113 protein-coding genes (2 of these 113 cut by a window edge) are annotated in these 111,887 nt (G+C 58.3%); 55 read left to right on the top strand and 58 right to left on the bottom strand.

Annotated features, from left to right (window positions below; translation table 11 throughout):
• The 3 genes from AC2FFA_RS16785 to AC2FFA_RS16775 form a co-directional block, all read right to left on the bottom strand.
• Positions 1–56: the start of an ABC1 kinase family protein gene (locus AC2FFA_RS16785; protein WP_496852468.1), read on the bottom strand. Its footprint begins 1,186 nt before the window's first position; 56 of the gene's 1,242 nt are visible here — the first part of the coding sequence; it begins with the start codon at positions 54–56; its stop codon lies beyond the left edge, outside the window.
• 84 nt (positions 57–140) lie between these two features.
• On the bottom strand, positions 141–614 hold the full coding sequence (locus AC2FFA_RS16780) for a DUF427 domain-containing protein (RefSeq protein WP_117871557.1): 474 nt from the start codon (positions 612–614) through the stop codon (positions 141–143).
• 189 nt (positions 615–803) lie between these two features.
• Positions 804–1,811 (bottom strand): pyridoxal phosphate-dependent aminotransferase, encoded by a 1,008-nt coding sequence (locus AC2FFA_RS16775; RefSeq protein ID WP_496852467.1) that lies wholly within the window; start codon positions 1,809–1,811, stop codon positions 804–806.
• 152 nt (positions 1,812–1,963) lie between these two features.
• Here AC2FFA_RS16775 and AC2FFA_RS16770 point away from each other — a divergent pair, with 152 nt between their 5' ends.
• Positions 1,964–2,719: an N-acyl homoserine lactonase family protein gene (locus AC2FFA_RS16770; RefSeq protein ID WP_496852466.1), complete on the top strand. Its 756-nt coding sequence runs from the start codon at positions 1,964–1,966 to the stop codon at positions 2,717–2,719.
• Positions 2,720–2,767: 48 nt separating this feature from the next.
• Here the strand turns inward: AC2FFA_RS16770 and AC2FFA_RS16765 are convergent, their stop codons facing one another.
• From AC2FFA_RS16765 to AC2FFA_RS16720, 10 genes are all read right to left on the bottom strand, one after another.
• Positions 2,768–3,496: an SDR family NAD(P)-dependent oxidoreductase gene (locus AC2FFA_RS16765; protein ID WP_496852465.1), complete on the bottom strand. Its 729-nt coding sequence runs from the start codon at positions 3,494–3,496 to the stop codon at positions 2,768–2,770.
• A 549-nt stretch (positions 3,497–4,045) separates the two neighbouring features.
• Positions 4,046–4,501, bottom strand: a complete 456-nt coding sequence (locus tag AC2FFA_RS16760; protein WP_496677482.1) for an SRPBCC family protein — start codon at positions 4,499–4,501, stop codon at positions 4,046–4,048.
• A gap of 109 nt (positions 4,502–4,610) precedes the next feature.
• Positions 4,611–5,219: a nucleotidyltransferase family protein gene (locus tag AC2FFA_RS16755; protein ID WP_496852464.1), complete on the bottom strand. Its 609-nt coding sequence runs from the start codon at positions 5,217–5,219 to the stop codon at positions 4,611–4,613.
• A complete protein-coding gene (locus AC2FFA_RS16750; protein ID WP_496677487.1) occupies positions 5,212–5,991 on the bottom strand; it encodes an XdhC family protein in 780 nt (259 codons plus the stop codon). The genes AC2FFA_RS16755 and AC2FFA_RS16750 overlap by 8 nt, the downstream gene beginning before the upstream one ends.
• Complete coding sequence (locus tag AC2FFA_RS16745; RefSeq protein ID WP_496852463.1) at positions 5,988–7,169, bottom strand: vWA domain-containing protein; 1,182 nt, start codon at positions 7,167–7,169, stop codon at positions 5,988–5,990. The genes AC2FFA_RS16750 and AC2FFA_RS16745 overlap by 4 nt, the downstream gene beginning before the upstream one ends.
• Positions 7,166–8,041: an AAA family ATPase gene (locus tag AC2FFA_RS16740; protein WP_117871575.1), complete on the bottom strand. Its 876-nt coding sequence runs from the start codon at positions 8,039–8,041 to the stop codon at positions 7,166–7,168. The genes AC2FFA_RS16745 and AC2FFA_RS16740 overlap by 4 nt, the downstream gene beginning before the upstream one ends.
• Before the next feature lie 44 nt (positions 8,042–8,085).
• On the bottom strand, positions 8,086–10,512 hold the full coding sequence (locus tag AC2FFA_RS16735; RefSeq protein ID WP_496852462.1) for an aerobic carbon-monoxide dehydrogenase large subunit: 2,427 nt from the start codon (positions 10,510–10,512) through the stop codon (positions 8,086–8,088).
• Positions 10,509–11,003, bottom strand: coding sequence for a (2Fe-2S)-binding protein (locus tag AC2FFA_RS16730; protein WP_117871579.1), 495 nt, complete (start codon positions 11,001–11,003; stop codon positions 10,509–10,511). Before AC2FFA_RS16730 ends, AC2FFA_RS16735 begins: the two co-directional genes overlap by 4 nt.
• 12 nt (positions 11,004–11,015) lie before the next feature.
• The gene (locus AC2FFA_RS16725) at positions 11,016–11,870 is read right to left on the bottom strand and encodes an FAD binding domain-containing protein (protein WP_496852461.1); all 855 of its coding nucleotides are present in this window, start codon (positions 11,868–11,870) and stop codon (positions 11,016–11,018) included.
• 113 nt (positions 11,871–11,983) lie between these two features.
• Positions 11,984–13,099, bottom strand: a complete 1,116-nt coding sequence (locus tag AC2FFA_RS16720; RefSeq protein ID WP_117871583.1) for an MHYT domain-containing protein — start codon at positions 13,097–13,099, stop codon at positions 11,984–11,986.
• 206 nt (positions 13,100–13,305) lie between these two features.
• Here AC2FFA_RS16720 and AC2FFA_RS16715 point away from each other — a divergent pair, with 206 nt between their 5' ends.
• Positions 13,306–13,644 carry a transposase gene (locus tag AC2FFA_RS16715; protein ID WP_496852475.1) on the top strand — a complete coding sequence of 113 codons (339 nt, stop codon included), beginning with the start codon at positions 13,306–13,308 and terminating at the stop codon, positions 13,642–13,644.
• A 150-nt stretch (positions 13,645–13,794) separates the two neighbouring features.
• The gene (locus AC2FFA_RS16710) at positions 13,795–14,019 is read left to right on the top strand and encodes a hypothetical protein (RefSeq protein WP_496852460.1); all 225 of its coding nucleotides are present in this window, start codon (positions 13,795–13,797) and stop codon (positions 14,017–14,019) included.
• Positions 14,020–14,048: 29 nt separating this feature from the next.
• On the opposite strand, the gene AC2FFA_RS16705 is transcribed toward AC2FFA_RS16710, so the two are convergent.
• From AC2FFA_RS16705 to AC2FFA_RS16685, 5 genes are read right to left on the bottom strand one after another with little or no spacing between them, the layout of a single operon-like run.
• Positions 14,049–14,591: a DUF3833 family protein gene (locus AC2FFA_RS16705; protein WP_496852459.1), complete on the bottom strand. Its 543-nt coding sequence runs from the start codon at positions 14,589–14,591 to the stop codon at positions 14,049–14,051.
• Entirely contained in the window at positions 14,588–15,205 is a 618-nt protein-coding gene (locus AC2FFA_RS16700) for a DUF3833 family protein (RefSeq protein WP_496852458.1), read from the bottom strand. Before AC2FFA_RS16700 ends, AC2FFA_RS16705 begins: the two co-directional genes overlap by 4 nt.
• A complete protein-coding gene (locus tag AC2FFA_RS16695; RefSeq protein ID WP_117871591.1) occupies positions 15,202–16,425 on the bottom strand; it encodes an MFS transporter in 1,224 nt (407 codons plus the stop codon). The genes AC2FFA_RS16700 and AC2FFA_RS16695 overlap by 4 nt, the downstream gene beginning before the upstream one ends.
• Positions 16,425–16,910, bottom strand: a complete 486-nt coding sequence (locus AC2FFA_RS16690) for a hypothetical protein (RefSeq protein ID WP_496852457.1) — start codon at positions 16,908–16,910, stop codon at positions 16,425–16,427. The genes AC2FFA_RS16695 and AC2FFA_RS16690 overlap by 1 nt, the downstream gene beginning before the upstream one ends.
• A 13-nt stretch (positions 16,911–16,923) precedes the next feature.
• A complete protein-coding gene (locus AC2FFA_RS16685; RefSeq protein WP_496852456.1) occupies positions 16,924–18,255 on the bottom strand; it encodes an NAD(P)/FAD-dependent oxidoreductase in 1,332 nt (443 codons plus the stop codon).
• 193 nt (positions 18,256–18,448) lie between these two features.
• Here AC2FFA_RS16685 and AC2FFA_RS16680 point away from each other — a divergent pair, with 193 nt between their 5' ends.
• A complete protein-coding gene (locus tag AC2FFA_RS16680; RefSeq protein WP_496852455.1) occupies positions 18,449–19,174 on the top strand; it encodes an SDR family NAD(P)-dependent oxidoreductase in 726 nt (241 codons plus the stop codon).
• A gap of 3 nt (positions 19,175–19,177) precedes the next feature.
• On the opposite strand, the gene AC2FFA_RS16675 is transcribed toward AC2FFA_RS16680, so the two are convergent.
• Together AC2FFA_RS16675 and AC2FFA_RS16670 are read right to left on the bottom strand one after the other, a co-directional pair.
• Positions 19,178–20,830 (bottom strand): Y-family DNA polymerase, encoded by a 1,653-nt coding sequence (locus AC2FFA_RS16675; protein WP_496852454.1) that lies wholly within the window; start codon positions 20,828–20,830, stop codon positions 19,178–19,180.
• 62 nt (positions 20,831–20,892) lie between these two features.
• Entirely contained in the window at positions 20,893–21,180 is a 288-nt protein-coding gene (locus AC2FFA_RS16670) for an I78 family peptidase inhibitor (protein ID WP_117871601.1), read from the bottom strand.
• 130 nt (positions 21,181–21,310) lie between these two features.
• Here AC2FFA_RS16670 and AC2FFA_RS16665 point away from each other — a divergent pair, with 130 nt between their 5' ends.
• Positions 21,311–22,423 (top strand): S-(hydroxymethyl)glutathione dehydrogenase/class III alcohol dehydrogenase, encoded by a 1,113-nt coding sequence (locus AC2FFA_RS16665; RefSeq protein ID WP_117871603.1) that lies wholly within the window; start codon positions 21,311–21,313, stop codon positions 22,421–22,423.
• A 58-nt stretch (positions 22,424–22,481) separates the two neighbouring features.
• On the opposite strand, the gene AC2FFA_RS16660 is transcribed toward AC2FFA_RS16665, so the two are convergent.
• The 3 genes from AC2FFA_RS16660 to AC2FFA_RS16650 all read right to left on the bottom strand — a co-directional run bounded on the left by AC2FFA_RS16660 (position 22,482) and on the right by AC2FFA_RS16650 (position 26,953).
• Positions 22,482–23,420, bottom strand: coding sequence for a DMT family transporter (locus AC2FFA_RS16660; protein ID WP_496852453.1), 939 nt, complete (start codon positions 23,418–23,420; stop codon positions 22,482–22,484).
• 153 nt (positions 23,421–23,573) lie between these two features.
• Positions 23,574–23,987: a group III truncated hemoglobin gene (locus tag AC2FFA_RS16655; protein WP_299899658.1), complete on the bottom strand. Its 414-nt coding sequence runs from the start codon at positions 23,985–23,987 to the stop codon at positions 23,574–23,576.
• A 47-nt stretch (positions 23,988–24,034) separates the two neighbouring features.
• Positions 24,035–26,953 carry an error-prone DNA polymerase gene (locus AC2FFA_RS16650; protein ID WP_496852452.1) on the bottom strand — a complete coding sequence of 973 codons (2,919 nt, stop codon included), beginning with the start codon at positions 26,951–26,953 and terminating at the stop codon, positions 24,035–24,037.
• A 109-nt stretch (positions 26,954–27,062) separates the two neighbouring features.
• Here AC2FFA_RS16650 and AC2FFA_RS16645 point away from each other — a divergent pair, with 109 nt between their 5' ends.
• Entirely contained in the window at positions 27,063–27,527 is a 465-nt protein-coding gene (locus AC2FFA_RS16645) for a DUF1203 domain-containing protein (RefSeq protein ID WP_496852451.1), read from the top strand.
• Here AC2FFA_RS16645 and AC2FFA_RS16640 read toward each other — a convergent pair.
• A complete protein-coding gene (locus AC2FFA_RS16640; RefSeq protein ID WP_496852474.1) occupies positions 27,524–28,516 on the bottom strand; it encodes an ABC transporter ATP-binding protein in 993 nt (330 codons plus the stop codon). The genes AC2FFA_RS16645 and AC2FFA_RS16640 overlap by 4 nt on opposite strands.
• An 87-nt stretch (positions 28,517–28,603) precedes the next feature.
• Here AC2FFA_RS16640 and AC2FFA_RS16635 point away from each other — a divergent pair, with 87 nt between their 5' ends.
• From AC2FFA_RS16635 to polA, 3 genes are all read left to right on the top strand, one after another.
• A complete protein-coding gene (locus AC2FFA_RS16635) occupies positions 28,604–28,780 on the top strand; it encodes a zinc-finger domain-containing protein (protein ID WP_299899654.1) in 177 nt (58 codons plus the stop codon).
• An 82-nt stretch (positions 28,781–28,862) separates the two neighbouring features.
• Positions 28,863–29,333 carry a hypothetical protein gene (locus tag AC2FFA_RS16630; protein WP_496852450.1) on the top strand — a complete coding sequence of 157 codons (471 nt, stop codon included), beginning with the start codon at positions 28,863–28,865 and terminating at the stop codon, positions 29,331–29,333.
• A gap of 70 nt (positions 29,334–29,403) precedes the next feature.
• Positions 29,404–32,202, top strand: a complete 2,799-nt coding sequence (polA, locus tag AC2FFA_RS16625) for a DNA polymerase I (protein ID WP_496852449.1) — start codon at positions 29,404–29,406, stop codon at positions 32,200–32,202.
• Positions 32,203–32,212: 10 nt separating this feature from the next.
• On the opposite strand, the gene AC2FFA_RS16620 is transcribed toward polA, so the two are convergent.
• Positions 32,213–32,533 (bottom strand): DUF2798 domain-containing protein, encoded by a 321-nt coding sequence (locus AC2FFA_RS16620; RefSeq protein WP_496674497.1) that lies wholly within the window; start codon positions 32,531–32,533, stop codon positions 32,213–32,215.
• Complete coding sequence (locus AC2FFA_RS16615) at positions 32,518–33,273, bottom strand: hydroxypyruvate isomerase family protein (RefSeq protein WP_496852448.1); 756 nt, start codon at positions 33,271–33,273, stop codon at positions 32,518–32,520. The genes AC2FFA_RS16620 and AC2FFA_RS16615 overlap by 16 nt, the downstream gene beginning before the upstream one ends.
• 174 nt (positions 33,274–33,447) lie before the next feature.
• Here AC2FFA_RS16615 and AC2FFA_RS16610 point away from each other — a divergent pair, with 174 nt between their 5' ends.
• Positions 33,448–34,398: a DMT family transporter gene (locus AC2FFA_RS16610; RefSeq protein ID WP_496818514.1), complete on the top strand. Its 951-nt coding sequence runs from the start codon at positions 33,448–33,450 to the stop codon at positions 34,396–34,398.
• On the opposite strand, the gene AC2FFA_RS16605 is transcribed toward AC2FFA_RS16610, so the two are convergent.
• Positions 34,381–34,956, bottom strand: a complete 576-nt coding sequence (locus AC2FFA_RS16605; protein ID WP_162896864.1) for a DUF1285 domain-containing protein — start codon at positions 34,954–34,956, stop codon at positions 34,381–34,383. The two genes, AC2FFA_RS16610 and AC2FFA_RS16605, sit on opposite strands and share 18 nt — an antisense overlap.
• A gap of 64 nt (positions 34,957–35,020) precedes the next feature.
• Here AC2FFA_RS16605 and AC2FFA_RS16600 point away from each other — a divergent pair, with 64 nt between their 5' ends.
• Genes AC2FFA_RS16600 through AC2FFA_RS16585 form a run of 4 tightly spaced genes read left to right on the top strand, consistent with a single transcriptional unit; the run spans position 35,021 to position 41,698 of the window.
• The gene (locus AC2FFA_RS16600; RefSeq protein ID WP_496852447.1) at positions 35,021–36,028 is read left to right on the top strand and encodes an AAA family ATPase; all 1,008 of its coding nucleotides are present in this window, start codon (positions 35,021–35,023) and stop codon (positions 36,026–36,028) included.
• Complete coding sequence (locus AC2FFA_RS16595; protein ID WP_496852446.1) at positions 36,025–36,900, top strand: DUF58 domain-containing protein; 876 nt, start codon at positions 36,025–36,027, stop codon at positions 36,898–36,900. The genes AC2FFA_RS16600 and AC2FFA_RS16595 overlap by 4 nt, the downstream gene beginning before the upstream one ends.
• Entirely contained in the window at positions 36,897–39,659 is a 2,763-nt protein-coding gene (locus AC2FFA_RS16590) for a DUF4159 domain-containing protein (protein WP_496852445.1), read from the top strand. The genes AC2FFA_RS16595 and AC2FFA_RS16590 overlap by 4 nt, the downstream gene beginning before the upstream one ends.
• The gene (locus tag AC2FFA_RS16585; RefSeq protein ID WP_496852444.1) at positions 39,656–41,698 is read left to right on the top strand and encodes a hypothetical protein; all 2,043 of its coding nucleotides are present in this window, start codon (positions 39,656–39,658) and stop codon (positions 41,696–41,698) included. The genes AC2FFA_RS16590 and AC2FFA_RS16585 overlap by 4 nt, the downstream gene beginning before the upstream one ends.
• Here AC2FFA_RS16585 and pbpC read toward each other — a convergent pair.
• On the bottom strand, positions 41,695–43,731 hold the full coding sequence (gene pbpC, locus AC2FFA_RS16580) for a penicillin-binding protein 1C (RefSeq protein WP_496852443.1): 2,037 nt from the start codon (positions 43,729–43,731) through the stop codon (positions 41,695–41,697). The genes AC2FFA_RS16585 and pbpC overlap by 4 nt on opposite strands.
• A gap of 36 nt (positions 43,732–43,767) precedes the next feature.
• Positions 43,768–49,194 (bottom strand): alpha-2-macroglobulin family protein, encoded by a 5,427-nt coding sequence (locus AC2FFA_RS16575; protein ID WP_496852442.1) that lies wholly within the window; start codon positions 49,192–49,194, stop codon positions 43,768–43,770.
• Positions 49,195–49,310: 116 nt separating this feature from the next.
• Between AC2FFA_RS16575 and AC2FFA_RS16570 the strand changes: the two genes are divergently transcribed.
• The gene (locus tag AC2FFA_RS16570) at positions 49,311–51,569 is read left to right on the top strand and encodes a response regulator (RefSeq protein ID WP_496852441.1); all 2,259 of its coding nucleotides are present in this window, start codon (positions 49,311–49,313) and stop codon (positions 51,567–51,569) included.
• Positions 51,570–51,662: 93 nt separating this feature from the next.
• Here AC2FFA_RS16570 and yaaA read toward each other — a convergent pair whose 3' ends face one another.
• The 3 genes from yaaA to AC2FFA_RS16555 form a co-directional block, all read right to left on the bottom strand.
• Positions 51,663–52,433, bottom strand: a complete 771-nt coding sequence (gene yaaA / locus AC2FFA_RS16565) for a peroxide stress protein YaaA (protein ID WP_496852440.1) — start codon at positions 52,431–52,433, stop codon at positions 51,663–51,665.
• A 33-nt stretch (positions 52,434–52,466) separates the two neighbouring features.
• Entirely contained in the window at positions 52,467–54,506 is a 2,040-nt protein-coding gene (recQ, locus tag AC2FFA_RS16560) for a DNA helicase RecQ (protein WP_496852439.1), read from the bottom strand.
• 78 nt (positions 54,507–54,584) lie between these two features.
• A complete protein-coding gene (locus AC2FFA_RS16555; protein WP_117871642.1) occupies positions 54,585–54,872 on the bottom strand; it encodes a YggT family protein in 288 nt (95 codons plus the stop codon).
• Positions 54,873–55,000: 128 nt separating this feature from the next.
• Here AC2FFA_RS16555 and AC2FFA_RS16550 point away from each other — a divergent pair, with 128 nt between their 5' ends.
• The 10 genes from AC2FFA_RS16550 to smpB all read left to right on the top strand — a co-directional run bounded on the left by AC2FFA_RS16550 (position 55,001) and on the right by smpB (position 63,219).
• Positions 55,001–56,368 (top strand): MFS transporter, encoded by a 1,368-nt coding sequence (locus AC2FFA_RS16550; RefSeq protein WP_117871644.1) that lies wholly within the window; start codon positions 55,001–55,003, stop codon positions 56,366–56,368.
• Entirely contained in the window at positions 56,365–57,228 is an 864-nt protein-coding gene (gene mepA / locus AC2FFA_RS16545; RefSeq protein WP_496684342.1) for a penicillin-insensitive murein endopeptidase, read from the top strand. Before AC2FFA_RS16550 ends, mepA begins: the two co-directional genes overlap by 4 nt.
• Positions 57,201–58,085, top strand: a complete 885-nt coding sequence (locus AC2FFA_RS16540; RefSeq protein ID WP_496852438.1) for an esterase-like activity of phytase family protein — start codon at positions 57,201–57,203, stop codon at positions 58,083–58,085. The genes mepA and AC2FFA_RS16540 overlap by 28 nt, the downstream gene beginning before the upstream one ends.
• Before the next feature lie 91 nt (positions 58,086–58,176).
• The gene (locus AC2FFA_RS16535) at positions 58,177–58,824 is read left to right on the top strand and encodes a queuosine precursor transporter (RefSeq protein WP_496852437.1); all 648 of its coding nucleotides are present in this window, start codon (positions 58,177–58,179) and stop codon (positions 58,822–58,824) included.
• Between the two features lie 263 nt (positions 58,825–59,087).
• Positions 59,088–59,507 carry an alternative ribosome rescue aminoacyl-tRNA hydrolase ArfB gene (arfB, locus tag AC2FFA_RS16530; protein ID WP_117872938.1) on the top strand — a complete coding sequence of 140 codons (420 nt, stop codon included), beginning with the start codon at positions 59,088–59,090 and terminating at the stop codon, positions 59,505–59,507.
• A gap of 60 nt (positions 59,508–59,567) precedes the next feature.
• A complete protein-coding gene (locus tag AC2FFA_RS16525; RefSeq protein ID WP_117871652.1) occupies positions 59,568–60,314 on the top strand; it encodes an SDR family oxidoreductase in 747 nt (248 codons plus the stop codon).
• 82 nt (positions 60,315–60,396) lie between these two features.
• Entirely contained in the window at positions 60,397–61,413 is a 1,017-nt protein-coding gene (locus AC2FFA_RS16520) for a P1 family peptidase (protein WP_496852436.1), read from the top strand.
• Between the two features lie 113 nt (positions 61,414–61,526).
• Positions 61,527–61,940, top strand: coding sequence for a c-type cytochrome (locus AC2FFA_RS16515; protein ID WP_496852435.1), 414 nt, complete (start codon positions 61,527–61,529; stop codon positions 61,938–61,940).
• Positions 61,941–62,141: 201 nt separating this feature from the next.
• Positions 62,142–62,684, top strand: a complete 543-nt coding sequence (idi, locus tag AC2FFA_RS16510; RefSeq protein WP_117871659.1) for an isopentenyl-diphosphate Delta-isomerase — start codon at positions 62,142–62,144, stop codon at positions 62,682–62,684.
• A gap of 58 nt (positions 62,685–62,742) precedes the next feature.
• The gene (gene smpB / locus AC2FFA_RS16505; protein WP_117871661.1) at positions 62,743–63,219 is read left to right on the top strand and encodes an SsrA-binding protein SmpB; all 477 of its coding nucleotides are present in this window, start codon (positions 62,743–62,745) and stop codon (positions 63,217–63,219) included.
• Here smpB and glpK read toward each other — a convergent pair.
• The 3 genes from glpK to panB form a co-directional block, all read right to left on the bottom strand.
• Positions 63,216–64,694, bottom strand: coding sequence for a glycerol kinase GlpK (gene glpK / locus AC2FFA_RS16500; RefSeq protein WP_496852434.1), 1,479 nt, complete (start codon positions 64,692–64,694; stop codon positions 63,216–63,218). The genes smpB and glpK overlap by 4 nt on opposite strands.
• 69 nt (positions 64,695–64,763) lie before the next feature.
• Positions 64,764–65,615 carry a pantoate--beta-alanine ligase gene (gene panC, locus AC2FFA_RS16495; protein WP_496852433.1) on the bottom strand — a complete coding sequence of 284 codons (852 nt, stop codon included), beginning with the start codon at positions 65,613–65,615 and terminating at the stop codon, positions 64,764–64,766.
• The gene (gene panB / locus AC2FFA_RS16490) at positions 65,612–66,451 is read right to left on the bottom strand and encodes a 3-methyl-2-oxobutanoate hydroxymethyltransferase (RefSeq protein ID WP_299899610.1); all 840 of its coding nucleotides are present in this window, start codon (positions 66,449–66,451) and stop codon (positions 65,612–65,614) included. Before panB ends, panC begins: the two co-directional genes overlap by 4 nt.
• 169 nt (positions 66,452–66,620) lie before the next feature.
• On the opposite strand from panB, the gene AC2FFA_RS16485 reads away from it, so the two are divergent.
• The 6 genes from AC2FFA_RS16485 (at position 66,621) to AC2FFA_RS16460 (ending at position 74,121) form a co-directional block, all read left to right on the top strand.
• The gene (locus AC2FFA_RS16485) at positions 66,621–68,108 is read left to right on the top strand and encodes an ABC transporter substrate-binding protein (RefSeq protein WP_496852432.1); all 1,488 of its coding nucleotides are present in this window, start codon (positions 66,621–66,623) and stop codon (positions 68,106–68,108) included.
• A gap of 62 nt (positions 68,109–68,170) precedes the next feature.
• On the top strand, positions 68,171–69,241 hold the full coding sequence (locus AC2FFA_RS16480; protein WP_496852431.1) for a ligand-gated ion channel: 1,071 nt from the start codon (positions 68,171–68,173) through the stop codon (positions 69,239–69,241).
• Between the two features lie 40 nt (positions 69,242–69,281).
• Entirely contained in the window at positions 69,282–70,229 is a 948-nt protein-coding gene (locus AC2FFA_RS16475) for an ABC transporter permease (RefSeq protein ID WP_496852430.1), read from the top strand.
• A complete protein-coding gene (locus AC2FFA_RS16470; protein WP_496674569.1) occupies positions 70,226–71,041 on the top strand; it encodes an ABC transporter permease in 816 nt (271 codons plus the stop codon). The genes AC2FFA_RS16475 and AC2FFA_RS16470 overlap by 4 nt, the downstream gene beginning before the upstream one ends.
• Positions 71,038–72,636 carry an ABC transporter ATP-binding protein gene (locus AC2FFA_RS16465; protein WP_496852429.1) on the top strand — a complete coding sequence of 533 codons (1,599 nt, stop codon included), beginning with the start codon at positions 71,038–71,040 and terminating at the stop codon, positions 72,634–72,636. The genes AC2FFA_RS16470 and AC2FFA_RS16465 overlap by 4 nt, the downstream gene beginning before the upstream one ends.
• A 33-nt stretch (positions 72,637–72,669) precedes the next feature.
• Positions 72,670–74,121, top strand: coding sequence for an aldehyde dehydrogenase family protein (locus tag AC2FFA_RS16460; protein ID WP_496852428.1), 1,452 nt, complete (start codon positions 72,670–72,672; stop codon positions 74,119–74,121).
• Positions 74,122–74,137: 16 nt separating this feature from the next.
• Here AC2FFA_RS16460 and AC2FFA_RS16455 read toward each other — a convergent pair whose 3' ends face one another.
• The gene (locus tag AC2FFA_RS16455) at positions 74,138–75,298 is read right to left on the bottom strand and encodes a hypothetical protein (RefSeq protein WP_496852427.1); all 1,161 of its coding nucleotides are present in this window, start codon (positions 75,296–75,298) and stop codon (positions 74,138–74,140) included.
• A gap of 87 nt (positions 75,299–75,385) precedes the next feature.
• Positions 75,386–76,678, bottom strand: a complete 1,293-nt coding sequence (gene pncB / locus AC2FFA_RS16450) for a nicotinate phosphoribosyltransferase (RefSeq protein ID WP_299899592.1) — start codon at positions 76,676–76,678, stop codon at positions 75,386–75,388.
• 164 nt (positions 76,679–76,842) lie between these two features.
• Between pncB and AC2FFA_RS16445 the strand changes: the two genes are divergently transcribed.
• Complete coding sequence (locus AC2FFA_RS16445; RefSeq protein ID WP_117871685.1) at positions 76,843–77,373, top strand: hypothetical protein; 531 nt, start codon at positions 76,843–76,845, stop codon at positions 77,371–77,373.
• Here AC2FFA_RS16445 and pncA read toward each other — a convergent pair.
• Positions 77,370–77,963, bottom strand: coding sequence for a bifunctional nicotinamidase/pyrazinamidase (pncA, locus tag AC2FFA_RS16440; protein ID WP_299899590.1), 594 nt, complete (start codon positions 77,961–77,963; stop codon positions 77,370–77,372). The two genes, AC2FFA_RS16445 and pncA, sit on opposite strands and share 4 nt — an antisense overlap.
• A gap of 96 nt (positions 77,964–78,059) precedes the next feature.
• Between pncA and trhO the strand changes: the two genes are divergently transcribed.
• Entirely contained in the window at positions 78,060–78,965 is a 906-nt protein-coding gene (gene trhO, locus AC2FFA_RS16435) for an oxygen-dependent tRNA uridine(34) hydroxylase TrhO (RefSeq protein WP_496852426.1), read from the top strand.
• Between the two features lie 66 nt (positions 78,966–79,031).
• Positions 79,032–79,541 carry a potassium channel family protein gene (locus AC2FFA_RS16430; protein WP_496852425.1) on the top strand — a complete coding sequence of 170 codons (510 nt, stop codon included), beginning with the start codon at positions 79,032–79,034 and terminating at the stop codon, positions 79,539–79,541.
• 6 nt (positions 79,542–79,547) lie between these two features.
• Here AC2FFA_RS16430 and AC2FFA_RS16425 read toward each other — a convergent pair whose 3' ends face one another.
• Positions 79,548–79,877, bottom strand: coding sequence for a hypothetical protein (locus AC2FFA_RS16425; protein WP_299636900.1), 330 nt, complete (start codon positions 79,875–79,877; stop codon positions 79,548–79,550).
• A gap of 187 nt (positions 79,878–80,064) precedes the next feature.
• On the opposite strand from AC2FFA_RS16425, the gene betB reads away from it, so the two are divergent.
• On the top strand, positions 80,065–81,519 hold the full coding sequence (gene betB / locus AC2FFA_RS16420; RefSeq protein ID WP_496852424.1) for a betaine-aldehyde dehydrogenase: 1,455 nt from the start codon (positions 80,065–80,067) through the stop codon (positions 81,517–81,519).
• Positions 81,520–82,121: 602 nt separating this feature from the next.
• Here betB and AC2FFA_RS16415 read toward each other — a convergent pair.
• From AC2FFA_RS16415 to AC2FFA_RS16395, 5 genes are read right to left on the bottom strand one after another with little or no spacing between them, the layout of a single operon-like run.
• Positions 82,122–84,257 carry a tetratricopeptide repeat protein gene (locus AC2FFA_RS16415; RefSeq protein WP_496852423.1) on the bottom strand — a complete coding sequence of 712 codons (2,136 nt, stop codon included), beginning with the start codon at positions 84,255–84,257 and terminating at the stop codon, positions 82,122–82,124.
• Positions 84,254–85,123 (bottom strand): flagellar motor stator protein MotA, encoded by an 870-nt coding sequence (gene motA, locus AC2FFA_RS16410; protein WP_496852422.1) that lies wholly within the window; start codon positions 85,121–85,123, stop codon positions 84,254–84,256. The genes AC2FFA_RS16415 and motA overlap by 4 nt, the downstream gene beginning before the upstream one ends.
• Before the next feature lie 47 nt (positions 85,124–85,170).
• On the bottom strand, positions 85,171–85,614 hold the full coding sequence (locus tag AC2FFA_RS16405) for a MotE family protein (RefSeq protein WP_496852421.1): 444 nt from the start codon (positions 85,612–85,614) through the stop codon (positions 85,171–85,173).
• Positions 85,611–86,087 (bottom strand): hypothetical protein, encoded by a 477-nt coding sequence (locus tag AC2FFA_RS16400; protein ID WP_117871706.1) that lies wholly within the window; start codon positions 86,085–86,087, stop codon positions 85,611–85,613. Before AC2FFA_RS16400 ends, AC2FFA_RS16405 begins: the two co-directional genes overlap by 4 nt.
• Positions 86,088–86,096: 9 nt before the next feature.
• Positions 86,097–86,594, bottom strand: coding sequence for a flagellar basal body-associated FliL family protein (locus tag AC2FFA_RS16395; protein WP_254683752.1), 498 nt, complete (start codon positions 86,592–86,594; stop codon positions 86,097–86,099).
• 119 nt (positions 86,595–86,713) lie between these two features.
• Between AC2FFA_RS16395 and fliF the strand changes: the two genes are divergently transcribed.
• Genes fliF through fliP form a run of 4 tightly spaced genes read left to right on the top strand, consistent with a single transcriptional unit; the run spans position 86,714 to position 89,901 of the window.
• On the top strand, positions 86,714–88,297 hold the full coding sequence (gene fliF / locus AC2FFA_RS16390; RefSeq protein WP_496852420.1) for a flagellar basal-body MS-ring/collar protein FliF: 1,584 nt from the start codon (positions 86,714–86,716) through the stop codon (positions 88,295–88,297).
• A complete protein-coding gene (locus AC2FFA_RS16385; protein WP_496852419.1) occupies positions 88,297–88,893 on the top strand; it encodes a FliH/SctL family protein in 597 nt (198 codons plus the stop codon). Before fliF ends, AC2FFA_RS16385 begins: the two co-directional genes overlap by 1 nt.
• On the top strand, positions 88,886–89,173 hold the full coding sequence (locus AC2FFA_RS16380) for a FliM/FliN family flagellar motor switch protein (protein ID WP_496852418.1): 288 nt from the start codon (positions 88,886–88,888) through the stop codon (positions 89,171–89,173). The genes AC2FFA_RS16385 and AC2FFA_RS16380 overlap by 8 nt, the downstream gene beginning before the upstream one ends.
• The gene (fliP, locus tag AC2FFA_RS16375) at positions 89,173–89,901 is read left to right on the top strand and encodes a flagellar type III secretion system pore protein FliP (protein WP_496852417.1); all 729 of its coding nucleotides are present in this window, start codon (positions 89,173–89,175) and stop codon (positions 89,899–89,901) included. The genes AC2FFA_RS16380 and fliP overlap by 1 nt, the downstream gene beginning before the upstream one ends.
• Before the next feature lie 103 nt (positions 89,902–90,004).
• Here the strand turns inward: fliP and AC2FFA_RS16370 are convergent, their stop codons facing one another.
• The gene (locus AC2FFA_RS16370; protein ID WP_117871718.1) at positions 90,005–90,604 is read right to left on the bottom strand and encodes an MlaC/ttg2D family ABC transporter substrate-binding protein; all 600 of its coding nucleotides are present in this window, start codon (positions 90,602–90,604) and stop codon (positions 90,005–90,007) included.
• Complete coding sequence (locus AC2FFA_RS16365) at positions 90,594–91,364, bottom strand: MlaA family lipoprotein (RefSeq protein ID WP_496674704.1); 771 nt, start codon at positions 91,362–91,364, stop codon at positions 90,594–90,596. The genes AC2FFA_RS16370 and AC2FFA_RS16365 overlap by 11 nt, the downstream gene beginning before the upstream one ends.
• A 345-nt stretch (positions 91,365–91,709) precedes the next feature.
• Between AC2FFA_RS16365 and AC2FFA_RS16360 the strand changes: the two genes are divergently transcribed.
• Genes AC2FFA_RS16360 through AC2FFA_RS16345 form a run of 4 tightly spaced genes read left to right on the top strand, consistent with a single transcriptional unit; the run spans position 91,710 to position 94,452 of the window.
• Complete coding sequence (locus tag AC2FFA_RS16360) at positions 91,710–92,165, top strand: RidA family protein (RefSeq protein WP_117871720.1); 456 nt, start codon at positions 91,710–91,712, stop codon at positions 92,163–92,165.
• Positions 92,162–92,929 carry a glycerophosphodiester phosphodiesterase family protein gene (locus AC2FFA_RS16355; RefSeq protein ID WP_496852416.1) on the top strand — a complete coding sequence of 256 codons (768 nt, stop codon included), beginning with the start codon at positions 92,162–92,164 and terminating at the stop codon, positions 92,927–92,929. The genes AC2FFA_RS16360 and AC2FFA_RS16355 overlap by 4 nt, the downstream gene beginning before the upstream one ends.
• Before the next feature lie 45 nt (positions 92,930–92,974).
• Positions 92,975–94,162 (top strand): GNAT family N-acetyltransferase, encoded by a 1,188-nt coding sequence (locus AC2FFA_RS16350; protein WP_496852415.1) that lies wholly within the window; start codon positions 92,975–92,977, stop codon positions 94,160–94,162.
• On the top strand, positions 94,159–94,452 hold the full coding sequence (locus tag AC2FFA_RS16345) for a 4a-hydroxytetrahydrobiopterin dehydratase (protein ID WP_152459417.1): 294 nt from the start codon (positions 94,159–94,161) through the stop codon (positions 94,450–94,452). Before AC2FFA_RS16350 ends, AC2FFA_RS16345 begins: the two co-directional genes overlap by 4 nt.
• On the opposite strand, the gene AC2FFA_RS16340 is transcribed toward AC2FFA_RS16345, so the two are convergent.
• The 4 genes from AC2FFA_RS16340 to AC2FFA_RS16325 all read right to left on the bottom strand — a co-directional run bounded on the left by AC2FFA_RS16340 (position 94,449) and on the right by AC2FFA_RS16325 (position 95,972).
• Entirely contained in the window at positions 94,449–94,757 is a 309-nt protein-coding gene (locus AC2FFA_RS16340; RefSeq protein ID WP_117872941.1) for a hypothetical protein, read from the bottom strand. The genes AC2FFA_RS16345 and AC2FFA_RS16340 overlap by 4 nt on opposite strands.
• A 22-nt stretch (positions 94,758–94,779) precedes the next feature.
• Positions 94,780–95,127, bottom strand: a complete 348-nt coding sequence (locus AC2FFA_RS16335) for an EF-hand domain-containing protein (RefSeq protein ID WP_117871728.1) — start codon at positions 95,125–95,127, stop codon at positions 94,780–94,782.
• An 11-nt stretch (positions 95,128–95,138) separates the two neighbouring features.
• Positions 95,139–95,384, bottom strand: coding sequence for a glycine zipper 2TM domain-containing protein (locus AC2FFA_RS16330; protein ID WP_496852414.1), 246 nt, complete (start codon positions 95,382–95,384; stop codon positions 95,139–95,141).
• A gap of 102 nt (positions 95,385–95,486) precedes the next feature.
• The gene (locus tag AC2FFA_RS16325; RefSeq protein WP_299899552.1) at positions 95,487–95,972 is read right to left on the bottom strand and encodes a peroxiredoxin; all 486 of its coding nucleotides are present in this window, start codon (positions 95,970–95,972) and stop codon (positions 95,487–95,489) included.
• A 99-nt stretch (positions 95,973–96,071) separates the two neighbouring features.
• Here AC2FFA_RS16325 and AC2FFA_RS16320 point away from each other — a divergent pair, with 99 nt between their 5' ends.
• The 4 genes from AC2FFA_RS16320 to AC2FFA_RS16305 all read left to right on the top strand — a co-directional run bounded on the left by AC2FFA_RS16320 (position 96,072) and on the right by AC2FFA_RS16305 (position 98,767).
• Positions 96,072–97,283, top strand: coding sequence for an NAD(P)/FAD-dependent oxidoreductase (locus AC2FFA_RS16320; protein ID WP_496852413.1), 1,212 nt, complete (start codon positions 96,072–96,074; stop codon positions 97,281–97,283).
• A complete protein-coding gene (rsmD, locus tag AC2FFA_RS16315; RefSeq protein ID WP_496852412.1) occupies positions 97,280–97,837 on the top strand; it encodes a 16S rRNA (guanine(966)-N(2))-methyltransferase RsmD in 558 nt (185 codons plus the stop codon). The genes AC2FFA_RS16320 and rsmD overlap by 4 nt, the downstream gene beginning before the upstream one ends.
• Positions 97,838–97,926: 89 nt before the next feature.
• The gene (locus AC2FFA_RS16310) at positions 97,927–98,562 is read left to right on the top strand and encodes an HAD family hydrolase (RefSeq protein WP_496852411.1); all 636 of its coding nucleotides are present in this window, start codon (positions 97,927–97,929) and stop codon (positions 98,560–98,562) included.
• Positions 98,563–98,587: 25 nt separating this feature from the next.
• Complete coding sequence (locus AC2FFA_RS16305; RefSeq protein ID WP_117871742.1) at positions 98,588–98,767, top strand: hypothetical protein; 180 nt, start codon at positions 98,588–98,590, stop codon at positions 98,765–98,767.
• On the opposite strand, the gene map is transcribed toward AC2FFA_RS16305, so the two are convergent.
• The 3 genes from map to sfsA form a co-directional block, all read right to left on the bottom strand.
• A complete protein-coding gene (gene map / locus AC2FFA_RS16300; protein ID WP_496852410.1) occupies positions 98,755–99,567 on the bottom strand; it encodes a type I methionyl aminopeptidase in 813 nt (270 codons plus the stop codon). The genes AC2FFA_RS16305 and map overlap by 13 nt on opposite strands.
• Positions 99,568–99,701: 134 nt before the next feature.
• Positions 99,702–100,271 carry a hypothetical protein gene (locus AC2FFA_RS16295; RefSeq protein ID WP_496852409.1) on the bottom strand — a complete coding sequence of 190 codons (570 nt, stop codon included), beginning with the start codon at positions 100,269–100,271 and terminating at the stop codon, positions 99,702–99,704.
• A gap of 65 nt (positions 100,272–100,336) precedes the next feature.
• Positions 100,337–101,035, bottom strand: coding sequence for a DNA/RNA nuclease SfsA (sfsA, locus tag AC2FFA_RS16290; RefSeq protein WP_496852408.1), 699 nt, complete (start codon positions 101,033–101,035; stop codon positions 100,337–100,339).
• Between the two features lie 50 nt (positions 101,036–101,085).
• Between sfsA and AC2FFA_RS16285 the strand changes: the two genes are divergently transcribed.
• From AC2FFA_RS16285 to AC2FFA_RS16270, 4 genes are read left to right on the top strand one after another with little or no spacing between them, the layout of a single operon-like run.
• Positions 101,086–101,808, top strand: coding sequence for a competence/damage-inducible protein A (locus AC2FFA_RS16285; RefSeq protein ID WP_496852407.1), 723 nt, complete (start codon positions 101,086–101,088; stop codon positions 101,806–101,808).
• Entirely contained in the window at positions 101,805–102,515 is a 711-nt protein-coding gene (locus AC2FFA_RS16280; protein ID WP_496852406.1) for a GNAT family N-acetyltransferase, read from the top strand. Before AC2FFA_RS16285 ends, AC2FFA_RS16280 begins: the two co-directional genes overlap by 4 nt.
• 30 nt (positions 102,516–102,545) lie before the next feature.
• Positions 102,546–103,103 (top strand): peroxidase-related enzyme, encoded by a 558-nt coding sequence (locus tag AC2FFA_RS16275; RefSeq protein WP_496852473.1) that lies wholly within the window; start codon positions 102,546–102,548, stop codon positions 103,101–103,103.
• On the top strand, positions 103,100–104,002 hold the full coding sequence (locus tag AC2FFA_RS16270) for an OmpA family protein (RefSeq protein WP_496852405.1): 903 nt from the start codon (positions 103,100–103,102) through the stop codon (positions 104,000–104,002). Before AC2FFA_RS16275 ends, AC2FFA_RS16270 begins: the two co-directional genes overlap by 4 nt.
• Here the strand turns inward: AC2FFA_RS16270 and AC2FFA_RS16265 are convergent.
• A complete protein-coding gene (locus tag AC2FFA_RS16265) occupies positions 103,995–104,957 on the bottom strand; it encodes a sodium-dependent bicarbonate transport family permease (protein ID WP_496852404.1) in 963 nt (320 codons plus the stop codon). The two genes, AC2FFA_RS16270 and AC2FFA_RS16265, sit on opposite strands and share 8 nt — an antisense overlap.
• Positions 104,958–105,055: 98 nt before the next feature.
• Between AC2FFA_RS16265 and AC2FFA_RS16260 the strand changes: the two genes are divergently transcribed.
• Positions 105,056–105,973 carry a hydrogen peroxide-inducible genes activator gene (locus tag AC2FFA_RS16260; RefSeq protein ID WP_496852403.1) on the top strand — a complete coding sequence of 306 codons (918 nt, stop codon included), beginning with the start codon at positions 105,056–105,058 and terminating at the stop codon, positions 105,971–105,973.
• Positions 105,974–106,025: 52 nt separating this feature from the next.
• Here AC2FFA_RS16260 and AC2FFA_RS16255 read toward each other — a convergent pair whose 3' ends face one another.
• Entirely contained in the window at positions 106,026–106,931 is a 906-nt protein-coding gene (locus AC2FFA_RS16255; protein ID WP_117871765.1) for a LysR family transcriptional regulator, read from the bottom strand.
• Positions 106,932–107,158: 227 nt separating this feature from the next.
• Here AC2FFA_RS16255 and AC2FFA_RS16250 point away from each other — a divergent pair, with 227 nt between their 5' ends.
• Positions 107,159–107,599 (top strand): DUF4399 domain-containing protein, encoded by a 441-nt coding sequence (locus tag AC2FFA_RS16250; RefSeq protein WP_117871767.1) that lies wholly within the window; start codon positions 107,159–107,161, stop codon positions 107,597–107,599.
• 213 nt (positions 107,600–107,812) lie between these two features.
• On the opposite strand, the gene AC2FFA_RS16245 is transcribed toward AC2FFA_RS16250, so the two are convergent.
• Positions 107,813–107,962, bottom strand: coding sequence for a hypothetical protein (locus AC2FFA_RS16245; protein WP_299899528.1), 150 nt, complete (start codon positions 107,960–107,962; stop codon positions 107,813–107,815).
• 184 nt (positions 107,963–108,146) lie between these two features.
• Positions 108,147–110,174 (bottom strand): FAD-dependent oxidoreductase, encoded by a 2,028-nt coding sequence (locus AC2FFA_RS16240; protein ID WP_496852402.1) that lies wholly within the window; start codon positions 110,172–110,174, stop codon positions 108,147–108,149.
• A gap of 137 nt (positions 110,175–110,311) precedes the next feature.
• On the opposite strand from AC2FFA_RS16240, the gene AC2FFA_RS16235 reads away from it, so the two are divergent.
• Positions 110,312–110,806, top strand: coding sequence for an RNA pyrophosphohydrolase (locus AC2FFA_RS16235; protein ID WP_496852401.1), 495 nt, complete (start codon positions 110,312–110,314; stop codon positions 110,804–110,806).
• A 66-nt stretch (positions 110,807–110,872) separates the two neighbouring features.
• Positions 110,873–111,514, top strand: coding sequence for a PAQR family membrane homeostasis protein TrhA (gene trhA, locus AC2FFA_RS16230; protein WP_496852400.1), 642 nt, complete (start codon positions 110,873–110,875; stop codon positions 111,512–111,514).
• Between the two features lie 71 nt (positions 111,515–111,585).
• Here trhA and AC2FFA_RS16225 read toward each other — a convergent pair whose 3' ends face one another.
• On the bottom strand, positions 111,586–111,887 hold the 3' portion of the coding sequence (locus AC2FFA_RS16225; protein WP_299899522.1) for an adenosine kinase. Its footprint extends 688 nt past the window's final position; the window shows 302 of its 990 coding nt (coding positions 689–990); its start codon lies off the right edge, out of view; it ends in the stop codon at positions 111,586–111,588.

Genomic DNA, 111,887 nt, shown 5'->3' with positions numbered 1-111,887 from the left:
CGACCGATCTCTCGCAGGGCGCGTACTGCCACGTTCCCCGCAATGCCTGCCGTCATGCTGCTCAAACCGGCAACTCGGACCAAACGGCTTGTAGGAACAGCCAAAGGGGTAGGCGAGGATTTAGGGTCGGGCATCAATTCTCACCAAAACTCGGTTCCAGGAGAGCCTTTGATGCGACCCTTTAAGTTCTCGGTGGCCCAGCCTCCATAGAAGTTCCCGGGTTGCGGGATCACACGGTGCTCACCAACAAAACAAGCGTCCATAAGTCCGGGGTAAAAGGCGAGATAGCCCTTAATCTGTTCAAATCTGGTGGTTGGTGCACCATAACTCCACGCAGCTTTCTTAGCCGCGGCCGCCCCGCTCTGAACGTCCCAGTAACTCGCAACACCCTTCCACTCGCAGTACGATTTACCCAAGGCCTTTGTCAGAACGGCATCAATTGTATGCGGTGGGATGTAGTAAGTTGGGGCGTGGTGAGTTTCGAGAACCAGAAACGCCTGATCGGTTTCCACGATTGTTTCACCGCCGAACTCTACTCTTACGGTACGCGGCACCGCCCGCAGCGCAGGTGGCCGCGGATAGTCTTGAACGTCTTCAGTTGTCAAAGCTGTCATTGCGGACTCGAAATGTGTATTCGGCTGTTCTTTCTGTGAGGTAGCGCGCCGACAGCGTTATTCTAGCGAGATAGCTTTCAACGCATGGCAGGTGAACTTGCACCAAAATTGGGCTTAGTGTCAGCGTGGAACGGGCAGCGTTATTTGACCGACTGTGCAGCCTGAACCGCCGAAATGAGTGTCCTAAATCTACCAGTTCGCCAACAGTTCGCCCATGCGCATAAGGCCAAGGTCGAGATTGGCAATAGCACCTCCTCCGACACCTAGTCGGATGTGGTTCTGCATGCCGTAAGACGAGCCCGGCAAAAGAAATGTCCGATAGGGATCGGCGAGCAAGCGTTTGGCAAAAACATCACCATCAATCCCGTCGAGCCGTGCCAATCCAATCAATCCAGCCTGAGGTTTGACCCAATCCAGGCAGGGCTGATCGGCAACATACCGATCAAGGCGTTCCAGCGTCTTAATCCCTGCTGCCCGCGCAGTTTTCAAAGCTTGATTATATCGGTCAGGCCTCAAGGCGATTTCGGCGATGACTTCGCCGAGAATATTCATAATTTCGCTAGAGTTTTCCCGCAGGATGATGGCATCCCACATCAAATCAGAATCACGGCAAACCATCCACCCAGTGCGTAGTCCTTGGAGCCCCAGTGCCTTGGAAACGCTGCCCGTCGTGATACCCCTAGGATACAAACCGGCTATCGAAGGGGCGCGAGACCCGTCCCACTCCAATCCAGCGTAAACCTCGTCAACAACCAGCCATGCACCTACGCGATCTGCAATTTGGACAAGCCTTTCCAGCTCTGTTTGGGCCATCAGGCGCCCGGTGGGATTATTGGGGTTGGTTACAAAGATCAGTCGAGTGCGTTCTGTTACTGCGGTCTCAACTTTGTCGAGCGGCAATAACCAACCAGCACTCTCTTCTCGGTCGACAACTTTGAGCGTCGCGCCGACTGCCTCTGCCAATACTCCCACTTGTGGCCAGCCCGGGCGTTCCGTTACGACTTCGTCGCCCGGTTGGACCAATTGCATGAATGCAAGATAATTGGCTTCTGCTGCGCCGGCGGTGATCAGGACGTCGTCTGGCTTGCAAACATCAGACAAGCCGGCGCGGTCCAAAACATGTCGTCGTAAAGCAGGCAGGCCCCGAAAACTCTTTTGGTTCCAATCCAACGGCAGCGCTGGATCCAGCGCATCCATGAAGTCACCCAAACGCGGCGACTCGGACAAGGAAAACCCAACGAAAGCTTCTGGATCCGTTTCCGTGGTATCCAGTAGGTACTGAAAGAGTGTGTGTATCTTGACTTTCATGCTCTACTCAAAACCTATGTAGTCAATCAGGGAGATAGTCTGTGCAAGCAGAGGGATTTGTCAAAGGGCGACCGATTGACCTTGCGGTTTTGGACTACGGGCTGTTCAAGGTCCATTCCACTGGCCGCATCATAGGTATCTGCGGGTTTCTGATCCGGACAGATTTGGGAGAATCAATACTCATCGATACTGGGTTTCCTGAAAAATATGCCACCGATACCGACGCCGCGGTCAAAGAAGATCGATTGTATGAGTTCGGCGACGTCTTGAAGTGTGAACCAGACAATCTTCCAAGCGCACAACTGGCAAAACTCGGGCTTATTTCGTCAGACATTACACTACAGATTTGTACGCACACCCATATCGACCATATCGGGGCACTGGGCGACTTTCCAAGCAGTCCAATTCTTATCTCTGCTGCGGAGCGAGCCTTACCCCGCCCGTTGTACTGGGGCGATATGCGGCCTTTGGAGTGGCCCAACCAGGATTATCTCTTAGTTGACGGCGACGTAGAGATTGGGCCGGGTATCTTAGTTTTGGCGGCGCCAGGCCATGCGCCAGGCCAGATCGCCGTGATGGTCCATCTTCCGTCGGGGGCGATTTTATTAACCAGTGATGCGATTTCCCGACCAGCAGAAATCGACGAGAAGTTTGCCGGGTCTTGGGACGAAGATGCAGCGATTGCCAGCGCAGAAAGGTTGATGCGCCTTGCATCCGAGCGAGACGCCTTTGTAATCTATGGGCATTGTCCAAGCCAGTGGCCTGTTCTGAAGAAAGCACCAGAAGTCTACAGCTGATCCCACCCCGTGGACCATTTTCCCGAAAAGTGATGTCGCACCCGAGAGTTATCTGACGTCGCGCCCTTGGTTCAGAATAATCACATTCCCACTGGAAACATCACCGGCCGGCGAAATGAGAAAACCGACCCAAGAGGCGATTTGCTCAGGCAGCATCGCGCGACCATGTGGCATGGCACTGACGGCTTTCTCCAAGACTTCCTCAGTTAAGACATTGAACAAAGGTGTTTCAGTCATGGCAGGTGCCAGCGAATTCACACAGATTTTTTCCTGTGCGTATCGACGGGCGAGGTCTTTCGTAAGGGTATCCATCGCCGCTTTTGACGCCCTGTAATGCGGAGGGTCAAACGCATCGAAATTATAAGCACCGTTCGATGAGATATTTACAATCTTTTTGATGCCTTCGCGTTCCAACATCAATTGGACCGCCTGCTGGCAACAATGGAACGCAGAGTTAAAGTTGATTGCCATCTGCTTTTCGAGTTCCTCGGGCGGAATACTCGGGAAGTCAGACATAAAGCAGGTGCCAGCGTTGTTTACCAAAGCATCCAGACCACCATTCTCTTCCTTAATGCCATCAAACGCATGAGCGATTGCAATAGGATCCGTTAGGTCAAGGCAGATAGGCGTGAAATCCGAACCTAACTCAGTTGTCATTTCACCTAGGCCCTCCTCGTTAAGGTCCAGTCCAACAACTTGGAACCCATCTGCCCACAGTTGGCGACAGATGGCCCGCCCCATCCCTCCCGCGGCGCCAGTCACAACCGCTGTTTTCATAGCAACTCCTCCCACCTTGACATGATTTTCGGATACTTCGATTTAAAGAAGGAAACTCACAACCCTTTCATCCGAAAGCCGCGAAAGTCAATTCTGCTTGAATTAAGTACGCGTCCGTTTTGGGCTCAAGCTAGACTTTGCAAAGTCCGCTTTCTGCGTATTGCTGTAGTTGGGGCATAGCGCAGCATCGGTCAAAGTGGACTCCGAAGTAGACATTCGCGGCACTCGGTGTGAATGACTGCTATGCGGACTATGCAGCCGTTTGCTCAGATTGGCCTAATGTCTGCTCTCTTCAAAAATCGCACGGTATGAGATTGCGTGTCTGTGTCTTGAACAACCGTTACGATTTCAGCCATTGCTGATACTGGAATGGGCGATGTGTCCTGAAACGACCGTACCAAGCCAATTGGTCCTCGAAATTAAGCCAGGCTCTCCTCGGGGATGCCCGGTTGGCGAAAAGAGACTTGTCACAGGCCGAAGAAGTGGTGGCTTTGCAAGCGCCGCCCCTTTGCAATGATGTCTGGCGCGTGCTGTGCCTGGATGAGATCGCTAGGCGATTGCGTCTTCATTGACCACATCAGCGAAGGATTTGAAGAATTTGGCCGCAAGTTTCTTGGCAGTGCTTTGGATCAGCCGGCTGCCCAGTTGAGCCAGCTTTCCGCCGATATCGGCCTTTGCCTGATACCGCAGGATCGTCGTGTCGGACCCGTCGGCTGTGAGCGTGACATCTGCGCCGCCCTTGGCATGCCCAGCGGCACCGCCATTGCCCTGGCCGGTCAGCGAAAAGGCATCCGGCGCGCCTGCGGTGTCGAGTTGGACGTCACCGCTGAACCTGGCCTTCACCGGCCCGACCTTGAGGACGACCTTTGCCTCCAGTTCAGTATCCGAGTGCTTGATCAACTCTTCGCAGCCCGGAATGCATTGCTTTAGAACCTCGGGGTCGTTGAGCGCGGCATAGACCTGCTCTTTGGGTGCGTTGATGATGATTTCGTCTGCCAGTTCCATGGGATGTCCTTTTAGCAACAGGGAAATTTGATGGTGGCCAGATGGCTGGCTTGCTCAGGTGTAAGTGCTGTCTTTCGGCGCAGTCGGGCTGCGATTTCTCGAACGAATTTCATGTGATCTGCTCCAGCGTGCCCGCCTGAAAGGCGGCATAGGCCTCGGGGGTGTCCACATCCATGTAAAAGCCGGGAGAGGCCAATGGGTGAAACTGGACATGTTCGGGATGGGTTCGGGTGAACTTCTTGCAGCCCAGTGATCTGGGGTTCGCCAGAAGCCGGGCACGCAAGTTTGCAGGCACCACGATCGGGTTGCCGCGCTTCTGATCGACCGCCGGAATGGAGATACGTGCGCTGTCAGTCGCCACGTGTGCGGCCAGCAATGACCGGATGTCAGCGACGTTCAGAAGCGGCTGGTCGCCCAATCCGATTAATACCGTATCGTCATCACGCGCCGCACGAAGCCCGCAGGCGACCGATGTGGGCTGACCGTCACCGTAAGCCGGGTTGAAAACCGTCTTGGCGCCACTGCCTGCAAGGGCTGTTTTGATCTCATTCGCCTGATGTCCCGTGACCACCAGCACAGGCCCCGCCGTGGCGGCGCCATAGACATCGACCATATGGCGGATCATTGGAACATCGCCATGGGGTAGAAGCAGCTTGTTCCGCGCGCCCATACGGCGCGAAAGCCCTGCGGCCAGTATGATCGCAGTGACATCACGCATCGGCCTGCTTCACCGCCGCGCGCCGATCCTGAACAAGTTGCGCCAGTATGGACAGGGCTATTTCCTCAGGCGTGACCGCGCCAAGGTTAAGACCCGCCGGGGCCTTTACCCCGTCGATGGCAGCTTGTTCAAAACCGTCAGCGCCTAGTTTTTCTGCAAGCGAAGTGTATTTTCTGCGGCTGCCCACGAAGGCCACATAGGTCGGTTGCGCGTTGAGCGCGGCCTTCAGGGCGTCAAGATCACCCTGCCCTTGCGTGGCAACAACCACAAAGCACTGCTGATGTGGTTTGCCTTGCACCGGGGTCGAAGACACAGACCAGTGAAACTGCGGGGCAAGCGCACTCAGCGCCTGTGCTACCGGTGATGCTCCCATGACAACGAGTTGCGGTGACGGCAGGCAAGGTTCGATGAAGATGTCGACCGTGCCACGAGAGGGGCACCCATTGCGGGCAAATCGTGTGCCGTCTACTTCATCGCCGGCTGCAACGCCTTTTTCTGCCAGCAAATCCTCGGGTGCGACAGACACAAGCTGTGGCGTGCCGTCCTGCAACGCCTGCAGCGCCGCGCGTTTGACGGCACCTCGGGTGCAACCGCCGCCGAGCCAGCCTTGCAGGATCGTCCCATCGGCGCTGAGCAGCGCCTTGGCCCCCGGTTTGGCGGCGGTGGAACCAGCGGTGCGCACGATGGTGGCAAAGGCAAAGGGTTCGTCCTTGTCGCGCAACTCCTGAGCGGCCTCGGCCAGGTCTGATGAAAGAATTTCGGCCGGGGTCATAGGCGTGCCAGCTCCTGTTCCAGCGCGGCCAGATCACCCAGCGTGTTGGCCGCTTTGAAGACATCCAGATAGGGAAGTGCCGCCGCCATGCCCTCGGCCACGGGTGCGTAGTCTGCCCAGCCTTTCAGCGGGTTGAGCCAGATCACCTTGCAGCCGCGTTTGCGCAGTTTTTCCAACGCGGTTGCGATCATGTCAGGTGCCTCTGTGTCGTAGCCATCCGACAGGATCAGCACGACGCTACGACCATCAACAAAGCGTTTGGCATAGGTGTCGGCAAAACGCATGAGCGATGGGCCGATCCTTGATCCGCCGCCGAACCCGTCGGCCATCAGTGACATCCGGCCAATCGCGCGCATCGCGTCCTTGTCACGCAGCGCCTCGGTGATGCGCACAAGGCGGGTGTGGAACAAATAGGCGTCGGCGGCTGTATCAGCCCGCATCAGGCCAGCGAGGAACGCCAGAAAAACTTTGGCATAGACGGACATGGACCCGGAGACATCGCACAGCGCCACGATCTTGCGGGTGCGGTCCGGGCGTTTCTTGCGCCACAGGCGCAGAGGCTCTCCGCCAGTGGCCAGGCTGTGGCGAATGATCTTGCGAAAATGCAACCGATCGCCTTTGCGCGCGGCAATGCGGCGGCGGGATCGCGTGTCACGCAAGGCAGCCCCAAGGCGGCGTGCGACGTCTTCGGCCTCGGCAATCTCTTCCGGGCGGACAAGGTCGCGCAGGTCACGCCGGTTGAGGTTGCGTTGTGCGGTGGCGATCAGCTTGCCGGTCCCGTCGCTGTCGGACGCCCCGCCTGTGTCGTCCGGGGCCGTGGAGGTTCCTGATGCGCCCGCGTCTTCGCCCTTGGCATCGCGTGAGGAATGCACGTCATCGCTGACCGGGGACGACGGGGTGGGAACGACCTTCTGCCGCACGCGGCCCATGTCCATCCAGTAGCTGTCGAAAAGGTCGTCGAACCTTTCATACTCTTCCTTGCAGCCCGTGCAGACAGCGCGCAAGGCACGGCGGCTGTCGTCGGGGCGGATGGCGTCCACCTCGTCCAGCGCCTTCAGGGCAAGGTCCGCTTCGGCCACGCCAAGCCACAAACCGTTGTCGCGCAAATGAGCGATGAAGCCCGCGATCCGCGCGGCAGGGCCGGGATCGCGGCCAGCAAATTTCGTCACCCGGCTCATGCGGCCTTGCCAGCGATACGCCCGGCCACCTCTGGTGTGATCTGGGCCTGATCGCTTTGGGTTTTCAGCAACGTCGTCAGCGTCGATTGAAGGACCGCGGGGTTTTCGGTCAGATCAGCGATGCCAAGACCCATCAACGCCGCGGCGAAATCCAGCATTTCGGCCACGCCAGGGGTTTTCTCCAGTTCTTCTTGGCGCAGCTTTTGCACAAATCCGACGATCTGCTCGCCCAGCCGAATCTCGACGTCGGGGCAGCGGGCCTTGAGAATGGCCAGTTCGGTCGCACGGTCCGGGTATTCCACGAAGGTATAAAGGCAGCGGCGACGCAGGGCGTCAGACAGGTCGCGGGTGCCGTTCGACGTCAGGATCACGACCGGGCGGCTTGTCGCCGTGATCGTGCCCAGCTCGGGGATCGACACTTGATAGTCCGAGAGGATTTCCAGCAGGTAGGCTTCGAACTCCTCGTCCGCCCGGTCAATCTCGTCGATCAAAAGGACCGGGGGCGTTTCCTGGGTAATGGCCGCCAGCAAGGGGCGTTCCAGCAGGAAATCACTGGAAAAGATGCGGTCTTCTAATGCCTTGCCTGTTTCGCCAGCCTCGGAGGCCGCCCGGATGGTCAGCAGTTGCCGCTGGTAGTTCCATTCGTAAATCGCCTGCGCCGCGTCCAGTCCTTCATAGCACTGCAGCCGGATCAGGCGCGTATCCATTACCGTAGACAACGTGCGCGCGATTTCGGTCTTGCCGACACCTGCCGCCCCTTCCAGCAATAGCGGACGGCCCAGCGACAAAGCCAGTTGCAGCGCAACGGTCAGATCGTCCGAGGCCACATAGCCTTCGCCAGCCAGCGCGGTTTTCAAGTCAGTCCAGGTCATTCGGGTCTCCGTAGGGCGAAGATCACCCCGCCCTACCAAAGGGATCAATCGTGCAGGCCAAGCTCGTTGGCCGTGCGCCAAATCCGCCAGTGATCATGCGGCATATTGGTATGCCGGTTGCCGAAGGGGCGGAACGCGTCCTGCACCGCGTTCGAGAAACAGGGCACGCCGCCCACGTGCGGGCTCTCGCCCACGCCCTTTGCGCCGATCGGGTGATGCGGGCTGGGTGTGACGGTGTAGTCGGTTTCGTAGTTCGGCACTTCCCATGCCGTTGGCAGGAAGAAGTCCATCAGCGTGCCGGTCTTGACGTTGCCCATGTCGTCATAGGCAATCTCTTGCCCCAGAGCGACGGCGAGGGCTTCGGTCAAACCACCATGCACCTGGCCTTCGATGATCATCGGATTGATCCGCGTGCCGCAATCGTCCAGCGCATAGAAGCGGCGAATTTCCGTCACACCCGTGTCGACGTCGATGTCCATCACACAGACATAGGCTCCGAACGGATAGGTCATGTTGGGCGGGTCGTAATAGCTGACGGCCTCAAGCCCCGGCTCGATCCCCGGAATAGCCTGGTTGTAGGCTGCAAAGGCGATTTCCTTCATCGTCTTGAACTTTTCAGGCGCGCCTTTCACGACAAACCGATCAACGTCGAATTCCACGTCATTGTCGTGAACCTCAAGCAAGTACGCCGCGATCATCTGCGCCTTGGCGCGGATCTTGCGGCCGGCCATGGCCGTGGCTGCGCCTGCCACAGGGGTAGAGCGCGACCCGTATGTGCCGAGGCCATAGGGTGCTGTATCGGTGTCGCCTTCCTCGATGGTGATGCTGTCGGCAGGCAAGCCAATTTCCGAGGCAAGGATTTGCGCGAAGGTTGTCGCGTGGCCTTGCCCCTGGCTGATCGTTCCCAGGCGAGCAATCGCCGACCCAGTCGGATGGATGCGGATTTCGCAGCTGTCGAACATACCAAGCCCAAGGATATCACAGTTCTTTACCGGGCCGGCGCCGACAATCTCAGTAAAGAAGCTCAGGCCAATGCCCATCAGCTTGCGCGTCTTGCCAGCTTTGAAGTCCTCGACCCGCTGGGCCTGTTCGGACCGCAGCCCTTCGTAATCGACTGTCTTGAGCGCCTTATCCCATGCGGTGTGATAATCGCCGCTGTCGTACTCCCAACCAAGGGCGGCGGTGTAGGGGAACTGCTCCTTCTTGATGAAGTTGATCCGGCGCAGCTCCGCTGCGTCCATGTTCAACTCTATGGCCAGAACCTCGATCATGCGTTCGATGAAGTAGACCGCCTCGGTCACCCGGAACGAGCAGCGATAGCTGACGCCGCCCGGGGCTTTATTAGTGTAGACGCCATCGACCTCTAGATAGGCGGTCGGGATGTCGTAGGAGCCAGTGCAGATGTTCATGAAGCCCGCCGGGAACTTTGTGGGATCGGCGCAGGCATCAAAGCCGCCGTGGTCGGCTGTCACATGGCAATGCAGCCCGGTGATTTTGCCGTCCTTGGTGGCAGAGATCTTGCCGGTCATATGATAGTCGCGGGCAAAGGCGGTGGTCATCAGATTGTCCATCCGGTCTTCGATCCACTTTACGGGCTTGCCCGTGACGATCGACGCTACGACCGAGCAGACATAGCCCGGGTACGCGCCGACCTTGTTGCCAAAGCCGCCGCCAATATCGGGGCTGATCACGCGAATGTTGTGCTCTTCAATGCCCGAGATCAGCGACACGACCGTCCGGATCGCGTGCGGCGCCTGGAACGTGCCCCACAGCGTCAGCTTGCCGTTAACCTTGTCCATCGACGCCACGCAGCCGCAGGTTTCCAGCGGGCACGGGTGGGTGCGATGGTAATACATGCTTTCAGTCGCAACGACCTCGGCGTTGGCGATGACCTCGTCCGTTGTGCCCTTGTTGCCCGCGTCCCATGTAAAAATGTGGTTGGGATGTTTGCGGGGTCCGTGTGCGCCATCGGGAATTGACCCGTCTTCGCCAACAAGATCTTCGCGCAGCACCACATCCGATTGCAAAGACTCGAACGGGTTCACGATGACAGGCAGTTCTTCGTAGTCAACCTCGACCGCCTCGATCCCGTCAGCGGCGGCATAGCGGTCTTCGGCGACGACATAGGCGACTTCCTGGCCCTGAAATAGCACCTTGCCATCGGCCAGTACCATCTGCTTGTCGCCCGCCAGCGTCGGCATCCAGTGCAGCCCCAGCGGCTCCAGATCCGCCGCTGTCAGCACGGCCAGAACGCCGGGCACCTCAAGTGCGGCAGCGGTATCGATGCTCTTGATCCGTGCATGGGCGTAGGGAGAGCGGACAAAGTCGCCAAACAGCATGCCATCCAGCTTGATGTCATCGACATAGTTGCCCTTGCCTTGGGTAAAGCGCGCATCCTCGACCCGCTTGCGCGAGCAGCCCATGCCTTTGAGATTGTCGACACGTTCTTCGCGGGAAATATCGTCCTTCATTCTGCGGCCTCCTTGGCTGCATTCATTTCGGCTGCGGCGGCCTGAATGGATTTCACAATGTTCTGATAACCCGTGCAGCGGCAGATATTGCCGGCCATACCAAAGCGGATTTCTTCCTCGGTCGGGTTGGGAATTTCTTCCAGCAGCTTGGTCGCCCGGGTGATCATCCCCGGCGTGCAATAGCCGCACTGCAATCCGTGGTGTTCTTTGAACGCCTCTTGCAGAGGGTGAAGGTTTTCAGGTCCGCCGAGACCTTCGATAGTTGTCACCTCGGCGCCATCGGCTTGCGCCACGAACATGGTGCAGGATTTCACCGACTTACCGTTGATTGTGACCGTGCACGCCCCGCAGTGGGATGTTTCGCAGCCAATGTGCGGCCCGGTGATGTTCAGCCGTTCGCGCAGCGTATAGATCAGCAGTTCGCGCGGTTCGGCCAGGAATTCCTCGTCCTTGCCGTTCACGTTCATTTTGATGTGCATTTTCTTGGACATGGTGTGTTCCTCTTACGCCCGCGACCAGGCGCGCTCGATGGCGCGGCGCAGGATGACGCCCGCCACATGATTCTTGAATGCGACGGGGCCGCGGTTGTCTTCGGTTGGGTCGATATCGCCCAGCATCGCAGCCACTGCCGCGTCCAGTGCGGCGGCATCGACAGATGTTCCCACCAGCGCGGCGCCCGCATCCTCGGAATAAACCGGCGTGTCGCATAGGTTCGTCATAGCGATGGAGGCGCTGACGCACGTTCCGCCGTCCTTGACGATCTGCACAGCGGCGGCGGCCGTCGCGTAGTCGCCGATCTTGCGCTTTTGCTTTTCGTAGGCGTAGCCGCCAGCTGGCGTGGGGATGGTCACGGCGGTCAGCACCTCTTCATCCTCGCGCGCGGTCATGTAGGCGGCCTCGTAAAACTCCCGCGCGAGGATATCACGCTCGCCATCCGGGCCGACCAAGGTGAACACCGCATCAAGGCATTGCATCAGACCCGGCATGTCATTGCCCGGATCGCCATTGGCGACGTTGCCACCGACGGTGCCCATGTAGCGGACTTGAGGATCAGCGATCTGCAAGGCAGCCTCGCGCAGGATGGGGGCGGCATCCGCGAGGCCAGCATGGTCTATGATTTCGGCCTGCGTGACCATCGCGCCGATCCGAACGCCGTCGGCACCTAGTTCGATATCCGACATACCTCCGACATCTTGAAGGTCGATCAGGTGTGGGACTTCCGCCATGCGAAGTTTCATCATCGGAATCAGACTGTGCCCGCCTGCCATGACGCGCGCGTCATCTCCGTATTCTTCAAGTACAGCCAGAACGCCAGCCATATCCTGAGGACGGTGATATTCAAATGCCGCTGGAATCATCGGCTCTCCTCCCTAAAGCGAATGCTCAGTGTCGGAGGAAGTTTGCATGCGACAGCAAGCCACATCACCAGAAAATCAGTGAAACACAGGTCTTTTGCACGAAATGCGCGTGCTCACGCACCAATTGCGCCGCCCTGCGACGCAAGCACGTCCTGAACAACCTTCAGTTTGGAACGGCTAACGGGTGCGGGCGGCAGATCACCCCTGTCGAAAAGGCAGCGCCCTTTGTCCTTGGTTCTTTCAAACCGCGAGACGCGGGCAGGGTTGACCAAGTAGCTGCGATGCGTCTGCAGGAACCCCAGCGGCAAGAGGCGTTTGGAAGCCACGGTGATCGGCCAGACACAGAACAGCCGTTCGTCCTCGGTATAGATCTGCGTGTAGTGCCCATCGGCACGTACGAAAACAACGTCTCTTGCCCTGACAAAGACTTTGTTGCCGTCTGCCTCGCAAGGGATCTGCAGATCCGCCTTCAGTTCCGGCTCGAGCTTCGCTCGCTGGTGTTGCTCTTGTGATCCGGGCGTGACGAGATACGTCACGCTGACCCAGAGGCACGCACCAAAGATCACAAAGCTGAAGAAGATCACACCAAGTGCCAAAGTTTCATTGCTCATGGTGGGGCCAAATTCAGTAGCGGTGGACGCTTGCACAAAATTGGTTTCCGCAATCGCCAGAAAATGAGCCGAGCAAACTGCAATCGCAAAACAAATCGTCCCAAGCACGATGTTGCGGTTCGTGCGCTTTCCGTAGGCGATCCAGAAGGCAAGAATGCATAGCCCGATGGCCACGATGGAAGAAAAGACGACACCCGACGTCGTATAGACCGCGCGGCACAACTCCAGACCGGCCATGCCGATATAGTGCATGACCAGAATGCCGGTCCCGACAACGCAGCCGGAAAGCGAAATGATGAGCGGTGTGCGGTCAGCGAAATGCAACAGGATCAAGGCCGCGCCAACAAGAAGGATCGCTGACAGAGCCGACACCAGCGTGATCGCCGCATCGTAGTAGAACAATATCGGCAGCTTCAAACCCAGCATGGCCACGAAGTGCATCGCCCAGATGCCGCCCCCCAAGGCGACGGCCGCAAGCGCGATCGACGCCTTTTTTTGAAACATCGGTTTTTCTGACAGATCGCGGGTCAGCGAAAGACCTGTGAACCCCGCGACAAGTGCCACGACGCAGGACATTGCGATCAGGAAGCTGCTATGGTCGACGGTCAGAAACTCCATGCTGAAGAGGATGGCCAAGACTCAAGCGATTTGCAATCAGTGCCGTTCGCACGGCCTCCATCGCTTGCCTTGGAGTGCGGTCAGCGACAGCCGTAACTCTAAATGACTGCAGGCTCTGCGGCTGATACGCTAGAGCTGCAGAAACCCAAATGCAATTGTCCGATAGAAGACATTCAAGTACTTTGCTGCATTCGGCACTTTGGGCTCTGAGCGACCTTTGTTGGCTGACCGACGTGCAGATGGCGAAGCGCGCGCCCTTCTTCCCGAAGTCGCACGGCAAGCCCCGAGGTGATGACAATCGGGTGTTGAGTAGAATTATCTTCATCAATCGCAATGGTTTGCGCTGGCGAGATGCCTCTGGCGAATACGGGCCTCGCAAGACACCGGTCAAGTACGACAAGCGCAGATTCAAGCGGCGAAATCGCATCGAGATTATGTTTGGCAGGCTCAGGGGTTGGGGGTGCGTGGCGACACGCCATAATCGTTGTCCCAAGGTCTTCATCTCAGCAATCGCACTCGCGGCAACCGTCATCCTCTGGTTATGAATACTGACCCTAGGTATACGAGAGTGGTTAAGCTTTCCTCTCAACGGATGGTAGAAAGCCTCATTTTGTCCATAAAAAATTGTCTTTTTCTGGGAAAACCATTAGGTTTTATGAAAATGGTGGAAAACACCGGAGGCAGTAAGAGAGCAGATGCCAAAACCGAAAACACGTGTTTTGCGGACAAGGGTCCCTGCGCGCCTCATGGGAAAAAGGGATGGTCTGTTTTTCCTGTGGGGACAGATAGAGCGCGCGCGTTTGAAAATCGAAGACGGCGAACGCCCTGATGGTGCAGCTTCGAATGGGGCACGAGTAGACATGGCTGGCGAGGCCCAAGGATCAACGGCGGCATTGGTGGACGAATTCATCTTCTACTGACTTTTGTGATGAAGCTGAGCCTGACGGGTCTACTTTTTCTCGAAAAACAGGATAACTTCACCCAGGCGTACGCCATAGCGTGAGACGTACGCACGGTTCAGCAGGCGGTCGTCATCCAGCAGCCACATCCAGTCGTCAAACGTGACGCTCATGGTTCCGTCCTTGATCGGCAGGTCGATCTTGTATTTCCAGTTGAACGTATCCCCGCGTTCAATCCCGCTGGCGGCGCCCAGCACGCCAGGGGCCATACCGATCCAAGTATCTTCTCCGGTCTTGGTCAATGCCCAGATGCGTTGCTCAGTCGCGCCATCATCGTAGACGAAGTCTTCGATCAGGGTCAGGGTTTCGCCGTTCCAAGTGCCGTCAATGTCGACCTTGAATCTGCGAGGGATGTTCCCCAGAACATCCTGAAACTGACCGTAGGCCACGGTTTCACCTTCAAAAAATTCCTCGAGGTTCAACTGTCGGTCAGAAAGAAAGGTATTTGGTACCTTCGGTTTACTGGAGCAGGCCGTCAGAAGCGCGAGACTCGCGATGGCGACACAGGCGATCACGGAGCGAACGGTGATCATTGCAACGGTTTCCCGTCCGAAGTCGCGTCATATCCGTTCGAACCAATTGCGTGGGTCGGTTTTGATTTCGGGTTTGCACGCATCGTGGCCACAAGTTCCGCGACCTTGATGCCAAATTTGCGCATCTCGGACCGGTTCATGATGACGCCATGTTCTGTAAGATACATCCAGTCGGTGACATCCAGAGTATGCCCGCCAGCGTCTTCGGGCAGGATGATGCGATAGGTCAGTTTCACGGTTGACCCCGAGATGACACCCCGGCCTTCGCCCACGATATCATCCGCCATTGCCGTGAATGTGTCTCCGGTTCCCAGCGTCAGATACCATTTGCGGGTCATCTGTTTTCCGTTTGAATAAGTGAAGTACTCGGTCAGCGTGCCCGAGTTGCCTTGCCAGTCGCCGGCCATGCGGGCGACAAAGCTGTTCGACATTTTGCCGTCGGGGCCATAGATCAGGCCCTCGGACACGATTTCTCCATTCAGTTGTTTTTTCAGCGAAAAACTTGGCCCGGTACCACTGTAATCGGACGGAGATTGCGCACGAAAGCTCAGCAGTCGGGTGCGGATGAATATTGCGATCAGAAGGACCAACAGGATGATGGCGATAGCGTTCATTTGCTTGTGACCTCGGTGGGCAGGGTCAAGACCATCCCGAACGCCCCGACTTTCAGGATGCAGGGCAGCACCGCATAGGCAAGATTGAGTGTATCCAGTGCCTGTGCTGAATTGGTTTGACCAGGGGTGAAACCGCTGCGTTCCAGCAGCGGCAGAGTGAAAAAAGCAGCCAGGGCGAGGCCCAGCTTGCCAGCGAAGGACCAGATGCCAAACGCGGCCGACGCGTTCAGCCCGGCCCGGGTCAGGACGACCGAGAACATCGCGGGCAACACGACCATGTCCGCACCAAGGGCCGCGCCCGAGGCGAGACAGATGACGGCGAACCCGGTAAGGTTTCCCGCGCTCAGTGTGGCCGCGCCGATAAAGCCAGCGATTGAGAGCGGCATCGCGATTATCAGAGTCTGTTTCGGGCCAATTCTGTTGCTGAGCTTTGCCCAGAGCGGGACGCTCGCGCCTGCGCTCAGGAAGAACAGGATCAACAAGGGGCCTGCTTTGCCCGGCAGTTGCAGCCGGTCTTCCACAAAAAACAGAAACAGGGTGGAGGTGATGGCGACCGGGAGGCTGTTTACCAAAGCCAGTGCAAGAAGGCGCAAGCCGCCAGCCTGACCCAGTCCAGAAAAAGACAAACCTGTTCCTGTTATCGGGGTCCGTCGCCAGATCGGGACTGTCAGCACCAGAGTCAGAACGGATAGCAGCCCCAGAAACGCTCCGAATGCGGGGTAGCCTTGGGATTGCGCGCCGAAAGCAACCAATAGGGCTGGTGCGCTGGCTGCGATGACCACCCCGGTCAACTGCCCGCCTTCACGAAAGGCGGCCAGTGTCATCAGTTCTTTCGGATCGGTTCGCTTTGCCAAAGTTGCGCTGCGACCGTACAGAAGAATGGTTCCCAGGCTGTATGCCGAGAACAGCAAGATCAGGATTGCGACCAGTTCCGGCACGCTGGCACCCTGCGGCAGATTGAAAAGCAGGGGAAACCCGACCGCCAGCCCCAAAGCCGCCATCGCCGCAAATACAAGCTGGCCACCGGGCCATCTGTCAATTGCCCAACCAATCAGCGGGTCCTGCACCAGATCCACCAAACGGATCAACAGCAGCACGGTACCAATGACCCCAAGGCCAATACCCAGGTTCACGGCTGCAAAGCGCGGCAAGTGGATATAAAGCGGAATACCCGCCGCAGCGAGCATCAGCGCATAGAGGCTGACCCGGGGATAGAGCATCACCGCCCCTGCAGCCTTCGCGTGAAAGATGCTGACCGCGTGTTGTCCCCTAGGAATACGGACATGAAACTGCGCTTGATGCCTGGATACGTCATGGTGCAGGTCTTTTGCCCGTTCAGCCAGAAACTGACCTTGTCGGGGCCGTCAGAAACCGCCAGATAGCTGTCCCCTTTTGCCACGGCTTTGAAGCACCGGTCCAGTTGGTCGCGAACGGGCACTGAACGGCCGATGCGGTCCATCTCCTCAAGCGTCGAGTTGACCAGCGCTTTCTTCTTGATGTTCTTGCGGTAGGTCAGTTGCAGGGCGATATCTTCGCTCCAACTGAACGGCGCACCTTTGGGCGTATAAAGCTTGGCGTCATAAATCGGCAAACCCAGATACCGGAAAGTCGCGGTTCCGCGCAGTTGCGCATCGTTTAGACCTTTCGTGACCGGCGATGCAGCCAGACCCTTGGCGACCATTAAACAAAGTGCAAGAAGCGCCACGCGCCATATCCCATTATTCGGCGGCAACAGATATGGCCGGGTCTTTACTAGGAATGCCATTGTCAGCTCCGATGGTTTGCGGGGCACCATTGATTTGAGCAACGACATGCATCGCGCTGGCTATCCCGTCTTCGTGAAATCCGTGCCGGTTGTAAGCCCCGGCAAACCAGGTTCGATTCTGTCCCTGCATCTCGCGGATTTGCCCTTGCGCCTTCAGGGCGGCCTTGTCGAATACCGGATGGGCAAATTCGACCTGATCATAGATTTTATCCGCGGGAATTTCTGTTGAGGCGTTCAGCGTTACAAACAGCGGGTCACCGTCCGGAATGTTCTGAAGCCGGTTCATCCAGTAGGTCACGCCCACATCTCCGGCTTGCGAGCGATAGGACCAGCTTGACCAGCACGCGCGCCGCTTTGGCATCTGACCTGGGTCACAATGCAGTATGGCCGTATTGGGCTGGTAGCGGATCGCGCCCAATGCAGCGGCTTCCGCGGGGGTCGCGCCGTCACCCAAAATGGCAAGCGATTGATCCGAATGGGTGGCCAGGATGATTTCATTGAACTGATCCACGGCGCCTTGGCTGCGGATGGTGACGCCCATCTCGTCACGGGATATATTCTGAACAGGGCTGGCCAGACGTATTTCTGCCCCCCGCGCACGAAGGGATGCGTCGATCCGGCGGACATACTCTATGCTGCCGCCTTTGACGGTGTACCATTGATGCTGGTTTGCACGACCACTTGCCAGCAAAGCGTGATTGCGGAAGAACTGCACCAAAGAACGTGCGGGGAACTGATCCACGAACTCGACCGGCGTAGACCAGATGGCACCGCACATCGGCATCAGATAGTTGTGCCGGAACCAGTGACCCAGCCGCAGCTGGTCCACCAACTCACCAATCGTGGTGTCGTCGTCCTTGGCTGCTTCGGGGGCTTCTTTGCCAAACCGCAGGATATCGGCGATCATTCTATAGTAGGCCGGGCGCGCCAGATTGCGCTTTTGAGCGGTCAGAGTGCGCAGGTTGTTCAACCCGTATTCAATGCGCCCATTGTCGATGCTCGCGCCAAAGCTCATCTCACTTTCGATCACGGGTACGCCCAGCTCATCAAATAACCGGGTCAGGTAGGGATAGGTCGCATAGTTGAAGACGATGAAGCCCGTATCGACCGGTTGGTCCCCGTTCTTCCCAGCCATCACCGTGCGGGCATGGCCACCAAGTCGCGGTTCTGCCTCATAGACCGTTACGTCGTTGTTTTCTGACAGATAGTAAGCGGCGGAAAGACCCGAAATGCCTGCACCTACAATCGCGATTTTCTTCCGTACACCCCGGGTTTCGTCGAACATTCCAGCCTCTTTATGTGACGTTTTACAAGAAGATACGCAGGGTAGGCGCGAGTGGATCAATTCGATTGGAAATATTTAGCAGATGCACTACTTCGTGACTTCTGGTTTGAGATTCCGCGAATTGCGCCACCGTTTTGATCCAACGCGGATGCGAAGCCGTATTATTGTGACACACAAGTGAAACGGCCCACACATGAGCAAATTTGACGGGAAAACCATTTGGATCATCGGCGCAAGCGAAGGTCTGGGCCGCGCTTTGGCGCAGGCGCTCAGCCGAAAAGGTGCGTCCCTGATCCTGTCGGCGCGCAATTTGGAGCGGTTGTCCGAGATGTGTTCAGAATTGCCGGATTCGCGCGCGATCCGGTGCGATGTGACCGATTTAGACTCTGTTCGCTCTGCTGTTGCTGAGGTGGGGCATATCGATGGGCTGGTCTATAATGCCGGTGCGTATGATCCTATGCGTTCGGCCGAATGGGACACCGAGGCGTCCCTCAGGATGAGCGATGTGAACTATCTGGGTGCGCTGCGGGTTCTGGGTGAAACTGTTCCGGGTTTTGTCCGGGCGGGCCAGGGAGAGGTTACTCTGATCGGATCTCTGGCCGGGTATCACGGGTTGCCTGCAGCCATCGGGTACGGAGCCAGCAAGGCCGCGCTGATTTCGCTGGCCGAGACGATGCGGCATGATCTGGCGGGTACTGGCGTTACAGTGCGTATCGTCAATCCCGGCTTCATCAAGACCCGATTGACCGAAAAGAACAGCTTCAAGATGCCGATGTTGATGACGCCCGAGGATGCGGCGGATCGCGTGGTCAAGGCGATGTCTCACCACCGTTTCCGTACGGATTTTCCGGCACCGTTTTCCTGGTTCATTCGTCTGATTGACTACCTGCCGGACCTGCTGGTTTATCGCGGAAAATAGACTCTAACAAAACTGTCCCTGACAGAACCAGCCTGCGGACATCGTGCCTCCGTGCCCGTAGAACAACCATAGTCGTTCCCCCTGTTCTGTCACCACCACCCAGTAATCGCGCACCCCGCTGCGCCAGTTGGGGTCATCCAGCCACCATTCCGGCGCGATACGTTCCGGGCCTGTGGCCTGCGCCAGTTGCCAGTCGCGCCCGCGCCAGCGAAAGGTGCAGGGCACATTCGGGGTTTCCGGCGCCATCACGGGTTCGGGCTGCCACATCTGCAAAGGCCGGGGGCGCGGTGGGGCAGGCCAGTCGCGCGCGGGTTCCGACCATGCGGCTGCCAGCGTTTGCGCCGTTTTCTCGGGGATATGAGAGGCCGCCGGGTGCCGCCGCGTGATTGCATCCAGCCCCACCCGTGCGCCCAGCTTGCCGATCAGATCATCCACCGCTGTATTGCCCTCAAGCCGGTTACGGGCCACACGGCGCGCTTCGGCATGACCGGCGATGGTGCGGGCATGGATGGGTTCCGTCTGGATCGCCTCAAGCCGCAGCATGTCGATGCCATAGCCTGCGTCGATCTTGTCAATTTTCATCTCTAACAAAGGGCGAATGCGATTTTTGTCATAGGTCGGACGTGCCAGGCCGATCTCGATAACCTCAGCGGCCTGATCGGCCCGGTGGGCTTCCAGACGCAGCGTGCGGACCCCGCGCCCCTTCTCTTCCAGCTTGGTGCAGAGCGTTGGCAGAATACGATCGACGGCAGCCATCACGTCTTCGACCAAGCCAATCGGGTTGGGTAGAGTCATCCGCACCGCAAAGTGATGTGGCGGACGGGCGGGCGAGACCGGCTCGGGTGCGCTGCCCATCGCTTGATCCAGGCGCAGCACCAGCCCGCGGCCGAACCGCCGTGCCAAACTGGCACGCGGCTGTCCCAGCAAGTCTCCGATCCGGCGCAGGCCCAGACGATTCAGTTGCGCCACAACCTGATCTTCAAGCCGCAGCGCCGCAATGGGCAGAGGGCTGAGCGCGCCATAGGCCTGTCCCGGCGCGGCAATCCGCGCGCCACCGCCCAGCGCCATCGCCTGTGGCGCGGCCCCGCCCTTGGTCCAGTGCCGCCGCTTGCTTGCCCGGGCGCGGGTGGCGCGAGCCTCTTGGGCAATGGCATCACCGTTGCGATCGGATGTGGCCTCTTGCCCGGCATAGCGGGCCAGCGCCCAGGCCGCGCCCAGCGTGTCGGCGATGCCCATCTGCACGCTCAGGCCCATGTCGGCGCAGTCGGTTTCAAGCACGACCAGCAAGGCCTCTTCACCGCCGAACAGATGGGCGCAACCCGACAGGTCAACGATCAACCCGTCCGGAGCCTCTTCGGCCACCCACGGGCTGAACTTGCCCGCCCAGCGGCGCAGCGCGGTCAGAAACGCGGCCTCGGTCGGGGCGTTGCGGGGGCGGGTGATCAGGCTGGCGCACATGGCATGGGCATCGCGTACCGGCTGGCCCACGCGCAGACCAGCGGCCTGTGCCTCGGTGTTTAGCGAGGTGATGACCTGCATGTTCGACTGTTCGGTCACAACGGCCAAAGGTCCGCCATGCAGGCCCCGCGCAGCGCGGATCAGCCGTTCGGCCCCCAGACGGGGGAACCACAGCGAGAGTATTCGGCGTTTGGGCATCGGGCAGACATCAAAATGTTCTCATTTTGTTCTTATTCGAGAATCACCTGCCGAGTCCACGCTTACCCACAGGTCAGACGCTGAATAACACCGGCGCCGTCCACATAGACGTTCAGCCTGTCGATACGGTAATCCTGTGTGGCGATGCCATCCGGACCCAAGACACGAGACCGTTCGGGAAGATCGGCCTGAATCGCTGAAACGGGCTGGCCGACGGATTCGGCAAAGGGCTCGCCCTTGCAAAATGCCAGATCAACAGGTGCGTCTTCTGAGGTGGCGGCAACTTCCTGCGGAATGCTTGTGTCTGCGCAGGCCGCCAGAAGGATCAAGATAGGGATAAAACGGTGCATTGGCGTTCCTCATTCTGGCAATGTCGTTTCTGCAATATCAAATAATTAGCCAACCTGCCAAGAAAGCACAGTTGAAAACACCCTGTATTTGACGCAGGGTCGGGGCAAAAGTGACAGGGAGAAAAGTACCATGCGTACCCGTGCTGCCGTCGCCGTACAGGCGGGCAAACCTTTGGAAGTGATGGACGTGAACCTAGAAGGCCCAAAGGCGGGCGAGGTTCTGGTTGAAATCAAGGCCACTGGCATCTGCCATACGGACGAATTCACCCTGTCGGGTGCCGACCCCGAAGGCCTGTTCCCGGCCATTCTGGGCCACGAGGGCGCCGGCGTAGTGGTCGAGGTCGGCCCGGGCGTCACCAGCCTGAAGCCGGGGGATCACGTGATCCCGCTCTACACCCCGGAATGCCGCGAGTGTGAATACTGCCTGCATCCCAAGACCAACCTGTGCCAGGCGATCCGTGAGACTCAGGGCAAGGGGCTGATGCCCGACGGGACGTCGCGTTTTTCGACCTTGGATGGCGATCCGATCCTACACTACATGGGATGCTCGACCTTCTCGAACCACACGGTCCTGCCTGAAATCGCACTGGCCAAGGTGCGCGAGGACGCACCCTTCGACAAGATCTGCTATATCGGTTGCGGCGTGACCACAGGGATCGGCGCGGTGATCAACACCGCCAAGGTGGAAATCGGCAGCCGCGCCATCGTGTTTGGTCTGGGCGGTATCGGCCTGAACGTCATTCAGGGCCTGCGTCTGGCCGGGGCCGACCAGATCGTCGGTGTCGACCTCAACCCGTCAAAGGTTGAGATGGCCACCAGGTTCGGCATGACCGATTTCGTCAACCCGTCCGAGGTTGAAGGTGATCTGGTGCCTTATCTGGTCAACCTGACCAAGGGCGGTGCGGATTACACCTTTGATGCCACCGGCAATGTTGGCGTGATGCGCGCGGCGCTGGAATCGGCGCACAAGGGATGGGGCGAATCGATCATCATCGGCGTGGCGCCTGCTGGGGCCGAGATCTCGACCCGTCCGTTCCAGCTGGTGACCGGGCGGTCTTGGCGCGGCACCGCCTTTGGCGGCGCGCGGGGCCGGACGGATGTGCCCAAGATCGTCGACTGGTACATGGACGGCAAGATCGAGATCGACCCGATGATCACCCACACCATGGGTCTGGATGACATCAACCACGGCTTCGATTTGATGCATAAGGGTGAAAGTATTCGCTCGGTCGTAGTTTATTGAGACTCTATTCAGAGGTTTTTCGACAACGGCGCGCTGAGTGGTGCGCCGTTTTTTGGAACTACTTTCCAGGCCTTGTGGCCCCGGTATCCGACCGCGGTGATCGCACGCGCAGAACAGGGGTGTTGACTGAGGTGGTGTTGGCCCGGCTTTCTCGCCACACAACATAGACGCCTGACGCAATGATAACACTGGCGCCGACAGCAACCCAGATGTCAGGGCGTTCACCAAAGAAGATTACGCCAAACAGCGTCGCCCAAATGATCTGGCTGTACTGGCTGGGGGCGACAACACCGGCAGGTGCAGCGCGATAGGCCAGAATGATCAGGTGCTGGGCGATCACCGAGAATACGCCAACCAGCGCCATCATCGCCAGATGCAGCAGGGATGGCGGCTGATATACGGCGGGTTGGGCAACGCTCATCACAGCAATAGCCAGCAACATCGGGTACAGGATCAGAACGGCCGAGCGTTCTTCATTTCCGATCTTGCGCACAAGCACCGAGGCAAAGGCGCTGCAGAAGGCAGCCGTCAGGGCGGCGAGGTGGCCAAGGGTGATGTCGGTCGAACCGGGGCGCAGAACGATCAGGACGCCGATCAGGCCGACGCCAACCGCGGCCCAACGCTGGGCGCGGACCACCTCACCCAATATCGGGATCGACAAAACGGTGACGATCAATGGGAAAGAAAACAGCAACGAATAGACTTCGGCCAGTGGCAATACGGAAAAGGAATAAAACGCGCAGGACATTGCCGTGACCATCAGGCCCGAGCGAAGCAGAACCAGCCAGGGGTGTTGAGGCAGGAAGTTCCCGGTCGTTCGGTCGGTCAGGATCGTGACGGCCATCGGCACAAAGGAAAACAGTGTGGCGAAAAAGATGATCTGCAGCACCGAATAAGTCCCGCCCAGCACTTTGATCAGCGCGTCGTGGCTGGCAAAGACGGCAAAGCCCAGAAATGCATAGCCAAGCCCCTTTAGGGTGGTGTTTTGAGCGCTCATCGACATGGCCCCGGTCAATGTTGGTGTGATGGCGATATGCCATAGCAGCGCGGGCGGAGTTCCCGGCTGTATTTCTTTCTGTTTAACCCTATTTCGAGGGCGCGAATAGCCCCAATTTTACCGCTAACATCGCATGGCCGCCATGATCTGAGATCATCGCAGGATTGGCGGCGCGTCTTTGGGCTGGCGCGCAGACTGAACACCCGCTTTCATGCCGACACCGATACGACGCGCCAGAGCGACCCATGGTGTGGCGGTTTCAGAAGGCAGGGTCTGGGTGGCGACCTGTTCGAACAGGTCCAGCCAATGGGCAAAGAATTCAGGCTTTACATCTGGTCGTTCGATATGGACCCGCTGTGGATTGCCGTCATAGCTGCGTTCAAACAGGATGGCGTTGCGCCAGAAGGATGCGATCTTTTCCTCATGCGCGGACCAGTCGGTGACATGGTTGGCGAATACGGGTCCAAGTACCGCGTCCTGCCGCACACGGGCGTAAAAGGCGCGAACCTGTGCGTTGATCTGCTCAGGCGTCGCGGGAAAGCGCGGTGGAAGGGTTGGTCTGGTCATGGTGGCCTGTTTTCGACTCTGTTTTTGGCAGATAGGCGGTTCCGGCGTTATGTGACAGAGGTGGTATTGTCGCGCCCATCCGGTGTCAGCAGATGCCGCAGCAGGGCCACCGGATGCGCGCGCAGGCTCAGGCGGGTGGCGACGTAATCCTCGACCACCTGCTCGCCCAGCGTCATTTGCGGCAGATAGGCTTCGGGCTCGTCCAGCGCCTCGCCCTCCAGATCCTGTGAGAACAGCGGCAGAGGCTTGGTAGTGGCAATCGCCTTGGCCTGCCACAAGGCCTCGCGCCGGGTCAGGCCGCAGGTGGAAAAGGCATCGGCCTCGGCCAGCCGTTCGATCACGGACGGGCCCAGCCCGGCGCGGCGCCAGACATCCTCGACCTGGGTGTAGCCATTGCCGCGCGCGGCGGTCAGCCAGCTGGCGTCCTCTTCGCTGAGGCCCTTGATCTGGCGAAAGCCCAGCCGGAGGGCCAGCCCGCCGTGGCCGTCGGGCTCCATCACGTTGTCCCAGAAGCTGGCATTGATGCAGACCGGGCGCACCTGCACGCCATGCTCGCGCGCGTCGCGCACGATCTGGGCGGGGGCATAGAACCCCATCGGCTGCGAATTCAGCAGGGCGCAGGCGAAAATCCCCGGATGGTGGCACTTGATCCAGGCGCTGGCATAGACCAGCAGCGCAAAGCTGGCCGCGTGGCTTTCGGGGAAGCCGTAGGACCCGAACCCCTCGATCTGCGAGAAACAACGCTCGGCAAATTCGGCGTCATACCCGTTGCGTTTCATCCCACGCAGGAACAGCGCGCGGAATTCGCTGACATTGCCGTGTTTTTTGAACGTCGCCAGCGAGCGGCGCAGCCGGTCCGCCTGTTCCGGGGTGAAGCCTGCGCCAACGATGGCGATCTGCATGGCCTGTTCCTGAAACAGCGGCACGCCCAGCGTTTTGCCCAACACCTCGCCTAGTTCGTCCGAGGGAAAGCTGACCTCCTCCTCACCATTTCGCCGCCGAATATAGGGGTGGACCATGTCGCCCTGGATGGGGCCGGGTCGGATGATGGCGACCTCGATCACCAGATCATAGAAATTGCGCGGCCGCATCCGGGGCAGAAAGTTCATCTGTGCACGTGATTCCACCTGAAACACACCCACTGAGTCTGCCTTGCAGAGCATGTCATAAACTGCCGGGTCCTCGGGCGGCAGAGTGGCCAGCGTATAGCTGGTCTGGTGGTGCTGGCCAATCAGATCAAACGCCTTGCGGATGCATGTGAGCATTCCGAGGCTCAGGACATCGACCTTGAGGATGCCCAGCGAGTCGATGTCGTCTTTGTCCCAGCAGATGACCGTGCGGTCCTCCATCGTGGCGTTCTCGATGGGGACAAGTTCGTCCAGACGGCCCTCGGTGATGATAAACCCGCCCACATGCTGGGACAGGTGACGGGGAAACCCGTCGATTTCATAGACCAGCATTAGAGTCTGTTTCAGCCGCCGATCTTCGGGATCGAGGCCGATTTCACGCATGCGCTGGGCTTCAAGGCCTGCGGCGGAAAAGAACCCCCAGAGCTGCGAAGACAGGGCGGAAATCGTGTCTTCGGTCAGCCCCATGGCGCGGCCCACCTCGCGGATGGCGCGCTTGCCGCGATAATGGATCACCGTGGCGCACAGTCCCGCACGGTGGCGGCCATAGCGTTCATAGATGTGCTGGATCACTTCTTCGCGGCGCTCATGTTCGAAATCGACGTCGATGTCGGGCGGCTCGTCCCGCGCCTCGGAGACGAAGCGTTCGAACACCATGGTGCCCATCTCGGGGCTGACCTCGGTGATGCCAAGACAGAAACAGACGACAGAGTTGGCCGCTGAGCCGCGCCCCTGACACAGGATGCCGCGCGAGCGGGCGAAATGGACGATGTCGCGGACGGTCAGGAAATAGGGTTCGTATTTCAGCTTTCCGATCAGGGCGAGCTCATGCGCCAGCATCTTTTTTGCTTTCTCCGACGCGCCCGCCGGATAGCGCCATTTCAGCCCCTCATGCGCCAAACGATGCAGGCGTTGGGTCGGGGTTTCCTGTTCGCTGCCCTCGCTGGGGTACTCATAACGCAGCTCATCCAGCGAGAATGTGAGCTGTTCGCTGAGTTCATGCGCGCGGGCGACAGCCCCCTCATAGCCTTTGAAAATGCGCAGCATCTCGGCCTCGGACCGCAGGCGTTGCTCGCCATTGGCAAGCGCCTCGCGGCCCAGCTCATCGACCTTGCGGCGCAGGCGGATGGCGGTGAGCACATCACCCAGCTTGCGGCGCGTGCCGTGATGCATCATCGGTGCGGCGCTGGCGAGTGTGGGGAGGCTGAGTTGCTTTGATTCAGTCTCTAATAAAGAGAAATATGTGCCATCTGCGCCGTCATACCGGGGGTGCATCAACAGATGTATCCGCCCGGCAAAGCGGCGCGTCAGCTGTTGCGCTTGTGTCCGCCATGTGCCCGCGCCTCCCGGAGACCGGGCCGTTTGTGGCCACAGCAGCAGGTGGAGACCGTCGGAAAACTCCAGCAGGTCGGACAGGTGCAGGATGCAGTCGCCTTTTTCGGCGCGCAGACGGCCCTTGGACAGGATGCGGCACAGGTTGGCCCAGCCCTGCCGGTTCAGGGGCAGGGCGGTGACCGTGGGTGCGTCGGTAAAGATCAGTCGGGCTGCCGGGATCAGCCGTGGCACCGCGTGGATCGGATAGGACGGTGGTTTGAGGATATGACCGGGGCAAGGCGGGCCGATCAGGGTGTTCTGCGCCTCCCACTCCAGCCGTTCGCGCACCTTGCGGGTGATCTCGCGCGCCTGCGTATGGGCGCGGACGATGCCTGCGACCGAGTTGTCATCAGCGATGGCGATGGCGGGCAGGCCCAGGGTGACGGCACGCTCCATATACTCCTCGGGGTGGGACGCCCCGGTGAGGAAGGTGAAATTCGACGTGATCGACAGCTCGGCATACATGACGATTCCATATTATATTCACGTTTTGTTCTTTTTCGAGTCCTTTGCGCAGGAAACGGGTCGCTTGGGCCTGATCGCATGGGCATGGTCAGCGAAAAGGAGACCCGAGATGTTCAAAATCACCGCTCTGCCAACCGACGAAGTCCGCGACCTTCAGGCAGGTGGCCCGGATGCGTATGGTTCAACGCCGGAACGCGCCATTTCGACGGGCGCCGGCAACCCGTGTCGCCATTGCTTGCAGAACATTCCCGAAGGCGAAAATATGCTGATACTGGCACATTGGCCTTTTTTAGAGACACATCCCTATGCGGAAACCGGACCGATCTTTCTGTGTGCCACGCCGTGCGACCGGTATGAGGGAGACACGCTACCCGAGATTCTGACCTCCTCGTCCGAATACCTGATCAAGGGTTATGGTGCGGATGACAGGATCGTCTATGGCACCGGGGCGATCACGCTCAGCGACCAGATCGGCGCAAAAGTGGCGGACATCTTTGCCCGCGCAGATGTCGATTACATTCACGTCCGGTCTGCTCGAAACAACTGCTATCAGGCGCGAATAGACCGCGCCTAAAGCTTGACCCGGTGCATCCCGCGGCGTGGCTGATCCTGATCATCCATCGGGGCATCACCAGTGCGGCTGGATGTCAGCGCCAGGAACACATCCTCCAGATCCGCTTCTTCAGTGCGGACGTCGCGGATGCGAATACCTGCGGTGCGCACGGCTTCCAGAACCTGCTCGGCGCTGGTCTGGGCGCTGCGATATTGCAGTACAAGGCTGCCATCATCGCGCAATGTCGCCGCAACGCCTTCTGCTGTGGGCAAATCGGTAACTGGGCTGTCCGGCACAATCACCATTGTCCGGCTGTCCATGCGCCCCAGCAGATTTGCGGTACTGTCCTGAGCGATCTTTTCGCCGTGGTTGATGATGGCGATTTCGTCACACATCTCTTGCGCTTCTTCCAGATAGTGGGTGGTCAGGATAATCGTCATACCCTGTTCGTTCAGCTTCCGCACATTGGCCCACAGCATCTGACGCAGTTCGATATCCACGCCTGCCGTGGGTTCGTCCAACACCAGGATTTTGGGGTGATGGACCAGCGCCTTGGCCAGTAGCAGCCGCCGCCGCATCCCGCCCGACAGCGTGCGGGCATAGGCCTCGGCCTTGTCGCTGAGGCCGACCAGTTCAAGGATTTCATCGCTGCGGCGTTCGGATTTCGGAACGCCGTACAGGCCTGCCTGTACTTCCAAGGCACCACGCGGGGTGAAGAACGGGTCAAGGTTCAGTTCTTGCGGCATGACACCAATCGCGGCGCGGGACTGTCGCGGATTCTGATCCTGATCGAAACCCCAGATCGATACACGGCCCGAAGACTTCACCACCAACCCGGCGAGAATATTGATCAGGGTCGATTTCCCGGCGCCATTCGGGCCCAGAAGTCCAAAAACCGAACCCTTGGGAACAGTCAAATCAATGCCTTTCAGCGCGTGTTTCTCAGGCTGACCCTTGCCGCCACGATAGGTCTTGCGCAGACCTTCGATCCTGATTGCCGCATCGCTCATGTGGCTCTTGCCCCCGGATTGCTCATCGCTCATAAACGCACCTAATGCATGCCCGCGAGGCCGACAACCGAAGAAGGATCGCTAGCCGTGACCATCGAAGCGCCGGAAACCAAGATCGTCGAAACCGACCGTGTCGCCTGTGACGGCGGCGAAGGCGCATTGGGCCATCCGCGCGTCTGGCTGCAAATCCCTGAGGATACAGGCTGGGTCGAATGCCCGTACTGCGACTGTAAATATGTGCTGAAGGGTACCGAACAGGGCTGATTGCCCGACTAACCGGGTTTTGCCCAAATCTTGCCTCGGTTATCATGTTAGTGCTTTGGCGCAACCAAAGCAGGGATACGTGATGACCGGAATTTCGGCCACTGACAATGTTAACCCGGTTTTCGGCTGGGTTGGGTTCTGCATCGCGTCTTTGACGTTGTTTGCTGCGTTGTTCGTATTCTGGGCGGGACCCTTTGTACCTCAGCAGACTGCGGGTGTGTCGCTAGGCGAACTGGCGGCCGAGATCGGCAAATCGACCCTAAGGGCCGCCGCGGGGATGGAACAACCCGAGCCTGATGCCCGCGCCCGCGATCTGGATGATTTCCTGCGGATCGGTGTCGCCATGCTTGGCGGGCTTGCGATCGTCATCTCGGCCGTTGGCATCCTGCGTCACGAAAAGCGGCGCCCCGCCATCGCCGGAATGGTTATCGGCACGGGGGCAATCCTTTTCCAGTTCTTTGCCTTTGCATTTTTTGCTTTCCTTGGCGTGTTGGTAATCATGGCTTTGCTGAACAGTTTCTCTGACGTCTTCTCGGGGCTGTTTGGCGGTTAGGCTGCGTTCTTGGCTGGTCAGCCGCGCGACCCTGTGGCAGAACCGTCCCTGACCGATAGGGAGCGCGCGCATGAGCAAATTCGGAAAAGGGTGTCACCTGCATCTGATCGACGGATCGGCTTTTATTTTCAGGGCCTATCACGCGCTGCCACCGCTGACCCGCAAGTCGGATGGTTTGCCGATTGGGGCGGTGTCAGGGTTCTGCAACATGCTTCAAAAATATGTTGAAGGGAACGCCGGGCCGGATGCACCGACCCATGTGGCGGTGATATTCGACAAGGGCTCGCACACATTCCGGAATGATCTGTACGACCTTTACAAGGCTAATCGCGAAGCGATGCCCGAGGACCTGCGCCCGCAAATACCGCTGACCCGTGAGGCAACAAAAGCGTTCAACATCGCCTGCAGGGAACTCGAAGGTTATGAGGCAGACGACATCATCGCCACTCTCGCCGTGCAAGCGCGCGAGGCAGGGGGGCGCGTGACCATCGTAAGTTCCGACAAGGATTTGATGCAGTTGGTCGGTGACGGTGTCGAGATGCTCGACGCGATGAAGAACAAGCGTATTGATCGGGACGGGGTGATCGAGAAGTTTGGAGTTGGCCCCGAGCGCGTTGTGGATGTTCAGGCGCTGGCCGGCGACTCCGTTGACAACGTGCCGGGCGCTCCGGGCATCGGGGTCAAGACGGCTGCCCTTCTGATCAACGAATACGGTGATCTGGAAACACTGCTGGACCGTGCTGAAGAAATCAAACAACCCAAGCGCCGGCAAACCCTGATCGAAAAGCGCGATCAGATCGAACTATCTAAGAAACTGGTGCAGTTGGACGAGAACACGCCGCTGGATTTCACGCTGGATGACCTTGAAGTGCGGGAGCCCGATGCAGAGACCCTGCTGGGTTTTCTGGCGGATATGGAGTTTCGCACACTGACCAAACGGATTGCAGACAAGCTGGGGGCCGAAGCACCGGTCATCGCCGACGCACCGGTGCCTGCGGCCAAGGAAGTTGAGGCCGAGGCGATTCCGTTTGACGCGGAGAAGTATGAATGTGTCCGTGATGCAGTGGCTCTGCAAAAGTGGATTGATCAGGCCCATGAGCGCGGCTGGGTTGCGGTGGATACCGAAACCACCGGTCTGAATGAAATGATTGCCGATCTGGTCGGTATTTCGCTGTGTGTCGAGGCCGGAGAAGCCTGTTACATCCCGCTGACCCATCGCGATGGCGCAGCGGATGATCTGTTCGGCTCAGATGCGCTGGCTGAAGGGCAGATGCCGCTGGATGAGGCGCTGACACTACTGAAACCGATGCTAGAGGACCCTTCGATCCTCAAAATCGGGCAGAACATGAAATACGACGCCAAGATATTCAGGCGTCACGGCATCAATGTGACCCCCATCGATGATACGATGCTGATGTCCTACGCCATGCACGGTGGCGAGCATGGGCACGGGATGGACACATTGTCCGAGAGATACCTGACACACACACCGATCCCGATCAAACCGCTGCTAGGGTCGGGCAAGTCTGCGATCACCTTCGACAAGGTGCCGATAGACGAGGCCACCGCCTATGCCGCCGAGGATGCCGACATCACCCTGCGCTTGTGGAAATTGTTCAAGCCGCAGCTTCACTGGGTGCAGGTGACAACTGTCTACGAGACGCTTGAACGCCCGCTGGTGCCGGTTCTGACGGAAATGGAGATGCACGGCATAAAGGTCGACCGCGATGTGCTGAGCCGTATGTCCAACGCTTTTGCACAGAAAATGGCCGGTTTAGAGGCTGAAATCCACGAGCTGGCCGGAGAAACCTTCAACGTCGGCTCGCCCGCGCAATTGGGCGAGATCCTTTTCGACAAGATGGGCCTTGAGGGCGGCAAGAAGGGAAAGACCGGCAAGTATTCGACCGGCGCCGATGTGCTGGAAGATCTGGCGACCGAGCATGAATTGCCGCGCCGGGTCCTGGACTGGCGTCAGCTGTCCAAGCTGAAATCGACTTATACGGACGCGCTACAGACCCATATCAACCCCGACACGGGCCGGGTACATACGTCTTATGCTATCACCGGGGCGAATACGGGGCGTCTGGCTTCGACCGATCCCAACCTGCAGAACATCCCGGTGCGCACCGAGGAGGGCCGCCGCATCCGCGAGGCCTTCGTGGCCGAGCCGGGCAATGTGCTGGTCAGTCTCGACTACAGCCAGATCGAGCTGCGCATCCTGGCGCATATCGCCGACATTCCGGCCCTGAAACAGGCGTTTGCGGATGGGCTGGACATTCACGCGATGACGGCGTCCGAGATGTTCGACGTGCCGCTGGATGAGATGACGCCGGATATCCGTCGTCAGGCCAAGGCGATCAACTTTGGCGTGATCTATGGCATCTCGGGCTTCGGCCTGGCACGCAACCTGCGCATCCCGCGGGCCGAGGCACAGGGATTCATCGACCGCTATTTCGAACGCTTCCCGGGCATTCGCCAGTATATGGATGACACGGTGACATTTGCCAAAGAGCACGGCTATGTCCAAACCCTGTTCGGGCGCAAAATCCACACGCCCGAGATCAACGCCAAGGGGCCACATGCCGGCTTTTCGCGTCGGGCGGCGATCAACGCGCCGATTCAGGGCACGGCGGCGGATGTGATCCGGCGCGCGATGGTTCGAATGCCGGGTGCGATCAATGGGCTGCCCGCCAAAATGCTGTTGCAGGTCCATGACGAATTGTTGTTCGAAGTGGCCGAAGACGCGGTGGATCCGCTGATCGACGTGGCGCGCGACGTGATGGAAGGTGCGTCCGACCCGGCGGTGAAGCTGGATGTGAAGCTGAATGTGGATGCCGGCCAGGGTGCGAACTGGGCCGAGGCACACTAGCGGCGCTGGGTCAGCCCCGTGGCCTGACCCACCCTTCGACCATACGTTTGACCGAAGGTCCAAGGACCAGGATCACCGTGAAAGCGATGGGCCAGCAAAAGGCCCAGGACGCCATCCAGTCACCAAGCGTTTCAGGGTGGAACCCCACTGCTTTGACTGTGGCGATTCCGGTGACAATGCACGACATCAGGCCTGACATGATCAGTCCAAAGATGGCATGGGCAAAGCGGGCAGGGATCATATCGGACATCCTCGAAAACGGGTCGCCCGATATGTGCGCCATTCGTGCAGCGATTTCCAGACGGATGACCGGTGTTAACGTCGCATCCATGCCAGGGTCGCAGCCGTTCGAGTAGTTGAAGGCGTGTACTCGGCACTGACCCAACCGACATAACCGGTATCGTCCATTGCCTCGAAAAGCTGCGCGAAATCCGTGGGCCCGCGCCCCGGTTCAGAACGTACAGGGGCGGCCCCGATCTGGGCATGGACAACATTTGGGTGAAAACGCTCCCAGACGGCCAGCGCGTCGCCGTGGATCATGTGAGCGTGAAAACTGTCATATTGCAGACCGACATTCGGGCGATCCACACGGCCCAGTACCTCGGCCGCCAAATCATAGTCGTTCAGAAAATAGCCGGGTTGGGAAATCGGATTGAGGGGTTCGATCGTGAAAGCCTGGTGCGGCGCGATATCGGCGGCCCACTGTAAGTTGTGCACGAAGCAGTCCATCGCATCCGTCCCGGCAGCGTTTCCCGACATGATGTGAATGAAGCCCGGCTTCAGCACTTCGGCATAACGCAGAACGCGGCGGATATCTGACTGAAACCGAGCAGCACCGCACGGGGTGGCGGCATAACCCGGTGCGCCGCCGGTATAATTCGGCGGAGGGGCGTTGATCAGAACCAAATCGAGCCCGTTGGCCAGCAAGGCACGTTGGGTTTCTTTTGCCGCAAGTTCGTAGGGAAAGAGAATCTCGACCGCTTGGAACCCGGCGTCTGCGGCTGCCCGAAACCGGTCCAGATACGGAAGTTCGGCAAAGAGCAAAGAGATATTCGCGGCGAATTTTGGCATGGCGGCCCTTGGAAAGCTGGTGGGCCGACCTTATCCGCGCACAGGTTTCTGTGAAAGTGACAGAAAACGACAGTTTGTCGAAATTCGACCAGATCGAACCAATGAAATCGGAAACGCTTTTGGTATCACGGCGAATCATTTTTCCGGCGCCGTGCCAATAGAAGGTTCGAAACGATGGCGATGAGCCCAGACCCCGTACGCGGGAACAGCCTTTCTGCGTCCGCGGGGCAGTATTCTGCCTTGTCGGGCAACGGGTTGGCCGTGGCCTCGATGCTGACCTGGGCGGCCGGGTTTCCGGCGGCCGAAGTGCTATTGCAAACATGGCCGCCCGTTGCCTTGTTGGCCGCGCGACTGGCGCTGGCCGTATTGGTGATGGTGCCGGTCTGGGTGATCATGGACGGACCGCACCGGGTTGTTTCGGCCCGCTGGGGTCATGCAATGATCGTCGGTGGCTTTGGGATTGGGTTGGGAATGTTCCTGCTGATCGTAGCGCAAAAGCTGACCGACCCGGTGACGGTGGCAATCATCGTCTCTTGCGCGCCCTTGGTGGCCACATTGCTTGAATTGGCTGCTGGCACACGCCGGTTGAAGTGGAACTTTGCGCTGGGCGTACTTGTGTCGATTGTCGGCGGGCTGATCGCCACCAGCGCTCTGGCTCCGGCACAGTTGGGCCTGGGCGCGGCCTGTGCGGTTGTGTCAACGGTGCTGTTTTGCTGGGCGAGCATGGCAACCGCCCGGGACTTCCCCGAGCTCAGCCAGACCGGGCGTACGACGATCACCTTTGTCGGAGGACTGGCTATGGCGTCGCTGCTGATATTCGGATCGGCGCAATTTGGCATGGAAGTGAAGCCTGCAACTGCATTTGATGTGCAACAGGCAGGCATGTTGATGATCTATGCGCTCATTTCCATGGGCCTCAGTCAGGTATTTTTCATCACCTCCGTCGGCAAGCTGGGCGTTGCATTGGCCTCTTTTCACATCAATGTTGCCCCGTTCTACGTCATGTTGATCATGCTGATGATAGGGGACGAGTGGAACTGGACCCGGGCGCTGGGTGCGGGCGTTGTTGCATTGGCTGTTGTGCTGGCACAGGATCGCGCGCCCCGGTCAGCTCAGGTCGGCTGAGGGGATCAGGCCAAAGAACTGCCCGCCTGACCAAACACCAAACCAGCCGTCATGATGCGTTCCGATCTCGACGAGGCGGTAGAAGCTTTTGCGATCTATGCGGGCTTCGAGGTTGGCGCGGATCAATATGTAGGGTGAGGGTTCTTCCGTTTCCGGGTCAATAACAATCCGGATTGGATGGTCAACTCCGGCCACGGCCCTGTCGCCGACATGGGTTGTGAAGGTCAGAGACTGGTTCTTGCCATCCCCGTCCCGGTCGAAATCCACAGCAACAAACGGCGCGTCTTCGACAGTGATTCCCACCTTCTCGACAGGCGTGACGAGGTAGTATTTGCCCTCCTCCTTCTTAAGAATTGAGGAAAAAAGCTTCACAAGCTCGAAACGGTTGATGGGTGAGCCTAAATAACTCCAAGTGCCATCTTTTGCGATCTTGATGTCCAGATCGCCGCAAAACGGAGGATTCCAGAGGTGAACGGGCGGTAAACCCTTGGTTTTGGCCGCTTTGACTGATGCCGCCAGACCATCAGGCGAGGGTTTCACAGGTTTTTGTCCGCTCATTGCTTTTGCCATTTCCTCTCAGCGCGATACACTTCAATCATATTACTCCACGGAAGGGAAAGTCATGACCGAACCTGCCGACCTCGTAGCCGAGATCGAAGCGCTGGAAAACAAGCTGCAAGAGGCCAAGGCCTCGATCACCCGCCGCTTCATCGGGCAGGAGAGGGTCGTGGACCTGACTCTGACCGCGCTTTTGTGTGGCGGCCATGCCCTTCTGATCGGTCTGCCGGGGTTGGGCAAAACGCGTCTGGTCGAGACCCTGTCAACGGTGATGGGCCTGCATGGCAACCGCATTCAGTTCACGCCCGACCTGATGCCCGCCGATATTCTGGGCTCTGAGGTGTTGGATACTGCCGACGATGGCAGCCGCCATTTCCGTTTCATCCCCGGCCCGATCTTCTGTCAGCTGTTGATGGCGGACGAGATCAACCGGGCAAGTCCACGGACCCAGTCGGCGCTGTTGCAGGCGATGCAGGAACGTACAGTGACCGTAGCGGGTGAGGATCGTTCATTGGGTACACCGTTCCATGTGCTGGCAACGCAAAACCCGATTGAACAGGAGGGCACCTATCCGCTGCCCGAAGCTCAGCTTGACCGATTTCTGGTGCAGATCGATGTCGAATACCCCGACCGTCAGACCGAGCGGGATATTCTGCTGGCCACAACCGGGGTTGAAGAAGAGGAAGCGCATCAGATTTTCAGTAAGGAAGAGTTGCTGGCTGCGCAGGTCCTGTTGCGTAGGATGCCGGTCGGAGAATCCGTCGTTGAACTGATCCTTGATCTGGTCCGAGCCTTCCGTCCTGAAGAAACAGGAGTATCCGAGCGGGTTGCCGAAACCGTGGCCTGGGGCCCGGGTCCTCGTGCAGCGCAGGCGCTGATGATGACGGTGCGGGCGCGTGCGATGTTGCAGGGACGTCTGGCACCCAATGCCGAAGATGTTCTGGATATGGCGCGCCCGGTGCTCAGCCATCGGATGGCACTGAACTTTGCGGCACGGGCGCGCGGTGACAGTCTCGCTGATCTGATCGACTCGACCGCTGTTGGACTGATCCGAACCGAGGCAGCGGCGTGAATGCCGCGCTGACCCTTCGTGAAAGATCTGAAGCCGAGGCATCACGGCTGCCGCCCCTGTTGGCGCGGGCAGAGCATTTGGCAGGTACCGTTTTGCTGGGCGACCACGGTCGACGGCGGTCCGGTATGGGGGATGATTTTTGGCAATACCGCCCGGCCCAGATCGGCGATAGCCGTCGTATGATAGATCATCGCCGCTCGGCTCGTGGGGATCAGCAATTTGTACGTGAACGGGAGTGGCAGATCGCGCAATCCGTGATGCTTTGGGTCGATCAGGGGGCTTCGATGCGGTTTGCGTCCGACATAACCGTGCCCACCAAGGCGGATCGCGCCCGCCTGTTGGGGCTGGCGACCTCGATCCTTCTGGTGCGCGGCGGTGAACGTGTCGGCCTGACAGGCACGACCTTGCCGCCCCGGCGCGGCAATGCGCAGATCATCCGGCTGGCGCAGGCCTGGACCGAGGATGATCAAACGGATTACGCCCCGCCTGAACACCGTGCCATGATCCCTCATGCCCGCGCCGTGTTCATCTCTGATTTTCTTGGTCCCATGGACGAAGTCGAACTGGCCCTGACCAAAGCCGCCGACCGTGGCGTGCGCGGCGTGGTTCTGCAGGTGCTGGACCCGAGCGAAGAGTCGTTTCCCTACCGTGGCCGCACCGTTTTCGAAAGCGTTGGCGGTTCTGTCCGACATGAAACGCTTAAGGCTGCAGAGTTACGGGACCGTTATCTGGAACGCCTCGCGCGCCGCAAGGACGCGCTGACGCAGCTATGCCGAGCGACGGGCTGGCAACTGGGCCTGCATCATACCGGTGATAGTGCGCAAGCGGCTCTGCTGTGGCTCTATCGTGCGCTGGACGGGGGAACGCGATGACGGTTCTGGCGGGCATCGGCTTTACCGCGCCCTGGGTTTTGCTGGGTCTTCTGACCCTGCCGATCCTGTGGCTCATCCTGCGGGCCGTACCGCCCGCGCCGATCCGCCGGATGTTCCCGGCGGTGACGCTTTTGTTGGGTCTGAAGGATGACGAAAGCGTTTCGGACCGCACCCCGTGGTGGCTGCTGCTGCTGCGGATGTTGGCTGCTGCTGCGATCATTTTCGGGCTGGCAGGGCCGGTCCTGAACCCATCTCGGGATGAAACCGGAACCGGGCCTCTTCTGCTGGTTCTGGATGCCAGTTGGGCCGGTGCCACGCGCTGGCCGGCGACACTGGACCAGATAGAAACACAATTGTCCGAAGCCGGGCGCGCGGGCCGAACTGTTGCGATTCTGCGCCTGACAGAGCCGGAAACACCTGTTTTTCAGGCCGCAGAGGCATGGCAGGGGCGTTTACCCGGACTGACCCCTCACCCCTGGCAGCCGAATGCGGATCAGATTGCTCAGACCATTGCCGCGTTGAACGCCGTTGAGGGCGGGTTTGATACCCATTGGTTCAGTGACCGGTTGAATTATTCAAACCACGCTGAACTGGTTTCAAGCTTGCTGGCGCGCGGTGAAGTGACGGTCTATCAGGCGGCGTCTCGGCCCGTTGCGATCCTGCCAGCGGCCTATCAGGACGGGCTGATCCAATTGACCGTACAGCGTGCAGGCCCCGGACCGGAAGACCGTGTGACGGTTTTGGCGCAAGGACGTGATCCGGTGGGAACAGCCCGGGTGTTGCATTCTGTTGAGCTGACCCTTGAAGCCGGCGAAACCACGGCGCAGGTCGATCTGGCACTGCCGTCGGAGTTGCGCGCCCGTATCACGCGGTTTGAGATTCAGGGCCAAAGGTCCGCCGGGGCCGTGACCCTGACCGATGACAGTCTGCGTCGGCGCGAGGTTGCACTGATTGCCGGAACCCTCAACCGTGAAGGGCTGGAGCTGTTGTCGCCTCTGCATTACCTGACACAGGTCCTGATCCCGACTGCGGATTTTGTCGATGGCGGCCTGCTTGAGGTTCTGCCTGCCAACCCGGATGTGATCGTCCTGTCGGACGTGGCGCAGATGTCGGAACCGGAAAAGGCCGCGTTGATCGAATGGGTCGAACAGGGCGGCCTGCTGCTGCGTTTTGCCGGTCCGCGCATGGCGGCCAGCGATCTGGGGCGGGACACCGAAGACACCCTGTTACCGGCGCGGCTGCGCAGCGGTGGGCGATCCGTCGGCGGCGCGATGAGCTGGGGTGAAGCCAAGACGCTGGCTCCATTCCCTGAGAACTCTCCTTTTTACGGCTTGGCTATCCCGAATGACGTGGTTGTCTCGACACAAGTCATGGCCCAACCAGACCCTAATCTTGCGGATCGCGTGATTGCTTCGCTGTCCGACGGGACTCCGTTGGTGACGCGCAAGGCACTGGGGCTTGGGCAGGTAGTGCTGTTTCACGTCACTGCGGATGCCGAATGGTCCAGCCTGCCGCTGTCAGGCCTGTTCGTCGAGATGCTGGATCGTTTGGCCGTGGCCTCAGCAGCCAAATCGCGGCAAGAAGCGCAGTTGCAGGGCACCACGTGGGAACCGGTTCAGATCATGGACGGGTTTGGAGCCTTGTCGGATGCTGGAACGCTGGCAGGTGTGGATGGGGTTCAGCTGATCTCGGGCCAGATCGGGCCAGAGTTGCGTCCGGGTCTCTATGAAAGCGGCAAACAGAAGCTGGCATTGAACGTGGTCTCGGAAGAAACCGAGCTGCGCCCGGTGATCTGGCCCGCCAATGTGCCGATCAAAGGGCAGGAGTTCAGCACGGAAACCCCGCTTGGTGGACTGTTGCTCAGCCTCGCACTGATCTTGCTGACGGTTGACGTAATTGCCTCTCTGGCTCTGTCGGGCAGGTTGGGTTTGGCCCGAACGACGGCTGCGGCGCTGGCAGCTTTCCTGCTGGTGCCGGAAGTACAGGCGCAGACGCCCGAAGATACCGAGTTCGCCTTGGCGGCAACGCAAGAACTTGTGCTGGCGCATGTGCTGACGGGTGACGCGCAGGTGGACGACATTGCCGAGGCCGGAATGCGGGGCTTGGCGCAAACCCTGTTCTTTCGCACTTCCGTCGAACCGGCGGACCCAATCGGCGTTGATTTGGAACGAGACGAGCTGGCATTCTTTCCGCTGCTTTATTGGCCCATTACACCGAACCAGCCGCAACCTTCGGCTGAGGCGTATATCAAACTGAACGCATATTTGCGCTCGGGTGGGATGATCCTGTTTGACACGCGTGATGCGGACATCGCCGGTTTTGGCGCATCTAGCCCGAATGGCCGCAGGTTGCAACAACTGGCCGGACCGCTGAATATCCCTGCATTAGAGCCGATTCCCCGCGATCATGTCCTGACCAGAACATTCTATTTACTTCAGGATTTCCCGGGTCGCTATTCCGGTACCGAGGTTTGGGTCGAAGCTGCGCCCGGGGATGCAGAACAGATCGAGGGGATGCCTTTCCGCAACCTCAATGACAATGTGACACCGGTGGTTATCGGCGGCAATGACTGGGCCGGAGCCTGGGCCGTGGATCGCAACGGGCAGGCCCTGTTGCCTGTCGGTCGTGGCTATGCCGGGGAACGGCAACGCGAACTGGCAAATCGGTTTGGCGTAAATCTTGTGATGCACGTTCTGACCGGGAACTACAAATCCGATCAGGTCCATGTGCCCGCACTTTTGGACAGGTTGGGACAATGACCGGAACCGTCATATTCGACCCACTGATTCCGTGGCCGTTTTTGGCTGCTGTGGGGGCGATTGCCGCTGCTGGAGTAGGTCTGGCCTTGTGGCGCGGCTTGTCGGGCTGGGCCCTGCGGGGATTGGCAGCTTTGGTTGTCATCGCGGCACTGTCCGGTCCGGTCTATCAGATCGAAGACCGTGCTCGGCTGACCGATATCGTTTTGATGATCGGGGATGAAAGTGCCAGCCAGACACTTTCGGACCGGGCCCGGCAAACTGCCCAGGCCGCCGAAGAACTGGCCGCTGAGATCGAGGCACGAGATAATACGGAACTGCGCCGCATTCGGGTCGGCGACGGTGAGGGGGATGAGGGCACGCAGGTCATGGCTGCCCTGAATGAAGCTCTGGCCGAAGAACCGCGCGCGCGCATCGCAGGCATTCTGGTGGTATCGGATGGGCTTGTGCATGACGCTGATCAGGCCCCGGAATTGCCAGCGCCGATGCATCTTCTGCAAACCGGGCGTGCAGACGACTGGGATCGCAGGCTTATCGTCCGAAATGCACCTGCCTTTGCCATCATCGGAGAATCAGTGACTTTGACCCTGCGCGTTGAAGACAGCGGAGCAGCCCCCGCGGGTGCCGCGACAGCGCCGCTGGAGATTTCCGTGGATGGTGGCGAGCCGCAGCAGCTGAGTATTCCAATCGGTCGGGACGTAGAACTGCCTGTCACTCTGCCGCATGGCGGGCGCAATGTGATCCAGTTTTCCGTGCCTCAGGCCGAAGGTGAGTTGACCGACCGCAACAATACCGCGCTGATCCAGATGAACGGCGTTCGGGATCGCCTGCGCGTGTTGCTGGTCTCGGGTGAGCCGCATCCCGGTGGGCGCACATGGCGTAACTTGCTGAAATCCGACAGTTCCGTAGACTTGGTGCACTTCACCATCCTGCGTCCGCCCGAGAAACAGGACGGCGTGCCCGTCGATGAACTGTCACTCATCGCTTTCCCAACGCGTGAACTATTTCTGGAAAAGATCAACGATTTCGACCTGATCATCTTCGACCGCTACAAGCGGCGGGGCATCCTGCCGGCGATCTACCTGGACAATGTCACCAACTATATCAACGATGGCGGCGCAGTTCTGATTGCTGCTGGTCCCGATTTCGCAAGTGCAGATAGCATTTTCCGGTCGCCGCTGGCACCGATATTGCCTGCTCAACCTTCCGCGCGTGTCTTTGAGGAACGTTATGTGCCGATGGTCAGCGAGTTAGGTCAGCGCCATCCGGTGACAACAAATCTTGGTGATCCCGCGGATTGGGGCGCCTGGTTGCGCCAGATTGATGTGAACCATCGCTCGGGCGAGGTACTGATGACAGGCATTGACGAACGCCCGTTGCTGGTTCTGGATCGAGTGGGCAAGGGGCGTGTTGCAATGCTGGCTTCGGACCATGCCTGGCTGTGGAGTCGCGGCTTTGAAGGTGGCGGCCCACAACTGGAGCTTTTGCGCAGGTTGGCCCATTGGATGATGAAGGAACCCGAACTTGAGGAAGAGGCGCTGTGGGCCGAAGCCAACGGACAATCCATGCGCATCATTCGACAGACGCTTGGGGATGACGTGGGTCCGGTGACTGTGACGCGCCCGAACGGCGAAACGCTGGAAATCACTTTGCAAGAGGTCTCTCCGGGGCGGTTCGAAGCGTTATACTATGGGCCCGAGATTGGTCTTTATCGTTTGCAGGAAGGCGACCACACGGCCGTGATTGGCCTTGGTCCCGCCGCGCCGAAGGAATTTGAACGCACCATCGCTACAGGGGATATCCTTGAACCGGTTCTGGCCAATATGCGTGGCGGCGTGATCCGGCTGGAAGATGGATTGCCGTCGATCCGAAACGTGCGCGCCGGGCGTCCAGCGGCCGGTCGGGGCTGGATCGGTCTGACGCCACGCGATGCCTACGAGACAAGGGATGTGACCCAAGCGGGGCTGCTGCCTCCTTGGCTGGTTTTGCTGTTGGCAGGTGGTTTCCTGTTAGGAGGTTGGCTGCGTGAGGGGCGGCGCTAATCGATCCTGATTGCGACCCTGTCGGACTGACCTTGAGAATCCACCACGACAAGTGAGGTGAAACCGGCCCCCGGATTGGGGATTTTGAACTCTCGTTGCCGCTGCCCGGTCAGCAAGGGCACTCCATCTGCTAGTACGGAAAACGGTCCGACGCCGCCACGCAGTTTGACCGTCAAAGGTGCTCCGAATGTCTCTAACACAGCGTTATTGGGAGGAAACAGCAAGTCCGGCGCGGAAGGATCATCTTCGAAAGCTTTTGTGCGGGGGCGAAATCGCTGCAAAGGTTGCGGCAATTGGGCAGCGCCGACAAGCAGGGTCGAGGGCGGCGGTGGACGCAGGGGCGTGAGGTCGGGTTTCAACAGGTTGAAAGCCTCGGCCAGAAGCGGCGCGGCAAGAACGCCCCCAAATGCACCGGGAACAGGCGTTCCATCAGCCCGTCCCAGCCAGACCCCGATGACGTGCCGCCCGTCAAAGCCGATGGCCCAGGCGTCGCGGTGGCCATAAGATGTGCCGGTTTTGTAGGCAAGCGACCCTGTTGCATTGCCCGCCGGTGGCGAAACCCCGGCCAGAATGTCCGCAACCTGCCAGGCAGAGGTTTCTGACAGAACGCGCTGAGTTTGCCGCGCCTCCGCAAGCGTATCGTGAAACAGGATCGGGCCTGTGCCACCAGCCGCCAGAGTGGCGTAAACCTGAACCAGATCGTGCAGGCTCAACCCCACGCCGCCCAAAGAAATCGCCAATCCGGGTGTGCCACCATTCAGACGCGGTTCCGAGCCGGCCAACCGCAATGCCGTCATCACACGAGCGGGCCCCAGTTCATTCGTCAGCCGCACAACGGGGATGTTCAGCGACAATTGCAATGCATCCCGCACCCGGACATCTCCACGGAATGCGCCATCAAAATTGCGCGGCGCGTACCGACCGAACATGACGGGGCTGTCGCTGATCAGGGTCTCGGGATGGGCCAGCCCCTGATCGAAGGCCAGCCCGTAGACCAGAGGTTTCAGGGTCGATCCGGGAGACCGTACGGCCCGGGTCATATCCACGAACCCCTGACGCGCATCTTGATACCCGGCAGATCCGACCGATGCCAGAACCTCGCCGCTGTGATGATCGGCCACGATCAGGGCCCCGGAAACGCGCGGTCCGACACGGGTGGCGGCCTGGGCCACCAAGGTTTCCAGCCGGGCCTGCAATCCGGCATCCATCGTCAGGTCGAAGGCTCGGGTCGCGGGCGCTTGCCGCGCCACACGGTCAGTCAGATGTGGTGCAAGGCGCGGAAACGAATTCATCCGATCCGGAAGAGCTTCGGTCAAAGCCACGCGCGCTTCAACACCGGTCAGGACGTTATGGCGTTCAAGCCTGCGCAGCACCCGATCACGCGCTTCTCGGGCGGCCTCTGGGTTACGATCCGGACGCCGCGCTTCCGGAGATTGCGGCAACGCAACCAACAGGGCTGTCTGTGCAGGGGTCAGCCGGGCGGCGTCCTTTCCAAACCACGCGCGTGTGCCGGCGCGGAGTCCTTCCAGATTACCACCATAAGGGGCATGGGTCAGATAAAGGTTCAGGATTTGCTGTTTGCTCAGGCGCCGCTCCAACGCCAATGCGACTCTGATCTGGCGAAATTTTCCGCTCCAGCGCCCGGTCGGGCCATCTTCGATCAACCGTGCCACCTGCATGGTCAGGGTGGACCCACCCGACACGTTACGCCCGTTCCACAGGCTTTGCCCAGCGGCCCGCAGCATCGCGATGGGGTCCACTCCGGCGTGGGTCCAGAACCGTTTATCCTCGTACCGGATCAGCATGGCGATGAATTTCGGATCGACTGCGCCGGGCCGTAGTCGCCAGATGCCATCCTCGACTGGAAATGCACGCAGAAGGTCGCCATTCCGGTCTCGCATCTCGACCGAAGTTTCAGCCAGAACGGGAGGGAGGGTTGTGGCGTCGACCCAGCGGTCAACACCATCCCGCGCCAGTGCCGTCAGGTAGAGTGCTCCGGCCAGCGCAAACAAAAGCCGCGACCGCCTAGGCATGACAGCCATCCAAGCAGTGGTATGGCGCAAGGCTGATCACTGAACCTCAACCTGCCTCGTCGACGTACGCGCGCGGTTCTGCGGGCGGTACATATCTTCGACCGAGGCTGCAGGATGATGGAACACGCCCGGCGTTACGGCGCGCGCCACGTAGGCCAGCGTTACCGTCTCACGACCGGACAAATCAACGGCGGCCAAGAACCGGTCCGAACGGAACTCGGTATGGGTAGCGTCGGACAGGTCCAGCCAGTCGAGTGCCCGCACATCGCCCGAGCGGAGCAGGCTCGGGTTGTCGATCTCGATCCCGGCGGATAGTGGATCGTCCACCATCAACCGTGCTCCGCCGCTTTCGAACGGTGTTACTTGCAGTACTGTGACGAACCGGTCACCCACGGCAAAGCTGTTTGCGTCGATCAAAGCGCCATCCATCGAGTAATACTGCCGTTCGATCGCGTAGCCGGTGCCGCCCGCCTCCGGCGGAGATTCCGGAATGCCCGTGATCGTCAAGGTGATATCCGTCGCCTGACCGTCGGCGGCCATGATGTTGATATCATCCGCCTGTCCGGATTGCAGAACCTTCACAAACGGACCAGAAACCGGCGCGCCGTTGACCATCAAGCCCGATTCCGTTGTGTCAGACACAAGCTCGTGCGCCGCCAGCAACGACCACGTGGCCTCCTGAGTAGACAGCGGCGTGCGGCCTGTGCTCACCCGTTGGATCAAAGCATCGCGGTCAATCGCCTCGCTACCTGCGCCCACGGCAAGGGTCAACAGACCGGCCGCATCCCGCAGGTAGGTGCCGTAGTCAGCGCGCCAGACGTTCTGTTGCTGGTTCTGTTGCCGATCCAGCATTAGCGCGGCACGGTTGAACATCGAATCCGCACGGGTCTGGTCGCCGTAAGAGGCCAGAGCTGCGCCCAGTTGTGCCGCCGCCAGAGGGGTGTCGAAGGCATCCCCTTTAACATCAGCGTAATAGCGCAGATCGCCCATCGAGGCCGCACCTTCCCGAGCAAGAACCATCAGGGCATAGGCGATGTCCTGACCGCCTTCGTCAAAATCTGGTGCATAATTGACCCTGTTCCGAAGGTTATCCATTGCCTGAGCGAAAGCCCGGTCTGGCACGGGATGTCCCTGAGTGCGGGCACGGGACAGGAAGTCGGTCACATAGGCGTCCAGCCAGAAATCTCCGCTGCCTGCGCGCCACAGGCCAAAGGCTCCGTTCGCGGCCTGACGGGTCAGGATGCTGCGGATCGAATCGCCGATGCGCTGATCCACCACCGGACCATCCCCCAGCCCCGAGGCTTGCGCAGCGGATGACAGGTACAGCAACGGCAGCGCTTTGCTGGTGATCTGTTCGGTGCAGCCATAGGGGTAACGGTTCAGCTGATCCAGCAGTCCGGGTGTGTCGAATTTTGCCAATGCTCCGGCTGACAGAATGGCCTTGGCCGAGCCCAGCTGGAGCCCGTCAAACACATCCTGTGAAAACAGGAAGCTGTCGCCTGCGCCCAAGGCAAAACGCCGCGTCTGCGCAATCACCGGATCATTGGCGCGCACCGGCATCCGCAGGGTTTGCGACAGGTCGCGCCCATCAGGCGTGGTGATCGACACGCTGATTTCAGGATCGCCGACGGCGCTGGCCGTGATCGGGATCTCGAAAACCGCCTTGCCACCGTCCTCCAGCACAAAGCTGGCTGGTGCCGCGCCCAGTTCCAAACCGTTGGAGGCGGTCAGGCCAAGTGCCATTTCTCCGGGCGTGCCATCCGCATGGACGATCTCAAGACGCATTCGGCTTTGATCGCCTGGGGCAAGGAAGCGCGGAAGGCTGGCGGTGACGACCACAGGGTCGCGGACGATCATTTCGGCTTCGGCCTGGCCGACGGCTTTGTGCGACCACGCGACGGCCATCAGGCGGACGGTTCCGTTGAAGGCGGGAAGGGGAATGTCGATCTCAACCTCACCATCCGCACCGATCTCGACCGGGCCACTGAACACGGCCATCAGGTCTTGCGTCGGCGGCGGAGACTGGCGACGCATCCCGTTGTCACTGTCGCCGCCCGAGCGCACTGTGCCCATGGCTCCGGTCATGCCGTCGATCAGTCGCCCGTAGACATCCCGCAGATCAACGCCCAGACGACGCTGCCCGAAATAGTATCCTTGCGGGTCCGGGCTTTCGAACCCGGTGAGGTTCAGAATGCCCACATCGACAGCGGCCAGGGTCAGCCAGACCGGATCATTGTCTGCGGCGTTTTCGACCCTGATACGGGCTTTTTGCGTCTGACGTGGTGCGATGACCTCGGGCACATCGACAGTTACGGAGAGTTTGTGGTCCTCTGGATCGATGCTGGCATGGGCCACACCCATCGCCCGCGCCGGGTTCTGACCGGCTGCAACATCCATTGGGCGGATCACGGTTGCGGTGACATAAGCCCCTGCGCCCCAATCCTTAGTTACCTCAATGGGTATCAGAGTTTCACCTTCCGGCACTTCCACCATTTGGCGATGGACCAGACGGTTCGAAAGGACTTCTATCTGAGCGACACCGGCCATTCGCGGTACAATCCGCAACTGCGCCGTATCCCCGATGCGATAGCTGTCGCGATCCAACGACATTTCAAGCCGGTCCGGCGTGGTCGATGCATCGGCTGCCTGATACCAGCCCGCATGGAAATCGATAGCGGTTTCTGCATACGTCCCATCGACACGCTGCACCACCAGTTCATAGCGCCCCCATTTCACCGGCTGTGTCAGCGTCAGAGGGTCGGTAGAGACGTCCACTTCGCCAGTGGCGACACGGCTGCGGCGCGTAGTTGGTTCCCAATTCCAGTTGCCGTACAGCTGATACCATTGATAGCGCGTTTCGACCTTGTTCAGCGTCCAGCGCAGACGCATCGGGCTGGGCGTCAGGTCAGGGGAAAGGCCGACAATCTCAAACGCAGCCTCCGTGCCTTCCGGGATGACCTCGTCGAACAGGGGCTTGACCCCAATAACAGGGTGCGGCGGCAAGACAGGCGCGGTCAGGCGACGCTCAACCGGGCGGCTCGAGCCATCGGCCAGTCGGGCGATGATCTCGACCTCGATCGGCTTTCCTTCAGTCTCTAATGCAGAGACTTCGACCGCCACAGTTGCTTGACCCGCCGTGTCTGTGTGCATGTCACCGAAATATGTGCTCTTGATCGAGGTCTCTGCATCATAGCGACCAAAGCGATAACCTCTGTAGCCCGGAACCGTGTCCGCCGGGCGCGCGATGACCTGCCCATCGATGCTCAGGTCAGACCCCGGCACACCAAACAGATAGCGCGCGTCGATCGAGAGTGGTGGACTATCGCCGGGGCGCAAGGGTGCGTCGGGCAGGGTCAGGTCAAAATCGATACGTTCGGGCAGGAAATCCTCGACGAGCACGGTCTGACGCGCCAGTGCATCGCCCTTGGGATCGGATTTGATTTCAATCTTCCATGCGCCACGCGGCACGTCTGCGGCCACAGGCAGGGCAAAGACATGACCCCCGGCAACGCCGCCATCCGAGACAGACCGGCGGTATTCCACCCCGTCCGGGCGATACAGGATTGCAGTCAGAGGCAGGCCCTCAATGGCCAGCGCCTTACCATCGCGGGACAGGGCAGTGACATGGATCACCTCTCCAGCCCGATAAGCACCTCGGTCGGTGGTCAGAAAGACATCAACCGGCCCCGCCGGCGCGCGCCCTTCAACGCCGCGATCCGACAGGTCAAAGGCAGGATCGGTCAGCGAGAGAAAGCTGAAATCGCTGTCATCACTTGCCGCCGTCACCAGAGCAGGCGCACTGGCCCCTTTTCCGCGCGTCAGGCCCGGATCGAAGCTTACATAGCCGGTTTCATCGGTCCGCGCCGTCGCAATGACAGCGTTCGCCTCTGAGACCAGCGAAACTTCGACACCTTCGCGCGGTACTGCATCGCTTAGTCCGCGCACGGTCACGTGCAGCCCGTCTGTACCCAGGGCGGTGCTGATCCCCAGATCAGAAAGAACAAACCATTGCGTTGCGCCAGGATCGTCATAGGGATCGGCTCCCGGAACGCGGGCGGTCAATGCATAGATACCCGCAGGTTGATCAAAGATCGCTTCGGCCATGGGAAGACGTGCCGTCACGGTCTGGTTCAACTGGTTGGAAACCTCGGCAGTACCCGTCCAGATGTCCTGAGCAATCTCGTCCGAGAATTCTTCTTCCTGCCATTCGCTGAGCGGACGGCCGAAAAAGTCCTGTTGCACGGCACGCAAGAGGTTCCGGTCACTGACCCGCCGCAGGGTCAGGTCAAGTTCTGTCACATTGACCGTTTCGACAGGCAAGGCCGCACCCGCAGAATTCGGAAGGACATAGCTGCGCCCGGGAAACCGCACCGAAGGTGCCCGGTCGCGAACATAATGGGTCAGTTCAATGCTGCGGTTCAGTGCTTCGCCCGAGGCGGCAGGCAAGCCTTCGCGCAATGTCAGGCGATAACGCTGGCCATGCGCAACCCCATCGACGCAGAGCTGGCTGTCATCGGCCTGCACGACCAGCCCGTCAGCGTCACGCTGAACGAAGGGATCATAATCAACCCCAGCCTTGACCAGAGGTTCCGAGAACTCGATACAAATCCTGGGGGCAGCCGCATCGCTTTCGACCGAGCTGTCGACCACGCGGAAGCCATATTTACCGATGGCGTTGTCCAAGGCGGCCAATACGTCTTCCCGCGGTTGCACCTGCTCGGCCAACCGAAGAACAGGGATCATGTCGCGCCCGCGCTCAACCTCTTCCAAGGCTTCTGCAAGTATCATCAGGGCAGCGATCTGGGAGCCGGGAGCATCGGCACGCAGATAGCCATTGATCGCCGCATTCAGCGCGCGATTGCGCAGATCGCGCCGCTCGTTCCAACCCGAAGGGTTCATGGCCAGCAGCAGGCGCGCATATTCCACCCAAAGATCCGGGGTGTCGCTGAGCGATACGGCGACACCCGTCCACTGCATCGCCTGCGTGACACTGCCCGCGTCGCGCGCGGCATCCAGAACGGCTTGCAGATCGTACCCTCCTGCCGGGTGCAGGAACCCCAAATCTCGGGCTTGTTTTGCTGCGCGACCAAGATCGTCAGAACTCAGGGCGCTCAATGTTTCAGCCCGTGTTTTTCCTAGGGTTAGAGACTTTTCAGTGCCTGGCACCTTTTGCGCAGACAGAGCCCCTTGATACGTCTCTTGCCGGCTCACGCCACTTTTGGGAAAGCAGGCATCGGACCGGGTATTATAGGTGAACGCCGTACATTGCGCGTTGGCCGAGCAGGCCTGAATGCAGGACTTCAAATCGGTGTCGAACAAGGCATCCAGATCCGAGCCATAGAAATCCGTGTCCCGAGAGGCGACATAGCGGAATTCAGGCACCGCACTCTGCGCCAGAACCGCAGCAGGAAGGTTCAGAAGAAAAATTATGTAAGTTATTGAAATATAAACAAAGCGGCGCATGGTGCCCTCCTCTTTGGGCTCAGCCTTGCATGGCGCGCGCCTGTAGCGCAACGGCTTAAACAGTTTTTCATTCTCTGTCGCGATGCTGAAATCCGAACGTCCCGGAATCGATCATAATGAGTCTTGCGAACAAACTGGCACAGGAACGGCGCGCGCGTCTGGCAGCAGAACGAATGCTTGCCTTGAAACAGGCCGAACTTTCGGCTGCAAATCGAAAACTGGGCCAACACGCCATGGCACTGACCAGGCGTATTGGTGAAACTCAGGCCGAAGTTGAAACTGTCCGCGGTGAAAACGAAAAGGTCAAATCCGATCTTACCGTCGCCCATGCCAAGATCGAGATTGCTGAACGCCGCCTGTGGCATTCGATCCAGACCATTCAGGACGGGTTTGCTTTCTTTGACGGCGACAGCAGGCTTATCAGCGCAAATGCAGCATATCTAAGTGTTTTTGAAGGCCTGGATGAAGTCGCACCGGGGATTTCCTATCAGCGGATTCTGCAATTGCTGACCACCGAAGGAATTGTAGACATTGGCGACGAAACTGCCGAGGAATGGCAGGCCAGAATGCAGGCCCGCTGGAATCGTTCCAGTCCACCTCCAATCGTCATGCAACTGTGGAACGGCCACTTCATCCGCCTGATCGATCAGCGTGGCAGCGGCGGTGACGTGGTCAGCCTGGCACTCAACATCACCGCGTCGGTCCGGCACGAAACAGAATTGAAGGCTGCCCGCCAACGGGCGGAAGCGGCCAACAGGGCCAAATCAGCCTTTCTCGCCAATATGAGCCACGAAATCCGCACGCCGATGAATGGTATCGTCGGTATGACCGAATTGCTTGATGAATCTCCTCTGGACGAAGAACAGCGGCTCTATGTCAACACGATCCGCAACTCGGGTGAGGCATTGTTGGTTATCATCAACGACGTGCTTGATTATTCCAAGATCGAGGCGGACAAACTGACTCTACACCCTGAACCCTTCGATCTGGAGTGCTGCATCCTTGAGGTCGCGATGCTGTTGCAACCCAGCGTACGTGACAAGGGGCTCACCTTGCTTGTGGATTACGACCTTTTCCTGCCCACCCTTTTTGTAGGAGATCCCGGCCGAATACGGCAGGTTCTGACCAACCTGGTGGGCAACGCGGTCAAATTCACCAAGGAAGGGCATGTACTGGTCCGTGTGACAGGCGTTCCGCATTCCCAGGCTCAGACATGCGACATCCATGTTGCCATCGAAGATACCGGCATCGGCATAGACGCGGACAAGATCAACCACGTTTTTGGTGAGTTCAATCAGGTCGAAGATGAACGCAATCGTCAATTTGAAGGTACCGGGTTGGGTCTTGCCATCAGCAGGCGCCTGATCACCATGATGGGCGGTTCGGTCTGGGTTGAAAGCGAACCGGGTCGGGGATCCTGTTTCGGGTTCAAGGTGTCGCTGCCCACGGCAGAAGGCCCACAGCCGGAACCTCCGAAACTGTCGGATTGCGTGAAACACGTCATGGTGGTCGAGGATCTGGCCGTAAACCGGGCTATTCTGGCGAAACAACTTGGCCGTTTAGGGGCCGAAGTGACGGTTTGCGCGTCAGGAGCCGAGGCGCTGGCAGAAATGCATGACGCAATTGAACTTGTCCTGTGCGATCATAATCTGCCAGATATGGATGGATTGGACCTGGCCATCACCCTTAAAGACCGTGGGTGGGGCGATGCCTCGGTCATCGTGATGTCTGCAAATCCATCTCTGATCCACACGCACCCGGCCCGCGACCTGATCAACGGTGTGCTGCAGAAGCCGATCCCCAGGGCCGAGTTGTATTCCAGGCTCGTGGCTCTCAGGGGTAATTCGCCGCCAGAATGTCGTTCTACGCAGCAAAGTTCCGTCTCTGTCAAAGAAGAAACCAAGGTATTGGAAACAAGGCGCATGAAGATACTTGCGGCCGAAGACAATCATACCAATCAGCTGATCCTGAAAAAGATGGTCCAAGACCTGCAAATAGACTTGCGATTTGCCTCCAATGGGATTGAAGCCGTTGAGATCTTTCAGGAGTTTGACCCAGACTTGATCTTCATGGATATTTCCATGCCGAAGATGGACGGCAAACAGGCCACTACTGAAATCCGCAGGATTGAGGTCGAAACAGGGCGTCATGTCCCGATCGTTGCCTTGACGGCTCATGCAATGGCCGGTGACGACCAGGGCATCTTGTCCGCGGGGTTGGATTACTACATGACGAAACCGCTGCGCAAAAATCATATTCATCAAATGATCCTGCAACACCAACCAGACGGGGTAAGCAATGTTATGGACAATCACCTCGTCCAGGAGCATTCACCCATGTGTGACCGCAAACAGGATTCTGCTTCATCTGGTTGAAAATATCCCGGGGAGCGCGAGGGGCTGGCCCCTCGCTCAGACCCGCAGTCCAAAACCGTAGCTGCAAGAGTTATCGATCAATCTGTCAGGGTCTCAGGCCGAATAGGGTCGAACAAAGACAGGTCTGTCCTCTTCCGACAGGTCAGCACGATACGCGTATCCGCCCGTATCGAAATCCAGCAGAGCTTTCGGGTCAGTCAGGCGGTGTTGAATGACATAGCGCGCCATTGCACCACGCGCCTTTTTGGCAAAGAAACTCACGATCTTCGGAGTGTCGTTCTTGTCTTCCATGAACACAGGAGTGACGACGCGCAGTTTCAAAGCGTGCGGGTCCACGGCACCGAAATACTCCTGACTGGCGCAGTTGATCAGAACGTCGCTGCCGATCTTGTCGCATTGTGCGTTCAGGGCCTTGCTCATCTGGTCGCGCCAATATTCATAAAGGTTCTTGCCGCGCCGGGTTTTTAGCTTGCTGCCCATCTCCAGTCTGTAGGGTTGTATCGCATCAAGTGGCCGCAAAACGCCATACAGGCCCGAGAGGATGCGCAGATGATCCTGTGCCCATGCCATTTCGTCAGGACCGAGCGAAGCTGCTTCCAGACCCTGATAGGTGTCACCTGCAAAGGCCAGCGCGGCCGGGCGCGTTGCCTTGGCGTCTGGCATGTCCGAAAAAGCACGATAGCGATCGCGATTCAGACGTGCCAGATCATCGCTCAGATCCATCAGCTTTTTCAGATCGCCAAGGGTCAGATTGCGTGCGGTTTTGGACAGTCTGATCGCATCATCCTGAAAATCGGGCTGTGTGACTTCAACGTCCCGCTCTGCCCAGTCCAGCCGCTTGGCCGGAGAAATCACTACCAGCATATCTGCCCTCTTTTCTTACCTGTTCCAGCGTATCTAGCCCGCCCCACGCAACACGTCCAGAAAGGCGGTGCCAAACCTTTGGTGACGTCGGTCGCCCAGCACCTGTTCAATCCCGCGCAGGTCGTCAGGGCGCATCTGAGCCACCTTCGCCAGTTGTGAGGCCGAGCAGGTCAGCGGTTTGTCTATCCCGTCTGGCCCGCGGGACAATTGAGACTGTACTTCGAGCAAGCGGTCATAAATTTCGCCCTGATCGCGTCCGGCCAGCTTGCGTCGCGCCGGATGAACGGTTTCCGCTGTGCCAGCGATCACTTCAAGAAAGGTATCGCCATAGCGTTCCAGCTTCTTTGCGCCAACACCGCCAATACGTGCCATGTCGTCCAGTGTCATGGGGCGTTTTTCCGCCATTTCAATCAGGGTACGATCTGGAAAAATAACATAGGCCGGGACCCGCGCGGATTCTGCCAAAGCGCGTCTTTTCGCCTTGAGAGCAGAAAGCAATGGCGCATCTTCATCGGAGACCATGGCTTTCACGGCGGGGCGGCGGGTCGCCTTGCGCAGGGTGTCCTTGCGCAAGTTGATCCGTGCCTCTCCCTTCAGAATTGGTTTGGCGGCTTCGGTCATCCGCAAGGCGCCGTGACGTTCGGGATCGGGACGCACCAGATCGTGACCCATCATCTGGCGGAAGATGGCCTGCCATTGGGCGCGCGACCATTCTTTGCCGATGCCCCAGGTGGACAAACCATCATGACGGCGCGCGCGGATCTTGTCAGTCTCGTTCCCCAGAAGAATGTCGATCAGATGACCGCTGCCAAACCACTCATCAGTGCGAAGGATCGCAGACAAGGCCATTCGGACAGGCGTTGTGCCATCAAATATCTCAGGTGGTGTGTCGCACAGGTCGCACTTCCCACACGCTACCGCCTGTTCTCCGAAATAGCCCAACAATGTCTGGCGGCGGCATTCCAGCGCCTCGGCCAGCCCCAGTAGGGAATTCAACCGGGCATGATCGGCCATGCGGCGCTCGGGCGGAGCAAGACCCTCGTCAATCTGAGAGCGGCGCAGACGGATATCGTCGGGTCCGAACAGGGTCAGGGTTTCAGCGGGGCCACCGTCACGCCCAGCGCGCCCTATCTCCTGATAATACGCCTCGATCGATTTCGGCAGGTCGGCATGGGCGACCCACCTGATATCCGGTTTGTCGATGCCCATCCCAAAGGCAACTGTGGCAACCACGATCAGCCCGTCCTCGCGCGCGAAACGGCTTTCGACGATGCGGCGATCTTCGGCCTCCATACCCCCGTGATAGTGGCAGGCGGTGTGACCTTCTGCGCGCAAGGCTTGCGCCAGCACTTCGGTCTTGTTCCTTGTGCCGCAATAGACGATGCCGGATTGTCCTTTGCGCGCCTCAGCGAAATCCAGAATCTGCTTGCGCGGTCCGTCCTTGGCAGCAAAGGCCAGATGGATGTTGGGCCGGTCGAACCCGCGCAGGAACTTGCGGGGTTCGGTGCCGTCGAACAGTTTTTCGACAATCTCGTCCTGCGTTTCGGCGTCTGCTGTCGCTGTGAAAGAGGCCAGCGGCACGTCCAAGGCGCGCCGCAGCTCTCCGATCCGCAAATAATCAGGGCGAAAATCGTGTCCCCATTGGCTGACACAATGGGCCTCGTCCACTGCAATAAGACTGACATTGATCCTGCGCAGCATCCCCAGCGCCGACCCCGCAGCCAGACGTTCTGGCGCCATGTAAAGCAGCTTGAGCCGTCCGGTCTCCAGCGCTTCCCAAACGGCATCTGTTTCTTCAGGGGTGTTGCCAGATGTAAGGGCTCCGGCCTCAACACCGGCTTCCTGCAACCCGCGCACCTGATCGCGCATCAGAGCGATCAGTGGAGAGATCACCACGGTCACCCCGTCGCGCAATAGGGCAGGCAGTTGGAAACAAAGGGATTTGCCACCCCCGGTAGGCATGATGGCCAGCACGTTTTCGCCCGCGGTCACGGCATCGACGATCTCTTCCTGCCCGGGGCGGAAATCGTCGAATCCAAAGACATCTCGCAGCAGGGGTGCGGCGTCGAACATGTGCGGGGGTGCCCTGTTATTAGGTTTATCTGCTCTTGAGACAGGACAATCACATACTAAGAATCGGTGAACAAGAGGTCAGTAGAAATAGACCGCATTGTTGATCAGGATGATCCGCAGGGCATACACACCGATCAGTACGACCAGAGGTGTCAGGTCGAGCCCGCCCATATTGGGCAGGATACGGCGGATCGGGCCATAAATAGGCTCTAGAATACGGTTCAGCCCGTACCAGATTTGCGCAACCAGCTGTTGGTGCAGGTTAAGCACCTGAAAGTTGATCAGCCAGCTCATGATCACATGGGCCAGGATGATGAACCAGACAATGTCCAGGATCAGCAGCAGGATTTGGATCAGCGACAGCATGGGTTCTCCGTTCTCTTGTTGGCCGAGACCTAAGCACCCTTGCCGCAAAGAGCAAGTAGCCTGAACTCAACGCTTGCGAATTGGGCTAAAGGCCCGTCTTATAAAAGCAACGATAAACAGGGGCAGAGATGGCAGAAATATCCAAGCGCAGGCGCATCTGGGGCTGGTGGTTCTTTGACTGGGCCAGTCAGCCCTACCATACTTTGTTGGTTACGTTCGTTTTTGGCCCATACTTCGCGGGCGTTGCGGCCGGGTACTTCACCAATGAAGGGCTGGATGCGCAGGAGGCCGCTGCGCGAGCTCAGACGGTCTGGGCGAACTGCCTGACGATTACCGGGTTGATCATCGCGTTTGGCGCGCCGTTGCTGGGGGCGATGGCAGATGTCTCTGGTCGGCGAATCCCTTGGATCTTTGTCTTTTCGGTGATGTATGCCGTTGGTTCCGCTGCGCTTTGGTACACTCTGCCCGACGGCTCGAACATGTGGTTGATGCTGTCGGCCTTTGGTCTGGGCTTTGTCGGCGCGGAATACGCGCTGATCTTCATCAACTCACAGCTGCCCGATCTGGGAGATGACAGTGAAGTAGGTGAGATTTCGGGCTCAGGCTTTGCCTTTGGCTATTTTGGCGGCCTTATTTCGCTGGCGATCATGCTGGCTTTGTTTGTGGAACAGGCCAACGGCAAGACGTTGATAGGTTTGGACCCCATATTCGGTCTGGACGCGTCGCAACAACAGGGAACCCGCTTTGTTGGACCATTCACTGCCGGTTGGTTCGTCCTTTTCATGGTGCCGTACTTCCTTTGGGTTCGTGAGGACGTGCCGACGGACAAGTCAGGCACTGTTCGTGAAGCACTGCGATTGCTGGCGAAATCGGTATCTAACCTGCGCCATCGCGTCAGTTTGGCCAGTTACCTCGGCTCGTCCATGTTCTATCGCGATGCGCTGAACGGATTGTACAGCTTCGGGGGTGTCTATGCCCGGCTGGTTCTGGAGTGGGACCTGATCAAAATCGGTGTTTTCGGAATTGTCAGCGTGTTGGCGGCTGCCGCGTTTTCATGGATCGGGGGAAAGCTGGACAAAAAGCTCGGCCCCAAACCAGTGATTTTGGCGGCAATTTGGGTGCTGATCTTCGTCTGCGTGACAATCGTGATGATGGACCGGACGCAGATTTACGGTATCGCACTACCCGAAGGCTCGAACCTGCCGGATATGGTGTTCTTTGGTTGCGGTGTTCTGATCGGAGGCATGGGCGGTATTCTGCAATCGGCCAGCCGCTCGATGATGGTGCGTCACACCGACCCCGAAGCCCCGGTGGAGAGCTTCGGACTTTATGGTCTGTCGGGCCGCGCGACCGCTTTTGCCGCGCCTTTGCTGATCGGGATTGCAACAACTGTGACCGGAAGTGCGCGGCTGGGGGTGTCACCCATCGTACTGTTGTTTATTCTGGGCCTATTCCTGATGCGTTGGGTGAGACCTGAAGGGGATCAGAGCGGATGATTTTATTACGTTATTTGGCATTTTTGGCCATCATGGCGCTGGCGAATACGGCGACGGCGCAGCCCCTGGCAAAGCAGTTGTTCGGGGCGCAGAAGGTAAGCTCGCAACAAAAAGCGGCTGCTTTCGGCAGTTATTCGCGTGGGTGCGCGGCCGGGTCGGTGCAATTGCCGGAAACCGGTCCGACGTGGCAGGCAATGCGTCTGTCGCGCAATCGAAACTGGGGACATCCCGAGGCAATCGATTACGTTCAGGACCTCAGCAAGTTTGCGGCACGGCAACCGGGTTGGAATGGTCTCTATATTGGGGATATCAGCCAGCCGCGGGGTGGCCCAATGACCTCGGGACACCGCTCTCATCAGCTGGGGCTGGATATCGATATCTGGATGCTTCCGGGCAATAACATGCGCCTGTCGCGCAAGGCGCGCGAGAACATCTCATCCATATCGCTGCGACGCTCGAACGGCGCCTACGTCAACAGCAACTGGACCAAACAGCATCATGCGGTGTTGCGCGAAGCCGCCAAGGACAAACGCGTGGCGCGTATCTTCGTGTTCCCCGGGGCGAAGGTTCAGATGTGCAACGATGAAAAAGGCAATCGTGCTTACCTGCGCAAGATAAGGCCTTGGTGGGGGCATCACTACCATTTTCACGTGCGCCTGAAATGCCCTAGAGGATCAAAGGGATGCGTCAACCAGGATGCACCACCCAAGGGCGATGGCTGTGCCGAGGCGCAACAATGGGTGCGTAACATCTTGAACCCGCCGCCGCCCGACCCGAACGCGCCGCCGCCCAAGAAACGCCGGGAATATGTTCTGGCCGATTTGCCAAAACAATGCGCCGCCATCTTGCAATCCAAGTAAGTACGGCACTGTTTCTGGCTTCGGCGGCCTTGGGAGTGGATGTAAAAACTGCCACACACCAAGGCAGTTTTGCATGGCGTCACCAGGCGGATTGGTTTGGCGGATTCTCGGCGCTGCACATTTCGGACAATGGGCAGCAGATGATGGCGCTGAGCGACCGGGCCAGGTTGGTGACCGCGCGCATTGAGCGCCTTGATGGCGAGATCACCGGCCTGCGCATTCTGGGGCACTGGCCGGTTCTGTCCAGCAATGGGCACATCATGTCAGGCGGCGTTGGCGATTCCGAAGGGATTGCGGCGGCTCCGGACGGTGGGTTCTACATCTCATTTGAAGGGGTGCACCGCGTCGCCCATTACCCCGCACCGGGCACAAAGGCGCGTGTATTACCGCGCCCGCAGGCATTTCAGGACCTCGCCGACAATGGATCCTTTGAAGGTCTGGCCATCGATGGGCGCGGGCGGCTGTATACGCTACCGGAAACAAACCGCACCGCTCGTGGAGATATTCCCGTCTATCGCTGGAATGGCCAAACCTGGTCGACCCCTTTTGTTCTGCCCCAGCGTGGTTGGTTCAAGCCGGTTGCCGCTGATTTCGGTCCTGATGGACGATTTTATGTGTTGGAGCGAAGCCTCTCGGCAATCGGGTTTCGCTCGCGCCTGCGGCGATGGGATCTGGCAGGTAACGTGCCAAACGCCGAGGAAACCGTGTTCGAAACCGGAGCAGGGGCCCATGACAACCTCGAAGGCTTGTCGATCTGGCGGGATGATCACGGACATTTGCGGGCCACGATGATTTCGGACGACAACTTTCTGGCACTGCAACGAACCGAGTTGGTCGAGTATCTGCTGCCCGATTGACACGCGGTACATGAAGGTCTAAACGCACAGCCTGCCTTGGGACGGTCCCTTGGCCAAGTCGCCGCTACCTTGTCAAAACGGGCATCAAAATATGCAACGCAACTTTATTCCCGGCATTCTTGCCATGGCCGCCATCGTGGTGGCCTCGAACATTCTGGTCCAGTTCCTGATCCTTGACGGGCTGTTGACCTGGGGTGCCTTCACCTATCCGTTGGCCTTTCTGGTCACTGACATCATGAACCGCGTCTATGGTGTGGGCCCGGCCCGCAAGGTCGTTTTCGCGGGCTTCGTCACCGGGGTGATCTGCTCGCTGATCGGCAGCCAGATCATGCTTCAGGGCGACGGCTTTACCTATGTTGCCGTGCCGCTGCGCATCGCCGTGGCCTCGGGCACCGCCTTCCTGATTGCGCAGCTGACCGACGTCACCGTGTTCAACGCCATGCGTGGGGGTCAATGGTGGCGCGCGCCGCTGGTATCGACTCTGGTAGGTTCAGCGCTAGATACCGCTTTGTTCTTCACCATCGCCTTCTCTGCCTCGGTCACCTTCTTTGGCGCCGATGCGGATGCTGCCATCAACTGGGCGTGGGAGCCCGTGCTCTTCATGCTGTCGGGTCCCGAGGCACCGCTGTGGGTGACGCTGGCCTTTGCCGACTGGTTGGTGAAACTGTCGCTGGCCCTGATCGCGCTGATCCCGTTCAAAGTGATCGTTGCGCGACTGACCGCTGCACAGCCTGCGTAAAAAAGTGCTTTGAGAATAGCGCATCTTGTGTCACGCTTCTTTCTAACCGCAACAGATAGAAAAGGAGGTGATCCAGTGTCAAGAAAGAGATTGGAGAGAGGTGTCGGAACAACCGGGGGGACCGCCTGCTAGGGCAGCCCTTGGCGGAGTGTTCGCTCCGGCTGGTCGATTGATCTAACCGACCCGACCTCCTGAACTTTCGAAGGGCCGTCCCGCCGGGGCGGCCCTTTCTGTTTTCACCCGTGCCAGTTATGGTCGAACCTATGTTGCGCATTACCGACGATATCACTCTGCAAGACTGGGAAATGACCGAGAGCTTTGTCCGCTCTTCCGGCCCTGGCGGGCAGAATGTGAACAAGGTCTCGACCGCCGTTGAGCTGAGGTTCGAGGCCGCGCGCTCCCCTTCTTTACCCGATCCGGTCAAGAACAGGCTGAAACGGTTGGCCGGGCGCCGCTGGACCAAGGATGGCGCGATCATCATCCAGTGTGAAGAAACACGGTCGCAAGCCCGCAACCGGGAAATCGCACGTACAAGGCTGGCCGAACTGATCACGCGTGCGCTGGTCCAACCCAAGCGGCGCATCGCAACAAAACCTACCTATGGCTCGGTCAAACGCAGGCTTGCGACGAAAAAGGCACGGGGTGACGTTAAGGCATTGCGAGGCAAGGTGTCCGAAGATTGATCTGGCATCTTGTCGGGGCGTTGATAGTCTGACCTTCAAAAGGTGCAGGAGAGTAACGCCATGAGGCTGGAGGGAAAAACCGCAATCGTCACTGGCGGAGCATCCGGGTTTGGTGCGGGGATCGTAAGGAAGTTCCAGGCCGAAGGTGCGCGCGTCATGATTGCTGACATCAATGGCGATGCTGCCCATGAGCTTGCTGGGCAGCTTGGTTCCGAAGCGGTTGCTCAGCAGGTCGATGTAAGCGACGGTGCTTCGGTCCAAAAGATGGCGGATGCGGCTTTCTCAACTTTCGGCCATTTGGATATCCTGGTGAACAATGCCGGTGTGACTCACCTTCCGACGCCGCTCGAGGAGGTCAGCGAAGAAGATTTCGACCGTGTTTTCTGCGTGAACATGAAATCCGTCTATCTGACTGCCCGCGCGTTGGTGCCTCATATGAAGGCACGCGGGGCGGGTTCAGTGCTAAACGTGGCTTCAACCGCGGGCCTGTCGCCGCGCCCGAACCTGAACTGGTATAACGCCTCCAAGGGTTGGATGATCACCGCAACCAAAACGATGGCGGTCGAGCTTGCACCGTCCGGGCTGCGGGTGAATGCGATCTGCCCGGTCGCGGGGGAAACGCCATTGCTGAAATCTTTCATGGGTGAAGACACACCCGAAATCCGTGCCAAATTCCTGTCGACCATCCCCTTGGGCCGCTTTTCAACCCCTGAAGATATGGCTAATGCCGCCTGTTTCCTGTGTTCGGACGAGGCCAGCATGATCACCGGCACTGCGCTTGAGGTCGACGGCGGCCGATGCATCTGATCCGCTCTTCATCTGGCCAAAAATATCCCCGCCGGAGGCAGCGCGCGCCAGCGCGCTTTCCCGCTCAACCGCCGAGACTTACATGATCCCCGGACCAAGAAACCTGATCACGGATGTTCCCGGCCTGATAGTCGGCAACGCTCAGGATGGCGCTTTGAAATCCGGCACGACTGTCCTGACCGCCGCAGAACCGTTCGTGACATCGGTCCACATTATGGGCGGTGCGCCGGGCACGCGCGAGACTGAACTTCTTGCTCCTGACAAGACGGTAACGCATGTGGATGCGATATCGCTGTCCGGCGGATCGGCGTTCGGGCTGGATGCCTGTTCCGGTGTCTCGGATGCATTGCGCCAGTTGGGTAGGGGTTTTCCGGTTGGTGATGTTGTGGTGCCAATCGTACCAGGTGCGATCCTGTTTGATCTACTGAATGGCGGCGACAAGACCTGGGATGTAAATCCCTATCGTGCCTTGGGGCGTGCTGCGTTCGAATCCGCGTCGGACAAGTTCGAACTCGGAACCGCAGGTGCAGGAACCGGGGCTCTGACCGCGATGCACAAGGGTGGGTTGGGCTCAGCCTCGCTTGTTCTGGACAACGGTGTCACCGTTGGAGCACTTGTTGCGGTCAATCCGCTGGGAAGTGTCACCACGCCGGGTGACAGGCATTTCTGGGCTGCCCCTTTTGAAGTAGACGATGAGTTTGGCGGATTTGGGCCTGATCCCAGTGCTGGACTTGGCTATCCAACGGTCAGTCGAAAAGCGCAGGTGATGCAGCCGGCGAATCCGGACAAGGCCAATACCACGATTGCCATCGTTGCGACTGATGCTGCCCTGACCAAACCGCAGTGCCAGAGGTTGGCGGTTGCTGCCCATGACGGTATTGCCCGCGCCATTGTGCCCGCCCACACGCCCGGCGATGGTGATCTGGTGTTCGGGGTCAGCACCGGCGCGCGGGTGATCACCTCTGATACCGAACCAGGTGTCATCGGGCACGCGGCTTCGCTTTGCCTGGCGCGGGCCATTGCGCGCGCCGTTTTTCTGGCGACTCCGGCAGCAGGCGACTTATTGCCGTGCTGGTCCGGGGTACATGACAAAAGTTAAGGACACCCTATTTGTCGCAGTGGCACAGTGAGCGCGCGCGGCAATCTGCGCGTTGACTCTTTTTTGCGCCGACGGTCCATTCGGCGCAGCCATATTGTATCGGAGCAAAAGCTATGAATCGCATCCTCGCTACCGCAATCGTCGGTCTTCTGGCCCTTCCTGCTTATGCTGAAGGCGACGCTGAGGCGGGCAAGAAAACCTTCAACAAGTGCAAGTCCTGCCACATGATCGCTGACCCGGCAGGCGAAGTGATCGTCAAGGGTGGCAAAACCGGCCCCAACCTTTACGGAATCGCTGGCCGCACCGCCGGTACCGTTGAGGGTTTCAAATACGGAGACAGCATCGTTGCTGCGGGTGAGAATGGTCTGATTTGGGACGAAACTACATTTGTCGAGTATGCTCAGGACCCGAAGGCATTTCTGAAATCCTATTTGGATGACACGTCTGCCAAGTCGAAAATGACATTCAAACTGAAAAAAGGAGGCGAAGACGTCTATGCCTATATCGCAAGTGTATCGGGTGAATAACGCCTGATACTGCGCACCTATACCCAAGGACCAAAGGCCGCAGCCCCTGCGGCCTTTGGTGCGATTGATAACATTGTAGAACAGCGACACTCTGATATCAGACGGCGTATCGCGAAAAAACGCCGCAACGCCACGCCGACCCGGCAACAGCTATATTCAACATCAGCGCCCGTCAGGCGGATTGGCAGCAGGAGAGGACAGATGGGTATCATGATCCCAGCTTGGGTCAATGGTGAGTTGACCCCTGTAGACAAGCTCGAAGTTCACGAAAAGGGGCTCAAGCACAAGGCTGTGTCGGTTTTTGTTGTTCGGGGTACCGAGATACTGTTGCAGCGCCGGGCGCTCGGTAAATACCACACGCCCGGCCTTTGGGCGAACACCTGCTGTACGCATCCAGATTGGGACGAAAGCTCGTCCACCTGTGCCGTGCGCCGCCTGCATGAAGAGCTTGGCATCACAGGTCTTTATCCCGAATACCGACACCGTCTGGAATACCACGCCGACGTGGGCAACAGCATGGTGGAAAACGAGGTTGTCGACGTCTTTCTGGCCCATGTTCGCGGCCCGCTGAAAATCGCGCCCAACCCGGATGAAGTCATGGAAATCCGTTGGATCGATTATCACGATCTGCTGGCCGAGGTGAAACGTCATCCGGACCGGTTTACGCCCTGGCTGAAGATATACCTTCACAACCACGCCGACACGATTTTTGGCCCTGATCTGATCATTTCGGCCAAATCCTGACCCAGGCTGAAAATCCGTGCCTTGCAAGGGCGGCTCAGGCCGCCTAAATCAACGCGTTATGGCGAAACAGAAGACAGACCCGAATTACAAGGTAATTGCCGAGAACCGGCGCGCCCGCTTCGATTATGCAATCGAAGAGGACATCGAATGCGGTATCGTTCTGCAAGGGTCCGAAGTCAAATCCCTGCGCGCGGGCGGCTCCAACATCGCCGAAAGCTATGCCATCGTCGATGACGGAGAGTTGTGGCTGGTCAACAGCTACATCGCGCCGTATGAGCAGGCCAAAGTGTTCAAGCATGAAGAGCGCCGCCGTCGCAAGCTGCTAGTGTCCCGCAAACAGATGTCCGATTTGTGGAATGCAACCCAGCGCAAGGGCATGACGCTGGTGCCGTTGGTTTTGTATTTCAACCACAAGGGGCTGGCCAAGATTAAGATCGGCATCGCCAAGGGTAAGAAAACCCATGACAAGCGCGAAACCCAGGCCAAGCGCGATTGGTCACGGCAGAAACAACGCTTGTTGAAAGACCACAGCTAGAACGCCATCGCCGCCTGTACCGCGCGTTGCCAACGGTCATAGGCCGCATCGCGGTCGGCTTGGTCCTGCGTTGGCTCGAACCGGCGATCCAGCGCCCATGTTTCCGCAAACCCGGCCTGATCCGGGTAAATTCCGGCTTTCATGCCTGCCAGCCATGCGGTGCCAAGGGCCGTCGTCTCCTGCATTACGGGGCGATCCACAGGCGCGCCAAGACAGTTCGACAGGCCTTGCATGGTCCAGTCAGACGCGCTCATCCCGCCATCGACACGCAGGATGACGTCGGCGTCGGCGCCCCAGTCTCCCTGCATGGCGTGCCACAGGTCGCGGGTCTGGAAGGCGATGCTTTCCAGCGTGGCGCGGGCGATCTCTGCCCGGCCTGAATTGCGTGTCAGCCCGAACATCGCGCCGCGGCAATCGGGTTTCCAGTAGGGTGCGCCAAGGCCGGTGAAGGCTGGCACAAGCACCACATGCTGGTTTGGATCGGCCTGATCCGCAAGTTCGCCACTTTGCGGAGCTGAATCAATGATCTGCAACGCGTCACGCAGCCATTGCACGGCGGCCCCTGCGATAAAGATCGACCCCTCCAGCGCATAGGTTCGCTGGCCGTCCAGCTGGTAAGCGATCGTCGTCAGCAGGCGGTTTTTCGACTGAACCGGCTGTGCGCCTGTGTTCAGCAGCGCAAAGCAGCCCGTGCCATAGGTTGATTTCATCATACCGGGCCGAAAACAGGCCTGCCCGATGGTCGCGGCTTGCTGGTCGCCTGCTACGCCCAGAATAGGAATGTCGCCCCCGAACAAAGTGGTGGTTCCGAAATCCGAGGCGCAATCCTTCACTTCGGGCAAAAGGTTCATGGGTACATCCAGCAGATCGCAAATCTCGGCGCTCCATGCGCCCTTGTGAATGTCGAACAGCAAAGTACGCGCGGCGTTGGTGGCATCGGTTGCGTGAACATGGCCTTCGGTCAGCCGCCAGATCAGGAAGCTGTCGATCGTACCGAACAGCAATTCTCCGGCTTCTGCCCGCGCGCGGGCACCCGAAACGGTATCCAGCAGCCATTTGACCTTGGTGCCCGAGAAATAGGGATCCAGCAGCAGACCGGTCTGAGCGGTGACGTCATCCTCGCACCCGGCTTGCTTGTAGCGGGCACAGATATCGGCGGTGCGGCGGTCCTGCCAGACGATGGCATTGTGGATGGCCTTGCCGGTTTCTCTATCCCAGACAACCGTCGTTTCGCGCTGGTTGGTGATTCCGATACCGGCGATCTGATCCGCTGAAACACCGGTGGTTTCCATCACCTCACGGCATACATGCAAAACGCTGGACCAGATATCCTCGGGGTCGTGTTCAACCCAGCCTTCCTGCGGAAAGTGCTGAGGAAATTCCTGCTGGGCGGTGCCCACAGGCCGCATCTGCGTGTCAAACAGAATGGCGCGCGAGGATGTGGTGCCTTGATCGATTGCCAGAATATGGGTCATTTCCGCTCTCCCCCGGTATCGTTTTGCCGGACTTTAGCGCAAACAATGGCGCAGGGGCCAGTACAGAAATCAGGCCGGATTGACCGGAATATTGTCGATCAGGCGGACGCCGTCTGTCCAGGCCGTGACGAACAGGCGGGCTGGCTGGGTGGCGCTGGACAGGCTTTCCAGCGTCTCAGCACAGCGGAGGTCGATATACTCGACTTCGGTGAAACCGACCTTCAGCAAGGTTTCCTTGGCATCCTGCGCCAGCATGGCAAAGCGTGCTCCCTCGGCCAGATCGTCGGCCACCTGCCGCATGACGCTGTTCATTTGTTCTGCGATCTTCAACCCTTGGGGGGAAAGAAGAAGGTTGCGCGACGACATCGCCAGGCCCGACGGTTCTCGTACGGTCGGGCAGCCGATCACCTCGATTGGGATATTCAGATCGCGCGCCATCCGGCGGACAACCAGCAGCTGTTGATAGTCTTTTTCCCCGAAATAGGCTCGATCCGCTCGTGTTTGCAGGAACAGCTTGGCGACCACCGTGGCCACGCCTTCGAAATGTCCGGGGCGGAAAGGGCCTTCCATCACGTCGGTCAGACCGGCGACCGATACCGTCGTCGAAAACCCTTCCGGATAGACTTCCTGCGGGTCCGGCACATAGACCGCATCGACTCCGTACGGGGCAAGCTTTCGGGCGTCCTCATGTTCGGTGCGGGGGTAATTTGCCAGGTCTTCGGGGTTATTGAACTGCTTGGGGTTCACAAAGACCGTCACGATCACCCGGTCGCAGCCCTGTTTCGCCGCCTGTGCCAGTGACAAATGCCCCTCGTGCAAAGCGCCCATGGTCGGAACCACGCCGATGGTCTCACCGTTTCGATGCCAAGTGGTGGTTTTGGCACGCAGCTCGGCCAGAGAGCGCAAAATCGGTGCGGTCATGTCTTTTGCCCTTTGGCCGGAGCCTGATCGGCAAAGACGTGTTCGTCTGCCGGGAAGGTCCGCGCGCGGACTTCGGCGGCGTATTCCGCAATGGCCGTTTCTGCCAACGGACCCAGCTCGGCATAGCGTTTGACGAATTTGGGTTTGAAGGCGGTGAAAAAGCCCACCATGTCGTCCACGACCAAAATCTGCCCGTCACAGCCCGCAGATGCACCGATGCCGATGGTCGGGATCGCAATCTCTTCGGTGATCTGGTTCGCCAGACCTTGGGGCACTTTCTCCAGAACGACCGAGAACGCGCCAGCCTCGGTCACGGCGCGGGCGTCTGCCATGACGGCTTCGGCCTGCTCGTCACGGCCCTGCACCTTATAGCCGCCCAGCGTGTTGATCGATTGCGGCGTCAATCCGATATGAGCCATCACCGGGATGCCTCGTTTCACCAGAAAGCGGATGGTTTCAGCCATTTCGACCCCGCCTTCCAGTTTGACCGCGCCTGCACTTGTGTCCGCCATCAAGCGTGCGGCGTTACGAAAGGCTTGTGTCGGGCTTTCCTCATAGCTTCCGAAAGGCATGTCGATGACCATCATCGCCCTGTCCAGGCCGCGAGACACGGCTTGACCGTGCAGGATCATCATCTCCATCGTGACCCCCAGCGTGGAGTCCAGCCCGTGCAGCACCATACCAACGCTGTCACCGACCAGAACAAAGTCGCAATGCGCGTCCATCAGGCGCGCCATTGGCGTGGTATAGGCGGTCAATGAGACCAGCGGCTCGCCACCTTTTCGGGCGCGAATATCCTCGGCGTTCGGGGCTTTCTTGCGGGCGGTGGCGCTCATGGATCGCTCCTGCAGTATTATGTTGCAGTGCGGCATAGCAGATCGGACGGGGCCGAAGAAACCCCGGTTGCGCGAACATTCCCTTGATTGACCTCAGGTTTACAGGAAGACTGTCGGTAAAACGGCCCTGAAAACAAGGGCACAACCAGTTTCAGTAGGGAGAGTTCACATGACAAAATTCATGTTTCGGACATTTGCATCGACCCTGGCCGTAGGGGCCAGCCTGCTTGCCACGCAGGCTTTGGCCAAGTCGGACATCACTATCGCGATGCAGCTTGAACCCCCGCATATGGATCCGACAAGCGCCGCAGCGCAAGCCATCGATTCGGTGGTCTATACTAATGTTTTCGAAGGCTTGACCCGCTTCATGGGCGATGGTTCGGTTGTGCCCGGCCTTGCCGAAAGCTGGGAGATATCCGAGGACGGTACGGTCTACACCTTCAAACTGCACGACGGGGTGACTTTCCATGACGGCACGACCATGGATGCAGAGGATGTCAAATTCAGCCTTGATCGCGCGACCGCCGAAGACAGCGCGAATGCACAGAAGGCCCTGTTTGCCGGTATTGAAAACGTGGAAGCGACGGACCCGCTGACCGTCAAAGTCACCCTGTCAGAGCCAAACGGAAATTTCCTGTTCAACCTGGCTTGGGGCGACGCAGTAATCGTCGCGCCCGAGAGCATTGAAAGCATCAAGACCAATCCAGTTGGCACTGGCGCCTATACCTTTGGCAACTGGGTGCAGGGTGACAGCATCACGCTGAACCGAAACCCCAATTATTGGGGCGAACAACCTGCATTAGAGACTGCAACCTTCAAGTTCATCTCGGACCCAACTGCCGCTTTTGCCGCCATGATGGCCGAGGATGTCGACGTATTTGACAACTTCCCCGCGCCAGAAAACCTGCCTCAGTTCGAGGCCGATCCGCGCTTTCAGGTTTTGGTCGGTTCGACCGAAGGCGAAACGATCCTGTCCACCAACAACAAGCAACCTCCGTTTGACAGTATTCTGGTTCGGCAGGCACTGGCACATGCCATCGACCGGCAGGCCATCATCGACGGCGCGATGTTCGGCTATGGTACCCCGATCGGAACCCATTTTGCGCCGCATCATCCGGCGTATGTCGATCTGACTGGCAATTCGGCTTACGACCCTGAAAAAGCAAAGGCGTTGCTGGCAGACGCAGGATTCGAAAACGGGTTTGAGACCACGTTGCATCTGCCGCCGCCGTCTTATGCCCGCCGTGGGGGCGAAATCATAGCGGCGCAGTTGGCCGAGGTCGGCATCACTGCCGAGATCATCAATGTGGAATGGGCGCAATGGTTGGAAACGGTGTTCAAGGGCAAGGAGTTCGGCCTGACCATTGTCAGCCACACGGAGCCTATGGATATCGGCATTTATGCGCGCCCTGATTATTACTTCCAGTATGACAGCACGGACTTTCAGGCGCTGATGGACACGCTGAACACCACCACCGACCCCGAAGAACGCACCCGTTTGCTGGGTGAGGTACAGCGCCTTATTTCAAGCGACTATGTCAATGGGTACCTATTCCAGTTGGCCAAGCTGGGCGTTGCGAAAGTCGGAGTTCAGGGCCTTTGGGAGAACGCGCCCACCGCCGCAATCGATCTGACTCAGATCAGCTGGTCTGAGTAACAGTACAGCCCGCGCCGCGCTGGGCGGCCCGGGCCTTCCATTGTGTCAGGGTGTTCTCACGCATGTTCTTGCTCCGTGCCATTCCCATCTTGGTTTTAGGTGTTTTCCTGGTGTTCAGTTCTTCGGTCGCCGCCACGGCTCAGAATGTGTTGGGTGGGCGGCTGGATGCCCTGTCCGGAACGCCCGAGAACCCGTTGGATGTTGGGATCGGCATTCGCATCGATCAGATCACCGGTGTTGATCAAAAGGCTGAAAACTACGGCGCGGTTGTGGTCTTGCGGGTGGAATGGACCGATCCTGCGTTGGCGTTTGATCCTGAGGAACAGCGGAGGGATGTCCGGGTCTTCAACCCACCCGACCTTGCCAATCATGCCGCAAGTATCGGTTCTGTTCTGCCGGCTTTTGTCATTCACAATCAGCAGTCCAACAAATGGATTCACGAATCCGCTGCATCCCTGCGGTACGACGGACGGGTGCTGTATGTCGAAAAATCGTCTCTTACACTCCAGGCGCCACATTTTAATTTCCGAAAATACCCGTTCGACACGCAGGAGTTTCATTTCGAGGTCGTTTCGGTCTTTCCGTCAGAATACGTCACTTACCATCCGTTGAACGAATTCTCTGGCCTCGGAGATCAGCTGGGCGAAGAAGAGTGGATTTTGAACAATGCCCGGTTGGAAACGTCTAGGGTCCCGGGGCTATCCGGCAAAGAAAGCGATCAGGTTGCGCTTGTTTTTGAAGGCAATCGACATCTGACATACTACGTCATTCGGGTTTTCCTTCCGATGCTTGTCTTGATCTCGGTCGGCTGGGCGCTGTTTTTTCTGGATGAATACCGCCGGAGGATCGAGATTGCAGGCGGCAACCTTCTGGTCTTTGTCGCGTTCAACTGGGCAATATCCGCTGATCTGCCCAAGCTGGGTTATCTGACTTTTCTGGATTTTGTCCTTCAGTGCATGTTTCTGATGACCGGGGCGCTGATCGTGTTCAACGTCGCACTGCGACGACTGAAAGTGTCCGGCAAGGAGCGAACGGCGCGAACCCTGGACAACTATGCGATCAAATGGATCTATCCACTGGGGTATGCCGCGATCGTGGCCTATGCGGTTTCTGCTTTCCTTCTGGTGCCTTAGACGCTGGACCCGCGCGTGATGTGACCCTAACGTGGTGCCAATGCTCCGCTACGTCCTCAAACGACTGATTTCCTTGCTTGTCAGCCTGGCCGTCGCCTCGGTGGTCATCTTCGCGGTGATCGAGGTCGCCCCGGGTGATCCGGCATCGTTCATGCTGGGCGTCAACGCGCAGGAGGACACGCTGGCCGCGTTGCGGGTCGAGCTGGGTTTGGATGGGTCCAAGATACAGCGGTACCTCAATTGGGTGGGTGGCATGCTGGGGGGCGATTTCGGCACCTCATACACCTACCGCACGCCAGTGTCGCAGATGATCGTGGACCGGCTTTGGGTGTCGTTACCCTTGGCACTTTACGCGCTGACTCTGTCCACCTTGATTGCCTTTCCGGCCGGAATCTATGCCGCTGCGCGTCGGGGCAAACCGGGGGACCTTGCAGTGATGGGGGCGACGCAGCTTGGGATTGCTGTGCCCAATTTCTGGTTTGCGATGATGCTTGTGCTGATCTTCGCCATCAACCTGCGCTGGTTCAATGCAGGCGGGTTTGTGGGTTGGGGCGACGGAGTGTTAGCGGGCCTGCATTCGCTGACCTTGCCTGCTGTGGCTCTTGCCCTGCCACAGGCTGCGATTCTGGCGCGTGTCATGCGGTCGGCTTTGCTGGACATTCTGGGTGAGGACTTCATGCGCACGGCTCGGGCCAAGGGCCTGTCCCGCCGTCAGGCCCTTTGGCGGCATGGGGTGCGAAACGCGCTGATCCCGGTGCTGACCATCATAGGCTTGCAGTTTTCCTTCCTGCTGGCGGGATCGATCATCATTGAACAGGTTTTCTATCTGCCGGGTCTCGGGCGGCTGGTGTTTCAGGCCATTTCTGCCCGTGACCTCATCGTTGTGGAATCGGTCGTGATGCTGCTGGTCTTTGCCGTGATAACTGTCAATTTCCTTGTCGATCTTGCTTATGCGGCCGTGGACCCAAGACTGAGGAGCAGGACATGAGCCGGAACCTGATCCTTGGAGCTTTGCTGTCGTCGCTGGTGGTTCTGGCCGCGTTGGTCTCGTTCGTCTGGACCCCCTACGACCATGCCGTGCTGAACATTCCCGATAAATTGCAGCCACCAAACGGGCAGCATTGGTTTGGAACCGATCATTTCGGCCGCGACATGTTCTCGATGATCATGGTCGGTGCACGTACGTCGATTGCGGTGGCGCTGGTGGCCGTCGGCATCGGCATGGCACTTGGCGTTCCTCTTGGCCTGGCAGCGGCCGCGCGCAAAGGCTCATGGCTGGATGAGGTCATCATGCGTGGCAACGATCTGGTCTTCGCTTTCCCGTCGCTGGTGATCGCCATCCTGATCACGGCAGTCTATGGCGCCGGAGCGATCAACGCCATTGTTGCGATCGGCATCTTCAACATCCCCGTCTTTGCCCGGATCACCCGCGGGGCAGCTTTGTCACTTTGGGAGAGAGAGTTCATCCTCGCCGCCCGTGTGTCGGGCAAAGGAGTGGCGCGGATATCAGCGGAACATATTCTGCCCAATGTCGCCAATCTGCTGATTGTGCAAGGGACCATCCAGTTCAGCCTTGGTATTCTGGCCGAAGCGGGACTGTCATATGTCGGCCTGGGCGCGCAGCCTCCGACGCCCAGCTGGGGCCGGATGCTGGCAGATGCGCAGACGATGGTCAGTTTTGCCCCGCATTTGGCTCTGATTCCGGGGCTGGCGATCATCGTTACAGTGCTGGGTCTGAACTTGCTGGGCGATGGTCTGCGCGACTGGCTGGACCCTCGGATCAGGGTGGCGCGGGCATGAGTTTGTTGCAGATTGAAAACCTGTCGCTGATGATCCACGGGACACCGATCCTGAAACAGGTCAGCCTGTCCATTGCCCCTGGTCAGATCGCGGCCGTGACAGGTGAAAGCGGCTCGGGCAAATCGATGACCGCTTTGGCGGTGATGAGATTGCTGCCACATGGGGCCAGCGTGGAAGGTGCTATCCGGCTGGACGGTCAGGATCTGCTGACACGGTCAGAATCCGATATGTGCACTTTGCGCGGTGCGGCCATGGGGATGGTGTTCCAGGAACCGATGACAGCGCTCAATCCGGTGAAAACCATCGGTGAACAGGTGATGGAAACGATCCTGATCCACAAGGCGATGCCCCAGCCTCAGGCCCGAACACGCGCCGAAGAGGTGCTGACCCGCGTCGGCCTGCCACCTGATCGGCTCCCCCTTTCACGCTACCCGCATGAGCTGTCCGGCGGGCAAAGGCAACGCGTGGTTATCGCTATGGCCATCGCTCTGCGCCCCAAGCTGTTGATCGCGGACGAGCCGACGACAGCGCTGGACGTCACGACACAGGCGCAGATCCTCGACCTGCTCAAGGGGCTGGTGCGCGAATATGACATGGGGCTGCTGATGATCACCCATGATCTGGCCGTTGTCTCTGATATGGCGGATCAGATAACCGTCATGCGCCACGGAGAAGTGGTTGAAAGCGGGGCCACACAGCACCTGCTGCGTCACATGCAACACCCCTATTCCCGAATGCTGTTCGAGGCGTCTGGCCATCAGGTCACTTTGCCGGAACCCGCGCAACCACAAACGTTGCTGGAGGTAAGCCAAGTTGTCCGGGACTACCGCCTGCCCCGAAAAGGCCTGTTGGACGCGCCGCGCCATCACCGGGCAGTGGATGGTGTCAGTTTCTCCCTCAACCGGGGGGAGCGGTTGGGTTTGGTAGGTGAATCCGGATGTGGAAAATCGACCCTAACGAGGGCAATATTGGGCCTGGAGGACGTTCAGTCCGGCCAGATCCGACTGGGTGGTCAGCCGGTTTTCACTGGGCACAAACCCAACCTTGCAGTCCGCCGGAAGATGCAGGTGGTGTTTCAGGATCCATATGGCAGCTTCAACCCCCGCCATCGTGTCGCGCGCCTGATCACCGAGCCTTTCCATTTGCTGGACACCCCGCCAATCGGATCAGAACGACAGGATCGGATATCTGAAATTCTGACGGCCGTTGGCCTCGGCCCCGACGACGCGGGCAAGTACATCCATGAGTTTTCGGGCGGGCAACGACAACGGATCGCTATTGCACGCGCCCTGATCATTCGGCCCGAACTCATATTGTTCGACGAGGCGGTTTCGGCCCTCGATGTTTCGGTCCGTGCTCAGATCCTCGATCTGCTCGCCGAACTGTGTGAAGCCTATGACCTGACCTATCTGTTCATCAGCCATGACCTGAGTGTTGTCCGCACGATCACCGACCGTGTGATGGTGATGCAGTCCGGGCGGATCGTTGAACAGGGTCAGACAAAGCAGGTGTTCGAAGACCCGCAGCACCTGTACACGCAAAGCCTGATTGCCGCTGCGCCCCAGTTGCCCGAGATAAAGTCACTGACGGCGTAAAATCTTTATTTAGAGCCTGATTGGAGGCCCAAAATGACTCAGAAAACTTGGTTTGATCCCACCTTGTGCCTGATCGGCGGGCGCTGGACCCAAGCGGATACGGGCGACAGCCTGCCTTTGATCAACCCTTCGGACGGGACCGAGATTTGCCGAATCGCCCGAGGGTCCGAGGCGGATGTCGACGCGGCGGTCAAAGCTGCCCGATCTGCGTTGAAGGGTGATTGGGGGCGAAAGACGGCCTTGGAGCGCGGCCGTATCCTGACCCGGTTGGGCCAACTGGTGCAGGAACGGGTGGACGATCTGGCGCGGCTTGAGGCGATGGATGTCGGCAAACCGCTGACGCAGGCCCGGGCAGACGCGGTCGCCCTGGCGCGCTATTGCGAGTTCTACGGCGGTGCGGCGGACAAGGTGATGGGCGAGACCATTCCCTATCTCGATGGCTACACCGTCTACACCCTGCGCGAACCGCATGGGGTGACGGGCCATATCGTGCCCTGGAACTATCCGATGCAGATTATCGGGCGTTCGGTCGGGGCGGCGTTGGCCATGGGCAACGCATGTGTTCTGAAACCAGCGGAAGAGGCCTGCCTGACCGCGTTGGCCTTTGCCCATCTTGCGCAACAGGCCGGGCTGCCAGCCGGAGCATTGAACGTCGTGCCCGGTCTGGGGGCCGAGGCGGGTGCAGCGCTGTCCGGACATTCGGGTGTAAACCACATCTCGTTCACCGGTTCTGTTGCCACAGGGGCCCTTGTGCAGCAGGCGGCGGGACGCAACGTGGTGCCTGTGACGCTGGAACTGGGCGGGAAATCCCCGCAATTGGTTTTTGACGATGCCGATCTGGATGCAGCGCTGCCGTTTCTGGTGAATGCGGGTGTCCAAAATGCGGGCCAGACCTGTTCCGCCTCATCCCGCATCCTGGTGCAGCGGGGCGTCTATGAGCAGGTCAGATCGCGCATGGCCAAGGCCTATGAAGAACTGACCGTCGGGCCGGCGATGCAGGATCTGCGCGTTGGGCCGTTGATCTCGGACCGGCAGAGACAGATTGTCAGGGGCTTTCTGAAAACAGCCACGGACCTGACTATCGCTGCGCAGGGGCAGATTGTCGATGACGCGCCAGAAACCGGAACCTATGTCCGGCCCACTTTGTTCGCAGACGTGCCACCAGATCATCAATTGGCACAGGCCGAGATTTTCGGCCCGGTTCAGGTTCTGATCCCGTTTGACACCGAAGAACAGGCTCTGACCATAGCGAATAGTACGGAATACGGCCTCGTCGCCAGCGTCTGGACGCGGGATGGTGCGCGACAGATGCGGTTGGCGAAAGCGCTGCACTCAGGTCAGGTTTTCATCAACAACTACGGTGCAGGCGGCGGCGTTGAATTGCCGTTTGGTGGGGTGGGAAAATCCGGCCATGGCCGCGAAAAAGGGTTCGAAGCTTTGTACGGCTTTTCACAGTTGAAGACAGTTGCCGCGTTTCACGGGTAACATTTACCCAGGCAGTTCAGATCAGCTTTGCTTCCAATGCGTGATTGCCCCAAATCTGTGATGTCCGCGTGGCAGAATGCCCACTGAACCAACCTCCGACGACTTCGTCGGCAACCTTGGCGCTGGGGGGGAACTTTTGTCTGCCGCCGTCTGCCAGGATCACCAAGTCAAACCAGACCCGAACTGAATACGGCGCATTGATCCGGCCTGAATTCAGGTTGTACTTGTGCCAGTGTACCGGGCAGCTTAGGAAAACGACCTTGTTGAATTGTGCCCCCATCTCGGCGGCTTTCATGACGACATTGCAGCCGTGGCTGTGGGCAACCACATCGCAGCCGTGATAAGCCTCAAGATCTACCCAGTTTTTCAGGTGTTTGGCAGCAATATGTCGGCCGCGGTCGGACCACCGGCCCTCCCATTCATAGTAGTTCTGCCCTGAAAAGATGTCGTTGCGATGCGGCTTGATGTAATTGTGCAGATCTCCGACATGGGGATAGTACCATGTGGGGTCGGGATTGACTTCGAAGTGAGTGCCATGAACAAGAAGCAACCCCGGGACACCGGCTTTCTGTTGCGCGGGCGCCGTTGGAACCTTCGAACCCAGCGGGTCTGAAATCAGAGCGGACGACAACACAGTAAGCAAATCTTGCGAGAGCGGCTCCAACTGCGCCCAACGTGCCGTAAACACACCAAGCCAAAGACGTGGCGGAAAAGATTCCGGCGAATACAGTTTGAGGCATGAACTCAGTGCGGCAAGAGCAACAATTGAATCAGGGGCTGCCAGACCAAGCTTCAAAGCAGCGTCAATATGTTCGAGGTTCGGCTGTTCTTCTGCTGCTCTGATCGCCTCGAACAAACGTTGGTAATACCCCTCAGGCTCTGGCGAAGTAAGCAGGTCAACGGGCCTTAGGTCGCCGGGGCCAACAAAGAAACGCATGTATTCGTGGGCGGATATTTGGCGGTCGTCAATTGGCCGGAATCCGAGCATGACAAGCTGTTTGGACAGAACGGCATCGTCAGTTTCTTCCAAATCGCGGTCCAACAGGAAAAGGTCGCTGTCATTGTTTTCGGCTTGCAGAAACTGCGCGCGGGATATCAGGTATGCGGCGTAGGAAAAAAGTGAAAGCTCGTCTCGGGATCCGCCGGTTTCGTAGAAGTTCTTTGGTTCAAAAATCATTGTATCTCAACCTTAATGCTCGTTGGGAATGCTTTCCAAACTAGCATCAGGTGAGTTGCTGACAAATGTTGAACTCGCCGCCGTGGTTCAGACGATCACTTCGATCGCCTTTTGCTCTCCGACATCAAACACCCGCTTATAGCGCTCGATCTGGTCTTTCGGCCCCATCGCTTTTTCCGGGTTGTCCGACAGTTTCACCGTCGGGCGTCCATTGGCCGATACCGCTTTGCAGACCAATGAGAACGGCGCCAGCGCGTCATTGGGAACGAGCCCGCGAAAATCGTTGGTCAGCAAGGTTCCCCAACCGAAGGAAATATTGGCGCGGCCCGCAAACTGGGCATGCAATTCCTGAATTTTCTCTACATCCAGACCGTCAGAGAAAATGATCCGTTTTCGTGTCGGGTCTTCACCGCGCGCTTTCCACCAGTCGATGGCAACCTCGGCTGCCGCTGCCGGGTCTCCGCTGTCGATGCGAATGCCGGTCCAACCCGCCAGCCAGTCAGGAGCATTGTCCAGAAACCCCTTGGTGCCATAGGTGTCGGGCAGGATGATGCGCAGGTTGCCGTCATGCTCGTCATGCCAGTCGCTGAGCACGTCATATGGGGCTTGCGCCAACGCTTCATCCGTGTCGGCCAGTGCGGAATAGACCATGGGGAGTTCGTGCGCATTGGTGCCGATGGCCTCGACCTCGCGTCGCATGGCGATCAGGCAGTTCGAGGTTCCGGTAAAGGATTCGCCCAACCCTTCGATCATCGCCTGCACGCACCAATCCTGCCACAGGAAGGAATGCCGCCGTCTGGTGCCGAAATCCGCGATCCCAAGCCCGTTTATCGAGCTCAACTTTTCGATCTTCTCCCAAACTCGGGTCATCGCGCGGGCGTACAGCACCTGCAATTCGAACCGGCGCATATCGTTCAGCACAGCGCGCGAGCGTAATTCCATCAACACCGCCAGCGCGGGGATTTCCCACAACATGACCTCGTGCCATTTGCCTTCAAAGGTCAGTTCATATTGGTCACCTTTGCGTTCAAGGTGATAGGGCGGCAGGCGCATATTCTCGAACCACTCCATGAAGTCGGAGCGGAACATCTGCCGTTTCCCATAGAACATGTTGCCGCGCAGCCAGGTGCTTTCCCCCCGGCTGAGGCTGAGGGACCGGATGTGATCCAGCTGTTCCCGCAGTTCGCCTTCATCGATTAAACGCGCCAGAGGTACGTGATTCGACCGGTTGATCAGCGAGAATACAACGTCTGTTTGGGGCTTGTTTCGAAACACTGACTGGCACATCAGCAGTTTGTAGAAGTCAGTATCGATCAAAGACCGTACAATCGGGTCAATCTTCCATTTGTGATTGTAGACGCGGGTCGCGATGTCGACCATGGGGAACTCCTGCGATTTCCGTAGTTAGATCAATCGACTCCGGAAATGGCAAGAGTCGCTGATTTGGTGACAATGCCAGTTTGACGTCACAATACCGGCATATTGTGCATTGTTTTCACCGGTTAGTGAGAAGAGGGGATGGAAAGACGAAACTGAGTTTGTAAATGGGTATCGAGTACGATTTTGATATTGTTAACGTAGCGTTGGATGATTTGGACCCCGAAAAGCTGGGGGCTGACTCTGATACGGAACGCCGGGTGTGTGCAGTGTTCCGAGATATCAGAGCCGCGGACGCGTTGCGTGGAACATCACCGAAAATCCGCAAGATTTTCCTGGATGCCGGATTCAGTCTCGAGTCGCGCAACAGCGGCATTGTGCCTGGTGTGTTTCCAGCCGAAGATCAGGCGGATCGGGTGCGAATTCTGCGGTCGCTGTTTGAAAGCATCAGGGCGCGTGGAATTCAGGGTGAATATTGCGGCGATTTCAACCTTTGGGATTTCCTGCATTATGTGCGAACAGCGCAGCCCATGGCGGGGATCGTACGCAGCCGGCCGATGCGCGTTCCGTCACCACCGTCAAGCCAGACCAACCCGGAACGTCGCACTGTACCTGGACGCATTGGGTTTGCGCTGGGTCTGGCTGTTGTTCTGTTCGTAATGATCAAGCTTTTGGCCGCCGCAGGTGCCACACCTTAGGTCAATACGACTCCGGCGTTCCGCATCGCCTGCTCGGCTGCTGCCAGCGAACCGTCCATATCAATCGCGCGGCAGGCATCCATGCGAACTGTGACGCCGAAACCCAACCGGGCGGCGTCCACAGCGGAAAAGTGGACGCAGTAATCGGTGGCCAATCCCACAAGGGTCAAATGGTCGATGCCTCGGGTATCGAAATAGCCTTTCAGACCTGTCGGTGTCTGGTGGTCATTCTCGAAGAACGCGGAATAGCTGTCGATGGCACCGCGGAACCCTTTGCGAAGGATCAAATCGCCATCCGTGCGTAATTCGGGATGAAAACCCGCGCCCTGGGTGCCTTGTACGCAGTGATCGGGCCACAAAACCTGTGGGCCGTAGGGCAATTCGATCAATTCGAACGGGTTTTTGCCATCGTGGGAGCTTGCGAACGAAGAATGCCCTGCAGGATGCCAGTCCTGAGTCAGGATCACGGCGTCGAATTCGTCCATTATGGCGTTTATCGGTGCGACGATCTCGTCCCCCTCTGCCACAGCCAGTGCGCCACCGGGGCAAAAGTCGTTCTGGACATCGATCACGAGAAGGGCATGGGTCATGGCGGTCTCCTGTATTTACTCTATCGGTAGGCGGCGGCGCGCAGGGCGTCAATGCAATCCCTTGCGACTCTGGGTCTGCGAAGGTAGATCGCGCATATGTACACAATCGCTGCCCTCTATCACTTTACCCGTTTCGCGGATCCAGCCGCGTTGCGCGACCCCTTGCTGGACCTGTGCCGTAAGCGGTCCGTCACCGGTACGCTGCTGCTTGCACAGGAAGGGATCAACGGCACAATTGCTGGCCCGCATGCCGGAATCGACGCCGTGCTGACACATATCCAATCCTTGCCGGGCTGTGCTGATCTGGAGTGGAAGGAAGCGACCTCGGACCATCCGCCTTTCGGCAAGATGAAGGTGCGGTTGAAGAAAGAGATCGTGACCATGGGTCAGCCCGATGTCGACCCGCGCGCCCGTGTCGGTTACTATGTCGACCCGCAGGAGTGGAATGACCTGATCCGTTCCGAAGATGTGGTGCTGATCGACACGCGAAACGATTACGAAGTGGCAATCGGGACGTTTGAAGGCGCAATAGACCCTGAAACAGCCAGTTTCCGCGATTTTCCGGCATGGTGGGAACAGAACAAGGACCGCTTTCACAACAAGCGGGTCGCCATGTTCTGCACGGGCGGTATCCGTTGCGAGAAATCCACCAACTACCTGCTGGGTCAGGGGGTCGAGGATGTCTATCACCTCAAGGGCGGTATCCTGCGGTATCTGGAGGAAATGCCCGCTGAAGACAGTTCGTGGCAGGGGGAATGCTTTGTGTTCGACAATCGTGTTTCGGTTGGTCACGGGCTTGTTGAAGGGCCGCACAAGCTCTGTCACGGCTGCCGGCGTCCAATCCTTCCGGAGGATGTGAAGCGCCCGGAATACGAGCATGGCGTTTCATGCCATCAATGCATCGATGAGACTTCCGAGGCTGACAAAATGCGCTTTCGCGAGCGGCAAAAGCAGATTCTGCTGGCGCGTGAACGGGGTGAGGCGCATCTGCGGCAGGACTGAATTCGGGTTGCAGGCCTTTGCGTTAGATCGGATGATCTGCTCGCAGGCAAGATTGAAGGGGCGTTCATGCACCGCAAGCCCACGACTTTGGATGAATGGAAATCAACCCTGATTGCAGCGTTGGGGCTGGTTCTGGCGAGCTTTCTTGCCTGGTATGGTCTTTCGCGCCTGAGCGAGGCGGCTGCGGGCGACACGATTGGCACAATCGCTTCGGTTGGCCTGTTGATCTGGCTGGTGTCGCAGTCTTGGTATTACATGACCCAGGTGAAGTCGCCCCGCAGGCTTTTGTTTCTGATGGGGGTGTCGTTCATACAGGTTGTCCCCTTCATGTTCGCCGCGGTTTACGGCGCCTTCGGATACAACGACCACTGTGTCATCGGCGCAGAGGGTCCGGGTGATATTCTGTATTTTTCCTACGTCACCTTCACCACAGTCGGATATGGCGACATGTCCCCGACCGGTCTGTGCCGTGGGCTCGCCGTGTCCGAAGCCGTGACGGGATATATCCTGCTGGGAATGTTTGTTGCCGCAGCAGTTTCGCTTTACGCCCGTAATCACAATCAGGAAAGACCCTAATAAGGGCTATTTGTTCTGATCGATCCAGCGAGACATCATTTTCTTGTCACGGAAACACTCGGACGGGATCGGGCGGCGTTTACTGCGTGAAATCCGCTCGGCAAATGCAACCTGCTTACCTGTCGGGTAGTTGTCGAATTTCGAAGAGCCACGCGGTTTGTGGGCCGAGATCCAATCAGACAAGAGCCGCCGGTCACGTTGTGCTTCAACCGGGATCTCAAGTGCCGATTGCTCGGCGATCGCGCGCGCATATCGCATTTGCCGGTCAGTCACCGGAAGCAGGTGGTAATCATTGTTTGGCCCATTCAGGGCTGCGTGACGTGCTTGCTGGGTCATCGGGTTTTCCTCTGACTGAGTAGAACATAAATAGAACGCTAACCAAAAATTTCAAGGTTTGCGGGGTCTGGCAGGCGTAAAGTCGCCCTTTTGATGAATTTATTGACTGGTCAATCAATAACCGATAGGCCGATTTTCAACGGACCATTTGTCCCGTCCAGACGGGTGCGAAAGAAAAGGACACGGTATGAATTTTCAGCCCAGAGCCAGCCATTTCATTGACGGCGAATATGTCGAAGATGCAAACGGCGCTGCCATTGAAGTAATTTACCCCGCAACAGGCGAAGTGATTGCGCGTCTGCATTCAGCGACGCCGGCGATCATAGATAAGGCTCTGAATAGCGCAAAAAATGCTCAGGCGGCTTGGGCGGCACTGTCCGGGACGGAACGTGGCCGAATTTTGCGCCGCGCGTCCGATATCATGCGCGAACGCAACTACGACCTGTCCGTTCTGGAAACCCATGATACAGGCAAACCGATTCAGGAAACCACAGTGGCCGACGCCACCTCGGGTGCCGATGCGCTGGAGTATTTTGGTGGATTGGCCGCCTCTCTAACAGGAGAGCATATTCCGCTGGGCGGGGGTGATTTCGTCTATACTATCCGCGAGGCGCTGGGCGTTTGCGTCGGGATCGGCGCCTGGAACTATCCCACGCAGATCGCCTGCTGGAAAGGTGCCCCGGCGCTTGCTTGTGGCAATACGATGGTATTCAAGCCTTCGGAAACTACGCCCCTTTCGGCATTGAAAGTGGCTGAAATTCTGGTCGAGGCTGGCGCACCCAAAGGCGTCTACAACGTGATCCAGGGTTACGGCGATGTCGGTGCTTCGCTGGTCACCGATCCGCGTGTGGCCAAAGTCTCTTTGACTGGTTCAGTTCCGACGGGCCGCAAGGTCTATGCTGCCGCAGCGGATGGCATGAAGCACGTGACCATGGAACTCGGCGGCAAATCCCCGATGGTTGTCTTCGAAGATGCCGACATCGAAAACGCTGTTTCAGGTGCGATTCTGGGCAATTTCTATTCTTCGGGTCAGGTCTGTTCCAACGGCACCCGCGTCTTTGTACATAAAGGTATCAAAGAGGCCTTCCTGAAGCGCCTGTCCGAACGTCTGGTCAACGCGAAAATCGGCGATCCAATGGACGAGGACGTCAGCTTTGGACCGATGGTCAGCAAGAACCAGATGAACATCGCCCTGAGCTATATCGAAAAGGGTAAAGCCGAAGGCGCAAGATTGATTTTTGGCGGCGAGCGGATCGACCGGGACGGCTATTATTTGCAGCCCACGGTTTTTGCTGACGTCACGGACAACATGACCATCGCGCGCGAGGAAATCTTTGGCCCTGTCATGTCGGTGCTGGATTTCGAGACCGAGGCAGAGGTGATGGCCCGCGCCAATGACACCGAGTTCGGTCTGGCCGCAGGTGTCTTCACGAACGATCTGACCCGGGCGCATCGAATCGTGGCCGGATTCGAAGCAGGCACTTGCTATATCAACACCTACAACCTTGCCCCGGTCGAGGCGCCGTTTGGCGGGTCGAAAATGTCCGGTGTCGGACGCGAGAACTCGAAACTGGCGATCAACCATTTCTCGGAAATGAAAACCGTCTATGTCTCGATGAATGATGTTGAGGCTCCGTACTGAATCAAGGACGGTTGTCCGCTGTTATTGACGTCTCTGCTGCCGGTGTCAGACGCCGGGAGCAGAGGAAACGCCCTGCCAGCCAGTGGCTGGGTATACTGCACTGACAACACCGATGCCTGCCAGCGTGTTGAAAAAGTGGGTTTTGCAGAATTTGTGTTCAAAGACGCTGTCATCCTCAGCCGATTGGCCCGGCCCGGTGAGGATACTCGTCCGCGATTATTCTGGCCACTGAACTCATTGAAGACGCGGAACCTTTGCCGCCGTATTTCGCTGATATGGCGTCTCGTTTTCACATAACTGCGGCAAATGCCACAGCACCGGTTGTTTCACGGGCGGTCAGCCGACGTGACCTTATTGAACGAGGAATGTGGCCTGAAACTCGGCGACCTGTTCTTCGGCGTTATGTCTGGAACCTAACATCTCTGAAAAAGGCTAGAGCCATATTTGCATCCCCGCCTGATCGGGCGTCCTGATTGGATCGGCTTTGAAGCAACGGCACAAGGCTTCCAGCGCTGCCAGAAGTTGAAACGCATCGCAGGGCATACCGGAGTCGGGAACTGCGTTCACTTTTCCGGGTGTAGCCAGAACAGTCGCGAAATACGTCATTCTATCCCGACAGCGCTCAACATCTCTTCGATTCGCTGACGGGCGGACTGGCTGTCTTTCAACAGGTTTTCCGCGTCCGCCAGCGGTCTTTCCGCCGACCGTACCGGCAGGTCAGACAAGGCTTGGGTCGTTTGTTTCAATGCCGCGTATTTCCCGCCCGTAGGCTCCAGCCTCTCATCCGACACCCCGGCCAGCCAGAAATAGCGGTTTGCCGCTTCGTTTTGTTCGAGGCCTCGGAACATATCACCTGCGGCTGCAAAATCTTCTGTTGAAACAATCGCTTGCGCGCGCAAGGCAATCGCCTCATCGGAATTGTCACCAGCCAGCTCCAGCAGGGCATGATGAGGGCGCCCCGACAGCAGAGCGGCCCGAGCCCGCAACCGAGCCCGATCCAAGCGCCGCGACTGATCTTCCGGTCTGTTCGCCAGCGCGAATGTCTGCTGAGCAAAGCCCAGATCAGCAAGGCGGCTGGCCAATGCAATTGCAGTTTCGGCCGTTAATACGGCAACCAAGTCCGGCTGCATTACCTCCATCGTCTGGTGTAGAAAGGTTGCGTCGTCCGATCTTTCGGAAAGCAAATGCAGATGCCGATTGACGGCGCTGTCGCTATCGGGGCCGGGTGGCAGCGCTTTGATCACGTCGAAGGCGCGGTCGAATTCCTGGCTCAGGCTCAGAGCGATCGCATAGGTACGGTTCATCATCGGACCCAGTTCCGATCGCCTGAACTCGACCGCATAAGACGCCGCCAGATCAAGTTCCTGGGAAGAAACGGTTTTGCGTTCAGACCAACGTTTTTCCACCAAGCGCGCCAAAGCCAGCGGAGACTCAGCCGCGGCGTGGGTTGAGGTTATAACTTCGGTCAACAATTCTTCTTCACGTTCACTGTTACCTTCCGCTTTGGCAACGCTGGCTTTGGCCTGAGTGACACTGGGCGTTGTTTCCGGTTCTATCCGGTCAACGGAACGAATGACTCTGCGTGCAGCCTCCAGTTGTTGAGCGCTCACAAGTATTTGTGACAGCCGCGGCCCTAGCAGGCGGCGAAGATGATCCGGCAGTCTTGCAAATGCGTGCTCGATAGCTTCAATATTTGCGTCAGGTGCCAGTTCCTTTTCGGACAACACAGCCCAAAGCGCAGCATCACTTTCACATCGTTGCAGGCCAATGAATGGACTCATCGGAAGCGTCGCTCGGTTATCAACAACCCGCGCAATTGCTGAAATTTGTTTGGTGCCGTCTGGCGGTGTCTCCACCAACTTCAAAACACTCAGCGCTTCGGCCCCGAAGCCGTACGAGGTGTAGAGCTTAGCCAGTTTCAGAGCCTTTTCGTCGTCAACTTTGTCGAACTCTTTGTACAGCCCTAAGCGAAGAGCCGACACTTGGCTTAGAAAAGGTGCCTCCCCTGACCAGGACGCAAAATTCAGCCCGCCAGCTGAGATACAGGCAGGTCTTGGATCAATTGGTTGCAGCTCTGCGTTCAGAATGTTCTGCAAATCGTCCAAAACCGTGGTCAGACGCACGTTCGAATTCAATCGGGATGAGACAGCTGTTGTATCGGGTGAGACGGTATTGCGCGGCCCGACAGGTGCAAGCTCCAAGTCCAGTATCTTGCGATCGGTCCCTTGCAAAAGACGGATCGACAGCTGGTCCTTTATCCCTTGCTCAGTCATGGTGAGGAGTGGCAGATTCAACCCTGTGTCGATGTATGGCGGCGTGGCTTCGGCTGTTCTCCCGCTCAAGGGTGGCGGTATATCCTCAAGAAGCGGCGGCAAAAAATCCCCTGGCATGATGTCCAGTACGATCATCGAATTTCTGTACAGAAACGCCGACGCTACGCAGTTGCATCCGAATTCCATCTCCAATGCGCTGCCGGGGCTTTTCTGTGACAAGGAGGTCAGGCGGTTCGTGGTCAAACGCCCAAAAACCGAGTTGGTTTTGAATGTCACGTCGTCCAGGGCAATTGTAATGCTTGCGCCGTTCTTACGTTGCGCCAGCACCCAACCAGTATCCGGTGGCACGTCGAAAACCAGACGTGTGTATCCGTCATGCTCTCCGGATCGCACCACCACTCCCTGTGCGGTCACGACATTTGCAGCCGTGACCAAAACCGCTATCAGAAATCCGATACGCTTCATGCTGCAGCCTGCTTGAGCTCTTTTAAAGCGTCCTCCAACTCCGAAAAGCCGGGGCGGTTGTGAGTTGGGGTATTTTGGCGTCCAACCTCGATGCACATGGCGGCATTATGATTATGAAGATTGGCAACCAGCACTTCCTTGATCAATTGATAGAAGTGGTTGTCTTCTTCAGCCACGGCTTTCAATTTGCCAGCGAAGGGGCCGACCAGACCATAGGCCAGAAAAACGCCCAGGAACGTACCCACCAGGGCACCCCCGATCAATTTCCCCAGCACTTCGGGTGGCTGATCGATTGATCCCATCGTCTTGATTACGCCCAAAACCGCAGCAACAATCCCCAGCGCGGGCAGGCCATCTGCTACTGTCTGAAGCGCATGGCTGGAGTGCATGGTATGATGAAAATTTGCCTCCATGCGCTTCTCCAGAACCTCTTCAACCTGGTGTGGATCGTCATAGTTCATTGCCGCTGACCGCATCGTGTCACAAATCAGGTCGACGGCCTCTTTGTCGGATTGAATCTTGGGGTATGCAGAAAACAAGCTGGAGTTTTCAGGGTCTTCAACATGCTGCTCAACCTCCACGGGGTTGGCGCGGGCAATACGGATCAACGAAAACAGAAGACATAGAAGGTCGCGATAGTCTTCGGGTTTCCATTTCGGGCCTTTGAACACTTTGCCCATGTCTTTGATCGTATGTTTCACGCCACCCATGTCGTTGCTGATCAGAAAGGCTCCTACGGCCGCACCGCCGATCATCATCATTTCGAATGGAAGGGACTTCATGATGATGGTCATCTTGCCGCCTGCCGCAAGATAGCCCCCGAAGACCATTACGAAGATGACAACAATTCCAACAATTCCAATCATTTGAGATCTCCAGATGAGTTCTGTGCAAAACCGGGCAACACAGGCGATTATTCTTGCGGGGCCGAGGCGTTGCGACCGGCCATGACAACGCTGATCGTGTAGGCAGCTTCGGGACTTAGGCCCGCCAGTACGCCAGCCGCTGCGTCCGCCGGCATGCGGGACAAGAACCCTGCGGCAAAGGTCGGGTCCATGGTTTCAAACAATGCGGCTGCGTCCTTTGGTTTCATGTTCTGGTAAACATCCGTTAAGCGCGCCAGATCGTTCTCTGCCGCCCTGTCTGCAACCGCCAGTGTGTCGCGCAGGGAATCTTCCGCGTCCTTCAAGGCCGTCAGGCGCGTTTCAACGGCTTCGGGTGTCACCGGTTTGGCGAGCGCAGGTCCCGCCTCCAAGCCAAGGCGAATGGCTGCCGAGCCGATCATCAGCAATGAGATGACGGCAAGCACACCACCGCGCGGGCGTGTATTGTGTTTGGCGTTCCGCGCAAGGCTCATACCTGCGCCTCGCTCTGCTTGCGGTCATGCCGGAAGAACATCAGGCCCTCTGGCGCTTTGGGTGGCTCTTCACTCGCACCAGTTTCGACCGGTTCCGCTGTTTTCTCGTGCCCGGTGCCCATTTCCTCTTCAGGTTGAGGCTCGTCTTGGAGAGACTTTGCTTTTTCCGGGGCAGCAGTTTCTTCTTCGGGGATGATATCATGCAGAGATGCCATCATGAGTTCCAGGCGCTGTGCCACGGTTTCAGCCCTTTGCGTCAGCGCCTTAAGCTGATCACCCGATTGATCAGAGGCGTTTCGCGCGCTGTCCAGGGATTTCTTCAGCTCTTCTGCCTGGGTCGACAACACGGCCACTGCACCACCGACGCCTTTTTCAAGATCGGTGAACCGCTTGAGGCGGCGCGACAGCACAAAGCAATAAAGACCCGCGCCCAACGCACCGGCGACCAGCAAAATATCCGCAATCAGCTCCAATTCCGCCTCCTAATTCAGCACAAATTCCATCACCAGCACATCGCGAACGCGCCCTTCGCCGACGACTATTCCAATGCGTCGCAGCAGGTGACCTCGGATGCGCGTCAATGCCAGTGAATCCTCCAGGTCCTTCAGCTCAACGGCTCGCAGGTAACCGTTCAGGACATCCATGATTCGTGGCTGCATTTTTTTCACATCATCCATGTACGGCGCGTTAACTTCGAGCTGTGCGTGGAACTTCAAATGCCGCGACTTGCCGGAATTCACCGATACAACGACCGGCGGCAGATCAATAAACCCGACATCTGCCAGCGCTTTGGCAGGTTCGTCTTTCGCCCCGTCTTTGTTGGTCTCAACTGCGGCTTTGCCGCCCAGCGGAATCAATCCGGACGATGTCAGGAAATACCCGCCCGCAGCTCCGACGACCGCAAGGATCATCCCGATTAGCATTCCCTTTTTCCCTTTTTTCTCGGTGGGTTCCGCCAGTTTGTAGGTTGCGTCGGTCATGACGTCCTCATTCATCCGTTCTGTCTCTGTCATAACCGTGCAGGGACTAACCGATTGTTAAGAGCAATCGTCCAAACAGAGGATGCGTCGGGCAGAATGCCGGCGAGTCGGAGGTGAGCGTGCAGCAGATCGGAACTGTCTGGGCTAGTTTGGACAGGCGTAAACAAATCATTGTCGCTGGCGCGGTTGCGCTGGTGTTTCTGGGTATCCTCGGAATGTCGCGCCTTGTGACTGCTCCGTCCATGACGTTGCTTTATGCTGGTCTGGAAAACGGTGCCGCTGGGGATATAGTACGAGCGCTGGACCAGCGTGGCGTCACATATGAGATCCGGGGCGGATCGATCTACGTCTCCGGTGCGCAGCGCGACGAGTTGCGAATGACCCTGGCCAGCGAAGGCCTGCCCGCAAACGGCAACAAAGGGTACGAACTGCTTGATTCGTTAAGCGGGTTTGGCACCACTTCTCAGATGTTCGATGCTGCTTATTGGCGCGCGAAAGAGGGTGAACTGGCGCGGACTATTGTCGGCAGCCCGCATGTCAGTCAGGCGCGCGTCCATATTGCTAATGGGACAGCAAACCCGTTTCAGCGCAGTGTGGCACCAACGGCATCGGTTTATCTCGAGCCATCCGGAAGCGAGATTACCGGTGATCAGGCCAAGGCTATCCGGTTCCTTGTTGCCGCGGCTGTCAGTGGGCTGACGCCAGAGAACGTAACGGTGATTGATTCACAAGGGGCTGTGATTGGCGGGCAAGATACAACAGCGACAACAGACACCGCCGATGACAAGTCGCGTCAGTTGCGAGAACGTGTTCTGCGTCTGGTCGAGGCGCGTGTCGGTACCGGCAATGCTGTGGTCGAGGTCAGTGTGGATACCGAGACCAAGACAGAATCCATTCGAGAGAGGCGCTTTGATCCCAAGGGCCGCGTGGCGATCAGCACGGATGTCGAAGAACGCTCGGACAGTGCTCGAAATCAGTCATCGGATGTTACAGTGGCGTCAAATCTGCCTGATGGTGACGCGGCAGGCGGAGATGAATCCAACTCGACGGCCACCCAGACTCGTGAGCGGGTGAACTATGAAGTCTCCGAGACAGAGCTGGAAGTACACAAGGCCCCCGGCGCGATCAAACGTCTGACGGTTGCGGTTCTGGTCAATGGGACAAGATCGGTGGATGCGTCCGGATCCGAAGCATTTACGCCCTTGCCTCAGGAAGAGCTGATCGCTCTAGAAGAACTCGTGGCTTCAGCAGTCGGGCACGATGCGGCGCGCGGGGACGTTATCACACTGAAATCCATGGATTTGCCGTCGGTTGAGCCGCAGGGTACTCTGGTGACCTCGTCGTTCTGGCAGAACACCCATCTGGATGCCATGCCCTTGATACAGATGGCTGTGCTGGCTCTGGTTTCGCTGGTGTTGGCGCTGTTCGTGATCCGTCCGATCCTGACGAAGCCAACCTCGGCACCGGCGTTGCTGGCTGCCACGGATGGGGCGAATTCGGGCGCATTGGCTCTGACTGGTGAAATCGCGCCGGAGGAACCGGCAGAGTTCTCTTCCTTGCCAGCAGAGCGCAGTGTTCCGGCCCTCGGCTCGAGCGCCTTTGAGGATCCTGTTGATCGGCTGCGCGCCATGATCGGTGACAAGCAGGAAGAGACTGTCGAGATCCTGCGCAGTTGGCTTGAAGAAGGCGAGGAGCGGGTGTGATGTCGATTGCCCATCTGCTTGAGGATTTCACCACCCAGACTGGTACCGGGCCCGTTCTGCTTCTGGATGAGGACGCGCTGGAAGAACAACGGCTCTCTGCCTTTGAAGACGGGTATGGGGCCGGTTGGGAGGATGCCTCTCGGGCGCAGGAACAAAGTCGCGGCCAGATCTCGGCTGAATTGGCCAGGTCGCTTCAGGATATGTCTTTCACCTATCACGAAGCAATCACCCGCATGACCCTGTCTCTGGAGCCCATGTTCGCCAGTCTGGTTCAGACCGTACTGCCTGAGATGGCCGAGCGCGGCTTGGCTGCCCGCCTTGTGGAACAACTCTGTGAAATGGCGCGTTCCCGGGCAGAGCAGCCGATGCAGATTATGGTGCCGCCGGGATGTGCCGAAAAGGTTGCAGCGCTGTTGCCGCAAGACTTGCATCCCACTCCTCAGGTTATCGAACACTCTGAGCTGGAGCCGGGTCAGGCCCGCCTTGAGGTAGGCACAAGCAGGCGTGAGGTCGATTGCACCGCGTTGCTCGCCGCCATCGCACAGATCTTTGACGCTTACGTCTTTGAGGCAAGAAAGGCTTTGTCCAATGAATGACACCCAGATTCCGAAAACTGAAAAACCCAACCCGTTCGATTCGGTCCCGATTGAAGTGACCGTTTCAGTTGGTCGTGCGCGCCCACTGATCCGGGACTTGTTGAACATGGGAGAGAATGCAGTGCTGACCTTGGACAAACGTATCGAAGATCCGGTCGACCTCTATGTTGGGGATCAGTTGGTCGCACGCGGGTTGCTGGAGGAAATGGAGGGCGATCAGGCGGGGCAGCTTGCAGTGCGCCTGACCGAGATTGCGGATTTGCAAAACGGAATTGGCTGATGCGCTATGTGACCTGGCTGGCTTTGGTGGTCATGTTGATGCCTTCACTGGCCGCAGCTCAGGATTTGACCTTGTCTTTGGGCGAAGGCGGGTCGATTTCCGCCCGAACAATCCAGCTGATTTTGCTGATCACAGTGCTGAGCATCGCTCCGGGGTTGGCGATCATGATCACCTGCTTTCCATTCCTGATCACTGTTCTTTCAATCCTGCGGCAAGGGATCGGCCTGCAACAATCTCCACCCAATATGCTGTTGGTCAGCCTGGCGTTGTTCCTGACCTATTTCATTATGGACCCGGTGTTTTCCGAAGCATGGGCCACAGGGATACGCCCGATGATAGAAGAGACGATGGAGGTGGAGTCAGCATTGGAGCGCGCGTTAGAGCCGTTCCGCGCCTTCATGGCGGCGCGACTCGATGCGGACACGTTTTATGCCATGGCAGCTTTACTTCCCGGCGGCGAGGCTATGGAGTTGTCCGCACAGGCACCGTTGTCGGTTTTGATGCCATCTTTCATGCTGTCTGAAATCACGCGGGCGTTTCAGATCGGGTTTCTGATTTTTCTGCCGTTTCTGATCATCGATCTTGTCGTGGCTGCTGTATTGATGTCGATGGGTATGATGATGGTGCCACCGGCCATTGTATCCTTGCCATTCAAGTTGGCGTTTTTTGTGATCGCCGACGGGTGGGCTTTGATTGCGGGTGCATTGGTGCGCAGTTATATGCCGTGATCTCGACATATAGCCGAGGCGCGCTGAAAAAACAGGCGGTCAGACGACTCTGTCCCACTTTCTTCAAAGGTGGTTTTCAACGCCCAAACGTAAATGAAACGATTCAGCCGGTCTTTTTCAGGTCTTTGATCAACTGGTCCAGATTGCCTTTGCGGGCATCCAGCATCGCGCCGATTTCGGTGCGTTCGGTCAGCAACAGGTTCACGCCTTCGATGAACATGTTGTAGAATTTTTCACGCCCCGACTTGTCCGAAACAAGGAAAGTTACGTCAAACGGGGCCGAGCCGCGCAGTTTGACTGTTGTGCGCACTTCATATCCGGCCTTGATCTTGCGGGCATTGCGCACGTTGACCTCACCGCCAATGAACTCACGGAAGCGGCGGCCATATTTGCGCGAGATATAGCTCTGAAACGCCTTGGTAAATTGCTTCAGTTGGGATGGGGTGGCTGTGCGGGCATCCGCGCCGAGGGCATAGCGTGCCATGATCGGGACGTCCGCATATTGCACGAATATCTTCTCAAAATCACGCAACATCGCTTTTTCCGACTTACCCGATTCGATAACCCGGTTGATGTCGTTGACCACGCTGCTGACCAGTGCCTTGGCCGTTGCCTCGGTCTGGGCAAACGCGGACTTGGGCAAAACGGCCAAGGCCAGACCGGCTGCGACAAAGTGACGGCGGTTCAACTCGTTATTCAGCATAGGGGTCCTCGTAGGGGTCTAAATAGGGGTCCCTGACCGGGTCTGTCCCGGTTTCGGCATAGGGGTCAGAGTACAAATCCAGATATGCGTCTTCGTCATCTCTTGTCAGTTCGAAGCGGCGGTTTTGCAGATAGATCAGGCGGGCCTGTGCATAACTGTCTGCACTTTCATAAAGAATTGAGTCCACGGTATCCGAGAACCGACCACGATCGCCCATGCGGCGAACGACTTCGGCATAGACGCCCAGGTTGTCGGCGGGTCGAACCGGGGTAAAGTTGATCGGATTCGAGAACAGGTTGATCACGACCCCGATGGCATCCCTTTGGGTCGACGGGCCATAGAAAGGCAATTCAACATAAGCCCCTTCGCCGACACCCCAGACGTGCAGGGTCTCACCGAAATCAGTATCAACCGGCGGCAGGTTCAGCTCATCTGCGGGCGCGGACAGGCCAAAGCCGCCCACGGTCATGTTGATCACAAAGCGCAGCAGCGCATTGCCCATCTGTTTCGGGTTGCCCTGAAGCAGGTAGTCGACCGCCTGTCCGGGCAGCGAGATGTTTTCGGCGAATGTGCTGAAACTGGTAACCATAGGATCGGGAACGATCTTGACGTACCCTTTGGAAGCAGGTCGAAACAGAAACCGGTCAACGCCCAGATTGAACTTATGAATACCCCGGTTCGCGTTTTCATAGGGGTCAAACACGTCATTGCGTGAGGCGTCTTCGGGAGGCGTGGTTGCACAGGCGGACAGAATGGCCATGAGCGACAGTACAACCAGATGTTTCAGGCGAAATCTGCTCGACACGATCTTTGCTTCTCCCAAATGCCCGGCATCCGTTCTGTCGGGCCAACAATCACAATTCACCAATACTTACACGCCGGTAAGGCACAAGTTCTTGTCACATAGTCGTTTCAGATCTCAAATGAAACACCTAGCGTGTAACCTGTCCGTCAGGTCCGGGTAAAGCAATTGAGTATCTACAAGTCATAATAAGTAAAGATATGCTCAGATCGCGTGCAAGCCGGAAATTGCCGTATTCCGTCTTTCCACGGCTGTGCTTCCCGGTTAGCGTCCGGCAGAGTCAATCAAGGAAGGACCCTCTCAATGAGCATCGCTGCAAAACTGGAAAGCCTCGGTGTCACACTGGGCGACGCACCGGCGCCGGCGGCAAATTATGTGCCTTTCGTACGTGTGGGCAATATCGTGTATGTGTCCGGCCAGATATCGAAAACGGATGAGCTGATCACTGGCAAGCTGGGCGACGACATGGATGTCGAAGCCGGAGCCGCTGCGGCGCGTGTCTGCGCGATCAATCTGCTGGCACAGGTCAAGGCGGCCTGTGGCGGAGATATCGACAAACTGGTGCGTGTCATCAAACTGACCGGTTTCGTGAACTCGACCGCAGATTTCACCGCACAGCCGCAAGTGATCAACGGCGCATCCGACTTCCTGGTCGAAGCGCTGGGCGACGCCGGTCGCCACTCGCGTTCCGCCGTTAGCGCTGCGTCACTGCCTTTGGGCGTGGCAGTTGAGATCGAAGGTATATTCGAGATCGAATGATACCGCCTCTGCCAGCTGCGTTTATGCAGGCCCCAATTGCCCATCGGGCGTTGCACGACGTTTCGAATAACCGTCCGGAAAACAGCCGGGCGGCCATTCGTGCTGCCATTGATGCCGGTTACGGGATTGAGATTGATCTTCAACTTACAGCTGATGATCGTGCCGTGGTATTTCATGACTATGATATGGCGCGTCTGACCGGTCAGTCCGGACCGATCCGGCAGGTGTCGGCGGTTGCGGCGTCCAATACCACTCTGTTGTATGGCGAGGACGGCATTCCAACGCTGGATGATGTGCTGGAAATCGTGGCAGGCCAGGTGCCGCTGCTGATCGAGTTGAAGGATCAGGACGGCGTTATGGGTATGAATATCGGTGCCCTCGAGCACGACACCGTGCGCGCATTGCAGGGGTACGAAGGTCCGGTGGCGCTGATGTCCTTCAATCCCAACTCGGTTGCGGAACTGGCGCGGCTGGCCCCGCATCTGCCGCGCGGCATCACAACTTGCGCCTATGAGCCCAGTGTCGAACTGTTGCCGCAAGACGTGTGTGATCACTTGCGCGATATTCCGGATTTCGATCGTGTCGGGGCCGGTTTCATCAGCCATGAGGCCGCTGACCTGTCCCGCGCACGTGTGGTTGAACTGAAGGCACAGGGCGTGCCGATCCTGTGCTGGACTGTTCGGACGCCTGAACAAGAGGCAGAGGCCCGCATGGTTGCCGACAATGTGACCTTCGAAGGGTATCTGGCTGCGCATTCAGCTTGAACCTTGGCGCCTCGGTCACAGATAAAGGGCTGGCGCGGAGGGTACATGGATCAGGCTCAAATCGAAGTTCAGGTACTTGGGTCACTGTCGCAGATTTCAGCGACCGAGTGGGATGCCTGCGCTTGCCCTGAGGCCGCCGATGGTGGACGGCCCCTTGATCCCTTCACCACGCATCGCTTTCTGCTGGCGCTTGAGGAAAGCGGCTCGGTCGGGCGTGGCACGGGTTGGCAGCCGCAATACCTGACGGCCTTTCTTGACGGGATCCTGATCGCAGCGGCCCCGATGTATGCCAAATCGCACAGCCAGGGCGAGTACATCTTTGACCATAGCTGGGCCCATGCCTATGAAAGCGCAGGCGGGCGGTATTATCCGAAACTGCAAATTGCGGTGCCGTTCACACCCGCAACGGGGCGTCGGTTTCTGGTGCGCCCGGGCTACGAGCGAATCGGAATGTCGGCTTTGGTGCAGGGTGCCGTTCAACTGGCGGCTGACAACCAGGTGTCATCGGTTCACGCGACCTTCTGCACAGAAGAGGAAGCATTGGCGGGGGAGCAGATGGGTCTTATGCTGCGCAGCTCGCAACAGTTTCACTGGCTGGATGATGGCTATGCTGATTTCGATGAATTCCTCTCCGCCTTGTCGTCACGCAAGCGCAAGAATATCCGCAAGGAACGGGCGCAGGCCCATGGCTTTGGCGGTGAAATCCATACATTGACAGGCGATGACCTGCGTCCGGAACACTGGGATGCTTTTTGGCGGTTCTATCAGGATACCGGGGCCCGAAAATGGGGATCACCCTATCTGACGCGCCAGTTTTTTGACATCGCACAAGAGACGATGGCGAATGATATGGCGCTGGTTTTGGCTGAACGGGATGGGCATGCCATTGCGGGTGCGCTGAACTTCATAGGCCGCGAAACGCTTTTTGGGCGGTACTGGGGCTGCATTGAACATCATGCCTGCCTGCATTTCGAGCTGTGCTACTATAGGGCGATAGATTTTGCCATTGCCCACGGTCTGGCCCGGGTGGAAGCGGGCGCTCAGGGTGAACACAAGCTGGCACGCGGCTATTTACCGACGCGCACGCATAGCTTGCACTGGGTCGGTGATCCGGGTTTTGCCGATGCGATTAAAAAATATCTGGACGCCGAAGGCCGCGCAGTGGGAGAAGAGATCGAGATTCTGACAGATTACGGCCCGTTCAGGAAATCGAACCCGGAGGAACAGCAATGACTGAACTTTTGTCCGCCGAGACCCGTGGCCCGCTGCTGGACCCGCTGTTCAAAAACGGCTGGACCATGGTCGAAGGCCGCGACGCGATAACCAAGACCTTCATTTTCGACAACTTTGTGCACGCATTTGGCTGGATGACGCAAGTGGCGATCTGGGCCGAGAAATGGAACCACCACCCAGAATGGTCCAACGTCTACCGCACAGTCGAGGTGGTCCTGTCCACCCATGACGTAGGTGGCCTGTCGTCACTGGACGCCAAGCTGGCTCGAAAGATGGACAGTCTGTGTTAACGGTCGTTGCCTGAACCTTGGCCACCGGCCAGGGACGCGGCTGTGCCCATCTGCTTGAATTCCGCAGGCGTCACGGTGCCTTCGCTGACATCAATGGATCTTGGGATGCCCGTGGTCTTGTTCCCGATCTGGCGCACACTGCGCGCTGATGGGTTGATATCCAGACACCGGTTTTCGTAGCAGGTCAGGCCAGACAGATTGATCTGAATGCGGGCCTGCCCGTCCGGCCCCGTCACGACCGGAGCCTGCGGCGCATCGCAGGCCGCGACCAGCGCCAAAGCGCCCATTCCAATCCATCTTTTCATACCAAGCTCCTTGAAAACGGGCTTAGTCCAGTTGACCATTGCCGTTCTGATCTGCCGCGCCGAAATCTTCATTCATCTGTGCATCATATTCCGATCTTGAGATAAAGCTGTCCTTGTTGCGGTCAACATTCTGGAACTGCTTTATGTCCAGAAACGGTTTGGCCTCGGCCTGACCCAATGTGCCGTTCTTGTCTTCGTCCATGGCCTGAAACGCATAGTCCGAAAAAACGTCGAATTCGTCTTTGGACAGGAACCCGTCATTGTTTGCGTCGATGGCGTTCAATTCTTTTTCATGCAGTTCGGCCACGGTTTCGGCATTGGTCGCCGAGGCCAAAAATGCAGCCGTGAATACAAAAATCGCCTGTTTCATTTCCAATCTCCTCAGCATGCAAATCTTTGGCCTTCAAAGCCACCGGCGGCGGCGCCGGCTGCTGTCAGGATCGTCTTGCCCGATCCGCCGCCGAACTGGTTGCCGATTGCACCGCCGATCAAGGCGCCGCCCAATGTGCCGCCAAGGCAGGCAATCTCGTGCTGTCGTGCAGCTTGCTGTTGCGGGGTTGGGGCCGGTCCGCAGGCTGCCAGAAGGGCCGCGCCGGTCAGGAAGGATAAAAACAACTTAAATTTCATAAAAAAGCTCCCCAAATTATGCGTCGAGTATTCGCGCATTGGGGCGCTGCTTCAAGTTAAATTGGGTTCACGCGGCCCCGGGCAAACCGGGGCCGGCCAAATTCAGATCACCTCCAGCAGGCCTTCACCCGCTGAGATCTCGCAGGCACCGGGGTTTTCTTCCAGATTCAGGGCCGTGACCTTACCGTCCTCGACCAGCATCGCATACCGTTTGGAGCGTGCGAACAAACCCACAGGCGGGGCGTCGAAATCCATGCCGATGGCCTTGGTGAATTCTGAAGCCGCGTCTGAGACCATGGTCAATCCCGCCGCGGTCGCGCCGGTGGATTCACCCCAGGCCTGCATGACGAACGGGTCGTTGACCGACAGGCACATGATCTCTTCAACGCCTTTGTCGTCGAACTGTTTTTTTGTACGGATGAAGCTTGGCACATGTGCGGTGGTGCACGTACCGGTATAGGCGCCGGGCACAGCGAAAATGACAACCTTGCGTCCTTTGGTCTTGTCTGAAATCCGAACCTCTTCCGGCCCGTTTGCCCCCATCTGGATCAGTGTGGCCTCGGGTAGGGTGTCTCCTGTTGAAATCATTTTTTAGCTCCTGTCGTTTGGATTTGCAGAATTGGGCTTAAGCGCAATATAGGTGGTCCAATCAGAGAGACCACGGGAAAACTGCAGGGTGGGCAAAGCATGAGCCATATTGTCGTGATTGGCGCAGGGCAAGCGGGCGCGTCTTTGGTGGCGCGGCTGCGCAAGGACGGGTTCGGCGGAGAGATTACTCTGATCGGGGCCGAGCCGCATCTGCCATATCAGCGCCCGCCATTATCCAAGGCCTATCTTCTTGGAGAGATGGAGCTGGAGCGCCTGTTCCTGCGCCCCGAAAGCTTCTACGTCGAAAACAACATCACTTTGCGTCTTGGCCAGCGCGTGACCGGCATCGATCCCAAGGCCAAAACGGTTACTCTTGCGGATGAGGTCATCCCGTATGACGAACTGGCGCTGACCACCGGGTCAGATCCGCGCCGCCTGCCTGCTGCCATCGGAGGCGATCTGGACGGTGTCCACGTGGTGCGCGACCTGGCCCATATTGACGAGATGGAACCCAAAGTGACCGAAGGCGCCCGCGCGCTGATCGTGGGCGGCGGTTACATCGGGCTCGAGGCCGCAGCCGTCTGCGCCAAGCGGGGCGTCAAGGTCACTCTGGTCGAGATGGCCGACCGCATCCTGCAACGGGTTGCGGCACCCGAAACCAGCGACTATTTCCGCGCGCTGCACAGCAAATATGGTGCCGACATTCGCGAAGGCGTCGGGCTCGATCGGCTGATCGGCGAAAACGGCAAGGTTGTGGGGGCCGTGTTGACCGACGGCACAAAGCTGGAGGTGGATTTTGTTGTGGTCGGTGTGGGTATCGTGCCCTCTACTCAACTGGCCGAGATGGCAGGGCTGGAGCTGGACAACGGCATCAAAACCGATTCCCATGGCCGGACCTCTGATCCGTCGATCTGGGCGGCCGGTGATTGCGCCTCTTTCCCCCATGGCGAAAGTCGTATCCGTCTGGAAAGCGTCCCGAACGCCATCGACCAGGCTGAAATCGTGGCGCAGAACATGCTGGGTGCGGCCAAGGTTTACGTGGCGACCCCCTGGTTCTGGTCGGACCAGTACGACGTCAAGCTTCAGATCGCGGGCCTGAACACCGGATATGACCGTGTGGTGACCCGCAGGGGCGAGGGTCAGACCATGTCCTTCTGGTATTACAAAGGCGACAGGCTGATTGCTGTGGATGCGATGAATGATCCGCGAGCATACATGGTCGGCAAGAGATTGATCGAAATGGGCAAGACAGCTGATCCCGAAGTTGTGGCAGACCCGAACGCGGACCTGAAACCGCTGCTTAAGGCGTGAGGATCATTGCCGGAGAATTCCGGGGCCGCGCCCTCGCCTCGGTCGGCAAGGGTGATGCGGGCGCGCATCTGCGCCCCACCACCGACCGCGTGCGTGAAAGCCTGTTCAATGTGCTCAGCCACCAGATCGAATTTGACGGTTTGCGGGTGCTGGATCTGTTCGCGGGAACCGGGGCACTGGGGCTGGAGGCACTGTCGCGGGGCGCGTCGCATGTCACCTTCGTTGATGACGGGCGGGTGGCTCACGGGTTGATCCGTAAGAACATCGATCTGACCCGCAGCGCCGATCGTACCGACTTGATCCGCCGCGATGCAACCCGGTTGGGCGACAATACCGGCGCGCCTTATGATCTGGTTTTTCTGGACCCGCCTTACGGGAAATCCATGGGGCAGAAGACCGTCGCCGCCTTGGCCAATGGCTGGATCGCGGATGATGCATTGTTGGTTTGGGAAGAAAACGCCCGGATGCAGGCGCCGGCCGGATTCACATTGCATGACAGCCGCAGGTATGGCGACACGCATATTTCTTTGATGTGGAAAGGTGTTCCAGATTGAATCGCTCTGCGCAGTTTGGTGCGTAACATGGGTGGGCAATGACGGGAAAGCCTGGATAGGCCGACCGCGAGGCGAAATAGGGATTTCATATGCACGATCTTGTCATTTTCGACTGCGACGGCGTTTTGGTGGACAGCGAGGTGATCTCGAATCAGGTGCTGGTGGACAATCTGGCGGATTATGGCCTGCATCTGGCGCTGCATGAATGTATGTCGCTGTTTGTGGGTGGAACGATGGTCGGCGTGCGCGACAAGGCCCGCGCGATGGGTGCCCTTCTGCCCGAAGACTGGATAGATCAGATCTATGCCGAAACCTACGACCGCCTGCGTGCAGGTGTGCCATTGGTGCCCGGTATCGCAGACCTGCTTGAGGGGCTGGATCAAAAGGGTATCCCCTTTTGCGTCGCGTCGAATGGCAGCCCGGACAAGATGAAGATCACACTGGGTCAGAACGGGCTTTGGGACCGGTTCAAAGACGTGATGTTCTCGGCCCATGTGCTGGGCACCGGAAAGCCGGACCCAAAGATGTTCCAACTGGCCGCCGAGCACTTTGGTGCAATGGCTCCGGTGGTGATCGAAGACAGTCATAGTGGTGTCACGGCTGCAATCCGAGCCGACATGCGTTGCCTCGCTTATGCGCCTCATGGAGGCGGTGAAAAGCTGGCGGATCTGGGTGCCGAAGTGATCACGGACATGTCGCAGGCGCATGGGTTGTTGGGACTTTGACCCGCGGTTGTGCTAAAGTGCGGTTATGGATCGCACCCTGATACCTTTCGCCTGGACCTTTTCCAGCGCTGCAGAAGCTTCCACCAGCCCAGAGCGCAAACCCATGCGTGCGCCGGTCTTCATCCACGACGCGGTCACGCCGTGGGGGGACGAAACGATGCTGTTGAAACTTTTCCGCGAACAGGCCGCGGATCAAGAAGAATAGGTCGGGTGGTATTTGCCGCCGGGAGACAGGGTAAAGATCTCGACCCCATCTGAGGTGACGCCCACCGAATGTTCGAACTGTGCCGACAGTGATTTATCGCGGGTCACGGCAGTCCAGTCATCGGCCAGCGTCTTGGTTTCGGGACGACCCAGATTGACCATGGGTTCGATGGTAAAGAACATACCCTCTTCCAGAACGGCACCGGTGCCCGGGCGACCATAGTGCAGCACGTTCGGTGGTGCGTGAAAAACGCGACCCAGACCATGACCACAGAAATCACGCACAACGCTCATCCGATGGGCTTCGACATAGGCCTGAATGGCGTGGCCGATATCACCGAACGTGTTGCCCGGTTTGACCATCTCGATGCCCATGAACAGCGCGTCATGAGTCACCTGGATCAGCCGTTCCGCCTTGCGCGGCAGCTTGCCTGCCACATACATGCGCGAAGTGTCGCCGAACCAGCCATCGACTATGACGGTCACGTCGATGTTCAGAATGTCGCCATCCTTCAGCTTTTTGTCGCCCGGAATGCCATGGCAGACAACGTGGTTCACGCTGATGCAACTGGCGTGCTGATAGCCTTTATAGCCTATGGTGGCCGAGGTCGCGCCGGCGTCTTCGACCATCTGCGAGATCAGCCCGTCAATGGCGCCCGTGGTCTGCCCCGGGAACACATGTTCGGCAATATCATCCAGAATCCGCGCCGCCAAAGCCCCCGCCGCGTGCATCCCGGCGAAGTCGCTTTGTTCATAGATGCGGATGCCGTCTTTGGTCAGGCGGCCACGATGTTCTTTCATCGACGCTAAGCTCCAAATGTTTCGCGCAGCATTCCTTTTACGCTGCTTGTGCAGAAAGTTCCAGAGGGTGTGCAGTGGTGGGTGTTTTTCAGTTAATTGGGTTTAATACAGAGACTGATAAGGGCACTTGTCGATCAGGGCAGACGAAAGTGAGTTGGGAATACGCCGACACTGCTTCCGGGGCCAACAAGAATAATCTGCCTTCCGGTTTGCAGACGTCTGCGAATACTGTTCGGGACATCACAAACGACGTTAATGGCACGCGCCGTGTCTTTCAGAGCGATCGGCCTAGGGCGCTTCCGAGAATCTCCCATATTGGGATCACTAACAACAAATGTTATTTCTACCGTGTGAAAAGAGGGAAGAGAAACAACCATCGGGATCGTCGCTGCCACTACAAGAAACCCCGCAAACGCGCCTACCAAAGGCATGAAAAATATAGACAATGTTGTTTTTATTGGCTCTGAGAGTTGGATGCCTTCCGATAAGCTAAGATGAACCGCCCAAAGCGCCAATGCCGCAGAAAGCGCGCCGACGACACATGCTGGCCAAAAGGTCCAAGAAACCCAAGTTGGAGAGGGAACAAACCCTACACCAAAAAATCTTGCCAATACAGGTATGCCACCCAAACTCATTAGAGTTAGTGAGATTGTTCGAATACGCTTTTCTAAGCGGGTGTTCTCGGTCTTCGGTAGGGCCGTCATTAAGTTGTCCTTTGAGAAACCTAGGCAAATTCGATAGAAATGATCGGGTTCATCTGAGTTTTCTCTCAACAATTGATTGACGAGTTTACCAAAACACCCCTTGGCGAAATACGCGTTCCGTAAACCAACCGTTCAACACCTTTCGCCCGTGCGCCCTCAAAGGCCGCAGCGTAAGCCGGGTCGATATCTGCGGCCAGCGCAAACCGGTCGCAATCCGTACGTTGCACCAGATACAGCATGATCGCCCGGTGCCCTTGCGCGGCCATCGCGGCCAGTTCAACCAGATGCTTGGTACCACGGGCTGTGACGCTGTCGGGAAACTCGGCCAGACCGGGTTGGCGTGACAGTGTCACGCTTTTGACTTCGACATAGGCATCTGGCAGGTCCGGCCCGGTCAGCAGAAAATCGATGCGGCTGTTTTCGCCGTATTTTACCTCGGGCCGGACGATGTCATAGGCGGCCAGTTCGGGGATTTCGCCTCTTTCCAAAGCAACACGCAACGCCCGGTTCGGAACCGAGGTATCGACCCCGGTAAAATGCCCGTTCTCATGATCGACCAGCCGCCATCCGAATTTCAGCTTTTTCTTCGGATCGTCGTTTGGCTCCAGCCAAATCTTTTCGCCGGGCTCGGCCAGCCCCATCATCGACCCCGGATTGGCGCAATGGGCGGTCACTTCCTGCCCGTGTTCGAGCATGCAATCGGCCAGAAAGCGTTTGTAGCGGCGGATCAGGCGGGCGGGGACAAGAGGGGTTTCAAAACGCATGGCTCAGGGCCTATACCTGCCCCCAAGGACGATCAAGAGGGGAGAGCGCCATGGCCAATCCAACTGCAGCGATGCTGGTGATCGGGGATGAAATCCTCTCGGGTCGCACCCGCGATGCGAATATGCATTTTTTGGCACAGGAGCTGACAAAACACGGCATCGACCTGAAAGAGGTCCGCATTGTCAGCGATGACGCCTCCGCCATCGAAGCGGCCGTCAAAGTGCTGTCCGACGCCTATGACAATGTCTTCACCAGCGGCGGCATCGGCCCGACCCATGACGATATCACGGCCGATTGTATTGCCCGCGCTTTCGATACACCAATTGATGTGCGGGATGACGCGCGCGCGCTCTTGCAGGCCCATTACGACAAATCCGGGCTGGAACTGAATGCCGCCCGCTTGCGCATGGCGCGTATTCCGGACGGGGCGACGCTGATCGAAAATCCGGTTTCGACGGCGCCCGGGTTCACGCTTGCGAATGTGCATGTCATGGCAGGTGTGCCGTCGGTTTTTCAGGCGATGGTGGCGAGCGTTCTGCCAACATTGACCGGAGGCCGCCCTTTGCTGTCGCAAACTCTGCGTGTGGACCGCGGAGAAGGTGATATCGCCGCAACCCTGGCGGCCTTGGCCGAAGATTTCAGTGACCTGTCCATCGGGTGCTACCCGTTTCAGATCAACGGTGCCTTCGGGGCCAACGTGGTCGTGCGCGGCACCGACGGAGGCCGGATCGACGCGGCCACCACCCGCCTGGCGAAAGAGCTTGAGCTTTGAGCGATAACTGGGCGGAAATAGTCGACGGAACCTGGCCCGCCGCACGCTATCAGCGGCTTGGCCCGTTTCTGCTGCGTGAGGGGCAGGGCGGAGGGTCGCGCGTATCAGCGGCCAGTGCATTGGGTCCGGTCAATGAAGACGATATCGACGCCGCCGAGGCCGCGATGCTGGCCATGGGGCAGAAACGCATCTTCTGTCTGCGCCCGGGGGATGAAGCCCTGGATGCAAAGCTGGCTCAGCGGGGCTATGATATTCTTGACCCGGTGAACATCTATGTCTGCCCCGTCTCCAGGCTGACCGATCAGCCAATCCCACCGGTCATGGTGTTTTCGATCTGGGAACCGCTTGAGATCATGCGCGACATCTGGGCCTCGGGCGGGATCGGACCCGAGCGGATCGCGGTGATGGAACGCGCCAAGGGCCCCAAGACAGGGTTTTTGCTGCGTCACAACGACAAACCCAGCGGCGTGGCTTTTGTGGCGATGCATGCAGACACTGCGATGGTCCACGCGCTGGAAGTGTTGCCCGAACACCGTCGTCAGGGGCTGGGCCACTGGACCATGCGCGCGGCCGCATTCTGGGCGCGTGATCACGGTGCGCAGAACCTCAGCGTGATCTGCACCAAGGCCAATGAGGGCGCCAACGGTCTTTATCGTGCCCTCGGGATGGAGATCGCGGGCGAATACCATTACCGTCATCTTGTCTAAACCGAAGAGGCCGCCGTGACACAAAAAGACATGCCTACCGCGCTGAACCTGCCCATGGTCGATCCGCTGCCGCCGGAGACGCAGAAATACTTTGATATCTGTGTCGAAAAACTGGGCATGGTGCCGAATGTGCTGAAAGCCAACGCATTTGACATAGACAAGCTGAACACATTCACCGCGATGTATAACGACCTGATGCTGGCTGACAGTGGGTTGACCAAGCTGGAACGCGAGATGATCGCCGTAGTCGTCTCGTCGATCAACAAGTGCTTCTACTGTCTGGTCGCGCATGGGGCGGCGGTGCGTCAGCTTTCGGGCAATCCGCAACTGGGTGAGATGCTGGTGATGAACTACCGCGTCGCGCCGCTGGAGCCGCGTCAACGGGCGATGCTGGACTTCGCTGCCAAGATGACAACCGCCAGCGCAGAGATCGAAGAGCCCGACCGACAGAAATTGCGAGACGCCGGATTTACTGACCGGGACATTTGGGACATCGCCAATGTCGCCGGGTTTTTCAATATGTCAAACCGGGTGGCCAGCGCAACGGCGATGGTGCCCAACGAACAATATCACGCACAGTTTCGATGATCCGCATCGCCGCCCTTATAGCCCTGCTGATGACAGGATCTGTTGTTGCGCAGGACCTGACCCTACCGGCCAGTGCCCGTCAGATCAGTGACCGGACGTCTCCGCTGGACAGCTATGATCTGCCAACGGGGCCGTATGCGAATGGCTCCGTGCCCGCAGACACTCTCGAAGGGCGCGTGGAACGCTATACGTGGCGGCTTCAGGCAGGGTCGAGCACGACATTGCAGCTTCTCGCCCCGCTTCGGGATCAGATCGAGGCGCAGGGATATAAGATCCTGTTCGAATGCGACGCGCGGGCTTGCGGTGGTTTCGACTTTCGCTTTGGCACCGAGGTCGTGCCAACCCCGGATATGTATGTCGCCATTCAGGATTACCGTTTTCTGTCGGCGATCAAAGGGTCGGTTGCCCTTAGTCTGCTGGTCAGCCGCAATCCCCCGGATGGCTATGTGCAGATGATCCGGGTGACGCCTCAAGATGCACCGGACCCGGACCCTGTGGTGGTCGAGCAAGCTGTAGAGGGTACGGTCGGGTTGCTGGAGGCCTTGGCGACAACGGGCCACGTGATCCTGGATGATCTGCATTTCCCAACGGGCGAGGTTGCCCTGGGCGAGGGACCGTTTGACTCACTGACCTTGTTGGCCGGATACTTGACCGACAGCCCGAAAACGCGTCTGGCACTGGTGGGGCACACCGACGATACTGGTGCCTTGCAGGCGAATATTTCGGTCAGCAAAAGCCGGGCCGAGGCGGTGCGAACCCGCCTGATTGATGCACATGGCGTGGCACCCGACCGAATCGAAGCGCAGGGTGTTGGCTATCTGTCTCCGCTTACATCGAATGCAACCCCGGAAGGGCGCGATCTGAACCGTCGGGTCGAGGCAGTATTGCTCGTCAACTGATCCACCACAGGTACAGCGGCAATCCTACGGTGATGTTGAACGGAAACGACACCCCCAGCGACAAGGTCAGATAGATCCCGGCCTCGGCCTTTGGAAGGGCGATCTTCATCGCAGCGGGAACCGCGATATACGATGCCGAGGCCGAAAGTACCATGAACAGGAACAAGCTGCCCTGTGGCAGTCCGATCACGGCACCTACCGCCCAGGCCATTACTGCGCCAATCAGGGGCATCAAGACACCAAAGGCGAACAGGCCAACCGACAGCTTGTCTCGATTGCCGATCAGGCTGCGCCCTGCCGACAGCCCCATATCCAGCAGAAACAGGCACAAGATACCGGTGAAAGGCGTAACGATGAAGGGCGCGATCATCTGCATACCTTCGCCGCCGGTGATGGCTCCGATCAGGAAGGCACCGGTGAGCAGAACAATCGAGCCATTGGCCAGCAGATCGCGCCACAGCTTGTCATCCTTGACACCATTGCTTCCGGTCCTGTGCGCCAACCAAAGCGCCGACAGGATTGCAGGCACCTCCATCGCAGCCGCAACGGCCACCATGAATCCGTCATGGGACAGCCCAACCAGATCCAGCAGACTGGTGGCGGTGACAAAGGTGACGATCGAGATCGAACCATAGTGCCCTGCAACCGCCGCCGCGTTCAGCGCATCCAGCTTTGTCATCACCCTGAGCAGGCCAAAGGCCACGAAGGGGATGGCAAAGGACAAAGCAACACCGCCCAGCAGTGTCATGAACAGTTGCAGGTGAATGCCATGCGCAGCCAGACTGGCACCGCCCTTGAACCCGATGGCCAGCAACAGGTAAAGCGACATGAACTTGGCCGCGCCCGCCGGAATGGACAGGTCACTGCGTACAAAGGCCGCCAAAAGCCCAAGAGCAAAAAACAATATGGTAGGCACCAGCAGATTGCTGGACAGTGTCTCGATCACTCCGGGCATATTTGACTCCTGACCCCTCGTTTTCGGGTTAGGTGCCTTGCAAAACAGATTTCGCCAAATACTATCTTTCTAAGTTATAAATAGTTTCAGGCTATGAAATGCGCCCGACATTGCGGCAGTTGGAATACATCGTTACCGTCAGTCGCCTTGGGCGATTCAGTTTGGCTGCCGAGGTGCTGAATGTCAGCCAGCCCAGCCTGTCGACGCAAATTGCGACTGTAGAACAAGAACTTGGCGTTCGAATCTTTGATCGTAACCGTGGTGGAATCCAAGTGACGACAAAGGGTGAAGAGTTCATCTTGCGCGCGCAAAAGATCCTGGCAGAGGTCAAGGACCTGCGCCATGCAATGTCGAACGATATGCCCGTCGGAGGAAGGTTGCGACTGGGGGTATTGCCTTCGATCGGGCCCTATCTGTTGCCGCAAGCCATCAAACAGGTGCACCAGATTCGCCCCGGGTTGCGCATTGTCGTGCGCGAGGAAAACACACTGGATCTGGAACAGGGTCTGAAATCCGGTCGATTTGACCTGATATTGTCCACGCCCGAAGACCATCCGAATACCGTGCAACACCGTTTGTTCAACGAACCTCTCTGGGTCGCGGTTGCCGTTGATGACGTTCTGGCGCGGGATTTGCAGGGTGTCAGTGCCACAGATCTTCAGAACCGGATTTTCCTCACCCTGGATCAAAGCCACCGCCTGTCGCGCATCGTCTATGCATTGGCGGCAGAATGCGGTGGGGTGGTTTCGGATGAGTATGAAGGCACGACACTTGATTCCATTGTCCTGATGGCGGCTTCGGGTGTTGGTGTTGCGGTACTGCCTGATCTTTATGCTCGCAGACAGGGGATCTACCGCGACGAGGTGCGGTTGCGCCCGCTCTCCATTGCCAATGCAAATCGCGATATCGCCCTTTTGGCACGCAGTTCCGAAACACCGCCGCGGGGTCAGAATGTGCTGACCGACAGCCTGCGCTCTTCCGCCCGGTCCATGGGGCTGTCGGTGATCGGTTCATAAAAAAAGGCCCGCACTTTTACATGCGGGCCAAAGGTTGGTCTTCAGGGAGAAATTACCAGTCCATCGGACCCTTCTCGTGGAAAGAGTCGACGAGGAAATCAATGAAAGCCCGCACTTTGGGTTGTGTAAAACGGCCGGGCGGGTAGACCGCGTAAACGCCTTGAACTTCGTCGGGCAGGGATGGCATGGCATCGACAACCAGCCCTGCCTTCAAGGCTTCTGCGTAAAGATAGCTGGGCAGATACGCGATACCCAAGCCGGAAACCGCCGCGTTCAACAGGGATTGGCCATCGTTCACGCTCAACCATCCGGCTGTTCGAACCTGACGCTTTTCGCCGGATGGCGCGGTCAGTTTCCAGACATTGCCCGAGGACTGGCTGGAATAATGCAGCAGCTTGTGTTCGTTCAGGTCGTCGATCTTCTGTGGGCGGCCGAATCTTTCGACATAACTGGGCGCGGCGACCATGCGTTTGACGGTTTCGGTCAGTTTGCGGGCCCGCAGCGTGCTGTCTTCCAGCTCACCAATGCGGACGGCCACGTCAAATCCTTCGGAAATAAGTTCGACGTAACGATTGTTCAGTACCATGTTCACAGTGATGTCGGGGTAGGCCGCAAGGAACTCGGACAGCACAGGTGACAGGTGATTTACGCCAAAATCCGTGGCAACGCTGATGCGCAAAAGACCAGATGGGGCTGATTGCATCGACGTGACCAGTGAATCCGCTTCTCCTGCATCATTGAGAACGCGGCGCGCGCGGTCATAATAGGCCAGCCCGATTTCTGTTGGTGACACCCGGCGCGTGGTACGGTTCAACAGTCGCGCTCCCAGACGTGCTTCAAGGCTCGATACGTGTTTGGACACGGCTGATTTGGAGATGCCCATCTTCTTGGCCGCATCGGTGAAGCCACCCTGGTCCACCACATTGGCGAAGGCTTCCATTTCGGTCAGTCGGTCCATACTCGTTCCCCAGATCTTGATTTCCGTCCTGACTATGGCGCTGAATCTGGGCGGAAACGGGGCAGACATGGGATAATATCAGGGATTTGAATCGGATCGTTTGCGTATGGGAAACGCAGAAACAGTGGTTTCCAATCTAGCCTCAGGCATTGTGATGCTGTGTTTTCTAGGCAATCGCGCTAAGCTGTTACCTTGAGAATGGCATTTTTGTGACCAGGGAGAAGATCATGAAGACCTTTTTCGCTATTGCTGCCCTTTGCCTTTCGGCGGGTTTTGCACACGCCGGAGGAGAGACCCCATCGAATCCCGATGCAAAGGTCTATTTCGTCAACCTGTCGGACGGTGACACCGTGCAATCACCGGTCACGGTTGTCTTTGGCCTCAGCGGGATGGGTGTCGCTCCAGCGGGAACCGAGAAAGAAAACACCGGACACCACCATCTGCTGCTTGACCGTCCCCCGCTGGGTGAGGGCGAGGATGGTGCAGATGAGTTGGCCAATGGTTTGCCCGCCGACGACAACCACATACACTTCGGAGGCGGTCAGACCGAAGTGACGCTGGACCTGCCATCGGGCCAGCACACATTGCAACTGGTTCTGGGCGACGCCGGGCACGTGCCACATGCCACACCGATTGTATCCGAAGTTATTACGATTACCGTGGAGTAGTCCGCATGCCCAGTCGCAGGTTGAACGTGTCCGGGGCGCCTGCGTTGGTCGCAGGTGTACGGAGTCCCTTAGAGTAGATCGCGGCCGCATCGATGAAGTCATACTTGCGCAACAGATCCTAGGCGACCTGAACATGTTCGGCATGTCCGAACGTCGTATTGTCGATGGCATGTGCCTCAAACGCGCTGGTGATCTCGGCGCTCATTTCTCGTCCTACTTGAAACGGTGACTGTCCTCGGCCGTCCAGTCGAGGTCATAGACGGTTTTGAGCTGCTTGATCTTCTCCAGCGTTTCCTTGGAAAAAGCCGGTTTGTTCTCGAAGCTGTGCAGGGCGATGCCCTCGATCAGATAACCAAGGGTCATGTCCAATGACTCCGCCAGTCCCTTGAGGACCTTCAGTAGGCGTTTCTCAATTCGAATTCCTGTTTGGTTCGTTCTATTTTATGACTCATGTGATACATACGTACATTGATAACATCTAAGTCAAGCAGCACAAAAAAGCCGCCTCATCAGAGACGGCTTTCCTCGACGTAACTTGAAATTCGTTTCAAAACGTAGCGGCCAGACGTGTGCCCTGATTGATTGCGCGTTTGGCGTCCAACTCTGCGGCCACATCCGCACCGCCGATCACGTGTGGCGTGACTCCTCGCTCGATCAGTGCATCTGCCAGTGACCGCTCTGAAACCTGACCTGAACACAGTACAACAGTGTCAACAGGGATTACAGTCGGGTCGGCGCGCTCTTCTCCGAACGAGACATGCAGCCCCTCGTCATCGATGCGCTCGTAATTCACGCCGCCCACGAAGTTCACGTCCTTCATCTTCAGCGTCGCGCGGTGAATCCAGCCGGTGGTCTTGCCCAGCCCCTTGCCATGCGCCTGTTTCTTGCGCTGCAGTAGCGTGATCTGGCGCTTGGGCGCCTCGGGCTGCGGGCCTTCGGGCGCCAGGCCTGCGCGGTGCTGCTCGGGATCGGCGACGCCCCACTCCTTCATCCACAGGGGCAAGTCGGTGGTGGGCGAGTGGCCTTCCTCCAGCAGGTATTCCGACACGTCGAAGCCGATGCCGCCCGCACCGATCACGGCCACCGACTTGCCCACCGGGGCCTTGTCGCGCAGCACGTCGATATAGTTCACGACATTGTCGCGATCCTCTCCGGGGATCTGCGGGTCGCGCGGATTGACGCCGGTGGCGATCACCACCTCGTCGAACCCGGTCAGATCATCGGCGCCAACCTCGCGGCCCAGTTCGACCTTGACGCCCAGCGTGTCGAGCATGGTGCTGTACCAGTCCACCAGCCCCCAGAACTCTTCCTTGCCCGGCACCTGCTTGGCCATGTTCAGTTGCCCGCCGATCTCGTCGGCCTTGTCGAACACGGTCACGTCATGTCCGCGCTGGGCGGCGGTCATCGCCGTGGACAGGCCCGCCGGACCCGCACCCACGATGGCCACGCGCTTGGGCGCGTCGGTCTTTTCGATCACCAGCTCGGTCTCGTGGCAGGCGCGCGGGTTCACCAGGCAGGAGGTCAGCTTTCCGCTGAAGGTGTGGTCCAGACAGGCCTGATTGCAGGCGATGCAGGGCGCGATCTTCGTGGCTTCGCCAGCAATCGCCTTGTTCACGAAATCCGCATCCGCCAGCATCGGCCGGGCCAGCGAGACCATGTCGGCGCAGCCCTCGGCCAGCACCTGTTCGGCCACGTCCGGCGTGTTGATCCGGTTCGAGGTGATGACCGGAATCCCCACCTTGCCCATCAGTTTTTTGGTCACCCAGGCAAAGGCCGCCCGCGGGACGCTGGTGGCGATGGTCGGAATCCGCGCCTCGTGCCAGCCGATGCCGGTGTTGATGATCGTGGCCCCGGCTTGCTCGATCCGCTGCGCCAGCTGCACCACCTCGTTAAAGGTCGAGCCATTGGGCACCAGGTCGATCATCGACAGGCGATAGATGATGATGAAATCACTGCCCACTGCCTCGCGGGTGCGGCGCACCACTTCCAGCGGCAGGCGCATCCGGTTCTCATAGGATCCACCCCAGCGGTCGGTGCGCTTGTTGGTATGGGTTACCAGGAACTGGTTGAGGAAATACCCTTCCGACCCCATGATCTCGACCCCGTCATAGCCCGCCTTCCGGGCCAGCACGGCGGCGTTCACGATATCGCTGATCTGTTTCTCGATACCTTCTTCGTCCAGCTCGTTCGGTGGGAAGGGCGAGATCGGCGACTTCACCGGGCTGGGCGCCACGCATTTGGGGCCATAGGAATAGCGACCCGCATGCAGGATCTGCATGGCGATCTTGCCGCCCGCCTGATGCACCCGGTCGGTGACGATGGAATGGTTGGCCACATCCTTGTCGCTGGTCATCATCGCAGCGCCGGGCAGGACCGAGCCTTCAAGGTTTGGCCCAATTCCGCCCGTCACCATAAGCGCCACACCACCGCGAGCGCGCGCTGCATAAAACTCGGCCACCCGGTTCCAGTCGCCGGTTTCCTCAAGCCCGGTGTGCATCGAGCCCATCAGCACGCGGTTTTTCAACGTGGTAAAGCCCAGATCCAGCGGGACCAGCATGTTTGGGTACGCAGTCATGGCGAAACTCTCCCTCCCGAATTTGCGTGATAGATTGACGTTCGCGTCAACTTTGTCACGCGAAACCCCACGTCACCCTCTTTGCTGTTGCGCCGGTGATTGCTAGAGGTGGTCGAAACAACCCGCTGAGGCCGCGCATGACCCCCAAAGAAATCGCCAAACTGCCCTATCGCCCCTGCGTCGGGCTGATGTTGATGAATGCCGAGGGCAAGATTTTCGTCGGCCAGCGCAATGATCGCCACAAGGACGCCTGGCAAATGCCACAGGGTGGCGTGGACAAGGGCGAAGACCCGCGCGACGCAGCCTTGCGCGAGCTGTGGGAAGAAACCGGCGTGACTGCGGATCTAGTCGAGGTCGTGGCAGAGACCGATGGCTGGTTGCCCTATGATCTTCCGCACGACATCGTGCCCAAGATCTGGAAAGGTCGCTATCGCGGGCAGGAACAGAAATGGTATCTGCTGCGCTTTATCGGTGCAGATGATCAGATCAATATCGCGACCGATCACCCCGAATTCTCACACTGGAAATGGCAGGCGCCTGATCGGTTGATCGAAGAGATCGTACCGTTCAAACGCACGGTGTATGAACAAGTGCTGAAGGCTTTTGACAGCTACTTGGGCAAAAAGGCCTGACGCTTGGGAAAGTTGGACATTTTCCAGGCTGGCCTTTAGCGCTGAGCCGTTCATAACCGGCCTGTCATGACTCAAACGACCTATCCCAGCCCCGTACGCGCGCATCGCTCTGCCGACATGGTCGTCCATGTTTTCGGGTTGTCCCTGATCCTGACGGCTGGCAGCCTGCTGATCATGAACGCCTATCAGCGTTTGGATTCCGTGCTGCTTCTTGCGGTCATTGTTTATGTTCTCTGTGCGCTTGCGTCGAACCTTGCGTCCTGTGCCTATCATTTTGCGCCCTGGCATGACCGTCGCAAACTGCTGCGTCGTATCGACCATGCCGCGATTTATCCCAGCATCTGCGGGACATTCACACCGTTCTTCGTTCAGGCGGGCACGACATGGACCATGACGCTGCTATGGGTATGCTGGAGCCTGACCATCGCAGCCGTCTGGAACAAGATCGCAAATGAAACGGTCAAATCACGATGGTCGACAGCGTCATACCTTGGTTTGGGTGGCATTGGTCTGGGGGCAATCCCAGACATGACCACTGTTCCCACAGCCACACTTTGGTGCATTGTGGGTGGCGCAGCCAGTTATGTTATCGGAACGATGTTTTACGCCCAAAAGACACTACCGTTTCGTTACGCGATATGGCACGTCTGGGTGAACCTGGGCGGAGTTCTGATGTTTGTTGGAATCTGGCTGGCGCTGTTTTCTTGATAAACGGCAGGGCCGGGGCGTGGGTGCCCCGAACCGTTTTCAGATCAAATCAAGAGGGTCCTGATTTGAGTTCACATCAACCCTTCGGCGTGCAGCAATTCCTGCATGTTTGCCTCGGGGCGTGGGCCGATATGGCTGATGACTTCGCGGGCGCAGACATTGCCGATGCGGGCGCAGGTCTCGTAATCCCGACCCGTGGCCATGCCGAAAAGGAAGCCCGCCGCAAACTGGTCGCCTGCGCCTGTTGCATCAACAGGGACAATCTTTTCAACCGGCACGTCAATGCGGGTGTCGCCGTTCAGAACGGTCACACCGTCGCCTGAGCGGGTGCAGACCACCAGCGGACAGATCGCGGCCGTCTTGGCCAATGCTT

The organism is Ruegeria sp. YTSB088, assembly GCF_059609825.1.
The sequence above is the reverse complement of the archived record's forward strand: the minus strand, read 5'-3'. Positions and strand labels throughout refer to the sequence as shown.

Excerpts from the sequence above, each read along its gene's own strand:
- AC2FFA_RS16760 (WP_496677482.1), bottom strand. The coding sequence starts at position 4,501 with ATGGAACTGGCAGACGAAATCATCATCAACGCACCCAAAGAGCAGGTC.
- AC2FFA_RS16340 (WP_117872941.1), bottom strand. The coding sequence starts at position 94,757 with ATGAAAAGATGGATTGGAATGGGCGCTTTGGCGCTGGTCGCGGCCTGC.
- AC2FFA_RS16670 (WP_117871601.1), bottom strand. The coding sequence starts at position 21,180 with ATGCACCGTTTTATCCCTATCTTGATCCTTCTGGCGGCCTGCGCAGAC.
- AC2FFA_RS16575 (WP_496852442.1), bottom strand. The coding sequence starts at position 49,194 with ATGCGCCGCTTTGTTTATATTTCAATAACTTACATAATTTTTCTTCTG.
- AC2FFA_RS16380 (WP_496852418.1), top strand. The coding sequence starts at position 88,886 with ATGAATGACACCCAGATTCCGAAAACTGAAAAACCCAACCCGTTCGAT.
- AC2FFA_RS16685 (WP_496852456.1), bottom strand. The coding sequence starts at position 18,255 with ATGTTCGACGAAACCCGGGGTGTACGGAAGAAAATCGCGATTGTAGGT.
- AC2FFA_RS16570 (WP_496852441.1), top strand. The coding sequence starts at position 49,311 with ATGAGTCTTGCGAACAAACTGGCACAGGAACGGCGCGCGCGTCTGGCA.
- AC2FFA_RS16305 (WP_117871742.1), top strand. The coding sequence starts at position 98,588 with ATGGATCGCACCCTGATACCTTTCGCCTGGACCTTTTCCAGCGCTGCA.
- AC2FFA_RS16425 (WP_299636900.1), bottom strand. The coding sequence starts at position 79,877 with ATGACCCAGCAAGCACGTCACGCAGCCCTGAATGGGCCAAACAATGAT.
- idi (WP_117871659.1), top strand. The coding sequence starts at position 62,142 with ATGGGTATCATGATCCCAGCTTGGGTCAATGGTGAGTTGACCCCTGTA.
- pncB (WP_299899592.1), bottom strand. The coding sequence starts at position 76,678 with ATGGTCGACATCGCGACCCGCGTCTACAATCACAAATGGAAGATTGAC.
- sfsA (WP_496852408.1), bottom strand. The coding sequence starts at position 101,035 with ATGCGTTTTGAAACCCCTCTTGTCCCCGCCCGCCTGATCCGCCGCTAC.
- AC2FFA_RS16295 (WP_496852409.1), bottom strand. The coding sequence starts at position 100,271 with ATGACGGCCCTACCGAAGACCGAGAACACCCGCTTAGAAAAGCGTATT.
- AC2FFA_RS16310 (WP_496852411.1), top strand. The coding sequence starts at position 97,927 with ATGCACGATCTTGTCATTTTCGACTGCGACGGCGTTTTGGTGGACAGC.
- AC2FFA_RS16710 (WP_496852460.1), top strand. The coding sequence starts at position 13,795 with ATGCCAAAACCGAAAACACGTGTTTTGCGGACAAGGGTCCCTGCGCGC.
- AC2FFA_RS16520 (WP_496852436.1), top strand. The coding sequence starts at position 60,397 with ATGATCCCCGGACCAAGAAACCTGATCACGGATGTTCCCGGCCTGATA.
- AC2FFA_RS16485 (WP_496852432.1), top strand. The coding sequence starts at position 66,621 with ATGACAAAATTCATGTTTCGGACATTTGCATCGACCCTGGCCGTAGGG.
- AC2FFA_RS16255 (WP_117871765.1), bottom strand. The coding sequence starts at position 106,931 with ATGGACCGACTGACCGAAATGGAAGCCTTCGCCAATGTGGTGGACCAG.
- AC2FFA_RS16365 (WP_496674704.1), bottom strand. The coding sequence starts at position 91,364 with ATGGCCATTCTGTCCGCCTGTGCAACCACGCCTCCCGAAGACGCCTCA.
- AC2FFA_RS16395 (WP_254683752.1), bottom strand. The coding sequence starts at position 86,594 with ATGACCGACGCAACCTACAAACTGGCGGAACCCACCGAGAAAAAAGGG.
- AC2FFA_RS16245 (WP_299899528.1), bottom strand. The coding sequence starts at position 107,962 with ATGACCCTTGGTTATCTGATCGAGGGCATCGCCCTGCACAGCTTCGAG.
- AC2FFA_RS16660 (WP_496852453.1), bottom strand. The coding sequence starts at position 23,420 with ATGAGCGCTCAAAACACCACCCTAAAGGGGCTTGGCTATGCATTTCTG.
- recQ (WP_496852439.1), bottom strand. The coding sequence starts at position 54,506 with ATGTTCGACGCCGCACCCCTGCTGCGAGATGTCTTTGGATTCGACGAT.
- AC2FFA_RS16540 (WP_496852438.1), top strand. The coding sequence starts at position 57,201 with ATGCGCCGCCATCTTGCAATCCAAGTAAGTACGGCACTGTTTCTGGCT.
- AC2FFA_RS16550 (WP_117871644.1), top strand. The coding sequence starts at position 55,001 with ATGGCAGAAATATCCAAGCGCAGGCGCATCTGGGGCTGGTGGTTCTTT.
- AC2FFA_RS16525 (WP_117871652.1), top strand. The coding sequence starts at position 59,568 with ATGAGGCTGGAGGGAAAAACCGCAATCGTCACTGGCGGAGCATCCGGG.
- AC2FFA_RS16740 (WP_117871575.1), bottom strand. The coding sequence starts at position 8,041 with ATGACCTGGACTGACTTGAAAACCGCGCTGGCTGGCGAAGGCTATGTG.
- AC2FFA_RS16345 (WP_152459417.1), top strand. The coding sequence starts at position 94,159 with ATGACTGAACTTTTGTCCGCCGAGACCCGTGGCCCGCTGCTGGACCCG.
- AC2FFA_RS16320 (WP_496852413.1), top strand. The coding sequence starts at position 96,072 with ATGAGCCATATTGTCGTGATTGGCGCAGGGCAAGCGGGCGCGTCTTTG.
- AC2FFA_RS16775 (WP_496852467.1), bottom strand. The coding sequence starts at position 1,811 with ATGGATGCGCTGGATCCAGCGCTGCCGTTGGATTGGAACCAAAAGAGT.
- glpK (WP_496852434.1), bottom strand. The coding sequence starts at position 64,694 with ATGACCCATATTCTGGCAATCGATCAAGGCACCACATCCTCGCGCGCC.
- AC2FFA_RS16330 (WP_496852414.1), bottom strand. The coding sequence starts at position 95,384 with ATGAAATTTAAGTTGTTTTTATCCTTCCTGACCGGCGCGGCCCTTCTG.
- AC2FFA_RS16325 (WP_299899552.1), bottom strand. The coding sequence starts at position 95,972 with ATGATTTCAACAGGAGACACCCTACCCGAGGCCACACTGATCCAGATG.
- AC2FFA_RS16260 (WP_496852403.1), top strand. The coding sequence starts at position 105,056 with ATGCGCCCGACATTGCGGCAGTTGGAATACATCGTTACCGTCAGTCGC.
- betB (WP_496852424.1), top strand. The coding sequence starts at position 80,065 with ATGAATTTTCAGCCCAGAGCCAGCCATTTCATTGACGGCGAATATGTC.
- AC2FFA_RS16725 (WP_496852461.1), bottom strand. The coding sequence starts at position 11,870 with ATGATTCCAGCGGCATTTGAATATCACCGTCCTCAGGATATGGCTGGC.
- pbpC (WP_496852443.1), bottom strand. The coding sequence starts at position 43,731 with ATGCCTAGGCGGTCGCGGCTTTTGTTTGCGCTGGCCGGAGCACTCTAC.
- AC2FFA_RS16265 (WP_496852404.1), bottom strand. The coding sequence starts at position 104,957 with ATGCCCGGAGTGATCGAGACACTGTCCAGCAATCTGCTGGTGCCTACC.
- AC2FFA_RS16600 (WP_496852447.1), top strand. The coding sequence starts at position 35,021 with ATGACCGAACCTGCCGACCTCGTAGCCGAGATCGAAGCGCTGGAAAAC.
- AC2FFA_RS16455 (WP_496852427.1), bottom strand. The coding sequence starts at position 75,298 with ATGATTTTTGAACCAAAGAACTTCTACGAAACCGGCGGATCCCGAGAC.
- AC2FFA_RS16720 (WP_117871583.1), bottom strand. The coding sequence starts at position 13,099 with ATGGAGTTTCTGACCGTCGACCATAGCAGCTTCCTGATCGCAATGTCC.
- AC2FFA_RS16750 (WP_496677487.1), bottom strand. The coding sequence starts at position 5,991 with ATGACCCCGGCCGAAATTCTTTCATCAGACCTGGCCGAGGCCGCTCAG.
- AC2FFA_RS16350 (WP_496852415.1), top strand. The coding sequence starts at position 92,975 with ATGGATCAGGCTCAAATCGAAGTTCAGGTACTTGGGTCACTGTCGCAG.
- AC2FFA_RS16355 (WP_496852416.1), top strand. The coding sequence starts at position 92,162 with ATGATACCGCCTCTGCCAGCTGCGTTTATGCAGGCCCCAATTGCCCAT.
- AC2FFA_RS16335 (WP_117871728.1), bottom strand. The coding sequence starts at position 95,127 with ATGAAACAGGCGATTTTTGTATTCACGGCTGCATTTTTGGCCTCGGCG.
- pncA (WP_299899590.1), bottom strand. The coding sequence starts at position 77,963 with ATGACCCATGCCCTTCTCGTGATCGATGTCCAGAACGACTTTTGCCCC.
- AC2FFA_RS16650 (WP_496852452.1), bottom strand. The coding sequence starts at position 26,953 with ATGTATGCCGAGCTGTCGATCACGTCGAATTTCACCTTCCTCACCGGG.
- AC2FFA_RS16695 (WP_117871591.1), bottom strand. The coding sequence starts at position 16,425 with ATGCTCTATCCCCGGGTCAGCCTCTATGCGCTGATGCTCGCTGCGGCG.
- AC2FFA_RS16235 (WP_496852401.1), top strand. The coding sequence starts at position 110,312 with ATGACCCCCAAAGAAATCGCCAAACTGCCCTATCGCCCCTGCGTCGGG.
- AC2FFA_RS16615 (WP_496852448.1), bottom strand. The coding sequence starts at position 33,273 with ATGCCAAAATTCGCCGCGAATATCTCTTTGCTCTTTGCCGAACTTCCG.
- AC2FFA_RS16240 (WP_496852402.1), bottom strand. The coding sequence starts at position 110,174 with ATGACTGCGTACCCAAACATGCTGGTCCCGCTGGATCTGGGCTTTACC.
- AC2FFA_RS16445 (WP_117871685.1), top strand. The coding sequence starts at position 76,843 with ATGGGTATCGAGTACGATTTTGATATTGTTAACGTAGCGTTGGATGAT.
- AC2FFA_RS16765 (WP_496852465.1), bottom strand. The coding sequence starts at position 3,496 with ATGAAAACAGCGGTTGTGACTGGCGCCGCGGGAGGGATGGGGCGGGCC.
- AC2FFA_RS16605 (WP_162896864.1), bottom strand. The coding sequence starts at position 34,956 with ATGAGCGGACAAAAACCTGTGAAACCCTCGCCTGATGGTCTGGCGGCA.
- AC2FFA_RS16745 (WP_496852463.1), bottom strand. The coding sequence starts at position 7,169 with ATGAGCCGGGTGACGAAATTTGCTGGCCGCGATCCCGGCCCTGCCGCG.
- AC2FFA_RS16610 (WP_496818514.1), top strand. The coding sequence starts at position 33,448 with ATGGCGATGAGCCCAGACCCCGTACGCGGGAACAGCCTTTCTGCGTCC.
- AC2FFA_RS16780 (WP_117871557.1), bottom strand. The coding sequence starts at position 614 with ATGACAGCTTTGACAACTGAAGACGTTCAAGACTATCCGCGGCCACCT.
- motA (WP_496852422.1), bottom strand. The coding sequence starts at position 85,123 with ATGATTGGAATTGTTGGAATTGTTGTCATCTTCGTAATGGTCTTCGGG.
- AC2FFA_RS16360 (WP_117871720.1), top strand. The coding sequence starts at position 91,710 with ATGAGCATCGCTGCAAAACTGGAAAGCCTCGGTGTCACACTGGGCGAC.
- AC2FFA_RS16555 (WP_117871642.1), bottom strand. The coding sequence starts at position 54,872 with ATGCTGTCGCTGATCCAAATCCTGCTGCTGATCCTGGACATTGTCTGG.
- fliP (WP_496852417.1), top strand. The coding sequence starts at position 89,173 with ATGCGCTATGTGACCTGGCTGGCTTTGGTGGTCATGTTGATGCCTTCA.
- AC2FFA_RS16270 (WP_496852405.1), top strand. The coding sequence starts at position 103,100 with ATGATCCGCATCGCCGCCCTTATAGCCCTGCTGATGACAGGATCTGTT.
- AC2FFA_RS16755 (WP_496852464.1), bottom strand. The coding sequence starts at position 5,219 with ATGCGTGATGTCACTGCGATCATACTGGCCGCAGGGCTTTCGCGCCGT.
- AC2FFA_RS16405 (WP_496852421.1), bottom strand. The coding sequence starts at position 85,614 with ATGAGCCTTGCGCGGAACGCCAAACACAATACACGCCCGCGCGGTGGT.
- AC2FFA_RS16460 (WP_496852428.1), top strand. The coding sequence starts at position 72,670 with ATGACTCAGAAAACTTGGTTTGATCCCACCTTGTGCCTGATCGGCGGG.
- AC2FFA_RS16515 (WP_496852435.1), top strand. The coding sequence starts at position 61,527 with ATGAATCGCATCCTCGCTACCGCAATCGTCGGTCTTCTGGCCCTTCCT.
- AC2FFA_RS16655 (WP_299899658.1), bottom strand. The coding sequence starts at position 23,987 with ATGACCAGACCAACCCTTCCACCGCGCTTTCCCGCGACGCCTGAGCAG.
- AC2FFA_RS16730 (WP_117871579.1), bottom strand. The coding sequence starts at position 11,003 with ATGTCCAAGAAAATGCACATCAAAATGAACGTGAACGGCAAGGACGAG.
- AC2FFA_RS16735 (WP_496852462.1), bottom strand. The coding sequence starts at position 10,512 with ATGAAGGACGATATTTCCCGCGAAGAACGTGTCGACAATCTCAAAGGC.
- AC2FFA_RS16250 (WP_117871767.1), top strand. The coding sequence starts at position 107,159 with ATGAAGACCTTTTTCGCTATTGCTGCCCTTTGCCTTTCGGCGGGTTTT.
- AC2FFA_RS16415 (WP_496852423.1), bottom strand. The coding sequence starts at position 84,257 with ATGAAGCGTATCGGATTTCTGATAGCGGTTTTGGTCACGGCTGCAAAT.
- AC2FFA_RS16620 (WP_496674497.1), bottom strand. The coding sequence starts at position 32,533 with ATGGATGCGACGTTAACACCGGTCATCCGTCTGGAAATCGCTGCACGA.
- AC2FFA_RS16640 (WP_496852474.1), bottom strand. The coding sequence starts at position 28,516 with ATGAGCGATGCGGCAATCAGGATCGAAGGTCTGCGCAAGACCTATCGT.
- AC2FFA_RS16590 (WP_496852445.1), top strand. The coding sequence starts at position 36,897 with ATGACGGTTCTGGCGGGCATCGGCTTTACCGCGCCCTGGGTTTTGCTG.
- AC2FFA_RS16370 (WP_117871718.1), bottom strand. The coding sequence starts at position 90,604 with ATGCTGAATAACGAGTTGAACCGCCGTCACTTTGTCGCAGCCGGTCTG.
- AC2FFA_RS16705 (WP_496852459.1), bottom strand. The coding sequence starts at position 14,591 with ATGATCACCGTTCGCTCCGTGATCGCCTGTGTCGCCATCGCGAGTCTC.
- map (WP_496852410.1), bottom strand. The coding sequence starts at position 99,567 with ATGAAAGAACATCGTGGCCGCCTGACCAAAGACGGCATCCGCATCTAT.
- AC2FFA_RS16630 (WP_496852450.1), top strand. The coding sequence starts at position 28,863 with ATGACCGGAATTTCGGCCACTGACAATGTTAACCCGGTTTTCGGCTGG.
- AC2FFA_RS16680 (WP_496852455.1), top strand. The coding sequence starts at position 18,449 with ATGAGCAAATTTGACGGGAAAACCATTTGGATCATCGGCGCAAGCGAA.
- arfB (WP_117872938.1), top strand. The coding sequence starts at position 59,088 with ATGTTGCGCATTACCGACGATATCACTCTGCAAGACTGGGAAATGACC.
- AC2FFA_RS16470 (WP_496674569.1), top strand. The coding sequence starts at position 70,226 with ATGAGCCGGAACCTGATCCTTGGAGCTTTGCTGTCGTCGCTGGTGGTT.
- mepA (WP_496684342.1), top strand. The coding sequence starts at position 56,365 with ATGATTTTATTACGTTATTTGGCATTTTTGGCCATCATGGCGCTGGCG.
- smpB (WP_117871661.1), top strand. The coding sequence starts at position 62,743 with ATGGCGAAACAGAAGACAGACCCGAATTACAAGGTAATTGCCGAGAAC.
- AC2FFA_RS16585 (WP_496852444.1), top strand. The coding sequence starts at position 39,656 with ATGACCGGAACCGTCATATTCGACCCACTGATTCCGTGGCCGTTTTTG.
- AC2FFA_RS16385 (WP_496852419.1), top strand. The coding sequence starts at position 88,297 with ATGTCGATTGCCCATCTGCTTGAGGATTTCACCACCCAGACTGGTACC.
- AC2FFA_RS16285 (WP_496852407.1), top strand. The coding sequence starts at position 101,086 with ATGGCCAATCCAACTGCAGCGATGCTGGTGATCGGGGATGAAATCCTC.
- AC2FFA_RS16430 (WP_496852425.1), top strand. The coding sequence starts at position 79,032 with ATGCACCGCAAGCCCACGACTTTGGATGAATGGAAATCAACCCTGATT.
- trhO (WP_496852426.1), top strand. The coding sequence starts at position 78,060 with ATGTACACAATCGCTGCCCTCTATCACTTTACCCGTTTCGCGGATCCA.
- yaaA (WP_496852440.1), bottom strand. The coding sequence starts at position 52,433 with ATGCTGGTAGTGATTTCTCCGGCCAAGCGGCTGGACTGGGCAGAGCGG.
- AC2FFA_RS16700 (WP_496852458.1), bottom strand. The coding sequence starts at position 15,205 with ATGAACGCTATCGCCATCATCCTGTTGGTCCTTCTGATCGCAATATTC.
- AC2FFA_RS16665 (WP_117871603.1), top strand. The coding sequence starts at position 21,311 with ATGCGTACCCGTGCTGCCGTCGCCGTACAGGCGGGCAAACCTTTGGAA.
- AC2FFA_RS16645 (WP_496852451.1), top strand. The coding sequence starts at position 27,063 with ATGTTCAAAATCACCGCTCTGCCAACCGACGAAGTCCGCGACCTTCAG.
- panC (WP_496852433.1), bottom strand. The coding sequence starts at position 65,615 with ATGACCGCACCGATTTTGCGCTCTCTGGCCGAGCTGCGTGCCAAAACC.
- panB (WP_299899610.1), bottom strand. The coding sequence starts at position 66,451 with ATGAGCGCCACCGCCCGCAAGAAAGCCCCGAACGCCGAGGATATTCGC.
- AC2FFA_RS16675 (WP_496852454.1), bottom strand. The coding sequence starts at position 20,830 with ATGCCCAAACGCCGAATACTCTCGCTGTGGTTCCCCCGTCTGGGGGCC.
- AC2FFA_RS16480 (WP_496852431.1), top strand. The coding sequence starts at position 68,171 with ATGTTCTTGCTCCGTGCCATTCCCATCTTGGTTTTAGGTGTTTTCCTG.
- AC2FFA_RS16475 (WP_496852430.1), top strand. The coding sequence starts at position 69,282 with ATGCTCCGCTACGTCCTCAAACGACTGATTTCCTTGCTTGTCAGCCTG.
- polA (WP_496852449.1), top strand. The coding sequence starts at position 29,404 with ATGAGCAAATTCGGAAAAGGGTGTCACCTGCATCTGATCGACGGATCG.
- AC2FFA_RS16465 (WP_496852429.1), top strand. The coding sequence starts at position 71,038 with ATGAGTTTGTTGCAGATTGAAAACCTGTCGCTGATGATCCACGGGACA.
- trhA (WP_496852400.1), top strand. The coding sequence starts at position 110,873 with ATGACTCAAACGACCTATCCCAGCCCCGTACGCGCGCATCGCTCTGCC.
- AC2FFA_RS16275 (WP_496852473.1), top strand. The coding sequence starts at position 102,546 with ATGCCTACCGCGCTGAACCTGCCCATGGTCGATCCGCTGCCGCCGGAG.
- AC2FFA_RS16535 (WP_496852437.1), top strand. The coding sequence starts at position 58,177 with ATGCAACGCAACTTTATTCCCGGCATTCTTGCCATGGCCGCCATCGTG.